We start from the raw sequence: 115,343 nt of genomic DNA on the forward strand, positions 1-115,343 counted from the left end.
GCCCGAAACATCTCCCCAAAGTTTTGGGTTATATACTTTTTCAAGACCTACGAAATCAATCATATCAGTCTTGATGATACTTAAATCGATGTTTTTGAAAGCAGGATCATTCGATGGAATCGGAAGCCCGTTCATCGTCGTGGAATTGTTTCTGTCCCCCAGACCGCGGATAAAAATCTGGCCGCTGCCTTCCTGTTTCTGTGCACCTGTAGCCTTGGTTACTGCAACAGATACGTCTCCTACTCCCTGCTTTTCAAGTTGCACTGCACCCACTCTTTCTATGACCTCTACAGATTTTTTCTGAATGCTGATAATATTACTTTCAGCACCTTTTTTGGTACTTCCCTGTATAACAACACCTTCAATTTTACTTTCTTTCTTAATGGTGTCATTAACTTCCTGCCCATAAAATACGGTGGCCGAAGATGTTAAAAATAGAACGGCGATACTCAGTTTCGTAATTTTCATTTCTCTTTTTACTTTTTTTTCTTTTCACTGCAAAGAAAATGAGAAAGCACAGAAAAGATATTGACTGAATTTTAACATTGGATTAAATAATCATTAAGAAATCCCCCTAATATTAACTTAGTGTGAACTTTCAAAACACCGCCGCACGAATATTAAAATTGATTAACTTTGAATGGTTAAAACGTACAGATGAGTCAGAAAAAAATTCTCCTTATAGATGATGAACAGGATATTCTCGAAATCCTTTCCTACAATCTTGAAAAAGAAGGTTACCGTGTTTTCACGGCAAATAACGGAAAAGAAGGGATCGATAAGGCAAAGGAAATTCTTCCGGATCTGATCCTTCTGGATGTAATGATGCCCGAAAAAGACGGCATCGAAACCTGTCAGGAATTACGGAAGATTAAGGAACTCCAGAAAACACTCATCGTGTTTCTCTCGGCCAGAAGCGAAGAGTTCTCCCAGCTTGCAGGCTTTCAGGCAGGCGCAAACGACTACATCGTGAAACTCATCAAACCTAAGGTGCTCACATCAAAAGTAAATGCCCTTCTGCAGCTTACTTCTCAGGTTTCCGATAACTCAAAAAACATCGAAGTGGGCGACCTTATCATCGATAAAGATAATTTCAGGGTTTCCAAAACCGGACAGCTCTTCCTGCTTCCCAAAAAAGAATTTGATCTGCTCTATCTTCTGGCTTCCAATACTGATAAAGTTTTCAAAAGGGAAGAAATCCTAGAAAAAGTATGGGGAAATGATGTGATTGTTGGGGAGAGAACAATTGATGTCCACATCCGCCGCCTCCGCGAAAAACTCGGAATTAATACCATTCAGACGCTGAAAGGCATCGGATATAAATTAGTTGTGTAACTTAGCTGGATGAGGTTCCACAAATTAACCCTTATCGCTTCTTTTTTTCTTACCGTTGCCATGTCGGTTGTGGCATTGGTTTTTGATTATTCCAAAGAGGATATCATTCACGATAAAGGAACTTTCTATCTTACGCTTTCTTTATTCATACTGCTGATATTTGTCCTTAATTATGTGATTCTGGACTATCTTTTTAATTTTTACGGCAAAAAACAGATCCGGAGAATTTCCACTATTCTGCCGGAAGAATTCGTCCACGATAATCAGACTGAACTGAATTTTCAGGAACTCGGCGAGCGTGTTTCTCAGTACAGCCAGAAAAATGCCACAGAAATGGATACGATGAAGGAAATGGAGACCTACCGGAAAGAATACATCGGGAATGTTTCCCATGAACTGAAAACACCGCTTTTTTCAATACAGGGATACGTGGAAACCCTCATGGATGGCGGAGTCGATGATCTTGCAATCCGCGATAAATATCTCGAACGGATTGATAAATCGGTTGAAAGGCTGCTCACCATTGTAAAGGATCTGGATATGATTAACCAGTATGAAAGCGGAGAAATCACGCTGAATATTACCCGTTTCGATATCAATAATTTAGTCAGGGAAATCATTGATCTGCTTGATCTCGAAGCCCAGAAAAAAAATTCAACGGTACTGCTCCAGGCCTCTTCGCCGCAGATTTTTGTCAATGCTGATAAACAGAAAATTTCTCAGGTGCTCATTAACCTTATTTCAAATGCCATTCATTACGCGAACCGTGAACAGGCCCAGATTCAGGTGCGCACTCATGTTCTGAAAAACAAAATCCTGGTGGAAGTGGAAGATAACGGAATGGGCATCAAACCCGAAGTTCTGCCCCGCATTTTCGAAAGGTTTTACAGAGTGGAAACAAGCAGGAACCGCAGAGATGGGGGTTCGGGTCTGGGACTGGCCATTGTGAAACACATCATGGAGGCACACCACGAAAATATTACAGTGGAAAGCGTGTATCTCGAGGGCACCAAATTCAGTTTTCTTCTCGAAAAAGCCAATGCTTAAGACGCTGAATTTATAAAAATATTTTCGAAAAAAAATACGTGTTTTTTTTTTGCCGATATTCAATTGTTTTATCTTTGTCCCCGAAATAAATCTCAAAACTCACACAAAAAAATTTAAAAAGAAAAAATGGTTTATAAGATACGGGTGATTTTAGACGCCAAAGAAAACATCTTCCGCGATGTGGAGATCAAAGAGAAACAGACACTCTGGAATCTGCATTTGGGCATAAAAAGTGCCTTCAGCCTTCAGGGAGATGATCTTTCGGTTTTTAATATTCTGGATGAAGATGGGGTAGTGGTAAAAGCGGTTCCATTAGAAGATATGAGTGATGATGGCGACGGTGAAATTGCTTCCGACGTGTACCTCAATGAAGCGTTTGAAAATGTTGGGGATAAACTGCACTTTCAGTACGGTTTCATGGATCTGTGGGAATTTTTCTGCGAACTGGTGGAGGAAATCGATGAAAAACCGGCAGTGAATTATCCGATCACGGTCTTCCGTTTCGGGAAAGTACCTTTGAAAGCGCCAAGCAAATCAGGCGGAAAGAAAAATTCCAAAAATTCAGTGATTCCTTTGCTGGATGATGATTTTGATAATTTCGACGAGAGTTTCACTTCCGGCAGTTTCGAGGATGATGACGATGAAAGTTTTGATGATGATGAAGACGATGACTACAAAGATGATTTCTTCGAAGAAGACGATTCTGAAGAAGTATAAAAATAGAAAAGACCCCGAATTTCCGGGGTTTTTTTATGGAAAACAGCGGAAAAATTGGCTTTTTACCATCGTAAAATTCATAATTTTAGCGTTTTAAATTTTCATCTTTTCTGAATGCCTAAAAAATAAAGAATATGTCCGACCACTGGAAACATTCCACCAATATTTACGAAGTCAATCTGCGGCAGTACACGAGCGAAGGGACATTTATCGCCTTCGAAAAGGAAATGCCACGCCTGAAAGAAATGGGTGTGGAAACCTTGTGGTTCATGCCCATCACGCTAATCTCGCTCAAAAACAGAAAAGGAACTTTGGGAAGTCAATACGCCGCTCAGGATTATACTTCCGTAAATCCTGAATTCGGGACGTTGGACGATTTCAGAAATTTGGTGAACACAGCACATCAAATGGGCTTTAAAGTCATTATCGACTGGGTCGCCAATCACACCGGTTGGGATCATGTCTGGACCAAGTCCAATCCTGATTTTTACCTGAAAGATCCGGATACGAATGATTTTAAAACCGCTTCCGGAATGGATGACATCATCGAACTGGATTATTCCAATCCCGAAATGCGGCTGGCCATGATTGAAGCCATGAAATTTTGGGTGCGCGAAACCGGTATCGACGGTTTCCGTTGCGATCTCGCCGCCTGGGTGGAAGCGGATTTCTGGCAACAGGCCCGTCCGGAAGTGGAAAAAGGGACAGCCCTCTTCTGGCTCGGTGAATTTGATGAACTCGATAATCCGGAGCACGGAGAAATTTTCGACGCGAGTTACAGCTGGATCTGGATGCACAAAACAAAGGAATATTGCGACGGTAAGATATCACTGGCCGACCTGAAAGACCTGCTCCTTCGGTATTCTGCTATCGGCGACAGGTCGATGCGCACCTGGTTCACATCCAATCACGACGAAAATACCTGGAACGGCACCGAATACGAAAAATACGGGATCCTCGCGAAACCGCTTGCGGTTTTTTCTGCGACCTGGAACGGCGTTCCGCTTATCTACAGCGGTCAGGAACTGCCTTTGACCATCAAACGTCTGGAGTTTTTTGAAAAGGATCCGATTCCGTGGACGGGAACTTATGAGCTGCATGATTTTTATAAAACTTTACTGACGCTAAAATCCAGCAGTTCTGCGGTGCGCGGCGGTGATCCTGAAGTACAGACCCTTCTGCTGAAAACGTCAGCCGATGATAAAATTCTGGCCTATCTCCGCAAAAATGGGGAAGACGAGGTCATAACCATACTGAATATGTCTGTGGAAGCCGTTGATTTTTCAATTGTGGATGATCTGATCACCGGAAGTTATAAAAATGTCTTTGAAAAAACTTTTAGGGATTTTACCTCGGATAAAAGTTTTGTGATGGAAGCGGGTAATTATGAGGTTTTTGAAAAATAGACTGTTAAAATTAATGGTGGATGTTATCATTGATGCATGAGCAACTCCGAAGAAATAGGATTCTGGCACCATTAAAATAAAATTACCTAATTTTGCACCCCGAAAAGAGTCAGATAAAATCGCCAAAAGAACATTACAACAACACGGCGACTGCAGATGACCTTTTAGAATCACAAAATATTGCATTTATGAAAAGAATTGGCGAACACCGGAAACTTCTTGGGGTTGATAAAACTGCTACTTTAAAAGACTTGAAAACAATTTACAGAAATACGATGAAAGATGCGCATCCTGATAAATTTGTGAATGACGAAGAAGCCAAATTGGAAGCGGAAGAAAAAAGCAAATCGGTGATCGAAGCCTACCATTTTCTGGTGAGCATTAATCCTGAAACTCAGGAAAAATATAAAGAAGAATACACCGAAACGATCTCAAAATCGATTATTCAGGATTTTCATTATGAAAAACAGATTCTGAAAGTTCAGCATTTCAACGGTAAAATGTATGAGTACATTGGAGTTCCGAGAAATACCTATATTAAAATGGTGAACGCCGATTCACCAAGCCGTTTTGCCAGAAGACACATTTACGGAAGTTTCATTTACAGAAAATCGGGCGAGGCAATGGTGGATTAATTTTTTGCTCAGTTATTTTCAAATAATTACGAGTGATTTGGAATGTAGAAATTTATTTATTTTTCCTCTTCAAAACTCTTCCCCGTGGTTCATCGCCTTCGTACAAAGCGATTTCAGAATGAAGAAACTGTGCAGCGGCGGCGGAATCTTCCACTTTTGAGGCACTGCGTTCCAGCATTTCGGTTTCAAACGTGGCCAAGACGCTTTTTCGGAGTCCTTTTTCCCGCCATTGAGGAGTTCTGCAGTTTCCATAAATTTCCCGCGCCAGCGAAAGCGCATCCAAAAGCGCCTGATTGGCACCCTGGCCTTTGAACGGACTCATCGGGTGGGCTGCATCGCCGATCAGCGTTACGGGTCCTGCTTTTTCCAAAAATTCTGGCTCAAGCAAAGCCCTGTCATAGACCGGATATCCGGAAATCAGATTTTCGGGAGTTGCCGCTAAAATCTGCGGAATCGGATCGTGCCACTGTGTTCTGAGTCGCGCTTCTTCCTTTAGAGCTTTAGAGCCGTTAACACTCAAAGCTTTTGCTTCGTCTTCAGTCATCGGAAAACTGAGTTGCCACATGACGGAGTAATTATCATAAGGCATCATATATATTCTTTCGTTGCCATTTGCCGTCTGAAATACCGTCGCCGAATCCAGCAGAGAACTTTCAATATTTTCAAGCGCAATTAGCGGACAGATTCCTAAAATCACCATACAGTCGAGATAACGCAGCGGAGAGATTTCTTCGCCGATCAAAATACTGCGCACGGCACTTCGGATTCCGTCGGCACCGACGACCAAATCCGCTTTGGCGGTTTTTATTTTTCCGTTTTCCTGAAAGCGGAGATCAATACTTCCGTATTCAGATTCTTTAAAACCTGTAAATTGATGTCCCCATTGGATGATTTCGTTTCCGCCAAGCTGTTCCAGGAGTTCCGCGCGCAGCGCCTGTCTTGCGATATGCACGTTGGTCCGCGACTGCGTTTTTTTGGTGCCGGTTTCGAGCCATTTCCGCATGCCCCATTCGCCGACCACTTTCCCGTCCGGCGTATGAACCAGATGTCTTGTTGAAACGACACCTTTTTCCAAATTAAAGATCCCGAATCCCTCAATCGCTTTACTGGCCTGCTGTAGTGTGAGTCCGTATCCCTGAGACCGAGAATCGAAACTGCTGTCGCGTTCGTAAATGGTAAACGGAATTCCGCGGTGCTTGCAGGCTACAGCCAGTGCCACACCGCCGATTCCAGCGCCTATAATTGCGACATGAGGTAAATTTTCATGATCGGGAACAGGATAATTTTCCGAACGGATAAGACCGGAGCCACAACAGTCCGGACAGGAATAGAGGTGAGGAATGGGATGGACCGGTGTTTTTCCTTTTCGGTCTGATTTTTCAAATGCTTCGAGCTCTTTTTGGTAACGGAGCCGCACACTTTTCCGGATTCTGCGCTTTTTTTTGCCGCGTCCCAAACATTCCGGGCAGACGGTCCAGCAAGCCATTTCATTTTCCATGTTTATCACTTTCTTCATATTCTTTGAGGTCTACCAATAATGTAAATTGAAAAATCTTTAATTCATTCAAAATTTTCTTAATATGAATTATGCAGCACGACACAATCCCACGGCTCCATGATAAGTTCCAATTTTTTAGAAACCTCCTGTAATTTCCCGGTAAACAGGTTCGTATACCGTCCTACGTCAAATGACGTGTCAAAACTAACCTGTACTTTTTCCATACTTAAATTGAAGATTGCCAGAACCTTGTCTCCGTTCTTCTCCCGCACAAAGGAAATGACCTGATCCATTCTATCGTTCATCATCCTGATCATTTCGCCGCCCCGGCTTCCGTTCCAGAGTGCCTGGTTTTTATGTTTCAGCGCAAAAAGGGTGGTGTAAAACGCCTCATTTTCGTGTTCCTTCCATTCAATACAATCTTTTTCAAAAAATTGTAAAGAGCGGTCGAGGCCGGCTTCCTGACCATTATAAACCAAAGGCATTCCGTCCATCATCACGGTAAAAACCGTCGCCGCTTTCAGCGCAGGCCCGAAATTGGTGTACTGGTTGCCTTCCCAGGAGTTTTTGTCGTGATTATCAATAAAATTCATGCGGATGCCTTCCTTCGGGAAAATTGAAATATGTTCGGCGATATACGCTTCGCTGAGGGTTTTTACAGTGGCGTTGTTCAGCGCAATCTGGTGAAGAATATTCCATAACGTCCAGTTGTAAGTGGCATCAAAGGCTTTTCGGTGAAGTTCCTTGTCTTCGGCTTCGGCGAGCATAAACACCGGTTTGATTTCCTCGAGTTCGGCTCTGGCGTTTTCCCAGAAATCGATGGGCACGAAACTCGCAACATCGCAGCGGTAACCGTCGATACCATATTCTCTGACCCAGAATTTCAAGGCTTCGGTCATGTATTTCCTGAGTTCGGGTCTGCTGTAATTAAAATCGATGATGTCGTCGTAATCGCGCCATGGTGTCGACTGAAATGTACCGCCTCTCGATCTCATATACCATTCCGGATGATCCCTCACCAATGCATTGTCCCAACTGCTGTGGTTCGCCACCCAATCCAGAATCACGTACATTCCGTTTTCGTGGATGGCATCAACAAGATCGCGGAAATCTTCTTCCGTACCAAATTCGGGATTAATCCCCAAAAAATCTTTCACGGAATAATAACTTCCAAGACTTCCTTTCCGGTTGAGGATTCCGATGGGATGCACCGGCATAAGCCAGATGATGTCGATGCCCATTTTCTTCAGCCGCGGCAGCTGTTGTTCCACGGCTTTGAAGGTGCCTCCCTCCGAAAACTGCCGCACATTAAGTTCGTAAAGGGTGGCGTTCTTTACCCAATCAGGATGCTGGATCTCAACATATTTTTTCGGTTCGTATCGGTCGTCAGGTTGCGCTGTCATTATTACTTAAAAATTGAAGGATTAAAAGTACCATTTAATTCATAAACCCCATTCATTTGGAGGCTGATGAATTTAGGTGCAATCTTTGCTGAAGGTCTTTCAACTGTTTAAATTTAAAATTCAAAATTCCCGATGATTCCAAAAAAAATCCATTACTGCTGGTTTGGCGGACAGCCAAAAAACGAACTCGCAGAACACTGCATCGCTTCCTGGAAGCATATTCATCCCGATTTTGAAATCGTGGAATGGAACGAAAGCAATTCTCCGATCGAAGATAACAATTATGTGAAAGAAGCTTTCGCCCAGGAAAAATGGGCTTTTGTTTCCGATTATGTACGTTCCAAGGTCATGTACGAACACGGCGGAATCTACATGGACACGGACATGGAACTGAAACTTCCGCTGGATGAATTCCTGAACGAAAAGGCGGTTTGCGGTTTCGAGGTGAAAGGCGTTCCGTACTCGGCGTTCTGGATGGCTGAGCCTGAACACCAGCTGTCAAAGGATTTTATGGAATATTACAACCGTCAGGATGGTTTTGTGGAGCGCATCAATACCGATATTTTTTCAGAAATGCTCGAAAAGGAATATGGCGCCGACCGCTACAGTGATACGGTTCAGGAACTCAAACACGGCGTTACGCTCTATCCGTCAGTCTATTTCTCTCAGGATTTACCCAAAAATTATGTGAGCCACCATTTCAACGGATCCTGGTTTGGCGGCGATGCCGAAAATACGCACAAAAAAATGGTTAACGTTTATGGTCTTTTGGAGCGTCTCGTGAATTATCCCGATGCCGCAAAAGCTGTTGAAAGCATTATCAACGAACATAGAATAATTGAGGTGAAAGCGGTGTTGGATTTAATTCCGAAGGAAAAGATTAGGGAGTATTTGGAATTATATAAATAAAAAACAGCCTTGAAATGTTCGGATTTAAGGCTGTTGATATCATTAAAAGCAGGTAATTAATTGCTATAATATTTCCCGATTCCCGCAGAATCGAATGTAAATACATTCTGGTTTTCCGACCGGTCCAGTTTTTTACTTACAGTTAGAGCCCATAATATGAGTTCTTTGCAGAAGTTCTGGTCTTCAGCGCTAAGTTGGTCTGCGTATTCTTCAATGAATTCTGAAAGTGGTGCGATGTTCTCTAATTTTGTGTAAAATTCTGCATCGGTGTCCGTATAATTCAGTTCGACTGTGTTTTTATTAAACCACTTGATCAGATCCGTATAAGGCGTTTTAATGCCTTCTTTTTCAAGTTTCGGAATTCGCGGGAAAAGCTGTTCAAACTGGACCATCACGGCCTGATCGATGAGGAGTTTTGCCACATGATCGGCCCCTTCCTGTTCGCCTTCGTACACGAGTTCAATCTTTCCGGTGATGGACGGAACGATGGACATGAAATCCACGAGCCGGACGGTGGTTTTTTCCACCTCGGATTCAATCAGACGGAGTTTTGCGGTCGCCATCAGATTTTCCATCGCAGAGATCGTCAATCTTGCACTGACGCCGCTTTTCGCATCCACAAATTCACTTTCACGTGCCGCAAATGCGACTTCTTCCAAAAGGTCTTTTGCCAAGCCTGGAACCGTGATCTGGGCTTTATCTTCCGAGGAAATCAGCGCTTCCTGCTCGGTAATTTGACGCGCAAGCGCGATGGTTTTTGGATAATGCGTAAAAATCTGGGAACCGATGCGGTCTTTCAGCGGGGTCACGATGCTTCCGCGGTTCGTGTAATCTTCCGGATTCGCCGTAAACAGAAACTGAATATCCAGCGGCATTCGGAGCTGGAAACCTCTTATCTGAACATCCCCTTCCTGTAAAATATTGAAAAGAGAAACCTGAATCCTCGCCTGCAAATCGGGAAGTTCGTTCAGCACAAAAATGCAGCGGTTCGCGCGCGGAATCATGCCGTAATGCAGCACCCGTTCGTCTGAATAAGGCAATTTCAGCGTTGCCGCCTTGATCGGATCGATATCACCGATCAGATCGGCAACATTCACATCGGGTGTGGCTAGTTTTTCAAAGAAACGGTTAGATCGATGCACCCAGGAGATTGGGGTTTCATCGCCCACTTCGGCAATAAGGTCGCGCGCATATTTTGAAATGGGCTGAAACGGACTGTCGTTGATCTCAGATCCTTTTACAATCGGCATGTATTCATCGAGCAGACTCACCATGCTTCTCGCGATGCGGGTTTTTGCCTGTCCGCGCAAACCGAGCAGGTTGATGTGATGACCGGCCAAAAGCGCTTTTTTAAGTTGTGGAACTACAGTGTCCTCATACCCCCAAAGTCCTTCAAATACCGGTTCTTTGGCTTTGATCTTTGCGATGAGGTTCGCCTGAATTTCTTCGTTGATGGTTTTGTGGGTATATCCCGATTCCTTTAATTCCTTGAATGTCGTATCGTTTTTCATATTTTTTTCTTGGTAATGGATGTTTAATGTCTAATGTCTGACGTCTTGATTCTTGGCTCTCGACTCTTGGCTCTTGATTCTCGGCTCTAACTATATTCGCCTGATCCTGTTTCTTTCATAATCCTCGAAAATCATTTCTCCGAGACCGGAAAGGCCTGTCAGGAAAGCTTTACCCCTGTTCTGCGCCGTAAATGCTTCGACAAATTTCCGGAGATAAGGATCCTGTGCGATCATAAAAGTCGTGATCGGTATCTTCAATTTTCTGGCCTGTGCGGCTTTCGTAAGGCATTGCGAAACGATCATTTCGTCCAGGCCGTTGCTGTTCATATAGAATTCTCCGGTAGGCAGCTTGATGCAGCTGGGTTTCCCGTCGGTAATCATAAAAATCTGTTTGTTCGTGTTTCTTTTCCGGCGGAGGATATCCATCGCCAGTTCAAGTCCGGCAACGGTATTCGTGTGATAAGGACCAACGTTTAAATAGGGGAGGTCTTTGATTTTAATCGGCCATGCTTCATTTCCAAAGACAATAATATCAATGGAGTCTTTCGGATATTTCCGTCTGATGAGTTCCACGAGTGCCATGGCGACTTTTTTCGCAGGCGTGATGCGGTCTTCACCATACAGGATCATGGAATGGCTGATGTCGATCATTAAAACCGTGCTCATCTGTGCTTTGTGGCGCGTTTCCTCCACGATTAGATCGTCTTCCGTGAGCCGCAGATCGGAAATTCCGTTGTTGATCTGGGCATTTTTAAGGCTTTCGGTCATGTTCACCGTGTTGAGGTCATCGCCGTACTGAAAGGCACGGTTTTCGCCGTCACGTTCGTCCCCAACGCCCACTTTTGACGTACGGTGGTTTCCGATGCCGGTTTTTTTAAGTTTTCCAAAAATCTGATCAAGCGCAAACTCGCGCAAAGCGGCTTCGAGTTTGGGAGTCAGGATGTTTTTGCCTTTTCCGGTTCCCGTGTTGCCGTCTTCGGGATCTTTTTCTTCCTTGATGTATCCGCGTTTTTTAAGGTCTTCTTCAAAATCTGCGAGCGTATATTCATCGGTGAAAATATCGTATTCCTTATCGAGCATTTCGAGCCATTCAAAAGCCTCCTCAATGTCTCCAGAAGTGTGGGTGAGCAGATCCTTGAAAACATCAAAAACCCGGTCGAAATGGGAGATTTCTTCTGGGGTATGTTTGGTGAACGTAAAGCCTTTACTGAAATTCAGGTCTCTGTTCTTCATTTTTTGTGCTGTTTATAAAGGCAAGTTATGGAAATATTGTTCCATTGCAAAGGGAAGGAAATAGATATTGGTAATGATGGTGATATTAAATTTATAAACCATCATAAAAAATTTCCGCTATTTTTAATCACGCATGCAACTTCAACTTTTATAGTATTTGTACCAGTTTTATCAATGTAATCCCAATGTTAGGTGTATTTTCTAATAGGATTTGTAACACATCAAATGCAGCAAAACTTAATTTACGATCGGTAATTCTTTCTTTTCCTCCAACTTATAATCAAAACTGATACACTTAAGATCGTTAACGTTACCAGTATTCCGGCGATTATTTTTAAATTTCTACGTTCATCTTCAATTTCGGAAATTTCTTTTTTTAATTTGTTAATTCTTCGGCTTGGTGTTGTAAGATCCATAATAATATCTTCTGAATAGTCTGCTGACAAATTCTTTAAGTTTTGAATTCTAGCCTCTTCTTTGAAGTTATTACTTAACTTATCTACAAAAATTAATTCGGCCGGAGTTATTTCCTTTAATTTTTTGGTATAAAAGCAATTGTCAGAATATAAAAATCCAGTGTCCTCATCGTAATATGCAAAAATCAGATACTTACCTTTTTCAGTAAATAAAATATCACAGGAGCGAAGGGGCGAACCAAACAATGTTGCATTATCCTGATAAAACCCTTCATAATAATTTGATTTGTAGGTTTTTTCAATTTTAATACTGCTTAAAACATTATGTGCCGTTTTAAATCCAGATGGTACTTCACTTACAGCATACACATTTCCTATAAATACAAAATCGGCGTTTATAAAAGAGCTTTTTAGATCTGGTTCTCCACTGCATTTACAGCCAAAAATATTGATGGAAATGAGTGCCAAAAACAATATTTGTTGTTTCATAAAGTAATTTCTTGTACTCAACCTAGACTTGAATTCAACCTCAACTCCAATTATTTCTCTTCCTTAACTCTCCATCTAGTTTCGCGCCATTCTTTCTGCTCTTCTTTGGTCAGAAAACTCCACGCAATCACGCGGCTGGATTTGTTTCCGGTCCCCAGTGGAAGGGTTTTGATCTGCGTGATCTCCATTTCATCCAGGATTTTATAAATGCCTTTCAGGTTCGACTGTTTCGAAACCAGGGTCGAAAACCAGTAAAAATTGGTCGCGAACGCTTTGCTTTCCCTTACCATTTTCTGGATAAAAGCCGATTCGCCCCCCTCGCAGATGAGCTCACTGCCGATACCCGCAAAATTCAGTTCCGGCGTTTTGGTTTTCTTTCCGCTCAGGTTCTGCACTTTTCTGCGGCTTCCTTTTTTGGCTTCTTCAGGAGTGGAGTGAAAAGGCGGATTGCAGATGGCCATATCAATTTTCTCTTCGCCGGTGATGATTCCGCTGAAAAAAGCTTCCGGATCTTCCTGCAGGCGGCATTCGATCTTATCCTGAAGCGAGGCATTCGCTTCCACAATTTTTTTTGCAGATTCAAGGGATTGGGGATCAATATCGGAGCCGATGAATTTCCAGCCATATTCGGTCACGCCAATCACCGGGTAAATGCAGCTTGCGCCAACACCGATATCCAGAACCGTCACCTGATCACCGTTCGGAACCGTTCCGAAATTGCTCTGGTCCAAAAGATCTGCCATATAATGCAGGTAATCGGCTCTGCCGGGAATGGGGGGACAAAGATTTTCTGCCGGAAAATCCCAGTTTTTAATGCCGTAATAATGGCTGAGCAATGCTTTGTTGAGAAGCTTTACCGCTTCAGGATTGGCAAAATCCACGGAATCGTCGCCATATTTATTGGGTTTGATGTGATTTGCAAGCTCGGGCTCGGCAATCTTCAGGGCATTCAGGTCGTAACGTTCGCGGTTTCTGTTCCGGAGGTGTAGTCTTTCTTTGTCCTGGGTATTTTTATCTGTTGACATTTAGTCTTTATTTTGTTTCGTGAAACTGATTTTAACCGCTAGTATATTTCTTTACAGTCAATTCAAACTGGTCAATATCAAACGGCTTCGCAAGATAGTCATCTGCGCCGGCTTCTGCAGCAAGTTCGCTGATATTGCTGTTCGCCGTAAAATAAATCACCGGAATGTGTTTTAATTCGTCGTTTTCTTTAATCAGTCTTGTGGCTTCAATTCCGCTGATGTCAGGGAGCCAGTTGTCCATCAGGATCAGGTCAGGAAGGTAGCCTTTGATCTGGTGTTCAACATTGGTGGTGGTAGGCGAAGTTCGTACGTCGCAACCGATATCGTTTAAAATCTCCGTACACAGTTCCAGAATTTCCAGATTGTCATCGAAAATAAACACTTTCTTTTTTCCGTTTGTTAAATTTCTTTCAGTCATTTCGCAAGTTTGTTGATATAATCTGCCATTTCCTCAGGATTTAATACGTCGTCGATGGCTGCATGTTCCAGTGCATATTCCGGCATATAACCTGCAACGGCCGATTCAGGGTTTTGAATGATGGCTCTGCCTCCGTATTCTTTCACGCACTGCAGCCCAATAGTCCCGTCGCTGTTGGCGCCGGACAGAAGGAGGCCCACCAGATGTTCCTTATAGACTTCTGCAGCGCTTTCAAAGGCAACATCAATTGAAGGGCGGGAAAAATTGACTTTTTCAGAGGCATCCAATGAGAAGGTCTGATCGTTTTCCATGAGTAAATGATAGTTTGGCGGTGCAATATAAAGGGTTCCGGGGGTTGCTTTTTCTTTTTCGTCAATCTCCTTCACCTTGAGCCGGGTTTTTGAGGCCAAAAGGTTGGTAAGAATGCTGTCTTTGCCGGATTTGCGGTGCAGAATGAGGATAATGGGGAACGCAAGCGACGGATCAAGACCCGGAAGTACTTTTAACAGTACATCCAGACTGCCGGCTGAGCCACCGATGACCAATGCTTCACAAGATCCCATTTTATTTGATTTTTCGCCAGATTTTTTCACCTGACAGTTTCTCGAAGTTTTCAAAAACAGGGGAGAAGTTCAGGCTTTCTTTTGTGCCCAAAGCAAGATACCCAAATTTTTCCAAACTATTGTCGAAAAGCTCAAACACTTTGGTCTGCAGCGGGCGGTCAAAATAAATAAGGACATTGCGACACAGAATAAGCTGGAATTCATTGAACGAATGATCGGTTACGAGATTGTGCGTTGAAAAGATGATTTTTGATTTCAGCTCATCATTGAGTTTCCCCAGCGAATAATTGGCAGCGTAGTAATCGGAGAACTGTTCGCTCCCGCCGGCTGCCATATAATTTTCGGTATAAAGCTGTATTTTACTCATCGGGATCATCGCCTGCGAGGCGTTTTCCAAAACCAGATTGTTGAGGTCAGTAGCATAGATGAGCGATTTGTGCAAGAGGTTCAGTTCTTTCAAAAAAATGGCGACCGAGTAAGCTTCCTCACCGGTACTGCAACCCGCGACCCAGATGCGGATAAACGGGTAAGTCCCGAGTCTTGGCAGAATATCGTTCCTTAAAGTTTTATAAAACTCGGGATCTCTGAACATTTCCGTAACATTGATGGTAATTTGCTCAACGAAACGTTTAAAGTAGCCGGCGTCAGTCCTGATCCTGTACCGGTATTCTGCAAAACTTACAAAACCGTCCATCTCATAAAGACGCAGAATTCTTCGTTTCAGCGATGCCCGGGAATAACCGGTAAAATCGTATCCGTAAATTTCCAGTACATCTGAAAGCAGGGTTTCAATGTGATCATCAATTTGTTCTGAATGCACCTTTATCGGATTAATTGATTAAGCAGCTGTACCAGTTCATCTACATTTACAGGCTTCGACAGGTAGCCGTCAGCACCTGCTTCCAGGCATTTTTCCCGGTCTCCGGTCATGGCCTGTGCGGTAACGGCGATAACCGGAATGTGTTTCAGTTCTTCATCGGATTTCATCTTTGCAATGGCTTCATAACCATCCATTTCGGGCATCATCATATCCATCAAAACAATGCCTATATTGTTATTAGAAGAAAGCAACTGAAATCCTTTCTTCGCGCTGAGCGCCGAAACACACTGATATTTTTTGGCTTTCAGAACAGCCTGAAGGGCAAATATATTTTTAGGATCATCATCGATGATGAGAATTTCTTTTTCAATTTTCATATACTGAAACTTTATATTTTATCGTACAGCCAAACTCTTAACAGGGAAACCAACTGATCAATATCCACAGGTTTTGAGATATAGTCGGACGCGCCCACGGCAATACATTTTTCCCGGTCGCCCATCATCGCTTTCGAGGTGACCGCCAGAACAGGAAGGTTCGTAAACAGAGAGGAAGACCTTATTTCGCGGATGGTTTCGTAGCCATCCATTTCTGGCATCATCATATCCATCAGAACAACATCGATTGCAGCAGGGTCCTGATTGAGTACGGCAAGGGCTTCTTTTCCGTCCATTGCGGGTATGACATTCATTCCCTGCAGTTCCAATGCTTTGGTGAGCGAAAAGATATTCCGCACGTCATCGTCTGCAATCAGCACGGTTTTGTCTTTCAGAATGTTGCGCAGTTCGCCCTCATGTTCAGATCCTGAAATTTTCTGGTGTTTTTTTCTGTTTTTTTCTTCAACAAGATGAAGGAACAGTCCTGCTTCATCCAGAATACGCTGGTAGGAGTAGGCCGTTTTTACCACAATGGAATCAGCATATTTTTTAATGCGGTTTTCTTCTCCCTGCGAAAGATTTTTACCGGTAAATACAATAATCGGAAGGTGCTCGAGGCCCTTGTTCTGTTTAATGGTTTCAAGGGTGTCGTATGCATTTCTGTCCGGAACACCCATGTCGAGGATGACGCAGTCGATTTCCCGGTTATGCAGCGATTCAATGCTGTCTGAAACATTGTTCGCAATATCGGTCGTGATGTTGTTCGCACTTAAGAAATAGCTGAGGGCTTTGGCATGCTGCTCATTTTCTTCAACAATCAGTACTTTTTTAGGCGAGCGGTTGAGGGCATTCTCCAGTTTGCTGAAGATTTCCTGCATCTGATCCAGAGCAAACGGTTTGTTGATGAAATCCACCGCGCCTCTCAGTAAACTTTCCTGTTTGAATTTCATGGAGGACATGATGTGCACCGGGATCGGTTTGGTCTGAGGATCCGATTTCAGCACTTCCATTACCTGCCAACCGTCCATTACAGGTAGCTGAATATCCAAAAGTATAGCGAGCGGCATAAACTGCTTCGCCATTTCGATACCTGCATCGCCGCGAACAGCCACAATCCCTTTGTAATTTTTCGTTCTCGAGTAATCTAAAAGTATTTTCGCAAAAGCGGTATCGTCTTCAATGATGAGAATCACTTTATCGCCCTCCCTGATATCCTCCCGGTCATCCGGAATGGGTTGGGGAATATGGTCAGCGATAAATCTAACCGGTGTCTCAGGTAATGTCTCTTCGGGTGTTACCGGATTTTCGTCCTGATCGTCGGTTTGCTGGCTGGTCTGAACCGTTGCAGCATCCACGGGAACCGTCAGCGTAAATTCGCTGCCTGCGCCTTCGGTACTTTTCAGGTCAATTTTTCCTCCGAGTAAACGGCTAAGTTCACGGCTGATGGAAAGCCCAAGTCCTGTGCCGCCATATTTGCGCTGTGTAGAGCCGTCGGCCTGCTGAAAGGCTTCAAATACCAGCCGAAGTTTGTCTTTTGGAATACCAATACCCGTGTCTGTAACCCTGAAGATGATATTTTCCTTCGACTCGTCATTAGAAACCTGCATCGTTATGCTGCCTTCGGATGTGAATTTAATTGCATTGGAAAGGAGATTCTTCAGGATCTGTTCCAGACGGAGTTTATCAGTATGAAGAACAGGAGTGGTCTCTTTTTCGGTTTCAATATGTAAAGGCAGGTTTTTATTCCGGGCCATCGGCTCAAAAAGCATCTTCATGTCCCTGGTTATTTCCTCCAGCGGTACCTCACCGATTTCCAGCGTCATCTTTCCGGATTCAATTTTAGAAAGATCCAAGATTTCGTCAATAAGCGTGAGCAGGCCTTGTCCTGAACTCTGCATCACTTCTGCATACTCCACATACTGCTCGTCAAGGTCTTCACTTTCGGTCATTAATTTGGAAAGGAGTAAAATCGAATTGAGCGGGGTGCGGAGTTCATGCGACATATTGGCAAGAAATTCAGATTTGTATTTCGTGCTCTGTTCCAGTTCCAGCGATTTCTGCTGAATGTCATTATTGTGTTTCTCGATCAGAGCATTTTTTTCTTCCAATAAACTGCTTCTTTCCTCGAGTTCCTGGTTGCTTTGCATCAATTCTTCCTGCTGTACGCGAAGTTCTTCATCTGATGCCAGCAGTTTCTGTGATTGTGCCTCCAGTTCCGCGTTGATGTTTTCGAGTTCTGAATGCTGGGTTTGCAGTTCTTCAGACTGTGCCTGTGTTTCTTCCAGAAGTTCCTGCATTTTGATACGGCTCTGTGCACCGTGAAAAGCCAGACCGATATTGCCTGATACCGCCTCTAAAAATTCAAGCTGGCGTTGCGAATATTCGTGGGTGGCGCCTACTTCAATGACCCCAACCGGAATATGGTACCTTGTAATGGGAATGGCTATAATATTTCTCGGTTTGGTTTGTCCGGTGGCATAACTGATGGTGGCATCATGGTCCGTGATATTTTTAACCAGAATCGGTTTGGAAGACCGGAATGCCTCGCCCGCAATGCCCTCGCCAATCTGAAGGTTTTTTTTAATTCCGCTTTCTGCTGCAAAGGTGCCGGTCAGGTGCAGTTGGTTGTCTTCTCCCTGCAGATAGATGGCCGCCACACGGCTTTGAGTGCTTTGGATAATGCTTTCCAGAAGATCCGATGCCAGTGTTTCGATGCTCTTTTCTCCCATCGTGCGGTCATTCAACTGTGCAATGGCCGAACTCAGCCATTCTTTTTCCTCCAAAGAATGAAATGAATTCTGCAGCGATTCCGCCATATGGTTCAGCGGTTCGGCAACACTGCCCAGCGTATCTTTCGCAGTCTGATCCAGCAGAATATGGTAATCACCGCCGGAGATCTGCAAAGCCACCTTTTCAATGGCCAGAAGGCGGTTCTCGGTCTCCTCATTCTTGATCTTCAGTTCTTGGGCGAGCTTGGTTTTTTCACTGAAATCCTGTGAAACTCTTCTGAAAAACACGAGGGTAATCGTAATGGCCAGCAGCGCGGAAAGAATAATCAGCAGAGGAGTATAGGATGTGAACTGCTCCATTGTTTGGGTACGGGATTTCAGGATGGCCATTTCCTCGGTCTGCATGCTGGCCACAGTCCTGCGGATCTCGTCCATATGTTTTTTACCCGCCAACAGCTGTTCAGCGGTTATGGCTTGATTCTTTTTTTTGTAATTAATGTTCTGTTCCAGGATCTGCAGCCGCGTCCGAATGTTTATCTGCAGTTTCTTGAAATTGCCTTTTTGGAAACCAGTTGGAGAAATCTCAGAGGATAGGCCCTCAATGCCGGCTGTTATTTTTTCCTTTGCCGTGGTATACGGTTCCAGAAACACCGGATCGCCCGTCAGGAGAAACCCGCGTTGGCCGGTTTCAGCATCCTTCACCAAAGAAAGGACACTTTCCAGATCTTTGATGGTTCGGTTACTTTTGCGGACCATCTCCGAACTATCAATCAGATTTTTAATACTGATATACGATGCAAACGAACTTATGAATAACAGGATAAGTGATAATCCCAGACCGTAGAGGAGATTTCTTTTAAAAGTCATATTGTAGGTTATTGATTTTTTTCCTTTTCAGGATGTAATGGCAATTTAAAATAAAATTCAGATCCCTGGCCAGGCGTGCTGTTGACCCCGATTTTTCCGGCATGGCGTTCGATGATCTCTTCGCAGATATACAGTCCGATGCCGAGTCCCTGAAAACGTTCCGACGTTTCCTCGATCCGGTAGAATTTCTCAAAGATTTTTAAACGGTGTTCTTCAGACATACCGATTCCGAAATCTTTCACGGAAAAATATATTTCATTGCCGCGCAGTTCTGAACAGATGTGTACTTCTTCCGTTCCCGGGGCATACTTCACTGCATTGGTGATGAAGTTGACAATAACCTGCTCGATACGCATCTCATCGCCATAAACAGGACCTTCAATTTGGCCTTTTTTTACAAGTTTAACCTGGGGACTCGACTGTTGCATGACTTCCAGAATATGATCCAGAACCTCATCAAACAGAAAATATTTCCGGTTGAACTTCAGTTTGCCGCTTTCTATCTTCGAGATGTCCAAAAGGTCGGCGATCAGGAGATTTAATTTTTCGATCTGAACCTGTACTTTCTGCAGCCGGGTCTTCACGGTCTGGATATCGTTTTTATCCAGACTGCGCTCCAGTAACTGAATATACCCTTTGATGCTGGTCATTGGGGTCTTCAGTTCATGACTGGCGATGCTGATGAATTCGTCTTTTTTGCGTTCGGCTTCTTTCCGGAATTCAATCTCTTCCCGTAATGCTTTCTGCATATCGTTGAGCGCGCGGCTCTGTTCATAAATCCGGTAAAAGGTCTGTACTTTCAGCAACAGGACGTTCATATCCACAGGTTTGCTGATATAATCCAGTCCTCCCGAAGAATAGCCGCGGGTGATCATTTTAACATCGGCGCTGGCAGCAGACAGAAAAATAATGGCCGTTTCTTTTGCTTTGCGGTAGCCCGAAATCGTTTCCGCCACTTCAAAACCGTCCATTCCCGGCATCTGAACATCCAGGATGACCAATACATAGGATTTTTTTAGGATTTTTTTCAGTGCTTCTTCGCCGGATGATGCGGTATCTACCTGAAAATCATTCTTCTCAAGCACTTTTTTTAAGGAAATAATGTTTTCCGGTGAATCATCAACGATTAAGATCATTTATAAAAAAGGATTAAATTGTATAACAAAAGACACCAAAGATAATACTTTTGAAATTATGGAAAGTCGAAGACTGTGACCCCATATAAAACCATTGAATTCCGCAAAAGATCTGCCTGCTGTAATGGCCTTAACAGCAATAAGCATCTAAAATAATGGTAATTATCATTGCGAGACGGCAGGATGGCCATGTCTCGCATCCGAGACGGGACCATCCTTTTCGGGAGGAAGGTCTCTGGTTTGCGAGAAATGGCAAACCTTTGTGGGTTGAAGGTTTCTCGCAACCGAGACAGCGCCATCCTGTTTTTTGGGGGTGGAATAATAGGTTATTACCAGGAGTAAATGGATAAAGATATTTGAAAGATTGTCTTAAAGGGATCGTAAGTTATACTCACGCACATAAATGCTGCCAGGTCCAGAGGGATTTCAGTTCAAATTGATTCTTTCTGCCCACTGCAGTTCTGAAGGAAGTTCTCTATCTGAAAATTCAATATGGATCACCCTTCTTTTCTTATTGTTGGTTGTCCTGCTCGAACTGTGTAAGGTCAGCGGTTTCATCAGCATGATGCCTCCCTGTTGAACGCGACAGATCGTTTTGGTCTCTGTTTCCCAGTTAATATTTTCGGGTCGGTAAATTTTCTTTAAATGTGATCTGGGAATAACTCTCAGTGCTCCGTTATTTTCGTTGGTATCGTCCAGATGAATTCTGATGGTTGTTATGTTTTCCAAAAGTGAAGTGGGTGGCTGAACTGCAAACTGGTTTTGTTTTGTAGTCCATGGCCCGAAATTCTCGAGTTGAAGTTTCCTGTCTACAGAAATGGTAAGATCCTGATGATATGGAACGTACCAGTTGGAGGCTTCGGGCTTGTCAAAATAAATACTTTTGACAACAAAAAAGCGTTCGCCCATCATTTCTTTCACCAATTTTCTGAGCCCATCTGTAAAAATAAGGTCAAAAACTGCTGGCACTTCCTTTAAAAACTGCCGGATCGCAAACAGATCGGTTGTTTTTCTAAACGTCTCCTTCGAAGTATCTGCGCTGTTTACGGCAGCTAAAATATCCTGTAATTCCCGAGCTGAGTAGACGTTTTCAATAACTGTAAAACCATTGTCGGAAAGTTCCTGCTTATTTATGGTGATATCCTTCATATTCAAATAATGCTAATGGCTAAAAATACTGAAACCTTGCATCCTACAATCGATAGTTAAAGCAGATATTGGCCTGCATTATTCCGCCATTTGCCGACGGACTGAAAGTGTTGAGCCATTTGATGCCATAACTGAACTTTTTATCGGCATTGAACAACATCACCAGTCCCAAATCGGTCGCTAAGGTTGTCTTCCGGTCGATAATGGTAAGGTCATTGGCTGATAAAACCGAAAACCCGACCACGGATGAAATCTGCGTGGAGCCATTGAGTAATCTGTAGAATCCGCCCACTTGAAACCTGTTCAGGTCCGAGCGGTCGCCGGTGCCTGTAACTGTAATGAGTGCGTAATTATAACTGGCGTATATTCCGGTTCTTGGGCTTACATCATAAGTAATTCCGGCATCGTAATTAATTCCGGAATTGTTTTTAACCAGCAGTACACCGGAACCAACATTCAGACTGATGTTTTTTTGGCCGAAGAGCAAACTTCCTGTGCTGAAAAGCAAAATCAAAAATAATTTTTTCATCGTGTTTTAGTTTTATTCAGGTTGTATTGATGCGGATGTTTATTATGATTAGGGTGCTTAATACCGTTGACTGGCTGACTATGCTGTTGATTCAATAAACCATTGAAAGCCTTTACTATATCATCGGCAGTAAATCAAACTTATCATTTTTATTTGTTGTAGATAAATTACTGTAAAAGTTTTTTAATGTCTTCAATCAGTTTCTCGCGATCGGGGTGATATTTGCCCCGCAGGTTTGGAATCTTCCCTTCAGGCTCTTCATAATTCAGTCCCGAATAGTAGAGGATAGGCATATTGTTTTCATCAAATCTCGATCGAATATTGCCTTTTTTATCAACGAGTGCGATCATTCCACTGTGATTGAGACTTTCCGCTTCATCTTCTTTATCGCCGACATAAATATTGAATTGGTCTGCCATATTATCAATATAAGTTCTGTCTCCCGTAAGAAAATGCCAGTTGGCAGATTTCACCCCTAACATTCTGGCGTGGTCTTTCAATAATTCCGGCGTGTCATGTGTAGGGTCGATGCTCACTGAAATAATGCCGAAGTCCCGATCGTTGATCTGCGATTCAATATATTTCATATTGGAGTTCATCACCGGGCAAATTGTTGGACAGCGGCTGTAAAAGAACTCTACGAGATATACTTTTCCGAGCATATCCTTGTTGCTGATTTTTTTACTGTTCTGGTCGGTGAGTTTAAACTCCGGAACCTTCATGACGGTGTAAAGGTTTTTCCTGAAATAGCTCCTACCAAGGGAAATACCAACAACAAGGAGAGCAATTACGATGAGGGGAATGATGATTTTGTTCCTGTGTGTCTGCTCCCTTTTTATGTTATTTTTCATATTTCTGAGGATTTTTTTTGAATTCAGATTTGCAATGGGCGCTGCAGAATCCGTATGTTTTTCCTTTATAAACAGCGGTATCTTTGAGGAATTCTGCTGTCTTCATATGACAGACAGGGTCTTCAGTATTAACGACTTTTACTCCTTTTAAATTGGTTTCCGTTTTCTTTTTAACATGCTTTACTTTTGGGGTTTCCTGAGCGCATGAGGTGGTTGATATTGTAAGCAGTGCTGTTATGATCAGTATTTTCATTTTAAGGATAATTAAATGGTTGCAGAATGTTATAGTTGCGGGTAAAAGCTCAATGCCATGCTTTTGCAAATATACGGTGTTAAGATTTTATTTTTAAGGATGATACTTTACCTGATCTATTATTTCTTTTAGGTTGAGTTGTTAACCAAAGGCAAATTCCCTTTTTGTCATTTACCAGCAATTATGCAGCTTTTTACAAATTTCTTTGAAATACAATACTACATTTAAGTGATAAACCGTGTGCTGCGCTTTTCACCAATTATATTTATATTTGATGATGAATATTTATGATATAGCAGATCCGGAATTCAAAAAAGAGATTTCAGCGAGCCGAGATCTGAAACATTTCCCGGCAGGTTCGGTTATTTTGGATATTAATTCCTATGTAAATTACATTCCGCTGGTAATGTCGGGAAGTGTTAAGGTGGTAAGAACTGAAGAAGACGGAAGAGAAATCCTTTTGTATTACCTCACACCCGGAGAAAGCTGTATTTCATCCATACTTTCAGGGCTTGCCCAGGACACTTCCAAAGTCAAGGCCATTGTGGAGGAGGATGCTGAAATTCTGATGCTGTCACTTTCAAAAGGCAAGGAATGGCTGACAAAATATCCGGAATGGTCTACTTTTGTTTTCCAGTTGTATCACAAAAGGTTTGAGGATTTGGTAAACATGGTAAATTCAATTGCTTTCCAAAAAGTAGATGTGAGACTTTTATATTTATTAGATCAGAAATCACAGCTGTATAAATCTAAAGAACTTTCTGTTACGCATCAGCAGCTTGCAGACGAGCTCGGCATAACGAGAGAAGCGGTAAGCCGCGTGCTGAAACAGATAGAAACCGAGGGCAAAATAAAACTTTCCCGAAATAAAATTACCCTTCTGTAACTGACATCACTGACACGCTGCTACAAAGACTGTACTTTTGCATCATTAATTTTAAATAAACAACAATGTTAGATGCAATAAAAAACCTTTTCGGTATGGATAAAACCGATTATGCAGATCTTGTAAAGCAAGGTGCTGTTATTCTTGATGTAAGAAGCAAAAACGAATATGCTGACGGACATATCAAAAACTCCGTCAATATTCCTGTTGATCAGCTTCAAAGCAACCTTTCAAAATTAAAGAATAAAGACAAACCCATCATTACCTGTTGCGCATCAGGGATGAGAAGTGCGACTGCAAAAACCATTCTCCAGAATAACGGTTACGGGAATGTACACAATGGCGGAGGATGGAGCAGTTTGAACGCTAAACTATCATCGTAAGAATACAGCAGAAATCAGAGTCTGATTTTTTGATACTTCAAAAATCCGAACGGTGGATTCTCAGATCAAAATGATACCGAATTTCATCATTATAATTGTAGCCGCCTATACGGGCGGTTTTTTTATGAAATTTTTAAAAAAATATGTCTTTTGATGTAAATTATTGGCCTATGTGATATAGGTTACTGTGCAGCCGTTTCCACCAGTCTAACTTTGCAAAAAATTAAAGATGATGCAAAAAGTCTGGGTACTTATTTTATCAGTTACCACCTTTCACCAAATATTTTCGCAGGATACCGTCCGGATTTCCCAAACCGAACTGGAGCAGAAAATTATCGATAACAACCTTCAGGTAAAAATGGCGCAAAAAGAAGCCGAACTTGCCGATGCTGAACTGTTGGGAACAAGAGCGATGTATCTCCCGAATATCAACGCATCTTACACCTTTTCAAACACCAATAATCCGCTGTATGCATTTGGCTCAAAGCTCAATCAGGAAAGGATTACAATGATGGATTTCAATCCCGATAACCTCAATTCTCCTAAAAGCATTTCCAATTTTGCCACCAAATTAGAAATTCAGCAACCCCTCATCAATATCGATGCGGTTTATCAGAAAAAAGCCGGACAGATCAAATCCGATGTTTTGAAAATCAAAACCGAAAGAACCAGAGAAAGCGTTCAGTTTGAGCTTAAAAAAGCATATATGACGCTGCAAATGGCCTATAAAACAGTCGGGACTTTAGAGAATGCCCGAAAAACTACGATGGCCAACAAGAAGGTCATCGACAATTATTACAAAAATGGCATCATTCAGAAATCTGAAGTTTTGTATATGGATGTACGACTGAAAGAAATCGAAAATCAGATTGCTTATGCCAAATCCAATATTAAAAATGCCTCCGATTATCTCTATTTTCTGCTCGACGAAAATTACGGGAACAAAGTCCTGAAACCAACGGAAACATTGGAATATCATGAAAATATTGTAGAGAGCAATCCTGCTTTGAATTCCAACAGAAAAGATTTACTGGCCTACCAGAAATCTCTGGAAGCTTATGATTTGATGATCAAATCTTCGCAGGCGAAATTTCTCCCAAAACTTAATGCATTCGGAAGTTTCGAGATGTACGATAACAAAATAGCACAGTTTGATGCCAACGGATATTTGGCAGGAATCCAACTTTCGTGGAATGTTTTCGATGGTCTGAAATCCAAAAGCGAACAGCAGCGATTAAAAGCGGAACTGAGCAAAGCCCAAACCGAAATTCAGCAGTACGAGAAGCAAAGCCAGTTAGAACTCCAGAAAATTTCGCGTCAGGTTCAGGATGCTGAAAATAAGGTAAATCTAACGAAAATGGCCTGGGAACAAAATAAAGAAGCCTACCGGATCCGCAAAAACCGCTATGACCAGGGTCTTGAAAAATCTGCCGATCTGCTCACCGCCGAAACCCAAATGTCACAAAAAGAACTGGAGCACATACAGGCCATTTATGAGTACAATACCGCTGTAGAATATTATAAATTTTTAAAGAATTAGGTATTGCGGTGAACAAAAGAACTTGGGAGTTGTTTACTTCATTTTTTTTAGGAGCAATTCCCGCTGTCCACTATATCTTTTTCTTTTTCCCGGCGCTTTTCCCTTCCAAAAAAAGAAAAAGGATGCCGTTTCCATCGGGGCTATCAACACGCCGTCAAAATGTAAAATGTTGATTTTAACATAGAAAGTAAAGAAAATAAAAACCGAGCAACATTGTCAGGGTTAAAATACTAGGCAAGCTTCAGAAAAAAGTAAAAAATTATGAAAACATACCTTTATTCCGGTCTCCTTTTATCAGCATTGCTTTTAAGCAGCTGTTCATCAGACGAAAAAAAATCGGTACAAAACACCGATGCACCCATTGCGGTAACTGTAAATAAATCATCAGGTAACGCTCTTGGTTTGTCAACAACCGCAACAGGCAAATTGGTGGCCAAAAATTCCGTAAATGTTTCTACCCGAATGATGGGTTACATCACATCTATGAGGGCAGAAGTCGGGCAGAACGTAAGAGCAGGACAAGGTTTGGTGAGTATCAATTCTACTGATATTCAGGCAAAAGGCGGTCAGGCAAGTGCGCAGATTTCGCAGGCTCAGGCTCAGTTCAATATTGCTAAAAAAGATTACGCGAGGTACCAGAATTTATATAAGAATCAAAGTGCATCGCAAAAAGAATTAGATGATATGAGAGCGCGTTACGAAATGGCGCAGGCAGGTTTACAGGTCGCCCAGCAAATGAAAAACGAAGTGAATTCTCAATACAGATACACCAATATTACCGCTCCGATTTCCGGAACCATCACCGCGAAATTCGCCGAGCAGGGCGATATGGCAAGTCCGGGAATGCCTTTGCTCACGATAGAATCCTCAGGAGCTTTACAGGCGCAGGTTTTGGTTTCCGAGCAATACATTACGCTGATCCGGCAAGGTATGCCGGTTCAGGTGACGATGAAATCCGTCGGCAAAACCATTGGTGGAACGGTTTCCGAAATCAGCAAATCTGCTGCAAACACCGGTGGCCAGTATATGGTGAAAATTAATATTCCCGCTTCTGGTGATCTGCTGCCGGGAATGTTTGTGAATGTACAGTTTCCGTTTAAAAATTCAGGGAAAATCAATCAGGATTTTCAGGAAACGGTCATGATTCCAAAATCTGCTGTGGTACAAAACGGACAGTTAACAGGAGTTTATGTGGTGAGTTCCCAAAACACAGCCGTTTTGCGCTGGTTAAAAACAGGTAAAACAGCAGGAGATCAGGTAGAAGTGGTATCAGGTTTAAATTCAAAAGAACCTTACATCGTTTCAGCTTTTGGTAAATTGTATAACGGAGCAAAAGTAACTTTAAAATAAATTCAAGTTTCGGGATACGCGTTGCTGGTTTTACTTCACAACACGTAGCCTCTAAACACGAAAACCAAATATTATGGAAAAAGGATTCGCAGGACGTATCGCCGAGTTTTTCATCAATTCGAAACTGACGATTTTATTAATGGTCGCTTTGATGATCATCGGGGTGTACAGCTCCACATTAATACCAAGAGAAGAAGAGCCTCAAATCATTGTGCCGATGGCCGATGTAATGGTGGGTTATCCGGGAGCTTCCCCGAAAGAAGTAGAAAACCGCGTGGTAAAACCTTTGGAAAAAATCATTTCCAACATCAAAGGAGTGGAACACATTCACTCGATGGCACTGAACGGAAAAGCGATGATTATCGTGCAGTTTTATGTAGGAGAAGATACCGAAAGGTCGTACGTAAAACTGTATGATGAACTGATGAAAAACAAGTACATCTTTCCGAAAAATGTAACGGAACCGATGGTGAAAACCCGTTCCATAGATGATGTTCCGATGTTGGGACTTACCCTTTGGAGCGAAAAATACAACGATTACCAGCTTCGCCAGATCGGGGAAGAACTGTCTTCGGAAATCAAAAAAATAAAAGATGTTTCGCTTACCAATGTGATTGGCGGACGAAACCGACAGCTGAAAGTAATTGTTGATAAAGATAAAATGGCAGAACTGAATGTGGATGCACTTTCGGTAATGCAGATGATTCAGGCCAATAACGGAAGTTCACAGTCCGGAAGTTTTGTTTCCAACGATCAGGAATATCTTTTAACAACCGGGCAGTTTTTAAATTCAGCAGAAGATGTAGAAAATTTGGTGGTCGGAACCTCACAAAATATGCCGGTTTACCTCAAACAGGTTGCTGAAATAGAAGACGGAGCAGCTTCTCCGGCGAATTACGTCAGTTTCGGATACGGAAATGCGCTCGAAAACGGGAAAAAATTTAAGTCGGAATATCCTGCGGTAACGCTGTCGGTTTCTAAAGTAAAAGGGGCCGACGCGATGAAAATTTCAGAACAGATTCTTGCCAAAGTAGATGAACTGAAGAAAAATTTAATTCCTGATGATGTTCATGTAGAAGTGACCAGAAACTACGGCGAAACCGCTTCCCACAAAGTTTCTGAATTATTGCTTCACCTTGGAATTGCAATTCTGGCAGTAACAGTCCTCGTGATGCTGGCAATGGGATGGAGAGGCGGATTGGTCGTGTTTTTCTCTGTTCCGCTGACTTTTGCTTTGACGCTTTTCAGTTATTATATGCTCGGTTACACGCTGAACCGAATCACGCTTTTTGCTCTGGTTTTTGTAGTGGGAATTGTGGTAGACGACAGCATTATTATCGCGGAAAATATGCACCGGCATTTCCATATGAAGAAATTACCGTTCAGGCAGGCGGCAATTTATGCGATTAATGAAGTCGGAAATCCAACAATTTTAGCAACATTCACCGTAATCGCGGCGATTTTACCAATGGCTTTCGTTTCCGGAATGATGGGCCCTTATATGTCACCAATGCCCATTGGAGCATCAATTGCGATGTTGCTTTCGCTGTTTGTGGCTTTAACGGTAACCCCATATTTAGGTTTTCATTTATTGAAAGTAAAAGACACCGAAGGACATAAAGAAGAACAGGGATTGGAAACCGGCAGAATTTATAAAATTTATAAAAAAATAGAACAGCCTTTACTCGACAGCACATCAAAAAGATGGGCGATGATGGGAATTATCGGTGTACTCTTATTGATTTCAGTTTTGGCATTCTTTATGAAATGGGTGGCAGTAAAAATGCTTCCGTTCGATAATAAAAATGAAATTCAACTTGTAATTGATTTGCCGGAAGGAACTACTTTAGAACGAACAGCAGCGGCCACTCAGGACATTGCGCAATATCTGAAAACCGTTCCGGAAGTCGTGAATTATCAAAATTATGTAGGTTCTTCTTCACCCATTACATTCAATGGATTGGTCCGCCATTACGATATGAGAGGAGCGAGCAATACTGCCGATATTCAGGTAAATCTTTTGCCCAAGGAAGATCCTGATGCGCAAAGTCATGATATTGCAAAAAAAATTCGTCCCGAAATTCAGAAAATTGCTGCAAAATACAGAGCCAATGTAAAAATTGTGGAAGTTCCGCCGGGACCGCCCGTTTTATCAACCATTGTTGCTGAAATTTATGGACCTGATTACGAAGGACAGGTAAAAGTGGCCAAACAGGTAGAGGAAATTCTACACAAAACCGACGATGTGGTGGATATTGACTGGATGGTAGAAGCGCCTCAAACGCAGTTCAAACTAGTTCCGGATAAAGAAAAAGCAATGCTGAACGGTATTGCGCCAGAACAGATCGTGGGGAATCTGACGTATTTGATGGGTGAACATTCCATTGGAAATTTATATGATGAAAAATCAAACGATGGGGTTGATATTGTGATGAAACTCAATAATAGGGATAAATCAACCATCCAGGAGGTGACCAACCTGAAAGTGAAGGGACCAATGGGAATGATTCCGGTAAGCGATCTGGTGAAAGTTGAACGCGATACGCTGGAAAAATCCATTTACAGAAAAGACCAGAAGCGCGTGGTGTATGTACTTGCCGATATGGCAGGTGGTTTGGAAAGTCCGGCTTACGCCATTTTGGGAATGGAAGAAAAACTCAAAAAAATAAAACTTCCACAGGGATACTCACTTAACGAACTGTACATGAATCAGCCTGAAAATGAGTCTGATTATACTGTAAAATGGGATGGCGAATGGCAAATTACTCTCGAAGTCTTCAAAGATCTGGGTGCTGCATTCGCAGTAGTGATCATTATTATTTATATGCTCATTGTCGGTTGGTTTCAGAATTTTAAAACCCCGCTGGTCATGATGGTCGCCATTCCGCTGTCATTGATAGGAATAGTTTTGGGACACTGGATTTTAGGCGCTTTTTTTACGGCAACTTCTTTCATCGGAATGATTGCTTTGGCAGGCGTGATGGTGCGGAATTCGGTATTGCTCATTGATTTTATTGAAATCCGCCTGAATGAGGGTGTACCCATCAAACAGGCCATCATCGAAGCAGGAGCAGTACGCACAACGCCGATCCTATTAACAACAGGAGCGGTGGTTATTGGCGCGGTGATTATTCTTTTCGATCCGATTTTTCAAGGTTTGGCAATCTCGTTGGTTTTTGGGGCGATTGTTTCAACCGTTCTGACGCTGATTGTAGTTCCGCTGATTTATTATGTAACGGAAAGGAAGAAATGGGAAAGTAAAACGGAGGTTGAGGAGATCTCTGAAGAGTAAAAAACAAACCACACCGGTTTTGGAAATCTATGGCTTAAATAGAGAGTTGAATACACCTGAAATTTAAGAAATCGCCATGATTGGTAAACATCAATAAATAGGTCACGATCGCAGTGATCTCAATAAAATAAAAATCTATATATGAAACTCTTATTAATTACCGCAGTAGAAGAATTTGGAAAAGAAGTGAAAAATATTCTTAAACATTCGGGAGTGAAATCATTTTCCTATCAGTCGGTAAAGGGCTGCAAAAACAATGGAGATGAACGTGAAAACTGGTTTGCAAAGGACCATCTGTCAGTTGATTCTTTACTTTTTACAGTTTTTATGGAAGATGAATTTGCCGATGAAATCTATAAAAGTGTAGAAGACTTCAATTCAAAACAAGAAACATTTTCGCACATTCATATTGCGACTTTACCATTAGAAAAATCAATTTAAAATCAAAAAAATGCAAACAAGAACAGTCCACGCAGTAGCGGGAACCATTATTTTAGCCAGTTTATTATTAGGGCTTTATGTAAATCAAAACTGGTTCTGGCTTACAGGTTTTGTCGGGGTAAATCTATGGATACACGCTTTAACCAATTGGTGTTTGATGTATCTGATTCTGGGGAAAATCGGGGTCAAAGAAGACGGTCCGACCAACTGTTCCAATTAAATATCAATAAAGCTAGGCTTTGAGGTTTGGTTTTAAAAATGGCTTTGCGCTGCAGTCTTGAAGAATTAAAAAGGGATTCGAAAACTTTGATTTCAAAGAAGAAGCAGCGGTTAAAACCATTACATTGAATGAAGGAGATTACCATAAAGGAGAAGCTTCTGTAATAAGGATTTTTGCGGTTAAGCATTGATTTTTGCTTATGTAATCGAGGTCACTGACGACGGGTCATATAAAAGATAACTTTGCACTTATAAATATTAAAAGTAGAAATTATGTTTTTTCAGCACATTTATGATAAAAGTTTAGCACAGAGCAGTTATTTAATCGGTTGTCAGGCAAAAGGAGAGGCAATTGTCATTGATGCCAAAAGAGATATTGATACCTATCTTGAGGTGGCAAAAGAAAACAATCTCACAATTACGCATATTACCGAAACGCATATTCATGCAGATTTTCTGTCCGGTTCCCGTGAACTGGCAGCAGTTACAGGTGCTGATCTGTATCTGTCTGATGAAGGCGGTGAAGACTGGCAATACGAATTCCCGCATACCGGTCTGAAAAACGGAGATCAAATAAAAGTGGGAAATTTAACCTTGGAAATTCTTCATACACCTGGTCACACGCCCGAAAGTATCAGCTTTCTATTGACCGATCATCCTGCAACCGATGAACCGGTCATGATCTTCACCGGAGATTTTGTTTTTGTGGGAGATATTGGCCGCCCAGATTTATTGGAAAAAGCAGCCGGACTCATCGGAACTCAGGAAAAGGGAGCCAAAGAAATGTACCGGTCGGTTCAGGATTTCAGGAAGCTTCCTGAGTTTATTCAGGTTTGGCCGGGACACGGTGCCGGTTCGGCCTGCGGAAAGGCTTTGGGAGCAGTACCAAGTTCAACAGTAGGTTATGAAAAAATAAGAAACTGGGCTTTTCAGTATGAAAATGATGAAGAAGGTTTTGTAGATGAGCTTTTGGAAGGGCAGCCGGAACCGCCAAAGTATTTCGCAATGATGAAAAAACTCAACAAAACAGACCGGCCTTTATTGACCGAAATTCTGAAACAGAAAAAACTGTCGAAGGAAGAATTTCAAAAAGCGTATGCTGAAGAGGTTGAAATCATTGATACACGCGATAAAAATGATTTTGCAGCCGGTTTTATTCCAAAAAGCATCAATATTCAGGGCAATAATTCGTTCTCCACCTGGATGGGCTGGATGATCAGTTACGCAGAGCCATTTATTCTTGTTGCCGGCGACGAACAAATCGAAGATCTTACCAGAAAACTGATGCGGATCGGAATGGACAATATGATGGGGTATATCGATGATATTAATATTTCCGAACTGGAACTTCAGACTGCTGAGGTGATCAATCTGGATGAGTTTAAAAAGTATCTCAACCGTAACGAGGTGCAGATTGTAGATGTTAGGGGTAAAACTGAGTTTGAAGAAGGTCACATTGAAGGGGCAGAAAATGTTTTTGTAGGAACGCTCGCAGAAAATCTTGATAAATTTTCAAAGGATAAACAGGTCGTTATTCACTGTCAGAGCGGCGACAGAGTGTCAATCGCATATTCAGTTCTCAGAAAGAACGGTTTTGCCAACATCAAAAATTATTCTGGCGGAATGAAAGAATGGAAAGAAAAAAGAAACCCCGTAGCTTAGAAAAATATTTAAGATGATACAGAAAATATATAAAAACTGGAACTTTTTTAGAGTATTTCGTCTGGCAATAGGCGTTTTGCTGGTGGTGGAAGCTCTAAAATCGTCAAACTGGTTTCTGGTTTTGGTTGGAGTGGTTTTCGTGCTGATGCCGTTGCTGAACATCGGTTGTTGTGCAACAGGAAACTGTCCGGTCCCTACAGGAAATTCTAAGGAAACTATTGATGAAGTAGAATATGAGGAAATTAAATAAAACCAAAATAAATAAATAATTTCACATACAACATTAAGACTGAATGGAATTACTCAGCCTTATATTTATTGGGTAATATTGCTGTTAAATTCTCATGTATTTGTAATTTTCAGCGTATTATCGATATAGTTCTATTAAAACTTCAATGCATTCCAAACTTACTGCTATCTTTGCGCCACAAAACATCCCTATGCATCCTAAATCAACTTTCGTTCTGCTGCTTTGCACCCTGTTTTCCGGAACTGTTTTCTCCCAGACCACTGTCCGGGAAAACGGATATACGGTAACCTACAATCATAGAAATATTGCCCTCACCTTCGACCGGAATGTCGATTTTAGGGCGTTCAACGCTAAATCCCTGGCTGAAAAGCAGGTCGCCATCGACAGTACCAATAAGTACACTTATACCATCACCGACGCCGAGCCGGCGGAATTCATCAGATATGAGTATGCTGTGAAGGACGGCGCAAATAAAACATATAATTCGTCCATGCTGGCGGCACAGTCACTTTCCACGGGAGTGATGAATGTATATTTTAATCATCCTGTAATCACTTCCGCAGCGCAATACCAGCCCGCTCTGGATCTTGGAAGCACGTTGGATGATATGCTGATCACCTACATCAATGCCTGCCAAAGTACCCTGGACATTGCCATTTACAACAGCTATTCACCGAGCAGCACAACAGGTATTGCCGGGGCCATCAACAACGCCTACGGCAGGGGAGTGAGGGTGCGTGTGGTGTATGACGGCAGCACGGGCAGCGTCATGATCCCGCTTCTGAATCCTGCAATCCCGACATTGGCTAGCCCCACTTCGTCCTCCTATGGCATCATGCACAATAAATTTGTCGTATTCGATGCCGACAGTTCGAATCCCAATGTTCCTTGGGTATGGACAGGTTCAACAAACTGGACTGCAGCGCAGATCGACGGTCCTGACAAGAACAATGCAATCGCCATCCAGGATCAGGCACTGGCCCAGGCCTACAAAACGGAGTTCGAGGAAATGTGGGGCTCTTCAGTTCTGCTGCCGAATACTACTGTCTCCAAATTTGGGCCCTATAAATTGAACAATACTCCGCACACCTTTGTCATCAACGGAAAAGCGGTCGGCAGTTATTTCAGCCCTTCCGACGGTGCCAATGCGCAGATCATCAATGTTATCAATTCCGCCAATACCGATATTGAAATTTCTACCATGCTCATCACCCGCGACGATGTGCGTGATGCAATCGTCAACAGATACAATTCAGGGGTCAATACCGTTCAGGCGGTCTTCGATACCCAGAACCCTTCAGGCAATGATATCCCTTCCCTTAAAACATCTATTGGTGCAAACAAAATGGTACAGTATGCCGGTGCCGGAGTGATGCACCACAAGTTTATACTCGTCGATAATTTCAATGCAGCCTCAGATCCCACGCTATTAACGGGGTCTCACAACTGGAGTGCTTCAGCTGAAACGAAAAACGATGAAAACATTCTCGTTATCCACGACAAAAATATCGCCGACCAGTACTATCAGGCATTCCTCTACCTCTACGGACAGGCGGGCGGTACGCTGGCCACCGCAGAACTGGCCTCAAACAAAAAAGATCTGATGCTGTACCCAAATCCAACAGACGGGATGGTGTATTTGAAAGCAGACAGCAGTCTGTTGAGTTCAAAAGGAAGTATTACGGTGTACAATGTCGTAGGAAGCAGGATTATGGAGCGTAATTTTGCCAATATGCAGAATGCATCTGTAGATCTTGGCAATGCTCCGAAAGGGCTGTACTTTGTAACGGTTCAGATAGGAGAGTTTTCTTATCAGGCTAAAATGATCCGGAAGTAAACTGTGATACGCAACCGCTGTTATTATTCAGAACCTTTCACTATAAAAAATTTAATGGAAGAAAATACCGATAAGGACAAGCCTAAAGGGCAGCCGACTCCGTTTGCACAGACCTATTTTCACGGCACTAAAGCAGACCTAATGATTGGCGAGCTGATCGCTCCCGGATTCAACTCTAACTATGGTCGTAGAAAAAATGCGCGGTATATCTTTCTTACCGCCACGCTGGATGCTGCGGTGTGGGGTGCCGAACTGGCAGCGGGCGAGGGAAGGGAAAGAATCTATCTGGTTGAACCTACCGGAGAGGTAGAGGACGACCCGGATCTGACAGACAAAAAATTCCCGGGCAATCCCACTAAGTCTTACCGTTCCGCACATCCCTTCATGGTGGTAGGTGAGGTCACGGGCTGGGAAGGTCATACTAAAGAACAAGTGGCAATAATGAAAGCTCATTTGGAACGGCTCCAACAGCAAGGTATCGATTCGCTGAATGACTCGTAACCCAATGCCAATTTAAATATATATCTTGTTCAGGTTCCACAAACAGCAAGATTTATTTAGAGTAATAAAAATACAGGAAAAGAAGTTGCATCTTTTATAGTTGCAGAATCGGGATTGAAGTTGGACACTCGGCCAAATAGATAGTATGGTTATTAAAGGAATTTTCTTAATCTTGTGCGCGGCACTAATGATATTCTTTCAATATAAGAAGCAAATGTTCTACGAGAAAGAGACTGAAGAGGATCTTTATTTTCCACCAGAACAGCGGAGCTTTTGGGGGCTGGTAATATTAATGATATTGGGTGGAATTATTATAATTTTGAAAAATTGATTCTGAATACTGCACATTCAGTTCGTAATCATTTCCCACGCATGCTCATATGGTTTGGCGGCATTTACAATAAAACGCAGCAATATTTATTAACCTGAGGTCAATGCAAACCGCAACAACACTGGCTCTGTCAACCATGATATGTTACAGTTAACTTTATGCTCTCGCTATTGTCCTTGGCTTTACACAGAATAAAAGAAAAAAATCGTTATTGTTTTTACAATAACGATTTTTTTCTTAACCTCTGGATAAATGCTTCATTTACAGCATTCGCAATCTTTTGTATGTAGATTTTGTCTTCAGAAACAATGCTGTCGGATTCACCTGCATTGGTACTTATTCTTACGGCATATTCATTTTTTATGGAAATGAACCACCAAATCCCAAGGAGAATCATAATGATACCAACAAAAAACAGATCTCCAAGAAACAGTAATGGGATACCGAGAAGTGTGGTAAGTACCGCCTTCAATCTGCTCTTGTCAATTTCAAAAATGTAAACCGAAGAGATATTTCTCACAGCATACGTATTGGATTGCGTAACATACCGCACGGGTGTTACAGTAACATTCGTGTCATGATAAAAAACAGTTTCATTTTGTGTTGCCATTTTTGATGTATTTAATAGTTAATTCTGTGATCTACTAACTTTTTATACGTCAAAAATAAAAGTATTCTTTCTCTTCACCTTACGGAAAACCGTAAAGCAAATATTTTTTATGGAAAAATCCTTCAGAACTTTGAAAGGAATAGGGATAGTGAATTGTGTTTTAAAGTATACCGAGATCCTTGCACATGACAATCATTTCAATATTGTTTTTGGCATCTAAGGTTTCCCTTAGTTCGTTCAGCCGTTTTTCGATGGCGCTCTGACTGTCGGGTTTGATCTGTTTTTCCTTGAAATCAATTTCAATTTCTTTTTGCCTCCATCCCTGGGAAAGACGCTTCAGCAAGTAGATATCATAATCTGTAACAGCCTGCGAATTATTTCGGATAGCACTTACAATTTCCTGTGGAATCACTGTTTCGCCGGCAAAAACCTTTTTAATAACAGTCGCCAGTTCTTTGCCGTCATTTCTTCCTTTGCTCACAAACCCGTTCACATCAAAATTTTTAAATAAATCATCAATAATCATCGGTTTCTTTTCAATAGAAAACACGATGATTTTGAGGTGGGGCTGAAGCAGACGCACCGCTCTGATAAGTTCCTGGCCTGTGTTAATGACCTGATTTCTGTGGTCTGCAACAAATCCTAAATCAGTAATCAGCAGTTCGTAGGGATTATTTTCTGCAACTCCCTGTTTGATTTTATTGTAGGCTTCGTCGCAATAACTTACAAACTCATAATCCTGAATCTGCAATCCTCTAAGTGTATTAATGAGGCCTAAGTTTTCAATTTCGTGATCTTCGGCAGTAATAATTTTTTTGAACATATTTTTAAGAAATTGGTATAGAGAAATGAATGATAAGTCCGCCTTTTGGATTTGGTTCAAAATTAATAGTTCCCCCAATAATTTTAATACGGTTTTCCACATTATGAATTCCTGATTTTTTTTTGTGGTATAAGTCAGGCATTCCCACTCCATTGTCTGTATATTTTACATTCAGTTGTTTTGCTGTTCTTTGTATAATAATAGAAGCCAATTTCGCCTGGCTGTGTTTTTTCATATTCACCATCAGTTCCCGCATCACATAATAAATCTCAGTCTGTACATCGCCCGGAATGTATTGCCATGTGGCAGGATTATTACCAACGATCAGGACTTTCTGGGTATCTGAAGAATAGGAGGAGAGCATCTGCTGTAAACGGAGCGAAAAATCTTGGTCCTCAAATCCTACCAGATCGTCCCGTGCAATATCGCGGGATTCTTCATACATCTTTTCAATACTGTTCAGTATATTTTCTTTGCGGAGTTCAGGGGTATTCTGTATTTCAACCATCGTATGGTACAGGCCGTTTGCAATCACATCATGTACTTTTTTGGAATATTTCAGCTGGGTGTTCTTAACCTCCAGCTCCTTTTCATAAGCATCCTGTTTTCGCTTCTTAAGGTACCAGAAAAGTCCGAAAAATAGACTGGCAATGAGGCTTACAATAGATATTCGCTGTACTAAAATCTGATTTTGGGAGACCAGAATGTCGGCCTTGTTTTTTTCAGTTTCATAAATAACAGAAGCAAACTGATTCCGGGAATTGCTTTTAACCTGCTGTACACTGTCACTGAGAGTTTGGTATTCTTCAAAAAGCGTCTTCACGTTTTGGCCGTTATCAGTATTGATCATTTTTCTCAAGGCATCAAGCTGGTCATCTGCACTTCCCGTTTTTTTGGCATTTACATACATAGCGGTGGCAAAGCGTAGCGCCTGAGACGGATCTTTTTTACGATAAAAATCCGCAAGATGAGAAAAACTCGCTGTCATTCCGTAAATATCACCGCGTTTGGTTCTGCTCTGTAAAATGGCATGCATTGGCAGGTCAGCACTATAGCGGGGGTTTTCCAGAAATTTTGCATAGGCCAGATTATCGGAAACCCTGTTCCTGAATTCGATACTGTCCCGAATGAGCGGATCCGTTGCAACATCTTCGAAAAGCCGTTTCGCGTCAGAATACTTTCCTATTTTTAGATAGGAAATTCCCATATTGTTTTGGATGGTTAAATCCGAATAATCATCACGGTTAAACTGCAAAGCTTTATTATAGCAGTAAAGGGCTTCCTTATTATTTTTGAGAGCATTGTGGTTGATGGCAAACTGATTATAGATGGACGTGAGCATCGCTTGATCGCGAGCCGCAAGTTTTGCGGCTTTTCTGAGATTTTCATTGCTTCCAAGGAAATCTCCTTTTTCCGTCTGAATAATGGCCAGAAAAATCAATGAATTGGCTGCGTTTGCATTATCCTTTGCGGCAATATATGCCTCGTAAGCCTGATAAAAATAGGTAAAGGAATCGTTGTATTTCCCCTGATAATATAAATATTCTCCTTTATCATAAGAACTGTCGGCAGCCGACAGTTCTTTTTTGTTCCCGCAGGACAAGAAAAACAGAAGAAAAAGTAAAAACAGGGAATGTTTTTTCATTCCCCTAAATTAATGAAATTATTTATCTTTTTGGTGGGATGGGTTGAGTTTCTCCTCCTGTATCAATTGGGTTCTGATTTACAGGCGGGTTGGTGATTTCAGTTCCTGGGGTAGTACTCCCAGTATCATTTAAGGTAGCGGGGGTATTGTTAAAGTTTAATCCTAGAAGGATGAGTAATAGTTCTAACATGTTTTTAAAATTTAAAATTGAGCAGTTCTCATTCCAGTTCAGAACACAGGTGCTGAACAGATGAACTGACTGAAAAATACAAGCAGTTCTTATAAACTTGAAGGGAAGTAGGGGTACATCATACAGCTGCGATAATCCGCTTCCCTAAACCGGATGAACTCAGATGCATGTTGTACTGTTTTTGGAAATCAGTTTTGTAACTTTGTTTTTTTTGAGATTTCGTACGCCTTGATTTCTGGGTCAAAGTAACGCCATTAGGAAGCGTTTTTTAGAGACAGTGAAGAGACAGCGGAAAGACATCGCAAAGAAACCCGTTTAAGGGAACCCGTTTTTTTAATTGGTCAGTAATTAGTCTAGTTTGGACACACTTTTTTAATTTTTCACAATAATTGATATGCAGAAAAAGAGAGCACTCATAAAAATGGTGTTTGATAAAGCCAGAAAAGAAGTCCCGAATACAAGCACATCTTCTCTTGCTGCTTATTTAAGTGCTTTGTTTCAGGAAAAATTTGAATTTGCGAAAGGAGAAAAAACTTTTTCCCGGTATCATAAGAAACTCATCGATGAAAATACAGATTATAATATTGACGCAATCACCCTCGATCAGTTAAGCAGTTACATTGGATTCGAAAATTTCAGTTCATTTTGCGAAAATTTTAAAGATGAAAAGGTTCAGCAGTACGGCGCAGTAAGGATCACTGTTTCAGATGAGACAGCGGAAAATAACGTATCGGGAGTAGTAATCAATATCACCAATTCGCCTTTATTCAATATTCCTGAATTCTTTACCCAGAATAAGAACAGTTTTGCATTTTTGGCGCTTATAATGGTGTTGGGGTTCTTCGTAAACAGGTCAGGATATTTTGAAAAGGACAGAGAGCATATTGTCTTGGAAGTATGGAACCAAGCGGTGCCCGTTACGGAAAAGAATGATTCCACCGTACAAAAACTCCGGATTTATATCATTGAGAAACCGGAGACGGACACAGCGGTCGAAATAGTTACCACAAAGAAAAAAAAACGTATGTACTGGACCGACGACCATCACGAAGCGGTATTGATGATAAAATAGCCGGAGCCAATGGGATTGTATTTGAGGAAGACCAGTGCAAACTTTTGAAAAAAGATCACGAGACCCGACGCCCTTACCGTAGTCTATGGCATAGGAAAAGTCCGGTATGATAAATCCGAAAACCGGTTGGAATAGTTCACGCATTTTGGTATTCCTCCTACCAAAGGCAAAATACTGAAACTTATTTCTGCTTATATTATTGAAAGTCATACCGAGTAGGAAATTTGTAGCTTTTATAGGACGAAATCTAAATTATATTACAATTATCCCTGCTTTAAAGATTTTAACATCTTACTGCTTTATCGGCTAAAAATGCCGCAACAAGCCTCCTTCGAACGCCTCAACTTACCCTCCACCTCAATAAATATCCTTAATTTTGCGAAAAAGTTCTGATGCAGAGAAAGAAAATACAGAGACATCATTATTGGAGACTCATGGTCATTTCGGCGGTCATAGCACTCTGTGCTGCACTGCTGGCTTTTTCACTCAAGAGCCTTACCGAACATTTTCAGGGACAGCTTTTTAACTTTGCGAGCCGGACTAATTCCATACTCTTTATTTTTTTCCCGACCATAGGCATCACAGCGATTTATTTTTTAAGAAAATACCTCTTCAGGAACCGCCGGAACAAAGGAATTACCGAAATCTATAAAACCGTGGACCAGCGAAAAGAGCACCTGCCGCTTTTCAAGATTCCGTCACACTATTTCAATGGGTTTCTGACGGTAATTTTCGGAGGATCAACGGGCATCGAAGTATCTACCGTGGTCGCCACCGCGACGATCGGCAACGCAGCCTACGAAAGGAATTTTTCCGCCCATGTCTACAAACTCGAACTCATATGTGCTGGCGTTGTGGCTGGTGTTGCAATACTTTTTGGAAGTCCCGTTGCAGGGTGGCTTTTCGCCATGGAGGTTATCGCAAGAAAATGGAACAGGTCCCTGCTCATCAGCTGTACGGTTTCTGCCGCGGTTTCATGGCTGTTTATGGAATATTTTAAAAGTGAACCGCTGCTTCATTTCAGAATCTGGGGCTGGAACTGGTCCGCACTCCCATATTTCGTCATTCTGAGCCTCTTGGGAGCCTTGCTTTCCGTTTATTTTACCGTCCTGGTCATCAGGATCAAAAATTTCTTTTCAGGAATTTCCAGTGAATTCATCAAAGTGAATCTCGGAGCATTGCTGGTGGGTGGAATCATCTATTTCTTTCCGTTTTTATATGGCGACAGCTACCATTCGCTTACTGAAATCCTGACCAATGCACATCCATATTCTTTTGTATTTCTCTTCCTCCTGATTATTCTGAAACCGTTAGCTTCTGCACTCACTTTGGGAGCGGGCGGAGACGGGGGAGTGTTCGCACCCAGCATTGTGGCCGGTGCATTTCTTGGAATTACAATGGCGCTGTGCTGCAATGAATGGTTCGGAACTTCTTTGAATCTCGTGAATTTCGCTTTGGCGGGCGCGGCGGCCACGCTGTCGGCTTCCATTTATGCCCCATTTACGGCTCTTTTTCTGATCTGTAACCTTGTCCCAAACGGTTTTGCCCTAGCAGTTCCGGTTCTGATGAGCAGCCTAATCGCCAGATTTGTGGCCCCGAAAATCTTTCCTTACAATGTCTATACGTATTACATGAAAAATTAAGGTCACATTTCACGACTCAACGCCTCCATACCTCCACGGTGGCCGTCATTGCGAGAAGGCGGAGCGCCGACGAAGCACCTCAACTCCAACAACTTCGCGGATACGCCCGTTATTCTTTACCCCTTTTTCCCGAATCCCGAATCCCGAATCCCGAATCCCGAATCTCAAACATCACTCGCTCACATTGCGAAGTCGAGGGGTCGCCATTCTTCTGTCTAACATTTTACATCCTACATCCAGCAAAAATTTCTTTTGCCAATTAAAAACTTTATTGTAATATTGCAATACAATAATATATAATGGGAATTACAAAAACAGAGCATTTTACTTCAGAACAGAATGAAATGGCAGTGCTCTTAAAAGCAATGGCACACCCCGCCCGGATTGCCATCATCGATTATCTGCTATCCATTGATACGTGCATCTGCAATGACATTGTCGACGTACTTCCGCTGGCGCAACCAACCGTTTCCCAACACTTAAAAGAACTGAAAAATGCAGGAATCATTCAGGGAACAGTGGAGGGGACTTCGATCAAATACTGCATCAATAAAGAAACCATGCAGAAATTCGAATCATTCATCGGCCTTATTTTCCATAAAATCGAGAAGCAGGAAAACGGCTGCTGCTAATCAATAATCTTAAAAACAGAAGAGATGAAACTTTCAGAAATCAAAAAAATCCTCCCGGATCTTACAGAACTTCATTTTGTCCTGGAAAACGGGGAGCAGGTTCCGGAACACTTCCATGTGACCGAAATAGGCCAGATCAACAAGAAATTTATCGATTGTGGCGGCGTGATCCGCAACGAAAAGGCCATTAACTTCCAGTTATGGTTTTCTACGGATAACGACCACCGTCTCGAAGCGGAAAAACTGAGAAAAATAATTGCGCTGTCCGAAGACAGACTGGGCCTTGAAGATGCAGAGATCGAAGTGGAGTACCAGCGGTCGACGATCGGTAAATTCGGACTCGGGTTTAACGGAACCGCTTTTGTCCTCACTTCAAAAAGTACCGCCTGCCTTGCCGCGGATGCCTGTGGAGTACCGCTCGAGAAACCAAAGATGAAAATGTCAGACCTCCAAAGCTGCGCTCCGGGTTCCGGATGTTGCTGAAAATATCAACCCAATCTTCTTAAAAAATTTTAAAGCCGGATCGTATGTTTGCAAAACTAAAAGAAAGCATTGAGGCCATTGCCCTAATGCCCGTATCAGAGGAAAGAAAGGAAATTTTAATACCCTTAGCTGAGTTCATTCAGAAAAAAAACCATGCCGGGGAAAGGATCAACCTGAATTTTATCTGCACGCACAATTCCAGGAGAAGCCATCTCTCTCAGATTTGGTCGCAGGTAATGGCAGAGCATTTCAGTATTAAAAATGTCTTCTGTTATTCGGGCGGAACCGAGGCTACGGCCATGTTTCCGAAGGTGGCAGAAACATTGGAGGGACAGGGACTGGAGATTCAGAGGCTCTCGGAACCCGCTAACCCGGTCTATGCGGTGAAATACGCGGAAGATGCACATCCCGTCATCTGTTTTTCCAAAAAATACGATGATGCCTTCAATCCGGTCTCAGGTTTTGCCGCCATCATGACCTGCTCCAATGCAGATGCGGGCTGTCCCTTCATCGCAGGAGCTGAAAAACGCATCCCGATAAAATTTGAAGATCCCAAATCCAGCGACGGAACTCCTGAAATGGACCGGACCTATTTGGAGCGAAGCCTGGAAATCGCTGCTGAAATGCATTTTGTCATGCAGTCTGTAAAAAGATAGTTGGGCACGGGTACTGAATTGATGACATTAATCACATGTTGATATTTTTATTGTTTTTTTCTGGCGGATGGTGTAATTTTATAAGGGATTAGACCAATGAAAATTTGAAAACAATCTAAAATTTACGACAATGAAAAAAAACATGGGTAGAACCGACCAGACGGTTAGAATACTGATTGCAGTGATCATTTCGGTTTTGTTTTATAATGATGTGATCTCTGGAACTTTGGGAATCGTGCTGTTGGTTTTGGCAGGTGTTTTTTTAATAACGGGTGCACTGAGCTTTTGTCCGCTGTATGCCCTTATTGGAATAAATACTTGCCCAAAAGATAAATAGGGGAATAGGATAGGTGCTCATTTAAGCCCTAAAATCAATTCGAAATGCAGCTTAATAGCTGGTTGCGGAACGATTGCGGTCTTTACCTTATTTAACTTTGATTCGCTAAATTCAAACAAATAATGAAAACAAAAACCGGATTACTTCTGGAACTCTGGATCGAAGCCAGAACGAGATTCACCAAACAGTTGGAGGATCTGACTCCAGAAGATCTTAGGAAAAAACTATTACCTGCTCCCAATTCAGTCGGTTTCCTCATCCGGCATATGGGCGATGTCGAACTGCTGTTTGCCAAAAACGTTTTCGGAAATCCGGAGGTGAAAGTAGTCGCCAAAACCGTAATCGACGGTCGCGACACCGGAGTATGGACTGATCTGCAGGAACTGAAAGACTATGTGAAATTATCTTTTGAAATACTCTACAGCATCGTGGCAAAACAGACGGATGCCGACTGGGAAACCGTGATCACCACCAAAGAATTTGGCGTCAAAACAAAAGCCGAAGCCTTCGGCAGAATCATTTCACATACCGCTTACCACGCCGGACAGATGGCTGTTATTAAAAAATATGGAGCACAGTAGGATCCGGAACTGTTCAAATATTAACAATTAAAAGTACTGACCCCAATATGTCTGCAAACAACTGCGCTCCTCACGAAAGAAAAAAGCTTTCCTTCCTCGATAAAAATCTGACCCTCTGGATATTTCTGGCCATGTTTCTCGGGGTGGGCATCGGCTATTTCTGGCCGGATTCCTCAAACATCATCAATAAATTTTCCTATGGGACCACCAACATTCCGCTTGCGATTGGTTTGATTCTGATGATGTATCCGCCATTTACAAAAGTCCGGTACAAAGAATTGCCGGAGGTTTTTAAAAATGCCAGAATACTCGGGGCCTCACTGCTTCTGAACTGGGTCATCGGGCCGCTGCTGATGTTTGTTCTCGCACTTGTTTTCCTGCACGACAAGCCGGAATACATGATCGGACTCATCCTCATCGGTTTGGCAAGATGCATCGCAATGGTCATGGTCTGGAACGAACTCGCTGAAGGAAACCGCGAATATGCGGCAGGTCTGGTGGCGATCAACAGTATTTTTCAGGTAATTTTTTACAGTATTTACGCTTATCTCTTTATCACCGTTTTGCCACCGGTTTTTGGTATTTCTGGCAATGAAGTGGACATCACGATTGCGCAGATCGCCGAAAGCGTGGCCATTTATCTGGGAATTCCATTTGTATTGGGTTTTCTGACACGGTATTTTCTCCTGAAGGCTAGAGGGGAAGAATGGTATAATAAGGTATTCATTCCGAAAGTTTCCCCAATTACCTTAATCGCCCTTCTTTTCACAATCGTCATCATGTTCAGCCTGAAAGGCGAAATGATCGTGCAGATCCCGTTTGATGTCCTGCGCATCGCTGTACCCTTGGTCATCTATTTCGCACTGATGTTTCTGGTGAGTTTCTTTCTCGGTAAAAAACTCGGCGCCGATTATTCCAAAAATGCTGCGGTGTCCTTTACTGCTGCCGGTAATAATTTCGAACTCGCCATCGCAGTGGCGATTGGGGTCTACGGAATCAATTCAGGACAGGCTTTTGCCGGCGTCATCGGTCCTTTGGTGGAAGTGCCTGCACTCATCATTCTGGTAAATGTCGCCTTTTGGCTCAAACGGAAATGGTATCCGTAAAAAAATATATTTTTGATAAACATCCTGCGTGAAACATTTTAAAACCGCCAAAAACTTTTCGCTCACGTAGGTTTTTTTTTCGCTCCATTTTACTTTTTTTGTCTTGAATCTTGAATCTTGAATCTTCTGTCTATAAGATTCCCATAATCCTCAACTGCACCTACAAAGTTTTTACTGTTTATTCTTTTTTCTTTGCCTACCATTCCTCAAACTTCGGACCCGAAGCCTCATACCTCGATCCATTCAATATTTTCTTTTTCAATTCCTGCTTTGGTTCAAATATTGATACCACAAAATTGTCGTGTTATTTTTCAATAATTCTCTTTTACTCGGCATAAAACTCCTCTAAACACATCACATAAACTAAATATTCTAACATGGACAAGAAAAAAAACAACACAGAAAAAAAGCCAACAAACGGAAGTGCAGTCACATTGCGCGATCTGTTTACCGATGGGCTGAAAGACATTTACTATGCAGAAAATGCATTGGTAAAAGCACTGCCCGATATGTATGAAAAGGCGACGGACCAGAAACTGAAAACAGCAATTAAAGACCATATTGCCCAGACCGAACAGCAGGTTTTGCGTTTGGAACAGGCTTTTGAATCAATGGGCATGAAAGCGGAAGGAAAAAAATGTAAAGCGATTGAGGGAATCCTTGAAGAAGGTAGTGAGGCCGTTGGCAATGCACCTGCAGGGCCAGTACGCGACGCGGCAATTATTGGAAGCTCCCAGAAAGTGGAACATTATGAGATTGCTTCTTACGGAACATTGGCAGCGTATGCCAAAGTGTTGAATGAAAGACTAGCCCTGGATCTGCTGCTCCGCACATTGGGTGAAGAAAAGAAAGCCGACTGTCTGCTTTCCATTATTGCCGATACCAATCTGAATTCCCAGGCCGCTGCAGGCAAACACAAATCAAAAGACATCAATGCCGTATAAAAACCACCCACATTAATTTAAAAACATTATGAAAATAAACGAACAGGAACCTTTTGAAAACGGGGCCAATCCCAAGCAGGAACAGCTTGGAAAATATAAAGGGGACAGTCATGGTGAATTCATGACCACGAATCAGGGACTTAAAGTGAATGACGATCAGAACTCGCTGAAGGCGGGCGAACGCGGACCTTCGCTGCTAGAAGATTTTATCTTCCGCGAAAAAATGACGCATTTCGATCACGAAAGGATTCCTGAAAGAATCGTCCACGCCCGCGGTTCAGGAGCACACGGAGAATTCCAGCTTTACAAGCCGATGGGAAAATACACAAAAGCCAAATTTCTTAATGATACTTCAGTAAAGACTCCGGTTTTTGTGCGTTTTTCTACGGTACAGGGAAGCCGCGGTTCCACCGATTTACCGCGCGACATCCGTGGTTTTGCCGTGAAATTCTATACTCAGGAGGGAAATTACGATCTGGTGGGGAACAATACCCCTGTCTTTTTCATCCAGGATGCGATGAAATTCCCCGATCTGGTTCACGCAGTGAAGCCGGAGCCGGACAATGAAATTCCTCAGGCTGCTTCAGCACACGATACCTTCTGGGATTTTATCTCCCTCATGCCCGAGGCCATGCACAACATCATGTGGCTCATGAGCGACCGTGGTATTCCGAGAACGTTGCGTTCGATGGAAGGTTTTGGAATTCATACCTTCAGATTTATCAATGACGAAGGAAAATCACATTTTGTGAAATTTCACTGGAAACCACTTCAAGGTGTTCTGGGTCTTGCCTGGGACGAAGCACAGCGTTTGGCCGGGAAAGATACGGATTATCATCGCCGCGACTTGTGGGACTCAATTGAAAATGGCCTCTATCCTGAATGGGAACTGGGCGTGCAGATTGTGCCGCAGGAAGATGAACACAAATTTCCTTTCGACCTTCTGGATCCTACAAAACTGATTCCTGAGGAAATGGTGCCGGTAGAAATCATCGGTAAAATGACCTTGAACAGGAATCCGGATAACTTCTTTGCGGAAACCGAGCAGGTAGCCTTTCACCCGGGACACGTGGTTCCCGGAATCGATTTCACCAACGATCCGCTCCTGCAGGGAAGACTGTTTTCCTATACCGATACCCAGCTTTCAAGACTTGGCGGACCGAATTTTCATGAAATTCCGATCAACAGGTCAATTCCTGACGTTACCAATAACCAGCGCGACGGTATTCACAGGATGCAGATTCCGAAAGGAAAAGTATCGTACCACCCGAATTCCATGGCACAGGGATGTCCGTTCCAGGCGATGATGACAGAAGGCGGTTTCACCTCATTTGAGGAACGCATTGATTCAAGTAAGATCAGAAAGAGAAGCCAGAGTTTCTTCGATCATTTCAGTCAGCCTACGCTGTTCTACAACAGCATGAGCGTACACGAAAAACGCCACATCCAGAATGCGTTTTCATTTGAACTCGGGAAAGTACAGCGCGTTCCGATCCGCAAAAGAATGGTGGATATGTTGCTCGAGGTGGATGAAGAGCTGGCGAAAAAAGTAGGCGATCATTTGGGCCTTGTTCCGGAGCGTTTGCCTCAGCCGATTACAGGAAGTATTCCTGCAGACGGTGATCCGGCCGAACATCATTCAGTAAAAGTGGAACTTCCGCTTTCTGAGGCACCTTCTGTAAGTATGGCAAACAAACTGCCCGACAATATCAGGGCGAGAAGGATCGCGATCCTTACTGCCGATGGTGTAAATGATGAAGCGTTTACAAGAATGAAAAAAGAACTCTGTGAACTGGGTGCGATTGTTCAGATCATTGCGCCGCGTCATGGCTTTGTCACGACTAAATCCGGCGAACAGTATCCAGTGGACGACAGTCTGCTGACGACGGCTTCCGTAATTTTCGATGCCGTATACGTGCCGGGCGGAGAAGGCGTACACACCTTGCTCGAGCATTCAGGAGCCATTCATTTCATCAGCGAAGCGTACAAACACTGTAAGCCGATTGCTGCGGATGAAAACGGGGTGGAATTGCTCACGAAATCCATTCCTCAGTTGGCTGTTCCTGAAGACGGAATCGTCATTGACGGTGAGGTTCAGGAATTTGCAGGAGCCATCATGCTGCACCGTTTCTGGGATCGGGAAATGAACCCAATTCCGGCTTAATAAATATTCATATAGCAATAAGAAAAAGAGGTTTCCCAGTGGAAACCTCTTTTTTTGAATGAACATACGGAACCATTCTTTATTTAATTTCGTAATTCATTATTCTAGTCAATCTTAATTTCTTTGATTTCTCTTTTTTCCGAATGTACTTTGTTCATGCCGATATTCAATATTCCGTCCTGATAATTTGCCTTGATCTGTTCATCCCTAATATTGTCAGGCAAACGGAAGCTGCGGGTAAAAGAGGAGGTGCTGAATTCTTTTCGGAGATAATTTTTCTTCTCTTCTTTTTTTTCGCTGCTGGTTTCGGCACTGATGGTAAGAAGTCCGTTGTCGATGTTGACTTTAAAATCATCTTTTTTAAAGCCCGGCGCCGAAACAGTGAGTTCATAGCTGTCATCTTTGTCGATGATGTTTACAGTAGGATATTGATGTTTACCCTGAAATAATGGACTCGGAAATCCGTCGGTGTTCCAGAAATCTTCAATCAAGTTTTTGAAGCTTGGAAACGTGCTGATTTTTTCTAAGGTTTTCATAATAAAACTATTTTTTGGTTGTGGGTTCAAAGGTACAGAAGGCAGCAATCTGAAGACATGACTTTGGTTAAGGAAGCGGATGATCTCCGTCATCAGTACCGGCCGCATCCAGTATTTCGATAATCCGCAAAGCCGCAGATTTGGATTCTGCGCGGTGCACAGCAATATTTTTGAGCCCGAATGCCGTAAAGCGCGCAAAGTCTGTTTCCACAGGTTCTTTCGAGGGCAGAATGATATAAAGAATTCCTGCAGCTGCAAGTTTTCCGAGCAGGTTGCTGGAAATAGGATCGTGCTGGTCCATGAGAATAACGGTATCTTTTCCCTCCGCAAAACGTACCGTGTCTTCATTTAAAGGCGACGCCATAATGGTAATTTGGTGTTTCTTACGGTTGGCGAGAGCAAGAAATTCCTTAGCTTCCTGGCTGATCCTGTACGCGATGACTTTCATAATACCTGTTACTGCTGCAAAGGTATGACACCAAATGGAGAAGAGGTATGCAGGAAATCATGATAAAAAGTGATGATGATTAGCTTTTGTTACCGAACTAAATCACAGGCAGGGATCTTTGTATTTACTGGGGCTCCTGACGAGCCTGCTGCATGAGCGCAAACAGATGTTCTGCATTTTTCTTCGTAAAAAGTCCGGTTCCCTTTACCATGGTAGTGGCAGTTCCGCATGCAATTCCCTTTAGCAGAATTTCTTCGGAGTTTCCGCCACGCATCAGAACCGAAACCATTCCGGCAACCATGCTGTCGCCGGCTCCAACCGTACTTCGAACCTGTACAGGAGGGGCTTCAAGCTGTATCTTTTCATCCTTTGAAAATAAAACGGCCCCTTTTGAACCCAGTGATACCACAACTAGTTCAGCTTTGCCTTCTGAAATCAGCTGTTGCGCTGCCCGGTCAATATCGGGGGCTTCCAAATGGTCTTTTCCGGCTAAAGTGGCAAGCTCACCGATATTGGGCTTAACGAGGAATATTCCTTCTTCCAATGCAGCCTGAAGCGCGTTACCCGATGTATCTGCGATAAGCGTACTGCCTTTAGAGCTGCAGATACGGATAATTTGCCTTACGAAATCGGGGTCGGTTCCCGGCGGCAGACTTCCGCTGATCACCGCAAAATCGGGAAAAGGAGTCTTTGCATGGAGAAGATTCAAGAGGTGCTTTTGTTCTTCTTCAGCTAGTGTTTCTCCGGGAAAAACAAACCGGTATTGTCTGTTATTTGAAGTATCCGTAACGGTAAAGTTTTCCCGGGTTTCTGCATGCACAGAAATGGGAACGGTTACGGGTCCCTCGGCATCCACCAGAGATTCGAGCAGGGTGCCAGCCTTGCCGCCGCAGGTGAACAAAGCCTCGGACGGAATTCCCAGTCTTTTTAAACCTCTGGAAACATTGATGCCACCACCACCGGCCTCATAAACAGGAGTACTGCACCGCAGTTTTTTCTCCGGAATAATATTTTCAACGCTGCTGCTTTTGTCTACAGAAGGATTAAGGGTAATGGTGAGAACAGTCTTTCGCATAAACAGTTTTTATCATTCTAAAATGGCTATATAGAACAATCCCGCCTGACAGGTAAAGAGACAATTAAAAAAAGAAAGGTAAAAATTCAATCAGTTTTTCAGTTTTTGAAGACTGAGTACGTCGAGGAGGGTAATTGTACCAGCAGAGCGGTCTATTAAGCCTTCCTCTTTAAAGTCGCTGAGGATTCGGCTGACGGTTTCACTGGCCATGCCTGCCATGGAGGCCAGATTTTCTCTGGAAATATCCAGACAGTCGCCCGTTTGTTTGGAGTGCAGTTTAAGTAGCACCTCTGCCATTCTTTTCCTTACGGAAAAATAGGCAAGCTGGAGAAGCTGTTCTTCGTGCTCAATAACATGGTGCGCAAATATCTGAGTAAATTTTGTGGCAATATCGGGATATTTTTTTAACAGGTTGCTGATGGCTTCCCGGGGTACTGAAGAAACTTTGGCATCTTCCATGACCACAGCAGTTTCCTGATAGGTACTGCCCGTAAGCAGCGAAGCGATTCCGAAATATTCTTCCGGTCCGCAGATCCCTGTCATAAACTCTTTCCCGTCAGCGGTCATCTTTGTCGTCTTGATCTTGCCTTCAGTAATCAGATAGGCATGATTTGCGGCATCACCTTCATCATAAATTACCTGTTTTTTTCTGTACGTTTTGATCTTTCCCTCAGCGAAGATTTTTTCCAATTCATCCAGCCCCCCGCTAAGGTCGGGATAATCCCCTGACTCACTTAAGGCAGCAGTATACAGGTTCTTTTGCCGTTCTTTCTTTTTAAGCTGGCTCTCAATAGCGTTCAGAAGCTCTGTATCATCAAAGGGTTTGGTGAGGTAGTCATCTGCACCCATCTCGATCCCTTTCCGCATATCGGTACGGTCTGTTTTGGCAGTGATGAAAATAAAGGGAATCAGGGCCGTGTCTTCTCTTTTGCTTAAAAGATGAAGTGCGCCATAACCGTCGAGTCCGGGCATCATAATATCACACAGGACAAGGTCGGGAAGGTGTTTAATGGCAAGTTCTGCGCCTTGCTTCCCATTGGAGGCCTGAAATACCTCATAATCGGCAAGTTCGAGGATTTCCGAAGTGCTTTCGCGGATATCGTCATGATCTTCAATAATAAGGATGCGTTTTTTTTTCATGGGGTAAGGGAATTTGGGTGTTCATCACTTGTTTTGTTAAAAGTTAAGATAAACTGGGTGCCTGCGCCAGGCATGCTCTCGAAATGCACCCTTCCGTTCATAAGGGCAACATAACGGCTCACAATATTAAGCCCCAGTCCTGTACCCGGGATGTCGCCGGTGTTGTGAGCCCGGAAAAAAGGCTGAAAAAGGCCGCTGTGATCTGCTGCGGGAATTCCGATTCCGTTGTCTTTAACAGTGAAGATGCTGGCTTCCTCGGTAATTTCTGTTGTAAATTCAATGAGGGTGTGGGCTCCGGAATATTTGATGGCGTTACTGATGAGGTTGGTTAAACAGTTTCTTAGGAGGTTTTGGTCAAGTTTTACCTCGCTCTGTGAGCCGTTATGCTGGTAAATAATAATCTGGTTTTCTTTAGTAATGAGTTGCATATCCTCGGTAAGTTCTTCCGAAAATCTTACAATATCAAAGGGTTCATTATTGGGTTCTACCGCCCCGGCCTCAAGCTTTTCCAGCGACAGAAATTCATTCAGAATCGAATTAAGGCCCCCGATGGCATTTCTTATTTTATGAACATGTTTTAAAATCTGCACGGGATCGGAGACTTCAAGATATTTTTCAACCAGTACTGCGGAAAGCTGCATTGCGCTTAATGGGGTGCGGAATTCATGGGAGGCCATTGATACAAAACGGCTTTTCATCCGGCTGAGTTCGCGCTCTTTTTCCAGCGAAACTCCAGCCTCTTCCTTCGCTTCCTCAAGTTCTGCAAGCATGTGCCGTAGCGATATGGTTCGCTTTTCTACAAGTTCTTCCAGACCGGCAGTATATTGTTTGAGCTGTTCCTCTGCTTCTTTTTCTTTGCTGAGATCGTGAATAAAACCCGTGTAGATGACCCGGTCTTCATACTGTACTTCACTTACGGCAAGGCGGAATGGAAACTGGGTACCGTCTTTTCGCAGGCCTCTGACTTCACGTCCCTGTCCGATGATTTTTTTCTCTCTGGTCTTTTGATAGTGATGCAGGTAACCATCATGGCGGCTTTTGTCCGGTTCCGGCATTAAGATGGAAATGTTTTTCCCCGTAAGTTCATGCTCCCGGTAACCGAATATTTTTAATGCAGACGGGTTCATGCTTTCGATATGACCCGTACTGTCAATCGTAATAATGCCGTCAATGGCGGTTTCAATAATGGCACGTAAAAGTTTGGCACTTTCCATAGAAAACTGTTAATGAAACTTACCTCTAAAGATATGAATTTTTTAAAGATCTATACAGAGGGAAAATTACAGAAACAGTTTTTTAAAATAATCCAGATTTCGCAGTGTAAATGAATCAGAAGTTAACATGACTTCCCTCGGGAATGATGAGCAGCGGAATATCCGGATGCAACGCCTGCCTTGATGCGTGGCTGCCTGGAGTCAAACGCTCGAAAAAACTCCGATGATGATGTCCCATCACAAGCATATCAATATCCTTATTTTTCAAAAGATCCAATCCGGTGTCGATATTGTCGCTTTCAATATAGCGGTATGATACTTTATGGAAAAGGGGTTGAAGGAAAAGGTCTTTTTTTTGCTCATAAGCATCCTCATCAATAAGGTCACTGAAATCAGTGATGTGAGTGATGAGCAGTTCAGCATTAAAATAATGGGCAAATTTAATAAGCCATTGGGCTGTTTTAATGTCTTTTTTATTCAGATCGGTCGCAAAAGCAATTTTTTTAAGCTGATGGTATCTGTGACCCGCCGGAATGAAAAGCAACGGATGTTTCGCAGCATCAATCATTGTAACACTGTTGCTTCCGAGAATAAACCGCTCCAGTGCACCCGCTCCGGTCATGGCCATCACGATGAGCAGCGCTTCGGTTTTTGCCGCGGCAGCAGTAATAACCTCCACGGGATTGCCTTTTTCACAGGTATAGGATATCGAAGGGTGGAATGTGGAAGTAGCACCATCGGTTAAAACATTTTCTTTCTCTTCCAGATTTTGTATAAGTTTTTCAAGGGCTTTGGTATTTTCGTTCACCAGGTCGGGCTGCTCATACAGCGCCCAGGAAACCTGTCCGAGCAGCGGACTTTCTGATGGTACAGAATAGGCATGACATAATTCAAGATCAGCTTCCAGGGCAATGGCCAGGTTCAGCGCATAATAGGCTGCGTTTTTGGATGGTTTCGAAAAATCGGTAGCGGCAAGGATTGTTCTCATTTTGGAGTTTTTTAGATTAATATTGGGTTTCCAAAGCGGGATGAAGTCTGTAGAGATCATCAACTGCTCGTTTTATCGGATAGAATCTTCCACGCACACAGCGACCATATTGATAATGAGGTTGCTGTTTTGATCCCTGCAACACTAAAAACACAAAATTCACAACAGTTTTCAATCATCTATGAATTTTATTTGGTAAAGTTCGGAATTCAAAGGGAAGTAAATAATGATACCGGTCATCTTAAAAAATGATGGAGACTCTTCTGCACTTTTTCTCTTCATAATTTATGAGTTTTCAAATTCAGCCCAATAAGTCCTTCAGAAGATTCACCGGTAGTCTGACGTACATCATGGTTACGTATGATAGCCGTCATCCTTTTTTTGACAAGGTTTGCTGAACTTTGAACAATACCAATTGTAAACATCTTAAATAAAATACGATGAAAACATTAAACTTCAGAATCCTGCTTGTCCTCTTAATAATTTTCCTGAATTCCTGCACTTCCACGCAGATTGTCAGCAGTTGGCGCGCGCCCGGTAAACAGCTTCACGCTGGGGAGTGGACCAAAGTTCTGGTGCTCGCCATGTTGAGAAATGAAACCGATCGTCGCCGTACAGAAGATGAAATGGTAAAATATCTTGATGGAAAAGGGATTGCCTCTTACAGCTATCTGGACGAAAATTTTAACAGAAGCGATGAACAGGCACTTCGGAACAAACTGAAAAATGATGGTTTCGATGCGGCTGTTACAATGCGTTTGGTTGATGTGGACAAGGAGAGAATATTTGTCCCCGCACAGCATTATAATTATCCGCTGTATTACGATAACTTCGGTAGATATTATTACAGGAACTGGCCGTTTTATACCACTCCTGGTTATTATTCCGTAACAACAAAGTTCATCATCGAAACGGTGATTTACTCTATTCCCGACGATAAGATCATTTGGTCAGGCATTACTGAAACCTATGATCCTGCAGGGGTAGTAAGATTAACAGATGAAATTGCAGGCGCCATTCGTCAGAAAATGCTGCAGGAAGGTTTTATTGAAAAATAATTTGTAAGTACAGACGTCATGGTCCGTGTAAAAAGAGAAGGCATCATCCTCGAAAAAACCACTTTGGGTTTTGAATGCTCAGGAGTTTTGAATCCGGCCGTTTTATATGAAGAGGGTGCGGTTCATATGTTTTACAGGGCACTGGGAAAGGACAATTACTCAAGTATTGGATACTGCAGAATAAGGGATCAGTTAAAAGTGGAAAGCCGCATGGAGATTCCTCTTCTTTTTCCTCAATATGAATACGAGAAAAAAGGCATTGAAGATCCGCGTATTGTTAAAATAGGAAATACTTATTACCTCACTTATACAGCCTTCGATGGGGTGAACGCAATGGGTGCACTGGCGACTTCACAGGATTTGGTCATCTGGGAAAAAAGAGGTCTTATCGTTCCTCAATATTCTTATGAAGAATTCAAACATCTGGCAGAATCAAGAGGGGAACTGAATGAAAAATATTTCCGTTTCAACGGCAAGTACGTGGTTCCAAAAAAAGACCGTAAAAAGATTCTTCTTTGGGATAAAGATATATTACTCTTTCCGCGCCGGGTCAACGGCAGATTGTATTTTTTGCACCGGATAAAACCGGATATTCAGATTGTTTCTGTACATGATCTCAGTGAGTTGACGCACAGTTTTTGGGATGCTTTCCTGCTGACATTCAGCGATCATATCCTGATTTCACCAAAATATGATCATGAAGTCAGTTATCTCGGTGGTGGCTGTCCGCCAATAGAAACAGAAGCTGGTTGGCTGCTGATTTACCATGGCGTTCACGACACTGTGGAAGGATATGTGTACTGTGTTTGTGCTGCCTTGCTGGATCTGGAGGATCCGGCGCATGAAATTGCCCGCTTGCCATATCCGCTCTTCAGACCCGAATATAATTATGAGCAGCATGGATTGGTGAATAATGTTTGCTTTCCTACAGGAACGGTGATCAATGATGATACTTTGTATATCTACTACGGAGCGGCAGACGAACATATTGCCTGTGCCTCAGTACGTCTTTCGGAATTATTAAATGAACTGAACGCTTTAAAACTGGCCCCATGAAAGAGAAACCGAACAGGTGGAGGAGAGGACCCGGCGATAACGCCCGGCGCTGTCTGACCACAAAAAAATTACCGCAGTGGCTCTTTTTGAGCACATTTCCTCCAAGAGAATGCGGCATTGCGACCTATTCGCAGGATTTAATAAAAGCAATGAACGATAAATTTGCCCAGTCCTTCGAGATCAAAGTGGCTGCACTGGAAAATGGCTGTCATCACCGGTACAGTACGGAAGTCATAGAGGTGCTGCAGACCCGGAACCCTTCTTCGTACCTTAAGCTGGCACAAAAAATCAAGAGTTCTGACCGCATAGAATTGGTGGTGCTGCAGCACGAGTTTGGATTGTTCCGACACAATGAAAAAGATTTATTGAAACTCCTAAACAACCTCAGAAAGCCTTTGGTGGTCGTTTTTCACACGGTTCTGCCGAAACCAAGCGCCGAAATCCAGCAGTACATTCAGGATATTGCAGAAATTTCGGATTCGTTGGTAGTGATGACCGATGCTGCTGCCGACATTTTACAGCTCGATTATCTTATTGAAATAGAAAAGATCAGTATAATACCACACGGCACCCATCTTGTAAAACATACGGATAAGGATATATTAAAGGAAAAATATGGATTTCAAGGCCGCAAAATACTTTCCACTTTCGGCTTACTGAGTTCCGGCAAAAGGATCGAAACTACATTAAGGGCTTTACCTGAAATTACGCAACAGCATCCCGATGTACTGTTTCTTGTTATAGGAAAAACACATCCGTCAGTCGTGCAGCACGAAGGTGAAAAATACCGCGAGGGTCTGGAACAGTTGGTCTGCGATCTGAAACTGAATAAAAATGTTCATTTCATCAACGAATATGTGACACTGGATACTCTGCTCGAATATCTACAGCTAACCGATATTTATCTGTTTACTTCAAGCGATCCCAATCAGGCAGTGAGCGGTACTTTTTCCTACGCCGTAAGCTGCGGCTGCCCCATTATCTCTACGCCTATTCCGCACGCCTGCGAAGTGCTGAAGAAAGAATGCGGCATTATAATAGATTTTAATGATTCTTCTGAGCTTGCAAGGCAGGCAATAAAACTGCTTGACGATGAGGGTTTTCGCAACCGCATCAGCCTGAACGGGCTTCACCGTATGGCGCCAACAGCGTGGGAGAATTCTGCAATTGCGCATGTACAGCTGTTTAAAAAAGTGTTGAACGGCCGCCCTGAAATCCACTATAAGATCCCCGAAATCAACCTCGATCACCTTCATAGACTTACAGTCGATTTTGGCATTATTCAGTTTGCAGTCATCAACCGACCCGATATCAATTCCGGTTATACTTTGGATGATAATGCACGGGCGCTGATCGCCATTTGCCACCATTACAGACTTTTCAGAAGAGAGATCGATGTAGCGCTGATCAGACTTTACTTCCGCTTTATTTCGTATTGTTATCAGGAGAATGGAGGATTTTTGAATTATGTGGATGTGCAAAAACACTTTACTGCACAGAATGAGGAAGATAACCTCGATGATGCTGCGGGCAGGGCAATATGGGCATTGGGATACCTGCTTTCTTTGCGGCATATTCTCCCTGCTCAACTGATTGCCGAAACCCTAAAATTATTCGACAAAGCTCTAGAGCATAGCCAAAGCATTCATTCTACACGTGCAATGGCATTTATAATCAAAGGTCTGTACTATGCCAACGTCAATACCGCTTCTTTACAACAAATTCAAAGACTGGAATTGTTTGCCGATCGTTTGGTGCAGATGTACCGCCACGAAGCCGATGAAAACTGGCAGTGGTATGAAAGTTATTTAACCTATGCCAACAGTCTGCTCCCGGAAGCTTTGCTTTTTGCCTGGCGAATGACCCATAAGGAAATATACCGCGAAATTGCGGCAGATTCATTCCATTTTCTGATCGCAAAAATCTTTACCGAAGACAGAATTAAAGTCATTTCAAACAGAGGCTGGCTGCACAATGGTCAGGAAATAAATGACTCAGACCAAGGTGGCGAGCAGGCCATTGATGTGGCTTATACCGTAATGGCCCTAAGCGAATTTTACACGACTTTTAAAGTGAAGGAGTACAAAGACAAGATGTTCACAGCCTTCACCTGGTTTCTCGGCAATAACCACCTGAATAGGATTGTTTACAACCCTTGCACGGGTGGCTGTTTCGACGGCGTGGAAGAGGACTATATCAACCTGAATCAGGGTGCCGAATCCACGGTGAGCTATCTCATGGCAAGATTAACAGTGGAAGAATATTTGGTAAAGACAAAATTGCCTGATCCATTGCCGAAAACAGAGAATACCCTGCCTTTAATTTCTTGATTTCGAGCAAGTAATTACTTTCAGCATTCAACACCCAGACCGTATCCTGTAATTCGCGCCCACTACTTCTTATTTTAAAGATTTCCCCAAAAACTAGCTTGTCAGAATACATATCCCTAAAAATAATACATTACGTCGCTATTAGGCACATCGTTTGATACCCGTTTGTACAGACGAACCAATTTCGTTGGCCTGAGTGGTATTGTTCTGCCGCTTTTTTCTTTTAAATCAAATTACATTAAAATAAATCATTATGAAAGCAGCAGTATTTCACGCGCCGGGTAAAATTACCTGTGACACCATTGAAGATCCGAAAATCGAAGACCAGTCGGATATCATCTTAAAAGTAACCTCTACCGCGATATGTGGAAGCGATCTTCACATGTATTCAGGAGGAATTCCGCAGGCCCGGCCAATGGTCATGGGCCACGAATTCATGGGAATTGTGGAGGATGTGGGCAGCAGCATCACGAATCTAAAAGTAGGGGACAGAGTGGTAGTACCGTTTCCGATTGCCTGTGGCGGATGTTTCTTCTGCGACCATGACCTTCCGGGAGGCTGCGAGAACAGCAATCCCGAGAATTACGGCCCGGAAGGAGGAATCCTCACCGAAAAAGGCGGCGGAATGTTTGGATATTCCGATTTATACGGAGGCTACAACGGCGGTCAGGCACAGTATGTGCGGGTGCCGTACGCCAATAACGGTCCGCGAAAAGTTCCGGAAGGAATGAAGGACGAACAGGTGCTCTTTCTCACCGATATATTTCCTACAGGCTATACAGGAGTAATGTGGGGTGAACTCAAAGGCGGCGAAACCGTAGCCATATTTGGTGCGGGTCCTGTCGGAATTATGGCAGTAAAAAGCGCTGCCCTCTTCAGCCCGAAGAAAATAATTGTAGTCGATACATTACAGTACCGTTTGGATCATATCAAAAAACTAACAGGATGCGAAACCGTGCTCTGGAAAAATGCCAAAGATACCGTAGAGGAAATCCGTCATATGACTGACGGTCGCGGGGCTGACCTATGTATTGACGCAGTGGGTTTTGAACCGGAAAGGGATTTGATCGACCGTGCAAAAGCCACCATAAATTTTGAAAAAGGTTCGATAAAAGTACTTGAAGCGTGTATGAGTGCAGTCAGAAGGGGCGGTAGGATCTCAATTCTTGGGGTATATCCTGTAAATTATGACAATTTCAAACTGGGACAGATCTTCGACAAAGGACTCACCATCAAAGCAGGCCAGGCACCGGTACATGCCATCATCGACAAACTGATGAATCATGTGGTGGCAGGAGAAGTGGTGCTTGATGACATGATCACTCATAAACTTTCCTTGGATGAGGTGAGCAAAGGCTATGAAATGTTCGACAAAAAACAGGATGGCTGTGTTAAAGTTGTGCTTGATCCGTGGAAATAAAAATGGTTTTTAATTAAGATATTTCAAATCAATATATCAAAGGAGAATCAGGAAACTGATTCTCTTTTTTATTAAAATGTCAACAAGTAGACTTACACCCCTAACCTTATTCTGCACACCTCAAAATTTGTACTTCACACTTCATACTTCAAAATTCCGTATTTTTGTATGAAGATAGGGAAGCCTAAACAGATCCCAATTTATACTTCATACTTTAAAAATGACTGATTTACCCGGCCTGGCCATTCATGATTTTTATTACGGAAAAAACACAGCAGGGCTTTTTGTGGAAGACCGCTTCGGGCCTGAAGTTGAAATGCCGGTTTCTCTTTATTTCCGTACTGCCGAAGAAATGCCCGAACTGGAGCGGATAGCGCTTGAAGAATGCCGGGGAAGGGTGTTGGATATTGGGGCCGGCGCCGGTTCACATGCGCTGGAGCTTGAAAGAAAGAGTCTTGATGTCACCGCACTGGAAATATCTCCGAAATCTTGCGAAGTCATGGAGCAGAGAGGGCTAAGAAAAGTACTACTGAAAGATTTTTTCCAGCTGGAAGATGAAAAGTTTGATACACTGCTACTCCTCATGAATGGGGTGGGAATTTCTTCCACACTGGCTGGATTTCGCGATTTTCTGAAAAAATGCAGCAGCCTCCTCAATCCATCCGGCAGCCTGATTTTTGACTCATGCGATATTGCCTATATGTATGAAGACCTCGAATTTCCTCAAAACTATTACGGCGAAGTGGAATGCCGTTACCACTACGGAACAGCCTTAACCGATTGGTTCAAATGGCTCTACATTGATCAGGGAACCATGAAGAAAACCGCGGGCGAAGAAGGTTGGTCAGCGGAAATCGTGTATACAGATGAAATTGACCAGTATCTTGCAGTGCTGAAGAAAAACTGACATTTTCTATTTGATTATCAATACCTTATGTGTTTTACAGTGTTATCACTATTAAAATAGTTGTACGAGAGAAATTTTATCTTATATTTGTATAACTAAATAGATAGTGATATGCAGATAACACAGCTCACCAAAGCAGAAGAACAGGTAATGCAGTACTTGTGGGAACTCAAGAAAGCTTTTCTAAAAGACATTCTGGAGCTTTTTCCCAACCCTAAACCGCACACCAATACCGTGTCAACAATCCTGAAAGTCTTAAAAGATAAAGATTTTGTGGATTATAAAGTTTTCGGGAGGCAGCATGAGTATTTTCCGTTGGTCACGAAAGAAAAATACAGCGGAAAATCGATGAAAAGCCTCGTGAAAAATTACTTTGAAGGATCCTATACAAACGCGGTTTCTTTCCTCATCGAAAGAAATGAACTGAGTGTGGAGGATCTTGAAATGCTGCTTAATGAACTTAAAAACAAAGACTGATGGAACCGCTGCTGTTGTACATCTTGAAAGTTTTTTTGACTTCGGGTGTAATGTTTATGTATTATAAAGTGTTTCTGAAAGACCGGACGTTTCACGAATACAACCGTTTCTATCTCTTGGCCACAGTGGTGATAAGCTTATTGCTCCCACTGTTGAAATTGAGTTATTTCACAATGGAAATAAAAAGCGGCAGCCGATTATTGAATAATACTTTAGATATATTTAATTCAAGCAAAGCTATAAGCGATGATCACTTTTATTTTAAAATTGCTTTTCTCCTTGTTGGACTGGTTACTGTCATTTTTTTGATCAGACTTACGGCCGGTATTCTGAAAATTTACTGGATCAGAAAAACCTATCCGGTGGAAAATTTTGAAGGCATAAAATTTTACCAGACCGATTTACAGAATGCTCCGTTTTCATTTTTCCGGAACCTCTTCTGGAAGATTTCAATACCCATCAGTTCGGATCTGGGACGCCAGATACTGAAACATGAAATGGTTCATATGGAGCAGCGACACTCCTGGGATAAAATGTTCATGGAAGTAGTGACTGCTGTATTCTGGGTCAATCCTGTATTTTTTGTGATCAGCAAAGAGCTCAGCCTGATCCACGAATATCTCGCTGATAAGAAAGCCCTTAAAAATTCCGACACGAAAGCATTTGCGCAGATGCTGCTGGCCAGCCATTTTTCCGGAAATCATCTTCCGGCCACGAGCCCCTTTTTATCTTCTAACCTTAAAAAAAGATTAATCATGCTTAAAAAATCAAAAACAAAATTTGGATATGCACGGAAGATCCTTGCATTGCCGATCCTGTTTCTCCTGACATTCGCATATATGGTAAATGCAAAAAACAAAGAGATTGCAGAGGTCAATATGCTGATCACGCAACGGGGTGAAACCATGAAAAAAGATACCATAAAACCACAGTCCTCGCAGCAACTGAAGCCGGATTCCCAAAAAACGGATATAAAATCCTCTCAAAAACCGGGCAGTCCGAATAAGAAGACCATGGAAATCAGCGAGCGCCTTCAGACTAAAAGCAGAGAACTGCAGGAACTGGCGGAGAAGAAAGATTTCAACAATCCCCGTTTACAGGAATTGGGAAAGGAAATAAGTGAACTCAGCAGCAGGCTTGATGATCTGTTGAAGTCGGAACCAGAGCAGGGAAGCTTAGACAGAAGTCTTGTGGAACTCGAAAAATTAATGAACTCGGAATCTTTCGCCCTGAAACTGAAAGAAGCAGAAATGAAATCCGGCGAAGTCGCTAAAATGCTGAATTCACCGGAATTTAAGGCAAGGCTCAGGGAAGTGGAAGAAAGAGCAGAAGAGTTGAGGAAAACAGTAAACACCCCTGCATTTCGTCGAAAGCTCAGAAACGCCGAGAAAAATGCAGAAAAAGCAAGAAAACTGTTGAATTCTCCGCAGTTTAAAGAAAGAATCAGAAATGCAGAAGCAAAAGAAGCTAACAAAAGAACCGCCTATTTACAGGAAACCAAAAGGTTTAAGATAAGTCAGGATATAAACAGGATTTATTCTGATAAAGAAATTGGCGAAATGAGAAAGGAAGCAGAAAGAATGCAGATCGCAGCTGAAAAACGCCAAGAGGAGAAGCGCAAATCTCAGAATTTTAAGATTGCAATTTTAAAAGCTGATGTATCCTCCGTCTTAATTTACGATGCTGCCGGAAAAGTGCTTTCTGAAAAGATGCTTCCTGCTCGTCCCGTTGTTACAGATTTGAACCATTCAAAATTGTACGTGAACGGAAAGCAGGTCTCACCTGATGAATTTGATAGATTTAGCGCAGATCAATTGATGATGGAAAATAAAAAAGCAAGCAATATCAAAACACTCACTTTTGCTCGCACAGGCGACAGCAATAAATCAAAACTCGACAGGATTGAAATCACTACAAAATAAACAAGACCCGGGAATTTAATTCCTAGGTCTTGCTTTTATTTATGGGAAGTAACTAACTTAAGAAAACTTTTTTACATCTGCCACAAACTGCGCCAGTCCGCTGTCCGCTAAAGGATGCTTAAGCAGGATCAGAATTGAGGAAAGAGGCGATATAATTACGTCAGCGCCTACTTTTGCACAGTTGATGATATGCATCGGCGATAGAGGCCGCCAGAATTTCGGTGCGAAAAAAGATTTCTAATTCTACCAAAGCTTAATATGATTATCTTTATTTTCAAACTGCTGATCAATCTGGTCGATGGGCTGCTCTCGGTTTTGTGATAGAAATTTACGTTTTTCAGAAAATTATTACGTAGTATAAATGGTTTCTGTCAAGACTAAAAATACCACTGGCGTCATCCTTTGTCTCCCGTCATATGAACTGCGGTCAGGGATTTTTTTCTATCTTCATAAAAATTTTACAATGAAAAATTTCGTTTTGCTTTTTCTCCTTTTCGGGGTTTTCTCAAGCGCACAGAACCAAAGGTTCCTCTACGAATACCGTTTTATACTGGATTCAACCGATAGGGACTCTGGCAAAAAGGAAATGATGGTTCTGGATGTTTCCCCTGAAGGCTCCAAATTTCTTAGCATCGACAGAATGAAGTCAGATTCGGTAATGGCGGCGCGACTGAAAACCAATCCGGGGAATTTTGATTTTAAGGGAATTAAATTTGGACAGATCACCACGGTGGTCGAAAAGCGTTATCCCGACTTCAGCATCACTTTTTTTGACCAAATCGGCATGAATGAATATCAGGTGAATGACGACAGAAAGATGACCTGGAAAATTCTGCCCGAAAAAGAAACGATCGGAGAATTCAGCGTGCAAAAAGCAACGATCAAACTTTTCGGAAGAAACTGGACTGCGTGGTTTACCACCGAAATTCCGATTCAGGATGGGCCATACAAATTTCACGGTCTTCCCGGTCTTATTTTGAAAATTGCAGATGATAAAAACACCCATGTATTTGAAATAAAATCCGTTTCAAAATTCCCAGGAGAGATGAAATGGAGCTTCGAGGCAGATAAAGCTCATGTACAACCTCTCATAAAAGTAAATGCAGCCGCCTATAAAAAGCTGTTTATGGTAAACCGCGAAAATCCTTCGCAGGAGATCCGCCAGATCATGACATCCGGAAGAAAAGTGACGATGACCGATGAAACGGGCAAGGTATTGGACATTGAAAAAGTTTTACGCGACAGGGACCGTAATCAGAAAGCAGAAAATCAGAAAAATAATAATATTCTGGAATTGGACCTACTCAAATGATTTAATTGGTAATAAAATTCCGGCGAGTTTCAAAAGCCTTATGATAAATAAAAAATCCTGAACAGCAATGTTCAGGATTTTCTGTGATATTGATGGGCTGCTTACGACAGTTTCTTCGCATCAGCAACAAACTGCGCCAGTCCGCTGTCTGTTAAAGGATGCTTAAGCAGGCTCAGAATTGAGGAAAGGGGAGATGTGATCACATCTGCTCCTACTTTTGCACAGTTGATGATATGCATCGGCGAACGGATAGACGCCGCCAGAATTTCGGTGCCGAAATAATAATTGTCATAAATCAGTCGTATTTCTTCAATAAGGTTCATGCCGTCTACCGAAATATCATCGAGTCTGCCAAGGAACGGAGACACATAATTGGCTCCTGCTTTGGCCGCCAAAAGGGCCTGTCCTGCAGAAAAAATCAGCGTACAGTTCGTTTTGATCCCTTTGTCGGAAAAATATTTCAACGCTTTGATCCCGTCTTTAATCATGGGGATTTTCACCACTATATTCGGGTGGATCGCTGCGAGTTCGTCACCTTCCTTAATCATTTCTTCATAAGTGGTCGACAGTACTTCTGCAGAAATATCGCCGTCCGCAATCTCGCAGATGGTTTTGTAATGCTGCATAATCGCCTGAGTCCCGCTGATGCCTTCTTTCGCCATCAGCGACGGATTGGTCGTAACGCCGTCCAGAATCCCAAGATCCTGCGCTTCCCGGATCTGATCCAGATTTGCAGTGTCAATAAAAAATTTCATGTTTCTTTTTTTTAGATTGATGCAAAGATAATTCAATTTTTCAGGAGCAACAAGTGAAGGGATGGTATCAGGTGCAGTCCGGCTTTCCGTTACAATCTTTTTTTTGGGGTTCAGGCGCGGCCGCAGGCCGAGCCTGAACCCCAAAAAAAAGGATTTCCCCTCCAATCCGGGCTAAAACCGGCTCCGGATTTCCTTCCATCACTAAAATTCTTTAATTTTACACACCTAACATCCAACACATGAATCTCCTCCTCGCATCCACCTCCACGCTTTTCGGCGGAAATTACCTGGAATACCTCCGTTCAGAAATCACCACACTTTTTAATGGAATTGATGAAATCATATTCATTCCCTTTGCGCGGCCGGGCGGAATTTCCCACGAAGATTATACGGCAAAAGCAGCGGAATTTTTTGCAACAATCGGTATCAATGTGCGCGGACTGCACGAATTTGAAGATAAAAAAGCAGCGGTTGAAAGCGCTCAGGGATTTTTTACAGGCGGCGGAAATACCTTTCTTCTCGTAAAGACGCTTCACGAAGAAAACCTTATGCAGATTCTGAAAGAAAATATAAAAAAAGGCAAACCGTATCTGGGAGCCAGCGCCGGTTCCAACATTGGTGGACCCAACATGAAAACCACGAACGACATGCCGATTGTCTATCCGCCCAGTTTCGACACGATGGGACTGGTGCCTTTCAACCTCAATCCGCATTATCTGGATCCAAGTCCGGATCTAAAGCACAATGGGGAAACCCGCGAGACACGCATCAGAGAATTTTTAACCCAGAACGACACCAAAGTGGTCGGTTTGCGCGAAGGAAACTGGATCCGCTGCAACGGCGACCGCATTACCGTGGAAGGTTCGGAAAAAACCCGCATTTTTGAAAAAGGCATTGAACCGCACGAAATCGAACCGGGGAGCGCGCTGAACTAGTATAACGATCTTTTCATTATATTTGACTAAAATAGACTGAATGAAAAAGATTTTTGCCGCCCTGTTCTTGTGTTCCCAACTCATATTCTCCCAGGATATTGCCCAGAAAATGGATGCAGCCACTAAAAATCTTCTCAGTTCTGCACCTGCCTATTCATCGTCGCTTTCCCTTTATATTTCCGATGATGCTGGAAATTTTGTTTATGAATATCAGGGCAACAGAGGTCTTTCAACTGCCTCCACGCAGAAGATTTTTACGGCCGCCTGTGCACTCGAAACTTTGGGAAGTACCTACACCTTTAAAACCACTTCCTCTTTTTCCGGCACGGTGGAGAAAGGCAGCCTGAACGGAAATCTTTTTATCTTTTCCACCGGCGACCCGACTTTGGGAAGCTGGCGTTTCGATGGCTACAAACCTGAAAATTTCAGACAGAAACTCATAGAAGCTCTTAAAAATAAAGGGATCTCAAAAATTTCGGGAGACCTGATTATCGATGATTCTTATTTTGATTTCCAGACGGTTCCCGGCGGCTGGCCATGGAATGATATGGGAAATTATTATGGAGCCGGCGTTTGGGGTATCAACTGGCGCGAAAATCAGTTCGACATCAATATGAACGGCAACGATATAAAAAGTTTTAATGTAGACCTGCCCGGTGTAAAATGGGTGAACGAAGCCAAAACCGCAGGAAGTTCCGATCAGAGCCTCATTTTTACCGCTCCGCACTCTGCGGTGGCCTATATCAACGGTACCCTTCCTTCAAAAGCCATTACCGTTTCAGGCGCTACACCTGATCCGCCACTGACTTTGGGAAATGAAATTAAAAAATGGCTGCAGGAATCAGGAATTGATTTTACCGGAAAAGTGACCTCCGTTAGTCAGGAGAAAATCAACGGCGAAAAAATGCAGACCGCACCCAAAAACAATATTTTGTTGGAATACAGATCACCGACGCTCGACAAAATCATCTACTGGTTTCTGCGCAAAAGTGTGAATCTCTACGGCGAAACGCTCGTAAAGACCCTCGGAAAAGAGAAAAAAAATACGGGGAGTTTTGATGCAGGCATCGATTTTATGAAAGAGTTTTGGAAAAGCAAAGGGATCAATGCCGCGATGATCAATTTTGCGGATGGCAGCGGCCTTTCGCCCCAGAATTACGTTTCGGCACGGGCGGAGGTTCAGGCGTTGCTGTATGCGAAGAAACAGCCGTGGTTCAATGATTTTCATGAAGGATTTCCGACCCAGACCAACGGCATGATGATGAAAAGCGGCACGATGAAGGACACCAAATCCTTCGCCGGCTACCATACTGCTGCCAACGGAAAAAAATACGTGTTTGCAGCCATCATCAATAATTATCAGGGTGGCGACATCAGCGGCGCCCTGTATAAAATACTGAACGAATTAAAATAGATGAGACGGAGAAATTTTTTTTCAAGATTTAACAACTGGTTTGTATTCATCCTTTTTACGGTGGTGGTCACGACCCTCGTTTTTGCGCTGACCATCCTCATCAATTACCTCAAAAAAGAGGAGATCAAAAGGATTGATTTACTGGCTAACGCCATCAAATACCAGCAGGATGTGGTGGCGCCGGATCCGCTGGTACAGGATCTCGTGCTCCAGATTTATACCTCCAATCAAACGATTCCGGTCATCATTACCGATAAAAACGGGAGGCCTATTGACCACCGTAACCTTCCTCGAAATATAGAGAATGACACCAAAAAAATTCAGGAGCTGGCAGTGAAAATGTCCCGCACCTATCCGCCGATTGAACTCAAATTTCCGAGTGGAAACAATCAGTTTGTATATTTCGACAATTCATTGTTGCTGAATAATCTGCAGTATTCACCATATATTTTAGGGGTGTTGATTTTTCTCTATCTGATTTTTTCTTTCTGGTTTCTGCGGACCGTGAAAAAAACCGATGAAGGCTATGTTTGGGCCGGTCTGGCCAAAGAAACAGCTCACCAGATCGGTACGCCGCTTTCTTCGATGATCGGCTGGATCGAGATCCTGCGGATGGAAAACCAGAACAGCGAAGGCGTAAAGGAAATTGAAAAAGACATCAACCGCCTGCGTACGATTTCTGAAAGGTTTTCAAAAATCGGCTCGGTTCCGGAACTGAACGACCTGAATCTGAATGAAACGGTTCAGCAGAATTTCAACTATCTCAGAACAAGGATTTCTTCCAAAGTAGAGTTCACGCTTCGGATGCCGAAAGGGGAGATCCTGATTCCGCACAACAGGATTCTACTGAGCTGGGTCATCGAAAATCTCGTGAAAAATGCGGTAGATGCGATGAAAGGTCTCGGCAAACTGGAAATTCAGATGTACGAAAAAAATAAAAATGTCATCATCGATTTCCGCGACTCCGGTTCCGGAATGAATGGGTCGCAGGCGCGGAATGTTTTTAAACCGGGATTTTCAACTAAAAAGCGGGGGTGGGGCCTTGGTTTGTCATTGGCCAAGCGGGTTATGAAAGAATACCATAAAGGTGATATAAAAGTTGCCCAAACCGAAGTGGGTAAGGGCACTGTTTTCAGAATCACAATGAAGTCCTGAATTTAATTAATTTTTTTTCTGATAGACCTGACGGTAAAGAACGTAATAGTTCGGGTCAAATTCTGCGGGTTTTCCGCCGGTGATTTTTACAGTCTGTCTTTCAGTTGTAGGATAAATGGTTTGGTTATTTCTGAGTCTTAACGGGATGTGGAATCCTTCCACAACATTGTCGTACCAAAATTCCAGTGTGTCACCGGTTTGGATGTAGAGGAGCGCCGGAATTTGCGTGGTTCTTAAATACTGGTTGAAGACAGGAGAAAAATCGATTCCCGATTTTTTGGAAATATAGTTTTCCACTTCCTGTGTGGTGACGGTCTGGTGATAGAAATCCTTGTTCAGGCCTCTGAGAATCTGTCGGAATTTTTCATCGTTGTTAATGACCTGCCGGATCGTGTGCAGCATATTGGCGCCTTTGAAATACATATCTCCGCTGCCTTCATTTCGTACACCGTATTGTCCGATAATAGGTTCATCGTTCTGAATGTTGAGACGGATTCCCTGAACATAGCGTTCTGCTGCATTTTTGTCCATGAAATTTTCAGTAAATAGCGTCTCGGAATAGTCTGTGAAACCTTCATGAATCCACATATCGGCCTGGTCTTTAGCGGTGATGCTGTTGGCAAACCATTCATGTCCGCTTTCGTGAACGATGATGTAATCCCAGTTCATCCCGACTCCAGTCCCAGATAGATCTCTGCCCAAATATCCATTCTCATACTGGTTACCATACGCAACGTTGCTTTGGTGTTCCATACCGAGATATGGACTTTCGACAAGTTTATAGGAGTCTTCATAAAAAGGATAGGGCCCGAACCAGTATTCAAATGCTTTAAGCATCGGCTTCACCTGTGTGAACTGTTTTTTGGCTTTTGCAAGCTGATAGTCCAAGACCCAGTAATCCAGATCGAGTTTCCCTTTTTCGCCGTTGTAAGTATCTTTGAAGTTCACATATTTCCCGATATTTGGAACAATAGAGTAGGCGTTGATGGGATTTTTAACTTCCCACGTAAATATGTTTTTATCTTTTTCGGTCGTTTTCGAAATAAGCCTTCCGTTGCCGACCCCCGTTAAATCTTTCGGGGTAATGATCTTCATTACGACGCCGTTGTCGGGTTCATCGCTCCAGAGATCTTTTACAGGCAGCCATACCGAAGCGCCAATTCCTTCCTGGGCAACACTCATAAACGGGTGTCCATTTTGGTCTTTTTCAAAAACCCATCCGCCGTCCCACGGTGCATTTTTTGCCACGCGTGGTTTTCCCGAGAACTGAATGGTAAAGGAATGCACCTCTCCTTTTTTATAGGATCGGTCAGCATCAATATAAATGAAATCACCTTCGCGTCTGGAAGAAAGTTTATTTCCTCCTCCAATGATTTTGTAATCCATGGGTTGCTGAAGATCGATCTGGAATACGGGCCGGCTGATGTCCTTCGTGATCTCAAAAGTAATCGTATTCGTACCTGAAACCGATCTTTTTTCAAAATACGGTTCTACGGAAAGTTCATATTTTTTGACATCCCAGAAGTTCCGGAATTTCGTGTCAGAACCTTTCAGCGAATCCTCTTTCGTGAAATTTTGGGCAAACATCCCCGCCGAAACGGCTAAAAATAAAAGCGAAAATCTGTTCATTTTAAAGAATTGAATACCAAATATAGAATTTTTTAAAACACGCAGACCTTTTTCCGCTCCTTTTACGAAGTTGTCGTCGGAAGATGCTCCTTTTTCTGCAGTCTTCTGAAGGTATATCCGCTCATGATAATACTGAATTCATAGAGTAGCAGCAGTGGGAGTGCGGCCATCATCATGCTCAGCACATCGGCCGGAGTAATAATAGCGGCCACAACCATAATCAGAACAATGGCGTGCCGGCGGTAGGTTTTCATAAAAACCGGCGTCAGAATACCGATATTGGTCAGAAAATAAACAATCACCGGAAAAAGGAAGATCACACCCATCCCCAGAACTACCTGGAGAAAGAGGGTGGTATAGTCGGAAAGGTCATAAAGCGGTACAATAATGTCGGAAATCTTGAAAATCACCCCAAAATTAATGGCAAAAGGAAGGATCATGAAATAACCCACAAGTATGCCTGTTAAGAAAAGGATCCAAACAAAATTAATCATGAACACTGAGTTTTTTCTTTCTTTCGGATGCAGCGCTGGAGAAATAAAACGCCAGAGTTCCCAAACCATATATGGAAATGCGAGAACCATTCCGCCAAAAAGCGAAACCGCCATCATTACATTGAACTGCTGATACAGTTTCTGAACCCGTACCGGAAATTCTTTCGGAAGGTGGATGCTGTCTTCGCCCAGAATCATCCGCGAAAAATGGTTGACAACACGGAAAGTAGGAAAGTTGTTTCGCGTAGGTCCGAAAAAAATATGATCCATGATCCAGTTAATATTATAACCAATCAGCACAGCGGCCACGATTACAGCAATAAGGGACCGGATCAGGTGCCCTCTTAATTCTCCGATGTGTCCCCAAAAGGACATTTCTTTTACCTCTTTCACGAATTTTTTTATTTATAGTTGATCTCTGCTGCTCTTCTTCCGGCGAAATTAAAGAAAATATCCATCAATATTCCCACTGATCCCGGATTCATCTCATCCTTCTCACTTCAGCCCCCATATTTCGTACTGCGCAATCCTTCCCAGTTGTTCTTTTACCTTGTCGCTTTAGGCTTGCATCAACCGATTCCTTCATCCAGCAATCTGTGAATATCGATGATTCCAAAGTATTTCCCGTGGTCCGTAACAATAAGCTGGCCGATGTTTCTTTCCTTTAAGATCTGCATGGCTTCTTTGGCCAATGTATTTTTATCCACACTCTTCGGATTGCGGCTCATAATGTCTTTTGCAGTAATTGCTGAAACATCCTTTTCACTCATGAGCATTCTGCGCAGATCGCCATCGGTAATGACCCCTGTAATATTTTCTGCATCGGTCACTACAGTAATTCCGTGCGTGGAAGCGCTCACCGATATGATGATATCCCGGATTCCGGCATTTTCCGGTACTTGAGGTTTTTGGGAAGAAAGGAACTGGCCTACTTTTGCCGTCAGGTTTTTTCCGAGGTTTCCACCCGGATGAAATTTAGCGAAGTCGTGTTCCTGAAAACCGTTCAGTTCCATGAGGCAAACCGCCAGAGCGTCTCCCAAAGCCATCTGTACGGTCGTTGAACTGGTCGGCGCCAGTTTGATGGGGCATGCTTCTTTTTCTACCGAACTGTTAAGGACGACATCCGAAAATTCAGCCAGTTTCGACTTTAAATTTCCCGTCATGCCGATTAACGCAGAAGAATAATCCTTTAAAAAAGGGAGAAGCGTAACGATTTCAGGCGAATTTCCCGAGTTCGAGATGCAGAGCACCACATCGGTCTTCTGGATCACACCTAAATCGCCGTGGATCGCTTCGGAGGCATGAAGAAACTGTGATGGCGTTCCGGTGGAGTTTAAAGTGGCCACAATCTTGTTTCCAACATGTGCAGATTTGCCGATTCCTACGATAATCAATTTTCCTTTTGAAGTATGAATGATCTCCACGGCTTTCAGAAAATCTTCGTCGAGACGGTTTCTGAGGTTTTCAAGTTCAGTGATTTCAATGGAAACAGCGTTTTTGGCAATCTGCAGAAGGTCGGGTCTGTTCATTTTTGTAGTTTGGAAATGAGGGTCTTATTGCTATAAGGTACGTTAATCTTTTCTTTAAACCATCATCAAAATAAAGTTGGATATTTTCTGTTTCAACTTTTATTTTTTAACTTTGATTAATATGCAAATTTAGCAAACAATTTCAGATGCGGAACGGTCACCTTAATTTTTTGGTGTTGCCTTAAACCCATCGGTTCCCATTGCTGAATCAATTGAAAAATTACAGATGAAAACACATACCGCCGATTTATCGAAGGAACTAAAAAAATATTTCGGCTTCTCTACATTTAAAGGACATCAGGAAGAAATTATAAAGGATTTACTGGAGGGCAAAGACATTTTTGTCCTTATGCCAACGGGTGGCGGAAAATCCCTCTGTTACCAGCTTCCTGCACTCATTTCTGAAGGTACGGCAATCGTCGTTTCACCCTTAATCGCTCTCATGAAAAATCAGGTGGATGCAGTGAACGGCCTTTCCTCCAACGAAGGAGTGGCACACGTACTGAATTCCTCTCTCAATAAAACACAGACGAAACAGGTTTTTGATGATATCAAAGCAGGCAGAACAAAATTGCTCTATGTTGCCCCAGAATCTTTAATCAAAGAAGAATATCTGGAATTTCTGAAAGAGGTTAAAATTTCTTTTGTCGCCATTGATGAGGCACACTGCATCTCGGAATGGGGCCACGATTTCAGACCCGAATACCGGAACCTGAAGCTTATCATCGATAAAATTGCCGATGTTCCTGTAATTGCCTTAACGGCTACCGCAACACCGAAAGTGCAGGACGATATCCAGAAAACACTCGGAATGTCCAACGCTTTGGTCTTCAAGGAAAGTTTTAACCGGGCAAATCTCTTTTATGAGATGAGACCCAAGGTGAATGTCGACCGCGAAATTGTGAAATTCATCAATCAGCATAAAGGAAAATCCGGAATTGTATATTGCCTGAGCCGCAGAAAAGTAGAGGAATTTGCCCAGCTTCTGCAGGTGAACGGAATCAACGCGTTGCCTTACCATGCTGGCTTGGATCAGAAAACCCGCGTGGCAAACCAGGATAAATTTTTGATGGAAGAAGCCGATGTAATCGTGGCCACAATCGCGTTCGGTATGGGAATCGACAAGCCCGATGTGCGTTTTGTGATCCATTACGACATCCCTAAATCGCTGGAAAGCTATTATCAGGAAACGGGCAGAGCTGGAAGAGACGGCGGCGAAGGAATTTGTGTGGCTTTTTATGATCCGAAAGACATTGAAAAACTTGAAAAATTTCTGGCACAGAAACCCGTTTCGGAACGCGAAATCGGTCTTCAGCTGCTGAATGAAGTAGTGGGCTATGCCGAAACTTCAATGAGCAGAAGGCAGTATTTGCTCAACTATTTTGGAGAGCAGTTTGATCCGGTACATGGCGCAGGGGCACTGATGTGTGACAATTCGGTGAATCCGCCGGCATTAAAGGATGCCACGAAAGAACTGAAACTGGTCTTAAGTCTTGTGAAAGATCTTGAAGAGAAATTCCGTACAAAAGACCTTATTGCAGTGATTTCCGGGAAGGAAAACTCGGTAACGAAATCCTATAAACTGGAAACCACAAAACATTTCGGCATCGGAAAAAACCAGGTGGAGAATTTCTGGAAATCCATCATCCGTCAGGCAACGGTGCAGAATTTTTTGCAGAAAGACATTGAAACCTATGGCGTTCTGAAGCTTACCGAGAACGGACATAAAGTAATTGAAGGCAAGGACAAGACTCCTTTCCTCATTGCCGAAGACCGCGAGTATGATCTGGCTCAGACCAAGGCCGATTCAGATCAGGTACAGGTGCAGGCAAGCGGTGCGCTGGATCAGGTATTGTTTGGCCAGTTGAAGGAACTTCAGAAAAAAGTGGCCAAAAAACATGGGATTCCACCGTACACCGTGTTTATGGAGCCGAGCCTCGAAGACATGACGGTTCAGTATCCCGTCACCGTAGAGGAAATCGGGAAAATTTACGGCGTGGGCGAAGGCAAAGCCAAAAAATACGGGAAAGAATTTGCAGAGTTCATCAAAAAATATGTAGACGAAAACAATATTGAGCGCACCCAGGACATGGTCCTCAAACAGGTGGCCAATAAATCGAGTCACAAGGTGTTCATCATTCAGAATACCGATAAAAAAATTGACCTGGAGGACATCGCGAAAGCAAAGAATCTATCCATGGACGATTTGCTCAAGGAAATGGAAAGGATTGTCTACCAGGGAACAAAACTCAATATCGATTATTATATCGATGAGAATTTTGATGAGGATATCGTTGAAGAGTTCATGGAGTTTATGGGCGAATCTGAAAGCGACAGCATGAAAGTCCTGTTAGCGGAATTTGGCGATGAACTCAGCGATGAAGAAGTGCGGATGCTGCGGATTAAATTTATTTCTGATGTAGCGAACTGATAAAAACGCATAGCCGAAAAAACGCGGTTTGTTTTGACTCTTCAGAAAATATTCTCTAGTTCAGTACTTGTTTTTGGTTTTTAAACCTCGTTATCCCTTTCTGGCAAATCTTTTCCTGAGATTGAGCCATTGTTGAGCCATATCTGAAGTATATCTAAAGTATGGATTGTGTATAGAAAGTGCGTACTTTATGTATAATTGAGTCAGACTGAGAGTACCCGTGAGTTCGCCGGAAGGATGTTCTGATCTTATTTCCCGGCTTTATATTTTCTTCATATGACGCTTTGGTATTCGGTATTTTAAGGCGAAATCTCACCCGTTTTTGCTGGCTGCACCCAAAATTTTTGTAATTTTGTGGAACTTAAATTGTCAAATAAAAATAAAAATAAAGATGAGTCAATTCGATGTTACCGTAATCGGTTCCGGTCCCGGAGGTTATGTAGCGGCAATCCGCTGCGCACAGTTAGGTTTCAAAACCGCCATTATTGAGAAATATCCGACGATGGGTGGAACGTGCCTAAATGTGGGCTGTATTCCTTCAAAAGCACTTCTGGACAGTTCTGAACATTTCGAAAATGCAAAACATCATTTCGCTGATCACGGAATCATGATCAATGAACCGGTTGCAGATCTGGCCAGAATGGTCGCAAGAAAAAATGAAGTGGTTGACCAAACAACGAAAGGCATCACCTTCCTCATGGACAAAAATAAAATTACGGTCTTTGAAGGAGTGGGAAGTTTTGAATCCTCAACTCAGGTAAAAGTCACTAAAAACGACGGTTCTTCTGAAACCATCGACTCAAAATATATCATCATCGCAACGGGTTCAAAACCCAGCTCACTGCCTTTCATTACACTCGATAAGGAAAGGGTGATTACCTCTACAGAAGCACTGAACTTGAAGGAAATTCCGAAACATCTGATTGTAATCGGCGGTGGAGTTATCGGTCTTGAATTGGGATCCGTCTATAAAAGATTGGGTTCTGAAGTAACGGTGGTTGAATTCATGGATAAGATCATCCCAACCATGGACGGTTCATTATCAAAAGAACTCAACAAAGTTTTACGGAAACAGGGCATGAAGTTCATGCTTTCAACTGCGGTTCAGGCCGTGGAAAGAAACGGCGACACGGTAAAAGTGACCGCGAAAGACAAAAAAGGTGCTGAAGTAGTTGTGGAAGGCGATTACGTTTTGGTTTCTGTAGGCAGAAAACCGTATACCGACGGACTTTCCCTCGAAAAAGCAGGGGTTGATCTTGATGAAAGAGGAAGAGTGAAAACCAATGAACATTTACAGACAAACGTATCCAATATTTACGCCATCGGTGATGTGGTGGCAGGTGCAATGTTGGCGCACAAAGCTTCTGAAGAAGGAGTTTTGGTAGCTGAACAGCTTGCGGGCCAGAAACCCCACATCAATTATAATTTAATTCCGGGCGTAGTCTACACCTGGCCGGAAGTTGCTGCAGTCGGAAAAACCGAGGAACAGCTGAAAGCGGAAGGCGTAGCCATCAAAGTAGGAAATTTCCCGATGCGTGCTTTGGGAAGAAGCCGTGCTTCAGGTGATCTTGACGGATTTGTAAAGATTATTGCCGACGAAAAAACCGATGAGGTTTTGGGCGTTCACATGATCGGAGCCCGCGCTGCTGACATGATTGCGGCCGCCGTTACCGCCATGGAATACCGTGCAAGTGCCGAAGATATTTCAAGAATGTCACACGCGCATCCGACTTTCGCGGAAGCGATCAAGGAAGCAGCTTTGGACGCGACAGCAAAAATCGCACTGCATTTTTAAAAATCGTTCATATTCGACCGGAAATCAGCAGTTTCAATAAATATATAAAAGAGAAGTTCCGGCTTCTCTTTTATAATTTTACAAAAAAACAATGAATACTGAAAAATCCATCCCTTTAAAAAATGGGGATCATTGTCATGTAATTGGCGGAACCCATAAGGGAAAATCGGGGACGGTGCAGGACATCAATCTGAGTAAAACTGGGCATATCACCATCACTGTTTGTCAGGAAAATGGAGCTCGCTTCAAAACTTTGGGTAAAAATGTTAAGGTAATCGGGAAATGACTAACTGATCAGTCTTTTCTTTCGTACCGGTAAAATGGTTTGATGTTTTTGTTCAGAAATACCCCTTTGGAATAAGCCGCCCTGAAATCATCAAAGACAGCTTGTGGAACATCAAAATAATCATATACCGAGCCCGAAACATAAATGATCGTGAGGATCTCCTGTTCCGGACGGTAAAAATATTTTTTGATAACGGACGATGGCATGCAGCATTTTCAGCAATTTTCGTTCCTTTAGTTTTCTTACCTTTGCATTCAATTATTACTTACCTATGGACCTCGGCAAAACTCAGCTTTTAAAAATCGCAGAAAAAAACTATTCCGGACTGTTTCTGGAAGACGAAAACGGAGAAAGAGCATTTCTTCCTAAAATTTTCGCGTCCGAAGATGCAGAAGTTGGCAGTGAAATGGAAGTTTTCGTATATCAAGACGATGATAAACTGAAAGCCACCACTGAGAAACCCAACGCCGAAGTCGGCGAATTTGCCGTTATGACCTGTGTGCAGAGCTTGCCTACCGGTGCTTTTATGGACTGGGGAATCATTAAGGATCTTTTCGTACCATACAAACAGCAGAAACAGAAGATTGAGGAAGGGAAACGTTACCTTGTTCATATTTATGTGGATGAATTCATCGGCTTAATTACCGGAACTACACGTTTCAAAAGAAATCCGCAGTACGAAGATTTGCCTTTCCGCAAAGGCGATAAAGTGAATCTGATCATCATGGGCGAAGGCGAACTCGGCTGGAATGTGGTCGTGAACAAAAAATATATCGGACTGATCTACGCTTCTGATGTATACAAAAAACTGTTTCCTTTATCGGAAGAAACGGGTTTCATTAAAACCATTCGCGAGGACGGTAAAATTGATGTTTCCCTGCAGCCCGAAGGCTATGACAATAACGATGAGTTTCAGCAGGTCATTCTGGAGAAACTGAACTTAAACCACGGTTTGCTTTTCCTTTCAGACAAATCGGAACCCGAAGAAATCAAGCAGGAACTGCAGATGAGCAAAAAGAATTTCAAAAAAGCAATTGGCGGCCTTTACCGCGATAAAAAGATTGAGATTCTGGAGGATAAAATCCGGCTGATTGAGGAGGGGGAATAAGAAAATAAACAGATAAAATTTATAAAGAGCGGGCTTAAGCCCGCTCTTCTGATTTGAATAGAGGAATTTGATATTACATTGATGAAAAATTACTCCTTCTTCACAAGCAAAATCCAGTCTTCCTCAAGCAGTTTGTACCCAATATCATATACAAACCGGTATTCGGCGCCGTTTTTATAGACTTTTAGATTTGTGAAATACTCGAAATCGAAACCCTCGGAAGCCAGCTTACTGCGCGTAGTTTTGGCCTTGCCGTCCGTGAACTTCTGATCAGCCAGAATGCGGTGGTTTTTGCGCAGCCTGTTATTGATGTTGCGCATAAAGTTCGAAGAATCTTTGTTCTGTTTATTATTAAAGGCATTGCGGCAGCCGTCTGAACAGAACTTTTTATCGGACCGGCCATGGATGGTTTCGCCGCATTCAAGACAGTTCATGGTAGTTAATTTCCTCAAATTTAGCAAATTATCCGTTTCCAAATGGCTTTTCCTTAGAATTTTGTTCGGTCAGTTCCTTTTTTATTCTATTCTAAAACTTTCTACCTCCTGAAACTGTTAAAATCTAGTATTCAGAAAATCGTATTGCAGTTTAAACGTTTTTAAACGACAACAAACGAAAATAATTATTTTTTTACCGAATAAAATTTACGAACCGTTGAATCTTTGCATCAGAGATTTGAGAAAAAACAGTGCGTCTCATTTCTAATGTTTAATTAAAATTTTTAAATCATGTCACTAAGAAACAAAGTAACCTTGATCGGTCACACAGGAAAAGAAGTTGAAACCGTGAACTTCGAAAATGGGAAACTCGCAAAAGTAACCCTCGCAACCAACGATTATTACACCAACGGACTCGGAGAAAAAGTGGAGGAAACACAATGGCACAACCTTGTTGCCAGCGGAAAATTAGCCGATATCATGGAAAAATATGTACAGAAAGGAAAGGAAATTGCGGTGGAAGGCAAAATCGTGTACCGCACTTTTGATGATAAGGCTGGAGTGAAACATTACATCACCGAAATCCGTGTAGAAGAGATTGTACTCTTGGGAAGCAAATAAAATTCCGGGTAAAGCCGGAACCTGACTCAGGTTTCGGCTTTTATTCTAACTCTTAAATTTAAGAAGATGAAAGTGAAATTTTTTAAAATCAGGTTATCGGATGAATTTATCCATTCCGATCAGAAGGTACTCGACCGGTTTCTGGCCGGACACAGCATCCTGAAATACGAATCGGCTTTCGTGCAGGATGAGGAAAGCTACTGGAGCGTCATTATTTACTATGAAGAATTAAAAATTGTGTTTAATGAAGCTAAAGCCCAAAAATATACGGCAGATGATGGTGCACTCAGCCCTGATGAGATCCGGATTCTGGAGTCACTGAAAATATGGCGCAGCGAAAAAGCAAAAGACCAAAGCCTTCCCGTGTATTTTATTGCCACCAACAAGGAACTGCTTTCGATTGCCAGATACCGCCCGGGCAAAAAGGAAGAACTGCTGGACATCAAAGGTTTCGGCAAACATAAAATTGAAAATTACGGCGAAGAGATCATTGAGATTGTGGAAACGGTTTAGGGTAAGGAAATTAGAGGTAATGGAGGAAGCAGGTGGAGAATTGCTCCGGATCGGCGTTCCCGATTTCTTCAGCCTTACGTGGCGAAAATCCTTTTCAATTCCTTATTTTTGCATTTCAGAAGTAAGAAATACATCACGCAAAAGTATGAAGCCAAGTTTAGCCAAAGGAACCCGCGATTTTACCGCCACGGAAATTGTGAACAGAAGATTGATCATCAATACCCTCCAGAAAAATTTTGAATTGTTTGGTTTCCAGCCTTTGGAGACGCCAAGTTTTGAAAATCTTTCCACTTTGACCGGGAAATATGGTGAAGAAGGTGACCGGCTCATCTTTAAAATCTTGAATTCCGGCGATTATGCTTCCAAAACCAATGAAGAGGATTGGGCCGCTAAAAACTCCCAGAAACTGATCTCCCAGATTTCTGAAAAAGCACTGCGTTACGATCTCACGGTTCCGTTTGCACGTTATGTGGCAATGAACCACGGACAGATGGTTTTTCCGTTCAAGCGATACCAGATTCAGCCGGTCTGGCGGGCCGACCGTCCCCAAAAAGGACGGTTCAGGGAATTTTACCAGTGTGATGCCGATGTAGTGGGTTCCGAAAGCCTTTGGCAGGAAGTGGACCTGGTTCAGCTGTATCTGAAATCTTTTTCAGATTTGAAAATTCCGGTATCCCTTCATCTGAATAACCGGAAAATACTCTCGGGCCTTGCAGAATTTGCAGGAATATCTGAGCAGCTTATCGACTTTACCGTTGCGCTCGACAAACTCGATAAAATAGGCAAAGATGGAGTGGTAAAAGAGCTTCTGGATAAAAATATTGCGCAGGAGTCGATTGATAAACTTGATTTTCTCTTCAACCAAAGTGAAAATGCACTCGATAATCTCAGGACACTTAAAGAAAAATTTGCAGGAAATGAAATCGGAACGAAGGGCGTAGAAGAACTAGAATTTGTTCTTACAAAATGTCTGGACCTCGGAATTTCCTCTGACAGCCTTAAATTCGATATTACCTTGGCAAGAGGCCTTGATTATTACACCGGTGCGATTTTCGAAGTTAAGGCCAACCATGTTGATATGGGTTCTATTGGCGGCGGCGGCAGGTACGATAATCTTACCGAGGTTTTTGGCGTGAAAAACATTCCCGGAATCGGGATTTCCTTCGGATTGGACCGGATTTACCTTGTAATGGAAGAACTTAAACTCTTCCCTGAAAATGTGGACCACTCGGTTCAGTATCTTTTTGCAAATTATGGTGAATTGGAGTCACTGGAAGCTGTAAAAGTCATCGCCAAACTCCGCGAAAGCGGAATTTCTGCAGAACTTTATCCCGAATCATCCAAACTGAAAAAGCAGTTTACATACGCTGAAAAAAAAGGGATCCCAAATCTTGTATTTTTCGGTGAAGAGGAAATATCCGCAGGAAAAATTACCGTGAAAAATCTTCAGAGTGGTGAGCAGGACACCATCTCTGTTGAAGATTTTTTAAAAACAATTTAAAGTACTCAAAATCTATTGCTTGTGCAATAAAGTAAATTTTATTCCCATCCGCAAAGGGTTTTTCCCATGTTCTGGGCTTTTTGAATACTTACTTTGATGATTTCATGTTTACAATTGGATAATCCTCTGCAGCTTTTGGTGTAATGGTATTTTTTTCCGCCACTGCTGTCACAGAGATACACTTCAGATTTGGAAATTGAACTTCCCTGCCAGTTCAGGATGACCGTAAGCGAAATGACAATGATTTTTTTCATTCTGTAAGTATTTAGAATATTGATTTTCTTTGGTATATAAATATATAGGAATTATTACAAGATTGGGATAAATTAATGGAATGTGTGTTGAATTTGCTATTTTGTTGCGATATTTACAAAAAACAATCATGGAAAATTACCTCGAAATCAATCGGAATTCCTGGAACAAAAAGGTGGAACCACACCTGAAATCTGATTTCTATTTTGTGGAGGAATTTGTAAAAGGACAAACTTCCTTAAATTCCATAGAGCTGGAACTTTTAGGGGATATTAAAGACTTAGAAATCCTCCATTTACAGTGTCATTTCGGCCAGGATTCCATTTCACTCTCCAGAATGGGTGCAAAAGTAACCGGAATCGACCTGTCGGATAAAGCGATTGAAGCAGCTCGAAATTTAGCTGAGAAATGTGAAACAGACACCGAGTTTTTAATCTCGGATGTTTATGAACTGCCTGATACGCTCCATAAGAAGTTTGATATGGTTTATACCAGCTATGGAACCATTGGCTGGCTTCCGGATCTGGGCCGATGGGCAAAGGTGGTGTCGCATTTCCTGAAGCCGGACGGCAAATTTATTTTTGTTGAATTTCATCCTTTTATCTGGATGTATGATGATGACTTTACCCACTTGAAATACAGCTATTTTAACGAAGAAACCATTGTTGAAAATGAAGAGGGAACTTATGCCGACAAAAGCGCAGAAATCAGTGTGAAAACAGTCACCTGGAACCATCCCACTTCCGAAGTGCTTAATTCGCTTATTAAAAACGGGCTGGAAATTAATCTTTTTAATGAATATAACTGGTCGCCTTACGACTGCTTTAAGCATAACGAAAAAGTAGGGGATAAACAGTTCCGGATTCCCCACCTGGGTACAAAAGTTCCGCACGTTTTTTCACTGATTGCCAAAAAAAAATCCGGCTGATCATTGATCAGCCGGATTTACGGTATTTTGCAAATTAATTAAAATTCTGCTGAGCGTCAGTTTTTACATCCTCAGCTAACTTTTCTCCTTTATTTGTGTATTCAGAAGCTTTGTTCTGAACCTGCGACGCAACATCAGAAGCTTTGCTTTTCAAATCGCTCCCGAATTTATTCAGATTGTCTTTTGCAGTATTGATTTTATCTTTTACCACTTGCTGCTCTTCTGGTGTGGAGTTTTTATATTTCCACCAAGCCAATGCTCCTAATCCAAGTAAGGCCAATAAGCCGTTTCTCTTTTTCATAATCTTAATTTTTAAGTTGTTGATATTAATGTTATGGCATTGATTGTAAAATCTATGCCAAAGCCAACTTAATTCTTTTAAAGTTATGTTAAAATATAAATACTAGTTAAAAATACTAAAGTTACTGCCGTCGAAACTGGCAAAAACCATGGTTGGATGCGAATCCTGATGAAAAATATCTCCTTTGTGATCAATTCCGATTGCCCCCGCAAAACCTTCAATTTCTTTCAGTTCCTGAAATGTCTTTTCAAATGCTTTTTCAATACTGAATCCGTCGGAAACGCGGGTTACGATTTTTGAAGCGGTTGCATTGCTCACAATATCTTCGCCCACACCGGTACAACTTACCGCACAATATCTGTTCGCGTAATTTCCGGCGACTGTTGCAGAATCGGAAACCCTGCCCACCAGTTCAAATCCTTTTCCGCCGGTAGAAGTGGCAGCAGCAAGTTTCCCGTTACTGTCGATAGCGACGCAACCTACCGTTCCTTTTCCGCCGTTTCTGAGTTTTTCCTCATATTCTTTTCGGCGCTGCGGTATTTCGGTGGAAAATTCCGGAATGCCGTGTTCAGTAGCGTATTTTTTGGCGCCGTTTCCTCCTAAAACACGGTCATCTTCCTGCATCAGGATACGGGCGATTTCGATTGGATTTTTAACATTTTCGATATTGATGACTCCCGAGAATTTCTGGTTTTCACCGTTCATTAAAGAAGCACTCATCCGGATTTTTCCGTCACTCTGAATTTGCGATCCTGTTCCGGCATTGAAAAGATTATTGTCTTCCAACAGCGAAACTGCATATACAACGGTTTCTTCCGCAGTATGGTCTTTTAAATAATCAAATGATGACGAAACTATTTGTTTCAGCGCAGCCTGTTTGGCTGCTTTAACTTCATTGCTCTGGTCGCTTTCGGAAAAAAATCCGCCGTGAATAATTAATTTCATCATGTATATTTTGTGGAAAATTGGAAATGAAGAAGATTCGGAATTGGCTCTTATATATCCTGTGGAATGGGATTGTACTGCGAATTTTCGATCGTAAGTTCCTTCGTTTTGAGATTGTAATGATCATTGACTGACATGACGTGTACGATCAGATTGTCAATGGAAATAGGATCTCCAAGCTCAATATTGGTCAGATTGGTATCTTTAATAAATCTGCCGTCGACAAGGATGACAAGACCCGATCCAATTGCCGTCATTTTATCTCCATAAATGAAGAGGCCGGTGTCTTCACCCAACCCGATTCCAAGCGTTCTGGGATTATTGACTACCGCCTGAAACAGCCTTCCGATTCTTCCGCGCTGTACAAAATGCGTGTCGATTATGACATTTTCCATGAACCCAAGGCCTTGAGTAGTTTTGATTTCCCCTTTTAAAAGGGCTTCATGGCTGGAACCCTGATAAATCATGTTTTCCGAAGCCGCGGCGGCTCCGGCCGATGTTCCGGCATAAATAAAATCCTGTTCCTGATATTTTAAAAGGATGGCTTCATGGAATCGTGTACCACCCAAAATGGAAGTCAGGCGCAACTGGTCGCCACCGGTAAAGATTACCACATCAGCAGCATTGGCGCGCGCTACGATGGCATCGCTGTTGGCCTGTTCGCGGTTTTGGATGTCCAATACGTTGACGGTTTTAGAACCGAGGAATTCAAATGCTTTTTTATATTCGGGGCCCACAATCTGAGGAATCTGGGAAGCAGTGGTGATGATTTCGATGACCGAATCCTCCTTCAGACGCGATTCGTTGATGATCTTTCTTAAGATTCCTCTTTCAAAGAAGTTAAGGTTTTTTTCTATGTTCTGATCGTATTCCGTCTCGGCAAAACTCCCTTTATTTACGGCGCCACCGATAATCATTAATTTTCCAACTGGTATCATACCTTGCAAATTTAAAAAAATAATTACATCATACTGAATACTTTAGTAAAAACTTCCTCTGAAATATATTCGCTGATCTTTGAACTTATGATGAAAATAATGTTCTATTTTATAAAAATATTCCCAATTATCGATCAATTCTGCTACCTTTGATAATCATTAAAGAATATACAGCAGAAAATACCCCTTATAAACTATGAAAATTGAAAAAATACAGGTTCTGAAAGGCCCGAATATCTGGAGCATCCGCCGAAAAAAACTTATTCAGATGCGTCTGGATCTGGAAGAAGTGGAACAGTTTCCTACCAATAAAATTGACGGTTTCCGGGAAAGACTGGAACTCCTGATGCCTTCTATGATTTCTCACCGCTGTTCGGAAGGGGTAGAAGGTGGATTTTTTCAACGGGTCGAAATGGGAACCTGGATGGGCCATGTCATTGAACACATTGCTCTTGAGATCCAGACCTTAGCCGGTATGGAAGCCGGGTTCGGACGTACGCGGGAGACCAAAACCCCGGGTGTTTACAATGTGGTATTCAGTTATATCGAAGAGAACTGTGGCGTATATGCGGCTCAGCAGGCGGTAAAGATCTCTGAATATTTAATGGACGGAAGAGACTATGATCTGGAAACCTGTATTCTGACCCTGAAAGAACTCCGGGAAAAGGAACGTCTCGGGCCTTCCACAGGAAGCATTGTGGAAGAAGCAGTTGCAAGGAACATTCCGTGGATCAGATTGGGTAAAAACTCCCTCGTTCAGTTGGGATATGGCGTGAACCAGCAAAGATTTCAGGCAACCATTACCGGAAAGACCAGTTCTATTGCCGTAGATATTGCCTGCAACAAAGAACTGACCAAAAAAATGCTCGATGATGCCGCCATTCCGGTTCCGGTGGGTGATCTGGTAAGCGAAGTGGATGAACTGAAAAGGGTCATCGACAAGATCGGTTACCCAGTGGTGTTGAAACCGTTGAGCGGGAACCACGGACGCGGACAGACCATCAATGTAACCGACTGGGAAGTGGCCAAAGAAGGGCTTGTTCATGCACAGCATGTATCCCCGAAAGTAATCGTCGAAAAATATGTCACCGGTTTCGATTTCCGTGTACTGGTCATCAACCATAAACTCGTCGCGGCAGCCAGAAGGGTTCCCGCACATATCGTTGGCGACGGCGAACTGAACATCCAGCAGCTCATCGATAAAGAAAACCAGGACCCAAGAAGAGGATACGGACATGAAAATGTACTGACCGAGATTTTGGTTGATAAAGATACGAATGAACTCCTCGATAAATTAAGTTATTCGCTGGAAACGGTTCCTAAAAAAGGGGAAATCGTTTACCTGAAATCCACTGCAAACCTTTCCACAGGCGGAACTTCCATTGATGTCACCGATATGGTGCATCCGGAAAATGTAACCATGTGCGAAAGGATCTCCAGAATTATCGGTCTTGATGTCTGCGGTGTGGATATCATGGCTGAAAACCTTACCCAGCCCTTGAAAGAGAGTGGCGGTGCCATCCTTGAAGTGAATGCTGCACCCGGTTTCAGGATGCATCTCGCCCCGAGTGAAGGACTGCCGAGAAACGTTGCGGCTCCTGTCGTGGATATGCTGTATCCGCCGGGAAAACCTTTCAGGATTCCGATCATTGCCGTAACCGGAACAAACGGAAAAACAACCACAACAAGACTTATCGCGCATATTGTCAAGAACAATGGTTACAGAGTAGGGTTTACGACCTCAGACGGAATTTACATCCAGAATACCATGCTCACAAAAGGGGATACCACCGGTCCGATTTCAGCGGAATTTGTGCTGAAGGATCCTACCGTGGAATTTGCCGTGCTGGAAACCGCAAGAGGCGGAATCCTGCGCTCAGGTTTGGGATTCAACACCTGTGACATCGGAGTGCTGACCAATATCAAGGAAGATCACCTCGGGGTGAGCGATATCCATAACCTGAAAGACCTTACGCGCGTAAAAAGAGTCGTACTGGATGCCGTGAAAAAAGACGGGTGGTGCGTGCTGAATGCCGACGATGAATATTCCATGCGGATCATCAATGATCTGGATTCCAAGGTGGCTATTTTCAGTCTCGACGAGAACAATCCGCATATCCGCAAATTTGCAAAGGAAGGGAAGATCACTTGTGTATATGAAGAAGGCTTCATCACCATTAAAAAAGGAGACTGGAAAATACGCATTGCCAAAGCTATCAATATTCCGATTACGATGGAAGGCAAAGCGAGATTTATGATCTCGAACGCACTGGCAGCAAGTTTGGCCACCTATTTATACGGTTTCGAGATCGAGGACATTGCCAATTCGCTCCGGACTTTCATTCCGAGTGCACAGCTCACGCCGGGAAGGCTGAATATCTTTAAATTCAAGAAATTCCATGTGCTCATCGATTTTGCGCACAATCCTGCAGGGTATGAAGCCATTGAGGATTTTCTGAAGAACGTGGACGCTACGAAGAAAATTGGCATTATCTCCGGAGTCGGAGATCGCCGCGATGAAGACATCCGGGAATGCGGCAAGATTGCCGGAAGAATGTTCGACTATATCATCATCAGAAACGAAAAACACCTGCGCGGAAGAACCGAGGAAGAGATCAACGGTCTCATCATTACCGGAATTCAGGAGTCGGGGAGAGATGTCAGCTACGAGAGCATTCCGAAAGAGATCGAAGCCCTTAAACATGCCATGAGCATGGCCGAGGAAGGAACCTTTATCACCGCCTTGAGCGATGTGGTATCCAACGCCATCGATTTGGTTCAGGAATACCAGAACAAAGAGATCTTGGAAGAAGGACTGCACTGATCAGCTTCTTTTTGAAATAATATAATCCCGGCGCAAGCCGGGATTTTTGTTTTTAGTTCGGCAGCTTTTCCTTATACCGGTTCTTCCGGTGCGGGCGAAGGATTCCGTAGGCGGCGCGCCAGCAGCACGTCGGCGTAATACTGACGGCCGTTGTTCATGACGGCGAAAAGGTCCCGGTAAAAGGCATCGTTCTTTACATTGGCCAGAGTGGTAATGTAGTCCACCATCTGGCGGTATTCCTCAAGGAGGGCATTGCGCAGGGCCTTCACATCATAGGTCACCTTTTGCGAAGCCTTGAAGGAACGGGTCGAGAAGAGGTCGTTGAAAGCGGTATTCGAGGAATCGAGCTGGTTCACGAATTTCACGATACCCAGAGAGGCGAGATGCATACTGTGGTCGGCGGAAAGCAGCCGTTCGCAAAGGGTGTTGAGGCGGTTGGTCTCTTCCTCGAAGGAGGCGTTTTCCACCTGCCGGTATTCATTCAGCAGGAGTTTCACCGCCGTATAGGCGTCGCGTTCGGCCTGCGACCTGGCGTTGCGGTAGGGTTTAATGGCATCGCGCAGCGCCTGGAGGTCGCGGTCGCGTTCGGCATCGGCGTGTGCGATTTTTGCGGATTCCTCACTCGCCCGCATTTGGTCCAGCGCGCGGTTATAGGTTGGCAGCTTTGTCTGCAGGGAGTCAAACATCCTTTTAAAATCCGGATCGGTTGCGGTTTGGAGGGAAGTCTGGCCGAAATCTTCAAAAAACCTTACGATAAGCTGCCCGAATTCGGGGTGGCGGAGGCTCTGATAGTTGAGCGGTGCCGGTCTGAACTTGTTCATAACGATTTATTTAATTGGTTCTTCAAGGTATGGGTGAGGGACGGGGCAAACCAGTTTTGGTTCTCATCGTCCCTCGCGGGGGACGGGGCCAACCAATATTGGTTGAAGGTTTCCCGAGTAGGGGAAAGGGCAAACCACTTTTGGTTCAGGGTTTCCCTCATTCGGGACAGGGCCATCCTCTTTTTGGGTGGCGGAACAGGCAATATTGTTCCGCTTATCCATATCAAAATTATAAAATAATTCTAATATGCTGGAGGTTAGAGGGTTATTTTTTTTTGGAAAATTTTAGAAGTGTTATATTATGGATTCGGGATGCAGCATGGATTTGATTAAAAGTGTATATATTTGACTCCTGCGCGAAGTCGGTAACTATGGGCGAGTTGGGAGGACTACTTCATAGATGTACAAAAAAAGACCCTACATTCTCATTATTTTCATATCTCTCAAACTCAATATTAAATAAATTTTCGAGAGTATCTATAATCATTATTTGCTTCCATCCTTTGTTTTTAAATTTTTCAATCAATTCACCTTCAGTAATCTTAATTATATCAGAGTAATACAAATTATGATCTACTATATATTTTAGTAAGTCAATCAAATTTATTATTTGGGAGGTTTTTAATTGGACTTCCCATTTAAAATAAACTTCTTCGTTATCTTCATCAGAATCATTCCAAATTATTTGTCCAAACAGTTTATTGTTTTCAAATTTTATAAATTTTATTTCATCAACTTTATAAATAGCCAAAAATAGAGTGGCAAACTCAAATACTAATTTATCATATTTACTTTGTTGCATTTGTAAGAATTTTTACTGCTTTATCAGTTAATTGAATATGTTTTGAATCTATTGGCAAAGTATCTGTTTTTTAGATGGCGCAAGTCGGGAAACTATGCGCAGCGGGCTCATATTATTTTTAATTTATACACTATAATAAAGTCGGACATTCATTTTGAATAAAGAAGTTGATTCAATTAAAATTGTTTTGTGTTTCCAGATTTATTACTTTGAATTATATCTTTTGTAAAACTCATATTTACCTTCTTTACTCTTCCTGTAAACATTAAATTCAGTGGTGTTTGCTTCTTTGGATATAGAATCATCAATTTTTAAGTGAAGAGAATCCAATACAGATTGTTCAACTGATAATCCATGTTGTAAATAATAAAAAGTTGATCTTTTAGGCCAATTACTACTATCTATTATCTTCTCATTTATTGAGCTTTCTTTAAATTTTTTATTGCCCAAGTAAACAAACTTATACAGATAAAAGTAACTAAATGCTATCAATCCTAGCAAAATTGGAATGAAGCGATAATAACTCTTTGCTTTCATAATTATTTCAATTGGTAAATAGGTGTATCAGTGCTAAATAAAGTTGGACCCTTCCTCCGCTGCGCAAAGTCTCTTGACTTTGAGCTTACTACCGTCATAATTATTGTATTCCTTATGTTCATTAGAATCAATCTCTAATTTCCAATCTTTATCTCAATAAGTCTTAAAAGGTCTTCAAAACCGGAGTGGCCTTTCACGTCAATGCGGATTCCGCGGCCTTCGGCATACGATTTTGCAGCCTGTAATTCGTTTTTAATTGCCTCTGAAACGGTACTGCCCATAATCTTATCCATTGCCTTCTGCCCAAAGACAAAGGCTGCCTTGAAATACCCGTCACGCGGCAGCAGGTAAATCAGGACCCGTTTTTTGTCTTTGATGCGGTAACTCCATCCGAATTTTTCTCCGGAATAGTTCCATTCGGCAAGCGTAAAGGGTGCCGTCTTCGTGGTAAAGTTTTCCAGCTCCTGCCAGATTGGAAAGGTGGCTCCGAGGGCTTTTTCGAGCTCGGAAGAAGTGGGCGTGAGGGTTTTCTCGGCGAAGATGCTTTTCATGGTCATTATGAGGGGAACAATGTTTAGTCGGTGTGCCAATTATATAAAATATGATACCTGCTTTTTTTGATAGCACAAATGGCCACTTATTTCATCGAAGGAATTGAGTCTGTTAGGTTGATCTACTTTGATTTTAACCTCGATGCAGCCCAAACATATTCTTTTGGAAATTCTCCAAAGTAACTGATATAAGTTCCATTTGGGGAGATTACAGTAAAGCTACCACAAGGATAGTGATTTTTGAAAAATAATCTTTCAACAGTTCCGTCCGGATCCAGATTCCATGGCAAGAAGGATTTGTCTTTAAGGAGACCGGATTTATTTTTATAGATATAAATGGGATTAGTTCCGATAATTTTAAATACACCTTGATCCAGTTCGGCATACCATTTTTTACTGGACTTTATGTCGGTGCTGCCAGACGAATTACAACGATCTTCACCAGGATGAAAAATAATGACAAGTGGTTTGGTTTTATTAATTTCAACTTCACTTGCACTTGCCAGTTTTTCATATAAATCTTCAATATCTGTGATAGATCCTTCTTCTTCACGAAATACAAGTTTTAAAGAATTCAGACTGTCACCTGGAATTTCTAAAAATTCTCCGGAATCTCTTTTTGTTTGAAATTCACTTTTAGAGATTTTTATATTGTCTTGATTGAAATACCTTAGATGTTTAGTTGATTGTGCGTTGATAATCCCCGCGAAAAGAAAACATACAATCATTAAAAGTTCACCTAATTGTTTCATGTTTTAATGTGTCTATAAGTTTTTGGATATTGTCGATTTGATATTATTTGAAAATTTTATGATCGAAAACAAAGGCTGCTTTGAGATATCCGTCCCGCACAGTAGGTAAATCAGCACCCGTTTTTTGTCTTTGATACGGTAACTCCACCCGAACTTTTCTCCGGAAAAGTTCCATTCGGCAAGCGTAAATGGCGCCGTCTTCGTGGTAAAGTTTTCCAGATCCTTCCAGATCAGAAACGTTGCTCCGAGGGCTTTTTCGAGCTCCGCAGAAGTGGGCGTGAGGGTTTTCTCGGTGAAGATGCTTTTCATAAGGAATTTAATGTTACACAACTTTTTGGTGATCTATTAGAAGTATGAGACCAGCCAAGACGACGAAAGTTACGTTAGGTAGAAAATTTTTATTTTCTGAGAATTTCAAGATTGTATAGATTGGTTTTCTCGTCAGCATCAAGATTTTTAATATCATGTTTTACCTCCAGTATTTGACCTGGGTTACTGTAACAATAGAAAGAAATTTTCTTTTTAAACAATCCATTTTCTATTTTCTTGTAAAAAACATTGAAATGGAAATCCTCTTTTATTTCTGCTACCTTTGTTATTGATTCATCCAACATGTCTTTCATTTTGTCAGAAACTTTTTGAACCACTAAATCGTTCAGTTTGCTGTCAAAAATATTTATCTTTTCAACAAGCTTTTCATAGTCATACACTTTGCGGTAAATATAACCCTGCGCTATCATGTCTTCGAGAATCTTTTCTTTTCCTTCATCTTTTTCTTCCTTTACATCGGCCACAGATAATTCAAGCATGATTTTATTTTTCATGTCGTGATAAAGAAAACCAGCAATAATATTGATTTCTTTTTTACAATTTGAACAGGTATTTTCGTTTAGTTTTCCGGAAAGGACTTTATTTTTCAGCTCTGGCTGTAAAGTGATGTTTACCGTTTGATAATACTGCAATTCCTGTTGAGAATCACAGTGAGGGCAAATTTGTACGACGGTGTTATTTAAACTCATTTCTGTTTAATTGAATTCGTTAGTTTGGCTAATCTCTATAATAAATTAATCCGCAAAAAAAGCCGTCGAGCCGCCAATCCAGATCGCATCCTTCTTGTTAAAATCTACATTGACCATGTCGGCCTTCGTCATTCTTACGAGGTGTTCCATGAGTTTAGGGCGGTCTTCATCCTCGAACCAAATGTAGAGCAGGCGGATTTCGGCCTTCGAATATTCACCGTTGGGATCTTTGAACAGAGGGGCATACCGTACTTTTTTCTGGAGGATGTAGTTTTCTTTGTCATCAATCGCCTCCGTGATCTCTTTTGTCGGATGCAGGTTCACTCCGCTTCCCGCAAAGGAGAAGAGGGGTTTGAGGACAAAATTCTCCAGATTTTCGGTGTCGGGAAACTCATGCAGGAAATAGCTTTTGGGAACATAGGCATGATCCAGTTTCGGCAGCAGGAATTTGGAGATTTTAAAAAACCAGTTCGGATGCGTGATCCATTTTACATCCACGTCTTCCCGGAAGTCGAATTCCGTTTTCAGGTCTTCAATACGGTCGAGTTCATCGAAAATGACGCGGTTGTAGATGCGTTTGATCTCAATGAGTTTGCCGTTATTCTCATAGTAGAGTTTACGGTCTTTTTTAGTAATTTCAGTAAGACAGACCGGTTTGATGCCGAGTTTTTTCTCGGTGATGTAAAAATCGATATTGGTCTTCTGGCGGTGCGGCTCAATTTCGAGGAGGATGACGTTCTCAGGATTCTCGTCACCAATCAGCAAACGGCGCAGGTCGTTGTAATATTCTTCGTCGGTTGTTGGGGGTTTCAGTTCGTTCAGAAAAGGGTAGACTTCGCAGTACGTGTTCTGAAGTTCCCGCTGAAAGCCGTACAGCGTCGGAAATGCCTGAAGTTCGATGAGTTGTGGTTCCACTTCGCCTTTTTCATTCTCGCAGATCCCGAAATCGATCGTAAAGAAATGCGGTTGATTCGTATCATTAGGCACATTGCAGTTATCGGGGATTGCTTTAGAAAGTTCTTTAGGCGACATTTTTTTAATCTGCGAGACAATACTGTCGCAGGCCCCGTAAAGTTTTGCCTGGAAATCCTTCGTCAAAAAAACCGGACTTTCCGATACGCGGAACAACGGCTCCGTTCCCCCTTTCTGCTTAAGCGTTTCGAGGATTTCACGGTATTTCTCTGTGCTGAACTCACTGTTGAACCGGTCTCTGTATTTGCGAATCATGGGTCAGGGTTTAATGATTAAATGTAAGGAATTTCCGGATATCGTTCACAAAAAAACCGGGTAAGAACCCGATTTATTTATTTTTATGTTGTGTACTTAAGCAATCTCACATTCTTTGAGAATCTGTTCAGAAGCTTGCTGCAGGAAGCGCGGCAGGATCTGCTCGCGGGTGAAGAGGATTTTATCCGGATCATCCATGCGGTCGACGGTTTCGAGGAATTTTTCCATACCGTAACTTTCGATCATGGCTTCGCGGTTTTTTTCGTCTTTCAGGTTTTCGATCATTCCCTGCGGATCGGCTTCCGGATGGAACTGGGTGCCGAAGATTTCTTCCGAGAAACGTACCGCCATCACTGCTCTTTCAAGATGGATATGCGGCCTTACTTTTTCCAGTGCCACGATCTCCATTCCCAATTCTTGAAATTTTTCAAGATCCGGTTCGATAAACTGGTATGCTCTTGAATCTACGCCGTAAAAAGGTTCAGCGAGGTTTTTAAGCAGAAAATCAGTTTCGCCTTCAGAGGTTTTATGGATCGGCATTACACCAAAAGAATAGGATTTCCTTTTGCAGATGTTCCCGAGTTTCCAGTGGATGCTTGCCAGTTGGAATGAATGGCAGATGAGGAAGAGGTATTTTTTGTTTTCTGAAATTTTATTGTGTTCCCAGATCTGATTTAGCAAATCTGCGAATTTTTCTTCCCATTCCATGCCTTCACGGTGCGGATTTCCGGGGCCGCCTGAGGAAATGAAAATGTCAAAATCTTCAACTGCGGGCATTTCGTTCTCATACCGAACTTCAAATACCTCAATATGTACCGCAGTTGCAGCAGTTTCCTTAAAAGCCTGTGCAATTTCCTTTATATTCCGCATGCCCTGATTTGCACGCCCGTTGTTCATATCCAGCAGCGCCAGTTTTATCTCTTTCATTTAATTCCGTTTACGGTGCAAAATTAAGCAATAAAAAACTTAGTCCTCAGTAAGGCCGGATTCTGTCTCAGAAATCATATAATCCACAACGGCTTTCAGGTCTCCTGTGGCTTCGTAGACCGCGAGCTGACGGTCGGCGCCGGTTCCGTTTCTCATAATTTCCCAGGCATATTCCACCTCTTTTCTGCAGCCGAGTTCATCCACCACATCATCAATAAAATCCAGCAATTCGCGCAGCAGTTCACTGTATGGAACGCTGGTTTCCTTGCCGAAATCGATGAGGTGTGCGTGAATCCCGTCTTTGGACGCGCGCCATTTGTTTTCGTTCAGCAAAAGCCGGCGGTAGCTTCTGAAACTCATGTTCTGCTGATGCAGTTTATAGATTTTCGCCACGAGACACTGCATAATGGCAGCCAGACAAACCGTTTCCTCCACTTTTAAGGGCATATCGCAGATGCGGAACTCAATGGTCGGGTAGAAGGGATGAACCCTTAGATCCCACCATATTTTCTTGGCATTGTCGATCGTGCCGGTTTTGATCATTAAACTGATATACGCATCAAATTCCGCAGCGGAACTGAAATAACTCGGGATCCCTGTTCTCGGAAATTTTACAAAAACTTCCTGCCGGTAAGATTTGAAACCGGTATTTCTTCCGATCCAAAAAGGGGAATTTACCGAAAGTGCATACACGTGCGGAAGAAAATAACGCATGACATTCTGGATCCTGATGCCTTCTTCCCGGTCCGGAATTCCGATGTGAACGTGTAGGCCGAATATCAGATTCGACCGCGCCACATCGCCCAGATCAATGAGGAGTTTGTCGTAGCGGTCGTCTTTGGTTATGTTATTGTCCTGCCATCTCGAAAAAGGATGGGTGCCGCCGCCGGAAACCCGCAGGTTGTTGTCGTGCGCCACTTTAATGAGCCTTCTCCGGAGATCCATGAGCTCCGCTTTTACTTCCTGAATGTTCTGACAGATGCCCGTTTCCATCTCAATGACGGATTCGTGCATTTCGTGCTTTAAATTCTCGTGTAAGGTTGCTCTTCCGCCCTCGATGATCTTGGATACATGGGAAACCAAATCACGGCTTTCCACATCAATGATCTGATATTCTTCTTCGACGCCAATGGTAAACTGATGCATGGTTTATATTTTTTAAATAATTTCAAAAGAAAAAAACAGCTGACCTTCAGTAACACCGAACGGCTACTGTTTCTTTCTGAATCTGATTAAATAGAATCTTTTACAAATTTACCCCAAGAAATGTTGGGTGTTCCCGGAACATATTCCTGGGCCTTTTCAATGGCCAGCTTTGCCGCGTGTTCAACGATCCATGCAAAGTTTTCTTCACCCACTGAATTCACATCGGCATCGGGAGCCGGGTTGCAGAAATCGATGGCGTAAGGAATTCCGTCTCTTACCGCAAATTCAACGGTATTGAAGTCATAACCCAGCGCTTCGTTCATGGTAATGGTATAGTCATGAATCACTTTCAGAAGCTTCTCCAGTTCTTTTCCTTCAGTCTGATGCGTAGTTGCATAACGCAAATGATGCGGATTACGCGGTTCGTATGGCATGATGTGGACGTATTTCTTGCCCAGACAGTATACGCGGTAATAATCGTGGAACACAATTTCTTCCTGAAGCATCATCACGAGCTGCTCGGTTTCGTTCAGTTTTTCCCACATATCTTCGGGACTCTCCACGCGGTAAACGCTTTTCCAGCCACCACCGTCATGCGGTTTCATATAAGCCGGGAAACCGATATAATTGAAAATATAATCCCAGTCGTGCGGGAATTTCAGATTTCTGAAAGACGTTTCGGTGGTGTTTGACGGCCGCTCGTTGGATGGAAGCAACACTGTTTTCGGCAGTGGGATTCCCAGCTTCGACATCAGGGCATTGTTGAAGAATTTTTCATCTGCACTCCACCAGAAGGGATTGTTGATGACATAAGTTCCGTTCAACGCTGCGTTTTTAAGATATGCTCTGTAAAAAGGGACATCCTGAGAAATCCGGTCGATGATGACAGCATATCCGTAATCTGCGCCTTGTTCCAGTTTATCGATCATAACGGGCTCCGCGATCACTTCGCCTTTGCCCAGTTCATTTACTTTTTTTATAAATTCCCACGGAAATGTATCTTCCATGCCGAACAATATTCCTACTTTTTTTGCCATAATATTTTAATGTTGATTTTAATGTTTAATTCGGATTTCTAAGAAAAAAACCTTCCTATAAATTTGGGGAATACCATTCTCCAGAGCGGCCAGTCGTGGCTGATCCATTTCTGTTCATCGTACCAGTGGCTGATTCCTTTTGCTGAGAGAATCGCCGCCATTTCCTTCGTCTGGTCGAGGCAGATGTCTTCGTCTGAAGTACTCAAAACAATATGCATGTGTTTATATTTCCAGGTTTCATCATTCATTACAAATTCCCGCGGGCAGTTGAAATACACGAGTTCACTGCTGTAACCATCCATGAAGTTGCGGATTGAAAATGCTCCGGAAAGACAGAACAGGTGCGAAACGACATCCGGAAACCTGAAGGCGAAATTGGCTGCATGATAGCCGCCAAAACTGGCTCCTGCCACTGCCACACGGTGTTCTGCATGTTTTTTCTGAATATATGGGACAAATTCCTGAATCAGAAACTGAACATACAGTTCATAATTCCTGATGCGCTCAGCGGGATGAATGGTTTTATCGTAAAAACTGAATTTATCGATGGTTTCCACATTGTAGAGAATTACTTTCCCCTGATCAGTAAACCAGTTGATACTATCATTTAATTTAAAATCATGATTTTGGGTGTACTCTCCCTGAGAAGTAGGAAACATGATGATCGGGAACCCGTAATGACCGGTCACTTCCACCTTTAAACTCATGCCCAGAAGGTGTGAATAAAAGTCGGTATGTTGAATTTTTGGCATGAACTGTTTTTTTGGAAATGTTAAATGTTGATTTGGTGTAAGATACACCTTAAAGACCGGCAATGAGGTTTTTCTTTCAATAAGAAGCTTTTTATGAAGAGGGTTTAGCTCTTGGCGGAATGATATTTAGAAAATCGCTCGTAATCCTTCTTGCTGCTTCATCCAGTCTTTCCTGGATTTTTTCCTTGCTGTCGGATTTATAAACAATTCCTACATGATACTCAATTGGAAGAAATTTTACGACTTCATCACACTTGAAAGCTTCGTAATCCGGAGTCTGATGTTTTGCGAGGGCGATGATGAGACCTGAAGAAAATCCTGTAGGCTTTGAAACTTCGTATTTGGAACGGTTTAAAAGGGCGGTTTCAATTTTTGCCCATTCGCGCCAGAGATTGATTCCGCTTGAAGCTTCCACCAGATCAGGGATATGAGCACCGCCGACGCGTGAAGAAGTTTCCAGAAAATACCAAATCCCGTCTTCTTTTCCGCGGATAAATTCGGTGTGTGTGGCGCCATTTACGAGTCCGAAACTCATCAGGACATTTGCATTGGCCTTTTCCAGCGCCAGGAATTCTTCCGAATATCTGCCTAAAGTTTTTGTCCGGAAAACACCGCCTTCATGCGATACTTCCATCGGTGGAGAAAGATATTGAGAGGCTGATGTAAAAACGATTTCTTTATTGTACACAAGACTGTCGACATGAAAAACGTCGCCGGGTTTGAAGCTTTCGAGCAAAAATTTATGTCGTTCCTCTCCCAGATTTTCAATGGCTTTCCAAAGTTCTTCTGTCGAATTTATTTTGATGATTCCTGTTGCAGACGCTTCAGAACGGGGTTTCAAAACCCATGGTGCCGGAACTTTTTCAGCAAATTCCTTTACGGTCTGATCGTTAAATATGGAAGAAAATTCAGGAACTTCAATGCCGGAATCTTTTGCGCGCTGTCTCATGGCGAGTTTGTCACGGAAGTACCGATGCGTGGTCTGGCCCATTCCGGGAATTCTAAAGGTTTCGCGGATGAGTGCTGCTTTTTCTACATCATAATCATCGAGGGCAATCACCGCATCCACCTTGTGGTCTTTCATGAGGTGCGAAAATCCCTGCACGAGATGATCCAGATTCCACACTGAAGGCTCTAGTTCAGTCATGTAATACACTTCGTCGATCGCATGCCATGGCCAGTTTTTATCTCTGAGATTTTCGGAGGTAATGAGGATGATTTTATTGCCGAGTTTCTTCATCTCGTCCATAAAATCATATCCTTTGTAATAGCAGGAAATGCAGACAATCGTATTCTCCTTCATATAATGAATTTTAAAAATTAATGAATTTTCAGAAAAATAATCTCATCATTATTAACAAATCGATATAGATTTTAAAATAATGTTTAAGATTTGAAAATTCACTATCAATTATACAGAGAATTTTTTGAATATGCTAATTTTTTACGAATAATTTTCTAAAAAATCGAGAAGAAGCTGCACACCGTAACCGGTTGCTCCTTTTTCGGTCATATAGCCCACATTTCCAAAGGCTACGCCGGCAATATCAAGGTGCGCCCAGTTCGGATGGCCTTCGATAAACTGCTCCAGGAATTTTCCGGCAATAATACAGTCCCCGAAAGGTTTGGAGGAGATGTTTTTAAAATCGGCGACATCGGATTTAAAATCATCTTTCCAGATGTCCCACAGCGGCAAATTCCACAATCGTTGGTTGGTGGCATCGCCTGATTTTTCCAGGGCATTTTTCAGATTTTCATTATTTGAAAAATAGGCGCCGCAGGTATAACCGAACATTCTCACCGAACTGCCGGTTAAAGTGGCCAGATCAATAAGTGCATCCGTTTTGTAGTTTTTTGAAAGATAAGAAAGTCCGTCAGCAAGGGTCATTCTGCCTTCTGCATCGGTGTTCAGGACCTCAATGGTTTTTCCGTTATAAGCAGTCACCACGTCACTCGGAATTGAGGCAGTATTGGAAACGGCATTATCGGTAATCGGAAGGATTACAACCAAATTTACGGGAAGTTTAAGCGTGGCAGCCGCGATCAGCGCTCCGATTACCGCTGTCGCCCCACCCATGTCCGATTTCATATAATGCAGATTTTCCGAAGGTTTTATTGATATTCCGCCCGTATCAAATAGCACGCATTTGCCTACCAAACCTATTGTTTTTGCATCTTTTACATCTGTTTTGTATTCGAGAACTGTGAAAGCAGCTTCCTGCGCACTTCCCTGATTGACGGAAACGAAAGCACCCAATCCCAGATCTTCTGATTCTTTCCGGTTGAATACGGTGCGTTTAAGCTGGTGTTTTTCTGAAATTTCTTGTAAAAACTGCGAAATGTGCGGTACTTTTTTAAAGTTTTGCGGCTTGTTGAGCCATTCCATGCAGGCAAACTGGCCTTCGCAGAGGGCCAAAATCTTCAGCTGTAAATTTTTCAGGCCCTCCTCCGAAACTGATTGCAGCACAGCAGAAAATTCAGGTTTAAAAAACAGGTGTTCGCCTTTGAAAGGGTAGGAATAAGTACCTAAAAAGAGCCCTTTTGCCAATTCACCTGCCTGATCTTGATTAAATTCCCCATCATTGATTGAAGTGGGAACGGACTGAATTTTTTTACGGAAATCATACGCGAATTTCGACGCGGCTGCCTGGATTTCAAAATTCTGAGGGTTCGCGCCGAGACCGATCATAAAATCAACAGAAGATTCTTCAGCTGAAACGAATACTTCATTTTTTTTACCCGAAAAAAGGTTTTGAAGCGTTGGAGGGTAATTATTCTGCGCTTTTTTCCACATTTCTTCTGTAAAAAAAGTGAATTTCTGCGCTGCTGACGGGACCGGTTGGTTGGTAATATTTATCGTAATCATTATTTTTATTTCAATTTATTTGGAAAGTTCAGGATTGTTGGGAGTCATTTTTCTCCAGCTGCGCTCTTTCTGCAAGTTCCCTTGGATCATCCTGAGTGTTGTAGAAAAGCCATTCCACGGCCTGCGGAAATTCCTGAGACCAGTGGAATTCCTGGTGTTTCCCTTCAGGATTGATACTGATCCTGAATTCAAACTGCATGGAGTGGGCGCCTTCCCAACCTTCCATTGTTTTTTCAAAAAGTTCAATTCTTTCGGTCATTTCAGCTCCTTCCATTTCTCCGCCGTACATGTACACCTTGATGTCGTAAGGATTTCCGAAGTTCATCTGTGGAAAATTATTTTCGGGATTGATCCAGAGCGAAGGGGAGAAAATCAACAGTTTGGAATACACTTCGGGATACAGAAAACCGCTGTAAATGCTGATAAGTCCGCCGAGAGAACTGCCACCGATTCCGGTAAATTCGCGCTCCGGTTTGGTGCGGTATACCGAATCTACATAGGGTTTAAGCGTATCGGCCAAAAAACGGATGTATTTTTTTCCTTCCGCGTGGTCGGTAATGGAATCAGAATTGAGTACATATTCCTTGATGCGGTCTTCACGCCCATTTTCGATGGCAATGATGATGACATCTCCTCTTCCGTATTCTGCCAGGATCGACATTTTTTTATCGATTTCCCAGTTTCCGAAATCTGAACCTTCGTTAAAAAGATTTTGAGCGTCCTGAAGATACAGTACCGGATAATTTTTATTCGTCTGATGATAGTTGTAGGGCAGAAGTGCCCATATTTTGCGTGTTCTGTTGAGCTGCGGAATATAGAATTTCTCGGAAATGATTTCAACAGTCGGGAAAAACTCTTCCTTAAAAGGACCCCAGTTGACCCGCCATTTTTCTACTGTATCAACGGTCTCATGCGATTTCACCGTTTTTCGATTATGGCTGATATTTCCCGACTCGTCAATTTCTACATTTTCCCAGCCACCGCGCGTGAATTTGTATTCGATTTCAAAAGGGAGTTTGTCGTCGTCAATATCAATGGCATAGGTGTTTTGCCCGGTTTTGAACATTTTGAATTTTAAATCTCGGGGTTTCCAATTGTTAAAATTTCCGGTAATGTACACCGGCCGGTCGTCATCTTCATTGGATACAAGGGTAAATCTCATCTTTCGTGCTGTAGTATTTTAAAAAAGTTAAAATTATGAAATTTATTCAGTTAAACCCGTCCGCATCCAAAATAATGTACATAATCTCGTGTGAACAGTAATTTTTTTGACGAATTTTAAATATCTTTGAAGGGATAAAAAGCAGTGCTTTTTGCAATTTAAACTCATCTTTAATCCCCGGAAATTCTGACACCATGGAAAAAGTGCTTCCTTATTCACAGTTTACAGATCATGATATTTATCTTTTCCGGGAAGGGAAACATTATCGTCTTTACGATAAATTCGGATCACATTCCATTGAAACTGACGGCCATAAAGGAGTTTATTTTGCTGTTTGGGCACCATTTGCAAAGGAGGTTTCAGTAATCGGTGATTTTAACCAGTGGCATTCCGAAACGCATAAATTACTGCCGCGATGGGATGGTTCCGGAATTTGGGAAGGATTTATTGCCGGCTTAGAATGGGGAAATGTATACAAATATGCCATCCGAACGAATAAAGGCGTTCTGCTTGAAAAAGGAGATCCTTTTGCATTGAGCTGGGAACAGAACGTTCAGGCCGGCTCCGTAATTTCCACCACCTGGTTCGAATGGAACGATAAAAAATGGATGGACGAACGTTCAGAAAGAAACAGTCTTGAAGCGCCCATTTCGGTGTATGAAATGCATTTGGGTTCCTGGATGCGCGGAACGGATGATCCAACAAGGTTTTTTACCTATCTCGAAATTGCAGAACGTCTGGTTCCGTATTTAAAGGAAATGAATTTCACGCATGTGGAACTCATGCCGGTCATGGAGTTTCCCTACGATCCGAGCTGGGGCTATCAGGTCACCGGTTTTTTTGCGGCAACTTCGCGTTTTGGCTCGCCGCAGGATCTGATGTTTCTGATCAACGCATTACACCAAAACAACATCGGAGTTATTCTCGACTGGGTGCCGTCTCATTTTCCGGGCGATGCTAACGGTCTCCATTTTTTCGACGGAACGTACCTTTATGAACATGAAGACCCGAAAAAAGGTTTTCACCCCGAATGGAAATCGCATATCTTCAATTACGGCAGACCCGAAGTCCGGTCTTTTTTAATTTCCAATGCCATGTTTTGGCTCGACCGTTATCATGCAGACGGTCTCCGGGTTGATGCGGTGACTTCCATGCTGCATCTGGACTATTCCCGCAGCGAAGGCGAATGGGAACCGAATATTTACGGCACAAACGTAAATCTGGAAGCGAAACAGTTTTTACAGGAACTTAATACGGCAGTTTACAAGGAATTTCCGGATATCATCACGATTGCCGAAGAAAGTTCCGACTTCCCGATGCTTACAAAACCCGTACATGATGGCGGAATCGGTTTCGGAATGAAATGGATGATGGGATGGATGCATGATACGCTTAAATATTTCAAAGAAGCCCCTGAAAACCGTAAATATCACCATAACAAACTCACTTTTGCGACGATGTACATGTATAATGAAAATTATATGATGCCACTGTCGCATGATGAAGTTGTTCACGGCAAAGCGAGTTTGATTTATAAAATGCCGGGCGACGAATGGCAGAAATTTGCCAACCTGCGCGCTATGTATACGTATATGTTCACGACTCCCGGTGCAAAACTGCTCTTTATGGGCGGTGAATTCGGGCAGACGCGGGAATGGGATTTCACCGCCTCGCTGGATTGGCATTTGCTCGATTATTCGGTGCACAAAGGTCTGCAGGATTTAGTAAAAGATCTGAATAAACTCTACGTTTCTGAACCGTCCATGTACGAAAAACAGTATAAGCCTGAAGGCTTTGAATGGGTGGAAGCAAACGACGGTGAAAATTCCATCTATATTTATTTACGGAAGGGAGCAGATGAAAACGATGTTACGATGACGGTCCTCAATCTTACTCCGCGCGTCCTGGAATATAAAATCGGCATCAACGAAGGCACCAACTGGGAAGTAATCCTAAATTCAGATGATGAAAAATACGGCGGAAGCGGTGTGAATGCTGAAATATTGGATGAAGAAGATGAAGAATGGATGTACCGCCCGAATTCCATTGTTCTTAAACTGCCGCCTTTGGCCGGAGTAGTATTGAAACAGAAAAATCAGAAAACAGTGATGAAAAAAATAAAAGACAGTGATAATGTAACCTCTGCATCTGCAATTTATCCGCTTGAATCAGGTAAAGAGCAAAAAATAGACTCCAGAACGGTTGAAAGCAACAAGGGAAAAGCTTCGCCGGCTGTTAAGAAGACTCCCGCCAAGAAAAAAACTCCAGTTCCACTTGCAAAACCTGTGAAAAGCACTGTTAAACCCAGCACTGTTTCTGTGAGTAAAATATTTGACAAGGAAAAGGAAACCAAAATTGATTCGAAAGCAATAGACGCGGAAAGTGAAGCTGCAAAACCCAATCAGGATACGTCAGATCAAGCGGCTGTAGAATCTGCTCCCGAACTGAAGAAAAAACCAAGAAAAAAATAAGAGAAAACTGCAGGATTCAAAATTCATCTTCCTGTAATACTGAAGAATATATATGAGAATTTTCAACCTTTCCATGGAATGTTATCCTGTTGCAAAAGTCGGCGGACTTGCCGATGTAGTGGGGGCACTTCCAAAATATCTGAACAAAATTGAAGGAATAGAGGCAAGCGTCATCATGCCATGGTACAACAAACCCTTTGTGCAGGAGCATGGGTTCGAAGTCGTTTTCGACGGATGGATTCACCAAAGTCAACACACCTATCAGGTTCAGGTCATGAAGGAAAGATCCAGAACTCTGGGTTTCGATCTGTATCTTGTAAAGATTCCGGGACTTATGGACCGCGACAATCCTTACGGATATTCGGATGAAAGCCAGCAGTTTTTAGCATTTCAGCACGGAGTCCTACATTGGCTTACTGCGATGCAGATCCGTCCTGATGTGCTGCATTGTCACGATTACCATACCGGTTTGGTGCCGTTTATGGTTGAAAACTGTCCCGAATTCAGCTTCCTGAAAGGGGTGAAAACAATAGGAACCATCCATAACGGAGAATACCAGGGACAGATGAAATGGGAAATGGCTGCTTACTTCCCTTGGTTCGACGGTTCCCGGCGCGGACTTCTGGAGTGGGACGGGTATATCAATCCTTTGGCTTCGATGATCAAATGTTGCCACGCCTTCAATACGGTTTCGGGCGGTTACCTTGATGAACTTTTTCACAGCTTCCGCGGACTTGAGAGCCTGGTAAGGCAGGAAGGAGCCAAAGCGTATGGGATCATCAACGGAATTGATACAGAAGTCTGGAATCCGGAAACCGACCCATTTTTAGAATTCAACTTCAGTAAAAAAGATGCACAAAAAGGTAAATATCTGAACAAAAAAGAACTCTGTGAAGATTATGGACTGAATCCTGAGCTACCGCTTTTCAGTTTTATTGGAAGGTTTGCCGGCGAAAAAGGGGCTGATCTGCTTCCGGAAATTATCTGGAAAAGCATTCAGCAGACTTATGGTGCGCTGAACATCATCATTTTAGGTTCCGGAGACAAAAATATCGAGAACAGTTTAAGGGAACTGAACCATACCTACAGCAATCTGGCGATTGATTTGGGCTACAAGGAATATCTTTCTCATAAAATCTACGCTTCTTCCGATTTTCTGTTGATGCCGTCGCGGGTGGAACCTTGCGGTCTGAACCAAATGTATGCAATGCGTTACGGAACTGTTCCCATTGTGCGTTATATCGGTGGTTTGCGTGATACGGTTGAAGATATTTCCACGGGCGGTAGCGGTATCAATTTCGGAGCTGCGGTTGCAGATGATGCCGTACACGCGATTCACAGAGCATTATCGATATATCACAATAAAGACCTTATGATGAATTTGGTGCAATCGAACATGAAATTTAATTTTTCCTGGGAGAAATCTGCCGAAAATTATGTAAGTTTATACAGGAATTAGCAGGCTTTTTGCATTCCCGATGAAATATTTTCAAAGCCAGTCTGACTTAAAAAAATTAATATGAAACCCAGCGTTATCTCTATAGTTCTCGGAGGAGGACGTGGAACCCGGCTGTTCCCGCTTACTTATTCCCGCTCAAAACCCGCAGTTCCGATTGCCGGAAAATACAGGCTTGTTGATATTCCAATATCAAACTGCCTCAATTCAGGGTACAACAGGATTCTGGTTCTTACCCAGTTTAATTCAGCTTCTCTTAATTCCCATATCAAAAATTCTTATCATTTTGATATTTTCAGCAGAGGTTTTGTGGACATTCTGGCGGCGGAACAGAATGTTGAAAATGAAATGTGGTATCAGGGAACCGCCGATGCGGTTCGCCAGTCCATGAAACACTTAACGAAATATGAATACGACTATATTCTGATTCTTTCAGGAGATCAGCTCTATCAGATGGATTTCCGCGAATTGATCGATTTCCATTGTAAAAACGAAGGAGATATTACGATTGCCACGATTCCGGTAAATGCGAAGGACGCGCCCGGTTTCGGAATTCTGAAATCTGATGACGAAGGAAATATCACGTCATTTATCGAAAAACCTTCAGCGGAAGTTCTTGTAGACTGGAAATCGGAAGTTTCTGATAAAAGTCGATCCGAAGGAAAAGAGTATCTGGCTTCCATGGGAATTTATGTATTCAGTAGGAATGTCCTCCGAAAAATGTTTGACGAGGATCCCGGAGACGATTTCGGGGGCGAACTGATTCCGAACGGAATAGGGAAATACAAAACCCTGAGCTTTCAGTATGATGGTTACTGGACCGATATCGGGACAATTGATTCTTTTTTTGATGCCAATATTGATCTTACCAAAGATTTTCCGAAATTCAATCTGTTCAGCAATGCCCCTATCTATACAAGAGCTAGAATGCTTCCGCCTTCCAAAATTCTCGGATCATATGTCAGCAAAGCGATTTTCGGTGACGGCTGTATCATTATGGCCGATAAAATTGAAAATTCCATTGTGGGCAACAGAAGCCGTGTCGACAAGGGAAGTACCTTCTTAAATACCTATATGATGGGTGCGGATTACTATCAGGATACCAAAGATATCATTGCCAACGACCGAAATGGCGTTCCCAATGTCGGCGTCGGTAAATACTGTTATATCGAGCAGGCCATTCTCGACAAAAACTGCAGCATTGGTGACAATGTAAGAATCATCGGCGGAAAACATCTTCCGGATGGTGATTTCGAAAACCATTCCATTAAAGACGGAATTGTAGTGGTGAAAAAAAATGCCGTCATCCCGCGCGGTACCATAATTCCTTAAAATTTTAAATTCAAATCAAATGAAACTCAAAACGTTTACTGTTATCCTAGTATTATTTTGCGCCTTTAATTTTTCTTCTGCCCAAACGAAGCAGTGGAAAGAACAGGAAGAATTCCATAAAGTAATGAGCGCTACTTTTCATCCGGCTGAAGAAGGAAATCTTGCGCCTCTGAAACTCAGAAGTGCCGAACTGGCTGCGAAAGCCAATGACTGGAGAAAATCTGAAATTCCTGCTACTGTTAGTGATAAAAAAGCAGTGAAGAAATCACTTAACAAACTGTGTAAAGATTCCAAAAAACTGAACAAAAGCCTTAAAAAAGGCGCTTCGGAAAGCGAATTAAAAACAGAACTTGCGGGTCTTCACGACACTTTTCATACGATTGTAGGGTTATGCAGTGCCAAAGAAGAGCATCATGATGCGCATTAATACCTGAATCTCAATTTCCACGAGTGGCCGAATGTATTGGTCACTCTTTTTTTTTGTTTTATTTTTGCCGCATGCGTTGGATCAAATACTGGGTTATCGGAATCATACTTTTGTTGGGGATCTATGCCGCTTCGATGTATTTTTTTGTTGAAGAAAGCAAAAGTTTCCGCGTTGAGAAGGAAATTAATTATCCTGTTGAGAAAGTTTTCCCGCAGTTTAACAGTCTTCAGAATTTTTACCGCTGGAACAGCTATTTTTCGTCCTCCAAAACCATGCATGCCGATTTTTATTCGCCTTATGAAGGACAGGGAAGTGCAATGAGTTTCCGGGATGCCAAAACCGGTAAGACCGGCGAAATGTTCATCAGGTACCAGAATCTCAACCGTACTTTGAAATATGAACTTTTCGAGGATAATAAAGGCAATCCCACGTTAATCAATTTAAAATTTACAAAGGTTTCCCCAACCAGGACCAAAGTCATCTGGTTTGTCCATACTCCGAAACAGGGTTTGCTGAGCCGTTCACTGAATCTTTTTTCCGAAGACAGTTTTGTGGAAGATCTGGACGGGAGTCTGGCCGGACTGGGAAATATCCTGGCGAACAAAGTTGACCGCGACAACCGAGTGGCGAACATCAAATATGATACTTTGATGGTGGAACAGCAGGAGGGCCAATTGCTTCTCGGCGTGAATGTCAGTACAAAAAACGGGAAAGATGCACTGCTGCGGAATATTGCACTCAACCACAACAAAGTGTACAATTACATGACAACAGATCTTGCCAAAAGAGAAGACGAGATTGGGCTTCCGGTATTGGTGACGGCAGCCGGCAATTTCAAGGATAAGGAAATTTCTTATTTTTATGGAATTCCGGTTTCAAAAAGGCAGAGTGTTTCCGACAATAATTTCAGTTTCCGGACCATCAATACCTCACAGAATTATGTGATGTATTTCAAAGGAAATTTTGAAGCAAGAATCGGGGCTATTCAGCAACTGTTGCTCAAAGCCAAAAAGGATACGATGAGAAACGGAGAGCTGCTGGAGACCTTTATTGAACCTCCCGTTTCCGGTGAAGAAGTGAACATGAAGATTTCGCTTCCGGTTTACCGTTAGTTGTAGCTTTTGGAAGCTTTCTTTTCTTAAATGTTTTAACGAATTTTGGGGATTTCAGGGGCGCCTTAATTCACTTTTTTTTGCTAAATTTGTCTTTTAAATAAAAAACAACAGTTAATCTGTATATAATGGACAAATTTTCATTCCTGAATGCTGCACATTCGCAGTTAATAGAAGACTTATATCAACAATACTTAAAATATCCCGATTCCTTAGAGCCTTCCTGGAAAGCATTTTTCCAGGGATTTGATTTTGCTTTGGAGAACTACGGCGACGAAAATGAGGGAAGTTCCTCATCGACTCCAGTGCCGGCTATTACTCAGGCTGCCAATCAGGCTGCCTCAAACGGGCAAATCCCTGAGGATATCCGCAAAGAATTTAAAGTCCTGAATCTGATTGATGCATACCGACACAGAGGACACCTTTTCACCAAAACCAATCCTGTAAGAGAAAGAAGGCATTATGAACCTACTTTGGCTATCGAAAATTTTGGACTTTCGCAGGAAGATTTACATAAGAAATTTAACTCTGCTACTGAAACGGGAATGCCAGGTGCTGCAACACTGCAGGAAATCATTAACCATCTCGAAAAAGTGTACTGCGAGTCCATCGGTGTGGAATATATGCACATCAATAATGTCGATGAAAAGCAGTTCATCAGAGAGTGGATTCACGCCAATGAAAACCATCCGAAACTCAGCGCCGACGAAAAAACCGAAATCTTAGAAAAACTCAATCAGGCAGTCGCTTTCGAAAATTATCTTCATACCAAATTCGTAGGCCAGAAAAGATTTTCACTCGAAGGGGGTGAATCTTTGATTCCGGCTTTAGACCAGTTGATTACTCGTTCTTCACAATTGGGTGTTGATGAAGTGGTTTTGGGGATGGCCCACCGTGGGAGATTGAATGTGCTGACCAATATTTTCGGGAAATCCTACAAACAGATATTCTCTGAATTTGAAGGAAAGGAATTTGAAGAGGATGTATTCTCAGGTGACGTTAAATACCATTTGGGTTCTTCAAAAAAAATCAAAACTGCTTCGGGCGAAGAAGTATCGATCAATCTCACACCAAATCCATCACACCTTGAGACGGTTGCCGCTTTGGTTGAAGGAATCTGCCGCGCTAAAGTGGATGACCGATATAAAGACTACAAAAAAGTGCTACCGATTGTGATTCACGGTGACGGTGCGATTGCCGGACAGGGAATTGTTTACGAAATGGCGCAGATGATGACGCTCGAAGGTTACAAAACCGGCGGAACGGTTCATATCGTGGTAAACAATCAGGTTTCCTTTACCACCAATTATCTCGATGCACGTTCTTCCACCTACTGTACCGATATTGCTAAAGTAACCGAATCTCCTGTAATGCATGTAAATGCAGATGATGTGGAGGCGGTTGTTCATTCCATTCGATTTGCGGCTGATTTCCGTGCACAGTTCGGTAAAGACGTCTACATTGACCTTTTGGGTTACCGGAAATATGGCCATAACGAAGGCGATGAGCCAAGATTTACCCAGCCTAATCTGTACAAATCCATTTCAAAACATCCGAATCCGAGAGAAATTTATAAAAACCAGCTGATTCAGGAAGGAATCGTTTCTGATGAGGTGCTGAAAAAAATGGAGACCGAGTTCAAGAAGCTACTGGATGAAGATTTTGATGCATCTAAAGAAATCGAGAAGAATGTAATGGACCTTTTTATGTCAGATGACTGGAAAGATTTTCCAAATTCAGCGAAAGGAGCAGTTCAGATTCCTGCGGATACCTCGTTCGATCTTGCTTCTTTAAAGGAACTTGCAGTTAAAATGTCCACTTTACCGGAAGATAAAAAATTCATCAGTAAAATTACACGGCTGTTCGGATCCCGACTCAAAATGATCGAAGGAAATTCTCTGGACTGGGCACTGGGCGAGTGGCTGGCGTATGCCACGCTGCTTGCAGAAGGCAATAATATCAGAATTTCCGGAGAAGATGTGGAGCGCGGAACATTTTCGCACCGTCATGCTGTTGTAAAAACAGAAGATACCGAGGAAGAATACATTCCTTTAAGACATATCAGTGAAAGCCGTTTTGATATTTATAATTCCCACCTATCCGAATATGGGGTTCTGGGCTTTGATTACGGTTATGCAATGGCATCTCCGAATACCCTTACTGTGTGGGAAGCACAGTTTGGGGATTTTGTAAACGGGGCACAGATTATTATAGACCAGTATTTGGTCGCTGCTGAAGAAAAATGGAGAATCCAGAACGGATTGGTCATGCTTCTTCCGCACGGTTTCGAAGGGCAGGGCGCTGAACACTCTTCCGCAAGACTCGAAAGGTTCCTGGAACTTTGTGCCAACGAAAATATCGTAGTCGCCAACGCCACCACGCCGGCCAACTACTTCCACCTTTTAAGAAGACAGTTGAAATGGAATTTCAGAAAACCATTGGTTGTCATGACTCCTAAATCACTCTTGAGACATCCAAAAGTGGTTTCTCCGTTGGAAGATTTCGCAAACGGGCAGTTTCAGCCAATCATTGATGATACCACTGCAAATCCTGAAAAAATCGAAAAACTCGTGCTTTGTTCGGGCAAGATTTACTATGAACTTTTAGCAAAACAGGAAGAGCTGAACTGCGAGAATATCGCGCTCGTAAGATTTGAGCAGCTTTACCCGCTCCAGACCGATAAAATAGAAGAGATTTTCGCCAAATACAGCAACCGAAAATCGTTGTTGTGGGTTCAGGAAGAACCTGAAAATATGGGCGCCTGGACGTATATTTTAAGAAATTTCAGAGATACAGGCATTCAGGTCATTTCTCCTGTGGCAAGTGGTTCACCGGCGCCGGGAAGTCATAAAATGTTTGAACGCAACCAGAATAACGTCATCAACCGTGTTTTTGACCGCGACGATGCTCCTGCTAAAAGACCAGTAACCGCTTAATGATATGAAAAAGCTGTTTCTTTTTCTGGGTCTGACCTTTTCACTCTCTTTTTTCGCACAAAATGTGAGAAAGGAAGTAGAAATGCAGTTCAGGGATTACAGTTCTCTAATCATTGCCAAAAAATTTGAAAAAGCGCTGGATTTATACGCCAATGAAGATTTCCTGAAAATTGTTCCGAAAGAACAGATGGTGGAAATGATGGATCAGCTGTTCAATTCAAAGGAAATGGAATTTAAATTCTACGATCCGGAAAATGTGATTGTTTTGGATGATCCCTTTGTCATTAACGGTAAAAATTATCTTCGGGTAAAATACACGCAGAAGATTGAGATCAAATTCCTTAGTGCTGATGTAAAACCGGAAGATCTTTTACCCGGAATGAAGGCGGAATTTGGCTCAGAAAATGTAAAATATAACAGCCTGACTGGATTTTTCGAAATAAATACCGTAAAAGATGTCCTGGCGGCTTCAGCAGATATGAAACAGTGGAAATTTACTGTTTTGGAGCGCAAACAGTATCCACTGCTGATTCAGTTTATTCCTGAACAGTTTTTAAAAGATTTAAAATAATAAACAAAAATATTAACGATGTCAATATTAGAAATGAAAGTCCCTTCTCCGGGAGAATCCATCACCGAAGTTGAAATCGCATCCTGGTTAGTGGAAGACGGCGATTATGTGGAAAAAGACCAGCCGATTGCTGAAGTTGATTCCGATAAAGCAACGCTTGAACTTCCGGCAGAGCAGAGCGGTATCATTACCCTGAAAGCCGAGGAAGGTGAAGTAATTCAGGTGGGGCAGGTTGTTTGCCTCATTGATATGGATGCTGCCAAACCTAGCGGGTCCGCTCCTGCGGCTGAAGCACCGAAAACAGAGAATGCTGAAGCACCGCAGGCTGAAAAGAAAGTGGTCGACAAACCGGCGATTGTTGAGGAAGCCAAAAAAGAAGAAAAACCTGCAGCTGCATCTTACGCGACAGGAACCCCTTCCCCGGCTGCCAAAAAAATCATGGACGAAAAAGGGGTACAAGCTTCACAGGTTTCAGGATCAGGAAAAGACGGTCGAATTACGAAACAGGACGCTGAAACGGCTGCTGTTCCGGCCATGGGCGCTGCTTCTTCTACAAGCGGATCAAGAAGTTCGAACAGAACCAAACTTTCCATGCTCAGAAGAAAATTAGCGGTTAGACTGGTTTCTGTGAAAAATGAAACGGCCATGCTGACTACTTTCAATGAAGTGGACATGTCTGAAATTTTCAGAATCAGAAAACAGTATAAAGACGAATTCACGCAGAAACATGGCATCGGTTTAGGATTTATGTCCTTCTTCACGAAAGCGGTGACAAGAGCACTTCAGATGTATCCGGATGTAAATGCATCCATTGACGGAGATTTCAAGACCAATTATGAATTCTGCGATATTTCCATCGCGGTTTCCGGCCCGAAAGGTTTGCTGGTTCCGGTGTTGAGAAATGCTGAAAATATGACTTTCAGAGGCGTTGAAGCCAATATTAAATCTCTTGCCGATAAAGTAAGGGAAGGTGACATCAGCGTGGATGAAATGACCGGCGGAACGTTTACGATCACAAACGGTGGCGTATTCGGTTCTATGCTTTCTACACCGATCATCAATCCGCCACAGTCGGCAATTTTAGGAATGCACAACATCATCCAGAGACCGGTAGCGGTAGATGGACAGGTGGTGATCCGCCCGATGATGTATGTGGCCATGTCTTACGACCACAGAATTATTGACGGAAGAGAATCGGTAGGTTTTCTGGTAGCTGTAAAAGAAGGAATCGACAATCCTGTTGATTTCTTAATGGGTGGCGACGAAAGAAAAGCCCTTGAGCTGTAACCAAAATATAGGATATTTATAAAATAAATCACATCCCGTCCGGAAAAGGCGGGATTTTTGTATTTCCAATCTCAAATCGCTGAAAATGTTTTCAACCACCACTTTTGACATTAAAGTTTCTGTGTTCCCTGAATATGATATCAAGAACAGTTTTCCATCTGAAAACCGTTTCGTTTTCAAGTATCATATTACGATTGAGAATCTCGGCGAGATGCCCGTACAGCTATTGAAGAGAAAATGGCTGATTTATGACGTAGGCTTCGGTTTTACAGAGGTTTCAGGCGACGGTGTTATCGGTTTGACACCTGAAATTCTGCCGGGTGAAAATTTCAAGTATTTTTCGAATGTCATCCTCCGTTCCGGAGTCGGAAATATGAACGGTATTTATTACTGTATTAATCTTCTGACAAAAGAACATCTGGAGATCCAGATTCCCAAATTCAACATGGTGGCTGAAGTGTTGAGTAATTAAGCACGAACTTTTACAGCAATTTTAGATTTTTGTGCATGACTTCGAGAACTTCCTCATTTCTCGTGATCATCATTTTTTCGAAGGCCAGAAGTGCTATTTTTGCACAAACTTCCGCATCGTCGCCGGCTCGGTGGTGATTGAAGGAAATTCGGTGCTGTTCCGCTAGACTTTTCAGGCCGTATTTTGGCAGATTTTTCCATGATTTTTTCGCTAAAGAGATGCTGCACAGATAATTGATTTTCGGCTTGAAGAAACCGTAATAATCGAGACAGCTTCGCAGAACACCGGCATCAAAAGCGGCATTATGTGCAATCATCAGATTTCCGTACATCAGATTTTCAGCTTCATGCCAAATGTCGTCAAAGGTCGGGGAATTCTCCACGTCTTCAGGAACAATTCCGTGTACATCAATATTTCTAGGATGAAAATAGGGAAAACTGGGTGGCTTGATAAGCCAGGTCTGTGTCTTCACAATTTTTCCGTTTTCAACGACGCAGATCCCCATTTCGCAGGCGGAGTTGCGTTCGTGGGTAGCCGTTTCAAAATCGATGGCGCAGAAGTCTATCATGAAAGGATTTTATTCATTTCGTTTTTAAAAAGGTCAAATTTAGCCAAATCATCATGACTTCCGCCTTTGATCTGTATAAATTTTTTCTCGAGTTCCGGTTTGCTTTCAGCGAGGATTTCAAACAGTTTTTTTCCTGATTTTATAGGAACTACCAGATCTTTATCTCCATGAAAATGGTAAACCGGACAGTTGACATCCAAAATATGCTGATCAGACTGAAAATGATAGGTCATTCTGGGTGAAATCTTCTGGGTCACCAAATAAGGAATCCAGCGTTTTGCCATGTCCTGAAGATTATAAAATGTAGATTCCAGAATGAGTTTCTGAGGTTCATTCTGCGCGGCCATTTTAATGGCGAAAGAACCGCCCAGACTCCGGCCATAGACAATGATGTTTTCCTCACCGTATAATTCCTTTAAAAAAGCATAGCAAAACTGGGCATCCGAAAAAAGATATTCCTCATTCCGCGGTCCTGAGCTTTTCCCGTAACCGCGGTAATCCATGACAAAAACATCATAGCCGAACCGTGTAAATTCCGAAGTGATTTCTCCCCAACGGGCCAGATTTCCCGCATTTCCGTGAAAATAGAGGATTACTCCTTTCGGATTTTTCACCTTGAAATGCAGCGCATTGATCTTCCCCTGAAACGGTGTTTGAAAGAGATGTTCTTCAAATTCCTGCGAAAAGTCATACGAATAGTTTTTTGCCAGCTTTACCGGTAAAAAAACGACTTTTTCCTGCAGATATTGAAGCAACTTTGCCATGCTGTTAATTAATCTTTGCTGTCTTTTCTCGTAATCAGAATTTTATCGACCCGCTGCCCGTCTTTGTCGATTATTTCGAGTTCCAGGTTATCCACAGTCACTTTATCGCCGACCTGGGTTACTCGGTTATTTTCGTTGAGAAAAAACCCTACCAGAGTGGTGTAGTTGTCCTTGTTCTCAAATTCATGGGTCAGGTCGAAATATTTGATGAATTCCACGATGGGCACCTGCCCGTCGGCGAGCCATGAGTTGTCGCTGCGCTGGGTAATGCGGTAATCAAAATTATCGACGGTTGCCGTATCGCCTACGAGCGCATCCAGAACATCATCAAGTGTTACCATTCCGACTGTATTTCCGTATTCATCAATCACGATTCCGTAATGGTTTTTCTGGATCTTGAAAAGTTCCAAAACCTTATAAGCGAAATAGTTTTCATTCAGAAAGATCGGCTGTTTGAGATACTTTTTCAGGTCAAAGTTTTCAGTGTCTTCAATAGGAAAAAGATCTTTCAGCAGGACAATTCCGATAATATCGTCCAGATTATTCCCCTGGGTTACGGGATAGGCGGTGTGTTTCTCTTTTTTGATTTTTTCAACAATGCTTTCCAGACTTTCATCAATACTCAGAAAGGCCATCGCCGTACGGTGGGTAAGAAGGGTATTGATTTTCCGGTCGCCCAGTTCGAAGACCCTTTCCACAATATTGTGTTCGATCTGCTCAATTTCGCCTTCCTGTGCGCTTTCTTTCACGATGGATTTGATTTCTTCCTCTGTAACAATGCTG

General features: G+C 42.6%; 110 protein-coding genes and 1 pseudogene (2 of these 111 running past the window's edge). 56 read left to right on the forward strand and 55 right to left on the reverse strand.

What is annotated here, in order from left to right:
* Positions 1 to 468 carry the start of a TonB-dependent receptor domain-containing protein gene (locus FUA25_RS00810; protein WP_147755000.1) on the reverse strand. 2,091 nt of this gene lie to the left of the window's left edge, so the window shows 468 of its 2,559 coding nt (coding positions 1-468); its start codon is at positions 466 to 468; its stop codon lies off the left edge, out of view.
* 189 nt (positions 469 to 657) lie between these two features.
* Here FUA25_RS00810 and FUA25_RS00815 point away from each other — a divergent pair, with 189 nt between their 5' ends.
* The 5 genes from FUA25_RS00815 (at position 658) to FUA25_RS00835 (ending at position 5,140) form a co-directional block, all read left to right on the forward strand.
* Entirely contained in the window at positions 658 to 1,335 is a 678-nt protein-coding gene (locus FUA25_RS00815) for a response regulator transcription factor (RefSeq protein WP_147755001.1), read from the forward strand.
* A 9-nt stretch (positions 1,336 to 1,344) separates the two neighbouring features.
* Positions 1,345 to 2,382: a sensor histidine kinase gene (locus FUA25_RS00820; RefSeq protein WP_147755002.1), complete on the forward strand. Its 1,038-nt coding sequence runs from the start codon at positions 1,345 to 1,347 to the stop codon at positions 2,380 to 2,382.
* A gap of 126 nt (positions 2,383 to 2,508) precedes the next feature.
* Positions 2,509 to 3,099, forward strand: a complete 591-nt coding sequence (locus tag FUA25_RS00825; protein ID WP_147755003.1) for an IS1096 element passenger TnpR family protein — start codon at positions 2,509 to 2,511, stop codon at positions 3,097 to 3,099.
* Between the two features lie 134 nt (positions 3,100 to 3,233).
* Positions 3,234 to 4,505 (forward strand): alpha-amylase family glycosyl hydrolase, encoded by a 1,272-nt coding sequence (locus FUA25_RS00830; protein WP_147755004.1) that lies wholly within the window; start codon positions 3,234 to 3,236, stop codon positions 4,503 to 4,505.
* Positions 4,506 to 4,693: 188 nt separating this feature from the next.
* Positions 4,694 to 5,140 carry a KTSC domain-containing protein gene (locus FUA25_RS00835; protein WP_147755005.1) on the forward strand — a complete coding sequence of 149 codons (447 nt, stop codon included), beginning with the start codon at positions 4,694 to 4,696 and terminating at the stop codon, positions 5,138 to 5,140.
* Positions 5,141 to 5,192: 52 nt separating this feature from the next.
* On the opposite strand, the gene FUA25_RS00840 is transcribed toward FUA25_RS00835, so the two are convergent.
* Both FUA25_RS00840 and FUA25_RS00845 read right to left on the reverse strand, forming a co-directional pair.
* On the reverse strand, positions 5,193 to 6,656 hold the full coding sequence (locus FUA25_RS00840; RefSeq protein WP_147755006.1) for an FAD-dependent oxidoreductase: 1,464 nt from the start codon (positions 6,654 to 6,656) through the stop codon (positions 5,193 to 5,195).
* Positions 6,657 to 6,715: 59 nt separating this feature from the next.
* Positions 6,716 to 8,041, reverse strand: a complete 1,326-nt coding sequence (locus tag FUA25_RS00845) for an alpha-amylase family glycosyl hydrolase (RefSeq protein WP_147755007.1) — start codon at positions 8,039 to 8,041, stop codon at positions 6,716 to 6,718.
* A gap of 132 nt (positions 8,042 to 8,173) precedes the next feature.
* On the opposite strand from FUA25_RS00845, the gene FUA25_RS00850 reads away from it, so the two are divergent.
* Positions 8,174 to 8,950 (forward strand): glycosyltransferase family 32 protein, encoded by a 777-nt coding sequence (locus FUA25_RS00850; RefSeq protein ID WP_147755008.1) that lies wholly within the window; start codon positions 8,174 to 8,176, stop codon positions 8,948 to 8,950.
* A 56-nt stretch (positions 8,951 to 9,006) separates the two neighbouring features.
* Here the strand turns inward: FUA25_RS00850 and FUA25_RS00855 are convergent, their stop codons facing one another.
* The 14 genes from FUA25_RS00855 to FUA25_RS00920 all read right to left on the reverse strand — a co-directional run bounded on the left by FUA25_RS00855 (position 9,007) and on the right by FUA25_RS00920 (position 23,316).
* On the reverse strand, positions 9,007 to 10,461 hold the full coding sequence (locus tag FUA25_RS00855) for a sigma 54-interacting transcriptional regulator (protein ID WP_147755009.1): 1,455 nt from the start codon (positions 10,459 to 10,461) through the stop codon (positions 9,007 to 9,009).
* A gap of 90 nt (positions 10,462 to 10,551) precedes the next feature.
* Entirely contained in the window at positions 10,552 to 11,694 is a 1,143-nt protein-coding gene (locus FUA25_RS00860) for a vWA domain-containing protein (protein WP_147755010.1), read from the reverse strand.
* 242 nt (positions 11,695 to 11,936) lie between these two features.
* The gene (locus tag FUA25_RS00865) at positions 11,937 to 12,599 is read right to left on the reverse strand and encodes a hypothetical protein (RefSeq protein ID WP_147755011.1); all 663 of its coding nucleotides are present in this window, start codon (positions 12,597 to 12,599) and stop codon (positions 11,937 to 11,939) included.
* Positions 12,600 to 12,649: 50 nt separating this feature from the next.
* Positions 12,650 to 13,624: a 23S rRNA (adenine(1618)-N(6))-methyltransferase RlmF gene (gene rlmF, locus FUA25_RS00870; RefSeq protein WP_147755012.1), complete on the reverse strand. Its 975-nt coding sequence runs from the start codon at positions 13,622 to 13,624 to the stop codon at positions 12,650 to 12,652.
* Between the two features lie 31 nt (positions 13,625 to 13,655).
* Positions 13,656 to 14,042, reverse strand: a complete 387-nt coding sequence (locus FUA25_RS00875; RefSeq protein WP_147755013.1) for a response regulator — start codon at positions 14,040 to 14,042, stop codon at positions 13,656 to 13,658.
* The gene (locus tag FUA25_RS00880; protein WP_147755014.1) at positions 14,039 to 14,605 is read right to left on the reverse strand and encodes a chemotaxis protein CheB; all 567 of its coding nucleotides are present in this window, start codon (positions 14,603 to 14,605) and stop codon (positions 14,039 to 14,041) included. Before FUA25_RS00880 ends, FUA25_RS00875 begins: the two co-directional genes overlap by 4 nt.
* A 1-nt stretch (position 14,606) precedes the next feature.
* A complete protein-coding gene (locus FUA25_RS00885) occupies positions 14,607 to 15,425 on the reverse strand; it encodes a CheR family methyltransferase (protein WP_147755015.1) in 819 nt (272 codons plus the stop codon).
* 2 nt (positions 15,426 to 15,427) lie between these two features.
* On the reverse strand, positions 15,428 to 15,802 hold the full coding sequence (locus tag FUA25_RS00890) for a response regulator (RefSeq protein ID WP_147755016.1): 375 nt from the start codon (positions 15,800 to 15,802) through the stop codon (positions 15,428 to 15,430).
* Between the two features lie 11 nt (positions 15,803 to 15,813).
* Positions 15,814 to 19,398, reverse strand: coding sequence for a response regulator (locus FUA25_RS00895; RefSeq protein WP_147755017.1), 3,585 nt, complete (start codon positions 19,396 to 19,398; stop codon positions 15,814 to 15,816).
* An 8-nt stretch (positions 19,399 to 19,406) separates the two neighbouring features.
* Entirely contained in the window at positions 19,407 to 20,534 is a 1,128-nt protein-coding gene (locus tag FUA25_RS00900; RefSeq protein WP_147755018.1) for a hybrid sensor histidine kinase/response regulator, read from the reverse strand.
* Between the two features lie 426 nt (positions 20,535 to 20,960).
* Entirely contained in the window at positions 20,961 to 21,683 is a 723-nt protein-coding gene (locus FUA25_RS00905) for a phytanoyl-CoA dioxygenase family protein (protein ID WP_147755019.1), read from the reverse strand.
* A 43-nt stretch (positions 21,684 to 21,726) separates the two neighbouring features.
* The gene (locus tag FUA25_RS00910; protein WP_147755020.1) at positions 21,727 to 22,212 is read right to left on the reverse strand and encodes a hypothetical protein; all 486 of its coding nucleotides are present in this window, start codon (positions 22,210 to 22,212) and stop codon (positions 21,727 to 21,729) included.
* 167 nt (positions 22,213 to 22,379) lie between these two features.
* Complete coding sequence (locus FUA25_RS00915) at positions 22,380 to 23,063, reverse strand: SCO family protein (RefSeq protein WP_147755021.1); 684 nt, start codon at positions 23,061 to 23,063, stop codon at positions 22,380 to 22,382.
* Positions 23,053 to 23,316, reverse strand: coding sequence for a YHS domain-containing protein (locus FUA25_RS00920; protein WP_147755022.1), 264 nt, complete (start codon positions 23,314 to 23,316; stop codon positions 23,053 to 23,055). The genes FUA25_RS00915 and FUA25_RS00920 overlap by 11 nt, the downstream gene beginning before the upstream one ends.
* A 274-nt stretch (positions 23,317 to 23,590) precedes the next feature.
* On the opposite strand from FUA25_RS00920, the gene FUA25_RS00925 reads away from it, so the two are divergent.
* The 11 genes from FUA25_RS00925 (at position 23,591) to arr (ending at position 35,677) form a co-directional block, all read left to right on the forward strand.
* A complete protein-coding gene (locus FUA25_RS00925; RefSeq protein ID WP_228411614.1) occupies positions 23,591 to 24,202 on the forward strand; it encodes a Crp/Fnr family transcriptional regulator in 612 nt (203 codons plus the stop codon).
* A gap of 65 nt (positions 24,203 to 24,267) precedes the next feature.
* Positions 24,268 to 24,585, forward strand: a complete 318-nt coding sequence (locus tag FUA25_RS00930) for a rhodanese-like domain-containing protein (protein ID WP_147755023.1) — start codon at positions 24,268 to 24,270, stop codon at positions 24,583 to 24,585.
* Positions 24,586 to 24,814: 229 nt separating this feature from the next.
* Positions 24,815 to 26,125 carry a TolC family protein gene (locus FUA25_RS00935; protein ID WP_228411615.1) on the forward strand — a complete coding sequence of 437 codons (1,311 nt, stop codon included), beginning with the start codon at positions 24,815 to 24,817 and terminating at the stop codon, positions 26,123 to 26,125.
* A 261-nt stretch (positions 26,126 to 26,386) separates the two neighbouring features.
* Positions 26,387 to 27,475, forward strand: coding sequence for an efflux RND transporter periplasmic adaptor subunit (locus FUA25_RS00940; RefSeq protein WP_147755024.1), 1,089 nt, complete (start codon positions 26,387 to 26,389; stop codon positions 27,473 to 27,475).
* 73 nt (positions 27,476 to 27,548) lie between these two features.
* Positions 27,549 to 30,767 carry an efflux RND transporter permease subunit gene (locus FUA25_RS00945; RefSeq protein WP_147755025.1) on the forward strand — a complete coding sequence of 1,073 codons (3,219 nt, stop codon included), beginning with the start codon at positions 27,549 to 27,551 and terminating at the stop codon, positions 30,765 to 30,767.
* 141 nt (positions 30,768 to 30,908) lie between these two features.
* Positions 30,909 to 31,208 (forward strand): hypothetical protein, encoded by a 300-nt coding sequence (locus FUA25_RS00950; protein WP_147755026.1) that lies wholly within the window; start codon positions 30,909 to 30,911, stop codon positions 31,206 to 31,208.
* Positions 31,209 to 31,218: 10 nt separating this feature from the next.
* Complete coding sequence (locus FUA25_RS00955) at positions 31,219 to 31,428, forward strand: DUF2892 domain-containing protein (protein ID WP_147755027.1); 210 nt, start codon at positions 31,219 to 31,221, stop codon at positions 31,426 to 31,428.
* 272 nt (positions 31,429 to 31,700) lie between these two features.
* Positions 31,701 to 33,089 (forward strand): MBL fold metallo-hydrolase, encoded by a 1,389-nt coding sequence (locus tag FUA25_RS00960; protein WP_147755028.1) that lies wholly within the window; start codon positions 31,701 to 31,703, stop codon positions 33,087 to 33,089.
* Between the two features lie 13 nt (positions 33,090 to 33,102).
* A complete protein-coding gene (locus FUA25_RS00965) occupies positions 33,103 to 33,339 on the forward strand; it encodes a hypothetical protein (RefSeq protein WP_147755029.1) in 237 nt (78 codons plus the stop codon).
* A 145-nt stretch (positions 33,340 to 33,484) separates the two neighbouring features.
* Positions 33,485 to 35,176, forward strand: coding sequence for a phospholipase D-like domain-containing protein (locus tag FUA25_RS00970; RefSeq protein ID WP_147755030.1), 1,692 nt, complete (start codon positions 33,485 to 33,487; stop codon positions 35,174 to 35,176).
* 54 nt (positions 35,177 to 35,230) lie between these two features.
* Positions 35,231 to 35,677, forward strand: a complete 447-nt coding sequence (gene arr / locus FUA25_RS00975) for an NAD(+)--rifampin ADP-ribosyltransferase (protein ID WP_147755031.1) — start codon at positions 35,231 to 35,233, stop codon at positions 35,675 to 35,677.
* Positions 35,678 to 36,225: 548 nt separating this feature from the next.
* Here the strand turns inward: arr and FUA25_RS00980 are convergent.
* From FUA25_RS00980 to FUA25_RS00990, 3 genes are all read right to left on the reverse strand, one after another.
* Positions 36,226 to 36,618 (reverse strand): DUF6232 family protein, encoded by a 393-nt coding sequence (locus FUA25_RS00980; RefSeq protein WP_147755032.1) that lies wholly within the window; start codon positions 36,616 to 36,618, stop codon positions 36,226 to 36,228.
* 160 nt (positions 36,619 to 36,778) lie between these two features.
* Entirely contained in the window at positions 36,779 to 37,441 is a 663-nt protein-coding gene (locus FUA25_RS00985; RefSeq protein ID WP_147755033.1) for a response regulator transcription factor, read from the reverse strand.
* Positions 37,442 to 37,445: 4 nt separating this feature from the next.
* A complete protein-coding gene (locus FUA25_RS00990; protein ID WP_147755034.1) occupies positions 37,446 to 39,086 on the reverse strand; it encodes a tetratricopeptide repeat-containing sensor histidine kinase in 1,641 nt (546 codons plus the stop codon).
* Between the two features lie 584 nt (positions 39,087 to 39,670).
* On the opposite strand from FUA25_RS00990, the gene FUA25_RS00995 reads away from it, so the two are divergent.
* The 10 genes from FUA25_RS00995 to FUA25_RS01040 all read left to right on the forward strand — a co-directional run bounded on the left by FUA25_RS00995 (position 39,671) and on the right by FUA25_RS01040 (position 48,894).
* A complete protein-coding gene (locus tag FUA25_RS00995; RefSeq protein WP_147755035.1) occupies positions 39,671 to 40,348 on the forward strand; it encodes a hypothetical protein in 678 nt (225 codons plus the stop codon).
* A gap of 392 nt (positions 40,349 to 40,740) precedes the next feature.
* The gene (locus FUA25_RS01000) at positions 40,741 to 41,991 is read left to right on the forward strand and encodes a chloride channel protein (RefSeq protein ID WP_147755036.1); all 1,251 of its coding nucleotides are present in this window, start codon (positions 40,741 to 40,743) and stop codon (positions 41,989 to 41,991) included.
* A gap of 299 nt (positions 41,992 to 42,290) precedes the next feature.
* A complete protein-coding gene (locus tag FUA25_RS01005; protein ID WP_147755037.1) occupies positions 42,291 to 42,623 on the forward strand; it encodes an ArsR/SmtB family transcription factor in 333 nt (110 codons plus the stop codon).
* A gap of 24 nt (positions 42,624 to 42,647) precedes the next feature.
* Positions 42,648 to 43,106 carry a DUF6428 family protein gene (locus tag FUA25_RS01010; protein WP_147755038.1) on the forward strand — a complete coding sequence of 153 codons (459 nt, stop codon included), beginning with the start codon at positions 42,648 to 42,650 and terminating at the stop codon, positions 43,104 to 43,106.
* 44 nt (positions 43,107 to 43,150) lie between these two features.
* Entirely contained in the window at positions 43,151 to 43,762 is a 612-nt protein-coding gene (locus tag FUA25_RS01015; protein ID WP_147755039.1) for a low molecular weight phosphatase family protein, read from the forward strand.
* A 130-nt stretch (positions 43,763 to 43,892) separates the two neighbouring features.
* Positions 43,893 to 44,099 (forward strand): DUF2892 domain-containing protein, encoded by a 207-nt coding sequence (locus tag FUA25_RS01020; RefSeq protein WP_147755040.1) that lies wholly within the window; start codon positions 43,893 to 43,895, stop codon positions 44,097 to 44,099.
* Positions 44,100 to 44,221: 122 nt separating this feature from the next.
* Positions 44,222 to 44,680, forward strand: a complete 459-nt coding sequence (locus tag FUA25_RS01025; RefSeq protein WP_147755041.1) for a DinB family protein — start codon at positions 44,222 to 44,224, stop codon at positions 44,678 to 44,680.
* A 47-nt stretch (positions 44,681 to 44,727) separates the two neighbouring features.
* A complete protein-coding gene (arsB, locus tag FUA25_RS01030; protein ID WP_147755042.1) occupies positions 44,728 to 45,786 on the forward strand; it encodes an ACR3 family arsenite efflux transporter in 1,059 nt (352 codons plus the stop codon).
* Positions 45,787 to 46,163: 377 nt separating this feature from the next.
* A complete protein-coding gene (locus FUA25_RS01035; protein ID WP_147755043.1) occupies positions 46,164 to 46,730 on the forward strand; it encodes a ferritin-like domain-containing protein in 567 nt (188 codons plus the stop codon).
* Between the two features lie 28 nt (positions 46,731 to 46,758).
* Entirely contained in the window at positions 46,759 to 48,894 is a 2,136-nt protein-coding gene (locus tag FUA25_RS01040; RefSeq protein ID WP_147755044.1) for a catalase, read from the forward strand.
* Between the two features lie 104 nt (positions 48,895 to 48,998).
* On the opposite strand, the gene FUA25_RS01045 is transcribed toward FUA25_RS01040, so the two are convergent.
* The 6 genes from FUA25_RS01045 to FUA25_RS01070 all read right to left on the reverse strand — a co-directional run bounded on the left by FUA25_RS01045 (position 48,999) and on the right by FUA25_RS01070 (position 54,295).
* Complete coding sequence (locus tag FUA25_RS01045; protein WP_147755045.1) at positions 48,999 to 49,430, reverse strand: Hsp20/alpha crystallin family protein; 432 nt, start codon at positions 49,428 to 49,430, stop codon at positions 48,999 to 49,001.
* A 67-nt stretch (positions 49,431 to 49,497) separates the two neighbouring features.
* Positions 49,498 to 49,878: a hypothetical protein gene (locus tag FUA25_RS01050; protein WP_147755046.1), complete on the reverse strand. Its 381-nt coding sequence runs from the start codon at positions 49,876 to 49,878 to the stop codon at positions 49,498 to 49,500.
* A gap of 124 nt (positions 49,879 to 50,002) precedes the next feature.
* On the reverse strand, positions 50,003 to 50,953 hold the full coding sequence (locus FUA25_RS01055) for a 1-phosphofructokinase family hexose kinase (protein ID WP_147755047.1): 951 nt from the start codon (positions 50,951 to 50,953) through the stop codon (positions 50,003 to 50,005).
* A 90-nt stretch (positions 50,954 to 51,043) separates the two neighbouring features.
* Positions 51,044 to 52,093, reverse strand: coding sequence for a response regulator (locus tag FUA25_RS01060; RefSeq protein WP_147755048.1), 1,050 nt, complete (start codon positions 52,091 to 52,093; stop codon positions 51,044 to 51,046).
* Positions 52,090 to 53,307: a PAS domain-containing sensor histidine kinase gene (locus tag FUA25_RS01065; RefSeq protein ID WP_147755049.1), complete on the reverse strand. Its 1,218-nt coding sequence runs from the start codon at positions 53,305 to 53,307 to the stop codon at positions 52,090 to 52,092. The genes FUA25_RS01060 and FUA25_RS01065 overlap by 4 nt, the downstream gene beginning before the upstream one ends.
* Before the next feature lie 115 nt (positions 53,308 to 53,422).
* Positions 53,423 to 54,295 (reverse strand): universal stress protein, encoded by an 873-nt coding sequence (locus FUA25_RS01070; RefSeq protein WP_147755050.1) that lies wholly within the window; start codon positions 54,293 to 54,295, stop codon positions 53,423 to 53,425.
* Between the two features lie 440 nt (positions 54,296 to 54,735).
* Here FUA25_RS01070 and FUA25_RS01075 point away from each other — a divergent pair, with 440 nt between their 5' ends.
* The 7 genes from FUA25_RS01075 (at position 54,736) to FUA25_RS01105 (ending at position 63,465) form a co-directional block, all read left to right on the forward strand.
* Entirely contained in the window at positions 54,736 to 55,353 is a 618-nt protein-coding gene (locus FUA25_RS01075; RefSeq protein ID WP_147755051.1) for a hypothetical protein, read from the forward strand.
* An 18-nt stretch (positions 55,354 to 55,371) separates the two neighbouring features.
* Positions 55,372 to 56,409 (forward strand): pesticidal protein Cry7Aa, encoded by a 1,038-nt coding sequence (locus FUA25_RS01080; protein WP_147755052.1) that lies wholly within the window; start codon positions 55,372 to 55,374, stop codon positions 56,407 to 56,409.
* Entirely contained in the window at positions 56,406 to 58,739 is a 2,334-nt protein-coding gene (locus FUA25_RS01085; RefSeq protein ID WP_147755053.1) for a glycosyltransferase, read from the forward strand. Before FUA25_RS01080 ends, FUA25_RS01085 begins: the two co-directional genes overlap by 4 nt.
* 253 nt (positions 58,740 to 58,992) lie before the next feature.
* Entirely contained in the window at positions 58,993 to 60,159 is a 1,167-nt protein-coding gene (locus FUA25_RS01090) for a zinc-dependent alcohol dehydrogenase (RefSeq protein WP_147755054.1), read from the forward strand.
* Between the two features lie 220 nt (positions 60,160 to 60,379).
* On the forward strand, positions 60,380 to 61,066 hold the full coding sequence (locus FUA25_RS01095) for a class I SAM-dependent methyltransferase (protein WP_147755055.1): 687 nt from the start codon (positions 60,380 to 60,382) through the stop codon (positions 61,064 to 61,066).
* Between the two features lie 111 nt (positions 61,067 to 61,177).
* Positions 61,178 to 61,543 (forward strand): BlaI/MecI/CopY family transcriptional regulator, encoded by a 366-nt coding sequence (locus FUA25_RS01100; RefSeq protein ID WP_147755056.1) that lies wholly within the window; start codon positions 61,178 to 61,180, stop codon positions 61,541 to 61,543.
* 305 nt (positions 61,544 to 61,848) lie between these two features.
* Positions 61,849 to 63,465: a M56 family metallopeptidase gene (locus tag FUA25_RS01105; protein WP_228411616.1), complete on the forward strand. Its 1,617-nt coding sequence runs from the start codon at positions 61,849 to 61,851 to the stop codon at positions 63,463 to 63,465.
* A 57-nt stretch (positions 63,466 to 63,522) separates the two neighbouring features.
* Here the strand turns inward: FUA25_RS01105 and FUA25_RS13295 are convergent.
* A pseudogene (locus tag FUA25_RS13295) lies at positions 63,523 to 63,660 on the reverse strand (fructose-6-phosphate aldolase); the annotation flags it as partial.
* Positions 63,661 to 63,928: 268 nt separating this feature from the next.
* Here FUA25_RS13295 and FUA25_RS01115 point away from each other — a divergent pair.
* Positions 63,929 to 64,777 carry a GLPGLI family protein gene (locus FUA25_RS01115; protein WP_185146628.1) on the forward strand — a complete coding sequence of 283 codons (849 nt, stop codon included), beginning with the start codon at positions 63,929 to 63,931 and terminating at the stop codon, positions 64,775 to 64,777.
* A 101-nt stretch (positions 64,778 to 64,878) separates the two neighbouring features.
* Here the strand turns inward: FUA25_RS01115 and fsa are convergent, their stop codons facing one another.
* A complete protein-coding gene (gene fsa, locus FUA25_RS01120; protein WP_147755059.1) occupies positions 64,879 to 65,532 on the reverse strand; it encodes a fructose-6-phosphate aldolase in 654 nt (217 codons plus the stop codon).
* 239 nt (positions 65,533 to 65,771) lie between these two features.
* Between fsa and pepE the strand changes: the two genes are divergently transcribed.
* From pepE to FUA25_RS01135, 3 genes are read left to right on the forward strand one after another with little or no spacing between them, the layout of a single operon-like run.
* The gene (gene pepE / locus FUA25_RS01125) at positions 65,772 to 66,467 is read left to right on the forward strand and encodes a dipeptidase PepE (protein WP_147755060.1); all 696 of its coding nucleotides are present in this window, start codon (positions 65,772 to 65,774) and stop codon (positions 66,465 to 66,467) included.
* Between the two features lie 40 nt (positions 66,468 to 66,507).
* Positions 66,508 to 67,881: a D-alanyl-D-alanine carboxypeptidase/D-alanyl-D-alanine-endopeptidase gene (dacB, locus tag FUA25_RS01130; RefSeq protein ID WP_147755061.1), complete on the forward strand. Its 1,374-nt coding sequence runs from the start codon at positions 66,508 to 66,510 to the stop codon at positions 67,879 to 67,881.
* Positions 67,882 to 69,036 carry a sensor histidine kinase gene (locus FUA25_RS01135; RefSeq protein ID WP_147755062.1) on the forward strand — a complete coding sequence of 385 codons (1,155 nt, stop codon included), beginning with the start codon at positions 67,882 to 67,884 and terminating at the stop codon, positions 69,034 to 69,036.
* Between the two features lie 6 nt (positions 69,037 to 69,042).
* Here the strand turns inward: FUA25_RS01135 and FUA25_RS01140 are convergent, their stop codons facing one another.
* The 3 genes from FUA25_RS01140 to FUA25_RS01150 form a co-directional block, all read right to left on the reverse strand.
* On the reverse strand, positions 69,043 to 70,665 hold the full coding sequence (locus FUA25_RS01140) for a M1 family metallopeptidase (protein WP_147755063.1): 1,623 nt from the start codon (positions 70,663 to 70,665) through the stop codon (positions 69,043 to 69,045).
* A gap of 62 nt (positions 70,666 to 70,727) precedes the next feature.
* On the reverse strand, positions 70,728 to 71,552 hold the full coding sequence (gene tatC, locus FUA25_RS01145) for a twin-arginine translocase subunit TatC (RefSeq protein ID WP_185146629.1): 825 nt from the start codon (positions 71,550 to 71,552) through the stop codon (positions 70,728 to 70,730).
* Between the two features lie 176 nt (positions 71,553 to 71,728).
* Positions 71,729 to 72,688: an SIS domain-containing protein gene (locus FUA25_RS01150; RefSeq protein WP_147755064.1), complete on the reverse strand. Its 960-nt coding sequence runs from the start codon at positions 72,686 to 72,688 to the stop codon at positions 71,729 to 71,731.
* Positions 72,689 to 72,914: 226 nt separating this feature from the next.
* Between FUA25_RS01150 and recQ the strand changes: the two genes are divergently transcribed.
* The 3 genes from recQ (at position 72,915) to FUA25_RS01165 (ending at position 77,200) form a co-directional block, all read left to right on the forward strand.
* Complete coding sequence (recQ, locus tag FUA25_RS01155) at positions 72,915 to 75,119, forward strand: DNA helicase RecQ (protein ID WP_147755065.1); 2,205 nt, start codon at positions 72,915 to 72,917, stop codon at positions 75,117 to 75,119.
* Positions 75,120 to 75,510: 391 nt separating this feature from the next.
* Positions 75,511 to 76,914 carry a dihydrolipoyl dehydrogenase gene (gene lpdA, locus FUA25_RS01160; protein WP_147755066.1) on the forward strand — a complete coding sequence of 468 codons (1,404 nt, stop codon included), beginning with the start codon at positions 75,511 to 75,513 and terminating at the stop codon, positions 76,912 to 76,914.
* Between the two features lie 91 nt (positions 76,915 to 77,005).
* Positions 77,006 to 77,200, forward strand: coding sequence for a KOW motif-containing protein (locus tag FUA25_RS01165; protein WP_147755067.1), 195 nt, complete (start codon positions 77,006 to 77,008; stop codon positions 77,198 to 77,200).
* 8 nt (positions 77,201 to 77,208) lie between these two features.
* Here FUA25_RS01165 and FUA25_RS01170 read toward each other — a convergent pair whose 3' ends face one another.
* The gene (locus FUA25_RS01170) at positions 77,209 to 77,406 is read right to left on the reverse strand and encodes a KTSC domain-containing protein (RefSeq protein WP_147755068.1); all 198 of its coding nucleotides are present in this window, start codon (positions 77,404 to 77,406) and stop codon (positions 77,209 to 77,211) included.
* Between the two features lie 65 nt (positions 77,407 to 77,471).
* Between FUA25_RS01170 and FUA25_RS01175 the strand changes: the two genes are divergently transcribed.
* The gene (locus FUA25_RS01175; protein WP_147755069.1) at positions 77,472 to 78,308 is read left to right on the forward strand and encodes a S1 RNA-binding domain-containing protein; all 837 of its coding nucleotides are present in this window, start codon (positions 77,472 to 77,474) and stop codon (positions 78,306 to 78,308) included.
* 89 nt (positions 78,309 to 78,397) lie between these two features.
* On the opposite strand, the gene FUA25_RS01180 is transcribed toward FUA25_RS01175, so the two are convergent.
* A complete protein-coding gene (locus FUA25_RS01180) occupies positions 78,398 to 78,742 on the reverse strand; it encodes a DUF2116 family Zn-ribbon domain-containing protein (RefSeq protein WP_147755070.1) in 345 nt (114 codons plus the stop codon).
* A gap of 291 nt (positions 78,743 to 79,033) precedes the next feature.
* Here FUA25_RS01180 and FUA25_RS01185 point away from each other — a divergent pair, with 291 nt between their 5' ends.
* The 3 genes from FUA25_RS01185 (at position 79,034) to hisS (ending at position 81,377) form a co-directional block, all read left to right on the forward strand.
* Entirely contained in the window at positions 79,034 to 79,363 is a 330-nt protein-coding gene (locus FUA25_RS01185; protein WP_147755071.1) for a single-stranded DNA-binding protein, read from the forward strand.
* Positions 79,364 to 79,429: 66 nt separating this feature from the next.
* Complete coding sequence (locus FUA25_RS01190) at positions 79,430 to 79,876, forward strand: HRDC domain-containing protein (protein ID WP_147755072.1); 447 nt, start codon at positions 79,430 to 79,432, stop codon at positions 79,874 to 79,876.
* A gap of 145 nt (positions 79,877 to 80,021) precedes the next feature.
* Positions 80,022 to 81,377, forward strand: a complete 1,356-nt coding sequence (gene hisS, locus FUA25_RS01195) for a histidine--tRNA ligase (protein ID WP_147755665.1) — start codon at positions 80,022 to 80,024, stop codon at positions 81,375 to 81,377.
* 38 nt (positions 81,378 to 81,415) lie between these two features.
* On the opposite strand, the gene FUA25_RS01200 is transcribed toward hisS, so the two are convergent.
* Complete coding sequence (locus FUA25_RS01200) at positions 81,416 to 81,631, reverse strand: hypothetical protein (RefSeq protein WP_147755073.1); 216 nt, start codon at positions 81,629 to 81,631, stop codon at positions 81,416 to 81,418.
* A 128-nt stretch (positions 81,632 to 81,759) separates the two neighbouring features.
* Here FUA25_RS01200 and FUA25_RS01205 point away from each other — a divergent pair, with 128 nt between their 5' ends.
* On the forward strand, positions 81,760 to 82,557 hold the full coding sequence (locus FUA25_RS01205; RefSeq protein WP_147755074.1) for a class I SAM-dependent methyltransferase: 798 nt from the start codon (positions 81,760 to 81,762) through the stop codon (positions 82,555 to 82,557).
* A gap of 34 nt (positions 82,558 to 82,591) precedes the next feature.
* Here FUA25_RS01205 and FUA25_RS01210 read toward each other — a convergent pair whose 3' ends face one another.
* From FUA25_RS01210 to FUA25_RS01220, 3 genes are all read right to left on the reverse strand, one after another.
* Positions 82,592 to 82,858 (reverse strand): YtxH domain-containing protein, encoded by a 267-nt coding sequence (locus FUA25_RS01210; RefSeq protein ID WP_228411617.1) that lies wholly within the window; start codon positions 82,856 to 82,858, stop codon positions 82,592 to 82,594.
* Positions 82,859 to 82,960: 102 nt separating this feature from the next.
* On the reverse strand, positions 82,961 to 83,803 hold the full coding sequence (locus FUA25_RS01215) for an isoaspartyl peptidase/L-asparaginase (RefSeq protein ID WP_147755666.1): 843 nt from the start codon (positions 83,801 to 83,803) through the stop codon (positions 82,961 to 82,963).
* A 50-nt stretch (positions 83,804 to 83,853) separates the two neighbouring features.
* Positions 83,854 to 84,741, reverse strand: a complete 888-nt coding sequence (locus FUA25_RS01220) for a cyanophycinase (protein ID WP_147755075.1) — start codon at positions 84,739 to 84,741, stop codon at positions 83,854 to 83,856.
* Between the two features lie 196 nt (positions 84,742 to 84,937).
* Here FUA25_RS01220 and cphA point away from each other — a divergent pair, with 196 nt between their 5' ends.
* Entirely contained in the window at positions 84,938 to 87,565 is a 2,628-nt protein-coding gene (cphA, locus tag FUA25_RS01225; RefSeq protein WP_147755076.1) for a cyanophycin synthetase, read from the forward strand.
* 71 nt (positions 87,566 to 87,636) lie between these two features.
* On the opposite strand, the gene FUA25_RS01230 is transcribed toward cphA, so the two are convergent.
* From FUA25_RS01230 to FUA25_RS01300, 15 genes are all read right to left on the reverse strand, one after another.
* Entirely contained in the window at positions 87,637 to 88,386 is a 750-nt protein-coding gene (locus tag FUA25_RS01230) for a DUF6261 family protein (protein ID WP_147755077.1), read from the reverse strand.
* Positions 88,387 to 88,780: 394 nt separating this feature from the next.
* Complete coding sequence (locus FUA25_RS01235) at positions 88,781 to 89,188, reverse strand: hypothetical protein (RefSeq protein ID WP_147755078.1); 408 nt, start codon at positions 89,186 to 89,188, stop codon at positions 88,781 to 88,783.
* 204 nt (positions 89,189 to 89,392) lie between these two features.
* On the reverse strand, positions 89,393 to 89,725 hold the full coding sequence (locus FUA25_RS01240) for a hypothetical protein (protein WP_147755079.1): 333 nt from the start codon (positions 89,723 to 89,725) through the stop codon (positions 89,393 to 89,395).
* 134 nt (positions 89,726 to 89,859) lie between these two features.
* The gene (locus tag FUA25_RS01245; protein ID WP_185146630.1) at positions 89,860 to 90,276 is read right to left on the reverse strand and encodes a DUF3788 domain-containing protein; all 417 of its coding nucleotides are present in this window, start codon (positions 90,274 to 90,276) and stop codon (positions 89,860 to 89,862) included.
* A gap of 122 nt (positions 90,277 to 90,398) precedes the next feature.
* On the reverse strand, positions 90,399 to 91,028 hold the full coding sequence (locus FUA25_RS01250; protein WP_147755081.1) for a hypothetical protein: 630 nt from the start codon (positions 91,026 to 91,028) through the stop codon (positions 90,399 to 90,401).
* Between the two features lie 12 nt (positions 91,029 to 91,040).
* Positions 91,041 to 91,337 (reverse strand): DUF3788 family protein, encoded by a 297-nt coding sequence (locus tag FUA25_RS01255; RefSeq protein ID WP_147755082.1) that lies wholly within the window; start codon positions 91,335 to 91,337, stop codon positions 91,041 to 91,043.
* Between the two features lie 89 nt (positions 91,338 to 91,426).
* Positions 91,427 to 92,047 carry a CpXC domain-containing protein gene (locus FUA25_RS01260; RefSeq protein WP_147755083.1) on the reverse strand — a complete coding sequence of 207 codons (621 nt, stop codon included), beginning with the start codon at positions 92,045 to 92,047 and terminating at the stop codon, positions 91,427 to 91,429.
* A gap of 45 nt (positions 92,048 to 92,092) precedes the next feature.
* The gene (locus tag FUA25_RS01265) at positions 92,093 to 93,274 is read right to left on the reverse strand and encodes a hypothetical protein (protein ID WP_147755084.1); all 1,182 of its coding nucleotides are present in this window, start codon (positions 93,272 to 93,274) and stop codon (positions 92,093 to 92,095) included.
* A gap of 96 nt (positions 93,275 to 93,370) precedes the next feature.
* Positions 93,371 to 94,201 carry a type 1 glutamine amidotransferase gene (locus tag FUA25_RS01270; RefSeq protein WP_147755085.1) on the reverse strand — a complete coding sequence of 277 codons (831 nt, stop codon included), beginning with the start codon at positions 94,199 to 94,201 and terminating at the stop codon, positions 93,371 to 93,373.
* Between the two features lie 39 nt (positions 94,202 to 94,240).
* The gene (locus FUA25_RS01275) at positions 94,241 to 95,347 is read right to left on the reverse strand and encodes a carboxylate-amine ligase (protein WP_147755086.1); all 1,107 of its coding nucleotides are present in this window, start codon (positions 95,345 to 95,347) and stop codon (positions 94,241 to 94,243) included.
* A gap of 86 nt (positions 95,348 to 95,433) precedes the next feature.
* On the reverse strand, positions 95,434 to 96,384 hold the full coding sequence (locus FUA25_RS01280) for a RimK family alpha-L-glutamate ligase (protein WP_147755087.1): 951 nt from the start codon (positions 96,382 to 96,384) through the stop codon (positions 95,434 to 95,436).
* 38 nt (positions 96,385 to 96,422) lie between these two features.
* Positions 96,423 to 97,136 (reverse strand): alpha/beta hydrolase-fold protein, encoded by a 714-nt coding sequence (locus FUA25_RS01285; RefSeq protein WP_147755088.1) that lies wholly within the window; start codon positions 97,134 to 97,136, stop codon positions 96,423 to 96,425.
* Positions 97,137 to 97,227: 91 nt separating this feature from the next.
* Positions 97,228 to 98,439: an acetyl-CoA carboxylase biotin carboxylase subunit family protein gene (locus FUA25_RS01290; protein WP_147755089.1), complete on the reverse strand. Its 1,212-nt coding sequence runs from the start codon at positions 98,437 to 98,439 to the stop codon at positions 97,228 to 97,230.
* Positions 98,440 to 98,580: 141 nt separating this feature from the next.
* On the reverse strand, positions 98,581 to 100,002 hold the full coding sequence (locus FUA25_RS01295; RefSeq protein WP_147755090.1) for a leucyl aminopeptidase family protein: 1,422 nt from the start codon (positions 100,000 to 100,002) through the stop codon (positions 98,581 to 98,583).
* Positions 100,003 to 100,030: 28 nt separating this feature from the next.
* Positions 100,031 to 101,164, reverse strand: coding sequence for an alpha/beta hydrolase-fold protein (locus FUA25_RS01300; RefSeq protein WP_147755091.1), 1,134 nt, complete (start codon positions 101,162 to 101,164; stop codon positions 100,031 to 100,033).
* A 194-nt stretch (positions 101,165 to 101,358) separates the two neighbouring features.
* On the opposite strand from FUA25_RS01300, the gene glgB reads away from it, so the two are divergent.
* The 9 genes from glgB (at position 101,359) to apaG (ending at position 113,228) form a co-directional block, all read left to right on the forward strand.
* Positions 101,359 to 103,635, forward strand: coding sequence for a 1,4-alpha-glucan branching protein GlgB (gene glgB, locus FUA25_RS01305; protein ID WP_317130246.1), 2,277 nt, complete (start codon positions 101,359 to 101,361; stop codon positions 103,633 to 103,635).
* A 52-nt stretch (positions 103,636 to 103,687) separates the two neighbouring features.
* Positions 103,688 to 105,094 carry a glycogen synthase gene (locus FUA25_RS01310; protein WP_147755092.1) on the forward strand — a complete coding sequence of 469 codons (1,407 nt, stop codon included), beginning with the start codon at positions 103,688 to 103,690 and terminating at the stop codon, positions 105,092 to 105,094.
* Between the two features lie 60 nt (positions 105,095 to 105,154).
* On the forward strand, positions 105,155 to 106,423 hold the full coding sequence (locus FUA25_RS01315; RefSeq protein ID WP_147755093.1) for a glucose-1-phosphate adenylyltransferase: 1,269 nt from the start codon (positions 105,155 to 105,157) through the stop codon (positions 106,421 to 106,423).
* Between the two features lie 19 nt (positions 106,424 to 106,442).
* Complete coding sequence (locus tag FUA25_RS01320) at positions 106,443 to 106,850, forward strand: hypothetical protein (protein WP_147755094.1); 408 nt, start codon at positions 106,443 to 106,445, stop codon at positions 106,848 to 106,850.
* A gap of 71 nt (positions 106,851 to 106,921) precedes the next feature.
* Positions 106,922 to 107,962, forward strand: coding sequence for a polyketide cyclase (locus FUA25_RS01325; protein WP_147755095.1), 1,041 nt, complete (start codon positions 106,922 to 106,924; stop codon positions 107,960 to 107,962).
* A gap of 128 nt (positions 107,963 to 108,090) precedes the next feature.
* Entirely contained in the window at positions 108,091 to 110,898 is a 2,808-nt protein-coding gene (locus FUA25_RS01330) for a 2-oxoglutarate dehydrogenase E1 component (protein ID WP_147755096.1), read from the forward strand.
* A gap of 4 nt (positions 110,899 to 110,902) precedes the next feature.
* Positions 110,903 to 111,469 carry a hypothetical protein gene (locus FUA25_RS01335; protein ID WP_147755097.1) on the forward strand — a complete coding sequence of 189 codons (567 nt, stop codon included), beginning with the start codon at positions 110,903 to 110,905 and terminating at the stop codon, positions 111,467 to 111,469.
* Positions 111,470 to 111,487: 18 nt separating this feature from the next.
* On the forward strand, positions 111,488 to 112,756 hold the full coding sequence (gene odhB / locus FUA25_RS01340; RefSeq protein ID WP_147755098.1) for a 2-oxoglutarate dehydrogenase complex dihydrolipoyllysine-residue succinyltransferase: 1,269 nt from the start codon (positions 111,488 to 111,490) through the stop codon (positions 112,754 to 112,756).
* 85 nt (positions 112,757 to 112,841) lie between these two features.
* Positions 112,842 to 113,228, forward strand: a complete 387-nt coding sequence (apaG, locus tag FUA25_RS01345) for a Co2+/Mg2+ efflux protein ApaG (protein WP_147755099.1) — start codon at positions 112,842 to 112,844, stop codon at positions 113,226 to 113,228.
* Positions 113,229 to 113,238: 10 nt separating this feature from the next.
* Here the strand turns inward: apaG and FUA25_RS01350 are convergent, their stop codons facing one another.
* The 3 genes in view from FUA25_RS01350 to FUA25_RS01360 are tightly spaced (at most 8 nt apart) and all read right to left on the reverse strand, a layout consistent with a single transcriptional unit that may run on beyond the window.
* A complete protein-coding gene (locus FUA25_RS01350) occupies positions 113,239 to 113,796 on the reverse strand; it encodes a 3'-5' exonuclease (RefSeq protein ID WP_228411618.1) in 558 nt (185 codons plus the stop codon).
* Positions 113,793 to 114,560, reverse strand: a complete 768-nt coding sequence (locus FUA25_RS01355) for an alpha/beta hydrolase (protein ID WP_147755100.1) — start codon at positions 114,558 to 114,560, stop codon at positions 113,793 to 113,795. Before FUA25_RS01355 ends, FUA25_RS01350 begins: the two co-directional genes overlap by 4 nt.
* Before the next feature lie 8 nt (positions 114,561 to 114,568).
* A protein-coding gene (locus FUA25_RS01360) for a hemolysin family protein (protein ID WP_147755101.1) crosses the window boundary here: on the reverse strand, positions 114,569 to 115,343 show its 3' portion. 512 nt of this gene lie beyond the right edge of the window; 775 of the gene's 1,287 nt are visible here — the last part of the coding sequence; the start codon falls outside the window, past its right edge; its stop codon occupies positions 114,569 to 114,571.

The organism is Chryseobacterium sp., assembly GCF_008014695.1.
Lineage (GTDB): Bacteria > Bacteroidota > Bacteroidia > Flavobacteriales > Weeksellaceae > Kaistella.

Excerpts from the sequence above, each read along its gene's own strand:
- FUA25_RS01250 (WP_147755081.1), bottom strand. The coding sequence starts at position 91,028 with ATGAAACAATTAGGTGAACTTTTAATGATTGTATGTTTTCTTTTCGCG.
- FUA25_RS00990 (WP_147755034.1), bottom strand. The coding sequence starts at position 39,086 with ATGAAAAAACATTCCCTGTTTTTACTTTTTCTTCTGTTTTTCTTGTCC.
- FUA25_RS00910 (WP_147755020.1), bottom strand. The coding sequence starts at position 22,212 with ATGAAAAAATTATTTTTGATTTTGCTTTTCAGCACAGGAAGTTTGCTC.
- FUA25_RS01325 (WP_147755095.1), top strand. The coding sequence starts at position 106,922 with ATGCGTTGGATCAAATACTGGGTTATCGGAATCATACTTTTGTTGGGG.
- FUA25_RS01350 (WP_228411618.1), bottom strand. The coding sequence starts at position 113,796 with ATGATAGACTTCTGCGCCATCGATTTTGAAACGGCTACCCACGAACGC.
- apaG (WP_147755099.1), top strand. The coding sequence starts at position 112,842 with ATGTTTTCAACCACCACTTTTGACATTAAAGTTTCTGTGTTCCCTGAA.
- FUA25_RS00925 (WP_228411614.1), top strand. The coding sequence starts at position 23,591 with ATGATGAATATTTATGATATAGCAGATCCGGAATTCAAAAAAGAGATT.
- FUA25_RS01040 (WP_147755044.1), top strand. The coding sequence starts at position 46,759 with ATGAAAATAAACGAACAGGAACCTTTTGAAAACGGGGCCAATCCCAAG.
- FUA25_RS01235 (WP_147755078.1), bottom strand. The coding sequence starts at position 89,188 with ATGCAACAAAGTAAATATGATAAATTAGTATTTGAGTTTGCCACTCTA.
- arsB (WP_147755042.1), top strand. The coding sequence starts at position 44,728 with ATGTCTGCAAACAACTGCGCTCCTCACGAAAGAAAAAAGCTTTCCTTC.
- hisS (WP_147755665.1), top strand. The coding sequence starts at position 80,022 with ATGAAGCCAAGTTTAGCCAAAGGAACCCGCGATTTTACCGCCACGGAA.
- FUA25_RS00950 (WP_147755026.1), top strand. The coding sequence starts at position 30,909 with ATGAAACTCTTATTAATTACCGCAGTAGAAGAATTTGGAAAAGAAGTG.
- FUA25_RS01150 (WP_147755064.1), bottom strand. The coding sequence starts at position 72,688 with ATGAACAGACCCGACCTTCTGCAGATTGCCAAAAACGCTGTTTCCATT.
- odhB (WP_147755098.1), top strand. The coding sequence starts at position 111,488 with ATGTCAATATTAGAAATGAAAGTCCCTTCTCCGGGAGAATCCATCACC.
- fsa (WP_147755059.1), bottom strand. The coding sequence starts at position 65,532 with ATGAAATTTTTTATTGACACTGCAAATCTGGATCAGATCCGGGAAGCG.
- FUA25_RS01185 (WP_147755071.1), top strand. The coding sequence starts at position 79,034 with ATGTCACTAAGAAACAAAGTAACCTTGATCGGTCACACAGGAAAAGAA.
- FUA25_RS01230 (WP_147755077.1), bottom strand. The coding sequence starts at position 88,386 with ATGAACAAGTTCAGACCGGCACCGCTCAACTATCAGAGCCTCCGCCAC.
- FUA25_RS01095 (WP_147755055.1), top strand. The coding sequence starts at position 60,380 with ATGACTGATTTACCCGGCCTGGCCATTCATGATTTTTATTACGGAAAA.
- FUA25_RS00970 (WP_147755030.1), top strand. The coding sequence starts at position 33,485 with ATGCATTCCAAACTTACTGCTATCTTTGCGCCACAAAACATCCCTATG.
- FUA25_RS01310 (WP_147755092.1), top strand. The coding sequence starts at position 103,688 with ATGAGAATTTTCAACCTTTCCATGGAATGTTATCCTGTTGCAAAAGTC.
- FUA25_RS00905 (WP_147755019.1), bottom strand. The coding sequence starts at position 21,683 with ATGAAGGATATCACCATAAATAAGCAGGAACTTTCCGACAATGGTTTT.
- FUA25_RS01075 (WP_147755051.1), top strand. The coding sequence starts at position 54,736 with ATGAAAACATTAAACTTCAGAATCCTGCTTGTCCTCTTAATAATTTTC.
- FUA25_RS00965 (WP_147755029.1), top strand. The coding sequence starts at position 33,103 with ATGATACAGAAAATATATAAAAACTGGAACTTTTTTAGAGTATTTCGT.
- FUA25_RS00915 (WP_147755021.1), bottom strand. The coding sequence starts at position 23,063 with ATGAAAAATAACATAAAAAGGGAGCAGACACACAGGAACAAAATCATC.
- FUA25_RS00830 (WP_147755004.1), top strand. The coding sequence starts at position 3,234 with ATGTCCGACCACTGGAAACATTCCACCAATATTTACGAAGTCAATCTG.
- FUA25_RS01335 (WP_147755097.1), top strand. The coding sequence starts at position 110,903 with ATGAAAAAGCTGTTTCTTTTTCTGGGTCTGACCTTTTCACTCTCTTTT.
- FUA25_RS01330 (WP_147755096.1), top strand. The coding sequence starts at position 108,091 with ATGGACAAATTTTCATTCCTGAATGCTGCACATTCGCAGTTAATAGAA.
- FUA25_RS01270 (WP_147755085.1), bottom strand. The coding sequence starts at position 94,201 with ATGAAAGAGATAAAACTGGCGCTGCTGGATATGAACAACGGGCGTGCA.
- FUA25_RS01245 (WP_185146630.1), bottom strand. The coding sequence starts at position 90,276 with ATGAAAAGCATCTTCGCCGAGAAAACCCTCACGCCCACTTCTTCCGAG.
- FUA25_RS01290 (WP_147755089.1), bottom strand. The coding sequence starts at position 98,439 with ATGAAGGAGAATACGATTGTCTGCATTTCCTGCTATTACAAAGGATAT.
- FUA25_RS00835 (WP_147755005.1), top strand. The coding sequence starts at position 4,694 with ATGAAAAGAATTGGCGAACACCGGAAACTTCTTGGGGTTGATAAAACT.
- FUA25_RS01190 (WP_147755072.1), top strand. The coding sequence starts at position 79,430 with ATGAAAGTGAAATTTTTTAAAATCAGGTTATCGGATGAATTTATCCAT.
- FUA25_RS00815 (WP_147755001.1), top strand. The coding sequence starts at position 658 with ATGAGTCAGAAAAAAATTCTCCTTATAGATGATGAACAGGATATTCTC.
- FUA25_RS01035 (WP_147755043.1), top strand. The coding sequence starts at position 46,164 with ATGGACAAGAAAAAAAACAACACAGAAAAAAAGCCAACAAACGGAAGT.
- FUA25_RS00980 (WP_147755032.1), bottom strand. The coding sequence starts at position 36,618 with ATGGCAACACAAAATGAAACTGTTTTTTATCATGACACGAATGTTACT.
- FUA25_RS01080 (WP_147755052.1), top strand. The coding sequence starts at position 55,372 with ATGGTCCGTGTAAAAAGAGAAGGCATCATCCTCGAAAAAACCACTTTG.
- FUA25_RS01215 (WP_147755666.1), bottom strand. The coding sequence starts at position 83,803 with ATGAAATTAATTATTCACGGCGGATTTTTTTCCGAAAGCGACCAGAGC.
- FUA25_RS00895 (WP_147755017.1), bottom strand. The coding sequence starts at position 19,398 with ATGACTTTTAAAAGAAATCTCCTCTACGGTCTGGGATTATCACTTATC.
- FUA25_RS01050 (WP_147755046.1), bottom strand. The coding sequence starts at position 49,878 with ATGAAAGTCATCGCGTACAGGATCAGCCAGGAAGCTAAGGAATTTCTT.
- FUA25_RS00845 (WP_147755007.1), bottom strand. The coding sequence starts at position 8,041 with ATGACAGCGCAACCTGACGACCGATACGAACCGAAAAAATATGTTGAG.
- FUA25_RS01210 (WP_228411617.1), bottom strand. The coding sequence starts at position 82,858 with ATGAAAAAGAGAAACGGCTTATTGGCCTTACTTGGATTAGGAGCATTG.
- FUA25_RS01140 (WP_147755063.1), bottom strand. The coding sequence starts at position 70,665 with ATGAACAGATTTTCGCTTTTATTTTTAGCCGTTTCGGCGGGGATGTTT.
- FUA25_RS00855 (WP_147755009.1), bottom strand. The coding sequence starts at position 10,461 with ATGAAAAACGATACGACATTCAAGGAATTAAAGGAATCGGGATATACC.
- FUA25_RS01220 (WP_147755075.1), bottom strand. The coding sequence starts at position 84,741 with ATGATACCAGTTGGAAAATTAATGATTATCGGTGGCGCCGTAAATAAA.
- lpdA (WP_147755066.1), top strand. The coding sequence starts at position 75,511 with ATGAGTCAATTCGATGTTACCGTAATCGGTTCCGGTCCCGGAGGTTAT.
- arr (WP_147755031.1), top strand. The coding sequence starts at position 35,231 with ATGGAAGAAAATACCGATAAGGACAAGCCTAAAGGGCAGCCGACTCCG.
- recQ (WP_147755065.1), top strand. The coding sequence starts at position 72,915 with ATGAAAACACATACCGCCGATTTATCGAAGGAACTAAAAAAATATTTC.
- FUA25_RS00930 (WP_147755023.1), top strand. The coding sequence starts at position 24,268 with ATGTTAGATGCAATAAAAAACCTTTTCGGTATGGATAAAACCGATTAT.
- FUA25_RS01280 (WP_147755087.1), bottom strand. The coding sequence starts at position 96,384 with ATGGCAAAAAAAGTAGGAATATTGTTCGGCATGGAAGATACATTTCCG.
- FUA25_RS01090 (WP_147755054.1), top strand. The coding sequence starts at position 58,993 with ATGAAAGCAGCAGTATTTCACGCGCCGGGTAAAATTACCTGTGACACC.
- FUA25_RS00995 (WP_147755035.1), top strand. The coding sequence starts at position 39,671 with ATGCAGAAAAAGAGAGCACTCATAAAAATGGTGTTTGATAAAGCCAGA.
- FUA25_RS01300 (WP_147755091.1), bottom strand. The coding sequence starts at position 101,164 with ATGAGATTTACCCTTGTATCCAATGAAGATGACGACCGGCCGGTGTAC.
- FUA25_RS01115 (WP_185146628.1), top strand. The coding sequence starts at position 63,929 with ATGAAAAATTTCGTTTTGCTTTTTCTCCTTTTCGGGGTTTTCTCAAGC.
- FUA25_RS01355 (WP_147755100.1), bottom strand. The coding sequence starts at position 114,560 with ATGGCAAAGTTGCTTCAATATCTGCAGGAAAAAGTCGTTTTTTTACCG.
- glgB (WP_317130246.1), top strand. The coding sequence starts at position 101,359 with ATGGAAAAAGTGCTTCCTTATTCACAGTTTACAGATCATGATATTTAT.
- FUA25_RS01045 (WP_147755045.1), bottom strand. The coding sequence starts at position 49,430 with ATGAAAACCTTAGAAAAAATCAGCACGTTTCCAAGCTTCAAAAACTTG.
- FUA25_RS01170 (WP_147755068.1), bottom strand. The coding sequence starts at position 77,406 with ATGCCATCGTCCGTTATCAAAAAATATTTTTACCGTCCGGAACAGGAG.
- FUA25_RS01240 (WP_147755079.1), bottom strand. The coding sequence starts at position 89,725 with ATGAAAGCAAAGAGTTATTATCGCTTCATTCCAATTTTGCTAGGATTG.
- FUA25_RS01265 (WP_147755084.1), bottom strand. The coding sequence starts at position 93,274 with ATGATTCGCAAATACAGAGACCGGTTCAACAGTGAGTTCAGCACAGAG.
- FUA25_RS00850 (WP_147755008.1), top strand. The coding sequence starts at position 8,174 with ATGATTCCAAAAAAAATCCATTACTGCTGGTTTGGCGGACAGCCAAAA.
- FUA25_RS00860 (WP_147755010.1), bottom strand. The coding sequence starts at position 11,694 with ATGAAGAACAGAGACCTGAATTTCAGTAAAGGCTTTACGTTCACCAAA.
- FUA25_RS01015 (WP_147755039.1), top strand. The coding sequence starts at position 43,151 with ATGTTTGCAAAACTAAAAGAAAGCATTGAGGCCATTGCCCTAATGCCC.
- FUA25_RS00920 (WP_147755022.1), bottom strand. The coding sequence starts at position 23,316 with ATGAAAATACTGATCATAACAGCACTGCTTACAATATCAACCACCTCA.
- rlmF (WP_147755012.1), bottom strand. The coding sequence starts at position 13,624 with ATGTCAACAGATAAAAATACCCAGGACAAAGAAAGACTACACCTCCGG.
- FUA25_RS01205 (WP_147755074.1), top strand. The coding sequence starts at position 81,760 with ATGGAAAATTACCTCGAAATCAATCGGAATTCCTGGAACAAAAAGGTG.
- FUA25_RS01070 (WP_147755050.1), bottom strand. The coding sequence starts at position 54,295 with ATGAGAACAATCCTTGCCGCTACCGATTTTTCGAAACCATCCAAAAAC.
- FUA25_RS00840 (WP_147755006.1), bottom strand. The coding sequence starts at position 6,656 with ATGAAGAAAGTGATAAACATGGAAAATGAAATGGCTTGCTGGACCGTC.
- FUA25_RS01285 (WP_147755088.1), bottom strand. The coding sequence starts at position 97,136 with ATGCCAAAAATTCAACATACCGACTTTTATTCACACCTTCTGGGCATG.
- FUA25_RS01100 (WP_147755056.1), top strand. The coding sequence starts at position 61,178 with ATGCAGATAACACAGCTCACCAAAGCAGAAGAACAGGTAATGCAGTAC.
- FUA25_RS01315 (WP_147755093.1), top strand. The coding sequence starts at position 105,155 with ATGAAACCCAGCGTTATCTCTATAGTTCTCGGAGGAGGACGTGGAACC.
- FUA25_RS01055 (WP_147755047.1), bottom strand. The coding sequence starts at position 50,953 with ATGCGAAAGACTGTTCTCACCATTACCCTTAATCCTTCTGTAGACAAA.
- FUA25_RS01005 (WP_147755037.1), top strand. The coding sequence starts at position 42,291 with ATGGGAATTACAAAAACAGAGCATTTTACTTCAGAACAGAATGAAATG.
- FUA25_RS00955 (WP_147755027.1), top strand. The coding sequence starts at position 31,219 with ATGCAAACAAGAACAGTCCACGCAGTAGCGGGAACCATTATTTTAGCC.
- FUA25_RS01085 (WP_147755053.1), top strand. The coding sequence starts at position 56,406 with ATGAAAGAGAAACCGAACAGGTGGAGGAGAGGACCCGGCGATAACGCC.
- FUA25_RS01255 (WP_147755082.1), bottom strand. The coding sequence starts at position 91,337 with ATGAAAAGCATCTTCACCGAGAAAACCCTCACGCCCACTTCTGCGGAG.
- FUA25_RS00865 (WP_147755011.1), bottom strand. The coding sequence starts at position 12,599 with ATGAAACAACAAATATTGTTTTTGGCACTCATTTCCATCAATATTTTT.
- FUA25_RS01200 (WP_147755073.1), bottom strand. The coding sequence starts at position 81,631 with ATGAAAAAAATCATTGTCATTTCGCTTACGGTCATCCTGAACTGGCAG.
- FUA25_RS00940 (WP_147755024.1), top strand. The coding sequence starts at position 26,387 with ATGAAAACATACCTTTATTCCGGTCTCCTTTTATCAGCATTGCTTTTA.
- FUA25_RS01275 (WP_147755086.1), bottom strand. The coding sequence starts at position 95,347 with ATGCATCAGTTTACCATTGGCGTCGAAGAAGAATATCAGATCATTGAT.
- FUA25_RS01165 (WP_147755067.1), top strand. The coding sequence starts at position 77,006 with ATGAATACTGAAAAATCCATCCCTTTAAAAAATGGGGATCATTGTCAT.
- FUA25_RS01000 (WP_147755036.1), top strand. The coding sequence starts at position 40,741 with ATGCAGAGAAAGAAAATACAGAGACATCATTATTGGAGACTCATGGTC.
- FUA25_RS00890 (WP_147755016.1), bottom strand. The coding sequence starts at position 15,802 with ATGAAAATTGAAAAAGAAATTCTCATCATCGATGATGATCCTAAAAAT.
- FUA25_RS01175 (WP_147755069.1), top strand. The coding sequence starts at position 77,472 with ATGGACCTCGGCAAAACTCAGCTTTTAAAAATCGCAGAAAAAAACTAT.
- FUA25_RS01010 (WP_147755038.1), top strand. The coding sequence starts at position 42,648 with ATGAAACTTTCAGAAATCAAAAAAATCCTCCCGGATCTTACAGAACTT.
- FUA25_RS01135 (WP_147755062.1), top strand. The coding sequence starts at position 67,882 with ATGAGACGGAGAAATTTTTTTTCAAGATTTAACAACTGGTTTGTATTC.
- FUA25_RS00825 (WP_147755003.1), top strand. The coding sequence starts at position 2,509 with ATGGTTTATAAGATACGGGTGATTTTAGACGCCAAAGAAAACATCTTC.
- pepE (WP_147755060.1), top strand. The coding sequence starts at position 65,772 with ATGAATCTCCTCCTCGCATCCACCTCCACGCTTTTCGGCGGAAATTAC.
- FUA25_RS00960 (WP_147755028.1), top strand. The coding sequence starts at position 31,701 with ATGTTTTTTCAGCACATTTATGATAAAAGTTTAGCACAGAGCAGTTAT.
- cphA (WP_147755076.1), top strand. The coding sequence starts at position 84,938 with ATGAAAATTGAAAAAATACAGGTTCTGAAAGGCCCGAATATCTGGAGC.
- FUA25_RS01180 (WP_147755070.1), bottom strand. The coding sequence starts at position 78,742 with ATGAACTGTCTTGAATGCGGCGAAACCATCCATGGCCGGTCCGATAAA.
- FUA25_RS01020 (WP_147755040.1), top strand. The coding sequence starts at position 43,893 with ATGAAAAAAAACATGGGTAGAACCGACCAGACGGTTAGAATACTGATT.
- FUA25_RS00820 (WP_147755002.1), top strand. The coding sequence starts at position 1,345 with ATGAGGTTCCACAAATTAACCCTTATCGCTTCTTTTTTTCTTACCGTT.
- FUA25_RS00945 (WP_147755025.1), top strand. The coding sequence starts at position 27,549 with ATGGAAAAAGGATTCGCAGGACGTATCGCCGAGTTTTTCATCAATTCG.
- FUA25_RS00985 (WP_147755033.1), bottom strand. The coding sequence starts at position 37,441 with ATGTTCAAAAAAATTATTACTGCCGAAGATCACGAAATTGAAAACTTA.
- FUA25_RS00880 (WP_147755014.1), bottom strand. The coding sequence starts at position 14,605 with ATGGGATCTTGTGAAGCATTGGTCATCGGTGGCTCAGCCGGCAGTCTG.
- dacB (WP_147755061.1), top strand. The coding sequence starts at position 66,508 with ATGAAAAAGATTTTTGCCGCCCTGTTCTTGTGTTCCCAACTCATATTC.
- FUA25_RS01065 (WP_147755049.1), bottom strand. The coding sequence starts at position 53,307 with ATGGAAAGTGCCAAACTTTTACGTGCCATTATTGAAACCGCCATTGAC.
- FUA25_RS01320 (WP_147755094.1), top strand. The coding sequence starts at position 106,443 with ATGAAACTCAAAACGTTTACTGTTATCCTAGTATTATTTTGCGCCTTT.
- FUA25_RS01060 (WP_147755048.1), bottom strand. The coding sequence starts at position 52,093 with ATGAAAAAAAAACGCATCCTTATTATTGAAGATCATGACGATATCCGC.
- FUA25_RS01025 (WP_147755041.1), top strand. The coding sequence starts at position 44,222 with ATGAAAACAAAAACCGGATTACTTCTGGAACTCTGGATCGAAGCCAGA.
- FUA25_RS01260 (WP_147755083.1), bottom strand. The coding sequence starts at position 92,047 with ATGAGTTTAAATAACACCGTCGTACAAATTTGCCCTCACTGTGATTCT.
- FUA25_RS00900 (WP_147755018.1), bottom strand. The coding sequence starts at position 20,534 with ATGATCTTAATCGTTGATGATTCACCGGAAAACATTATTTCCTTAAAA.
- FUA25_RS00935 (WP_228411615.1), top strand. The coding sequence starts at position 24,815 with ATGATGCAAAAAGTCTGGGTACTTATTTTATCAGTTACCACCTTTCAC.
- FUA25_RS01295 (WP_147755090.1), bottom strand. The coding sequence starts at position 100,002 with ATGATTACGATAAATATTACCAACCAACCGGTCCCGTCAGCAGCGCAG.
- FUA25_RS00875 (WP_147755013.1), bottom strand. The coding sequence starts at position 14,042 with ATGACTGAAAGAAATTTAACAAACGGAAAAAAGAAAGTGTTTATTTTC.